The organism is Snodgrassella sp. W8132 (assembly GCF_016100865.1).
Lineage (GTDB): Bacteria > Pseudomonadota > Gammaproteobacteria > Burkholderiales > Neisseriaceae > Snodgrassella > Snodgrassella alvi.
In genome coordinates this window covers 542,729-658,071 of the sequence record NZ_JACFRQ010000001.1, presented here as the reverse complement: position 1 = coordinate 658,071, position 115,343 = coordinate 542,729, and the positions used below count along the sequence as shown (strand labels likewise).

Here is a 115,343-nt window from a genome sequence, read left to right as displayed (position 1 = left end):
TGCGGATCAGGCAAATCCATTAACGCCACAAACACAGCTAACTCTTCGTTAGATAACTGATCAAAAGCATGTGTCATAAACCGGCCCAGAATAATATCCAGCTCCAGTAAACCGCGTCGGGTTAGCCAGCGTATGCGACGTTTGGCATTATCATCAAAATCCTGCATCAGATAGCTCTTCTCAACATTAAATCTTTAATCTTACCAATAGCACGTGTCGGATTCAGATGTTTAGGGCAAACATCCACACAGTTCATGATCGTATGACAACGGAACAGACGGTAAGGATCATTCAGATTGTCCAGACGTTCATTGGTGCGCGTATCACGAGTATCAGCAATAAAGCGGTAAGCATTCAGCAAACCTGAAGGACCAACAAATTTGTCAGGATTCCACCAGAAAGAAGGACATGAAGTAGAACAGCAGGCACACAGAATACATTCATATAAACCATCCAGCTCTTTACGCTCAGCCTGTGACTGCAAACGTTCACGTGTCGGAGCAGCTGTATCATTGATCACATAGGGTTTAATTGAATGATATTGATTGAAGAACTGAGTAAAATCGACAATCAGGTCACGGATAACCGGCAAAGCAGGTAACGGTTTTAACACTATCGGCTGTTTCAGATTGCGAATATCGGTCAGACATGCCAGACCATTTTTACCATTAATATTCATACCATCAGAACCGCAAATACCTTCGCGGCAGGAACGGCGGAATGACAAACTGTCATCCTGCGCTTTAAGTTTAATCAGCGCATCCAACAGCTTCACATCAGTCGGTTCAATTTCGAGTTCATAATCTTTCATGTACGGCTTATCATCCACATCGGGATTATAGCGGTACACCTGGAAGCGGATTTTTTCCATCTTGATAGTTCCTTAGTAAACGCGTTCAGCTGGTTTTATGTATTCCACACTCAGAGGTTTAGTGTGTACTGGTTTATATTCCAGATGCTGATCTTCAGCGTAGTACAATGTGTGTTTCATCCAGTTTTCATCATCACGGTTCGGATGATCATCGGAAGCATGTGCTCCGCGTGATTCTTTGCGTGCCTCAGCAGAAACCAGGGTCGCCTGAGCCACTTCAATCAGATTATCCAGCTCCAGCGCTTCCAGCCGTGCAGTATTCCAAACCTTACTCTTATCATGAATCTGGGTTTTGGCTACACGTTCGGCAATTTCATTGATTTTCTCAATTCCTTCTTTCAGCAGAGCATCTGTACGGAATACCCCAGCATGTGACTGTACACACCGCTGCAAATCATTACGCACTTCAGATACCTCTTCACCATTAGTCTGATTTTCCAGACGGCTCAGACGTGCAAGTGTTTTTTCACCAACATCTGCCGGCAACTCACGATGTGCTACCTGCTTTTTGATGTAGTCAATCATATGATCGCCGGCGGCTTTCCCGAACACCACAAGGTCAAGTAAAGAATTAGTACCCAGACGGTTTGCACCATGCACTGAAGCACATGCACATTCACCTGCTGCATAGAAACCAGGAACCGGAGCTTCCAGATCATCACCTTTGGCCATTACCACCTGACCATGATAATTGGTAGGAATACCGCCCATCATATAGTGGCAGGTCGGAACCACCGGAATCGGATCTTTAATTGGATCCACACCGGCAAATTGAATGGAAATCTCGCGGATACCCGGCAGTTTTTCCATAATTTTTTCTGCGCCAAGATGGTCCACTTTCAGCAGTACATGGTCTTTATTTTTACCTACACCACGGCCTTCATGAATTTCAATAGCCATTGCACGGGACACCACATCACGACAGGCCAGATCTTTTACAGTTGGCGCATAACGTTCCATAAAACGCTCGCCTTCACTGTTGAGCAGAATACCGCCTTCACCACGCACACCTTCAGTAATCAGCACCCCGGCACCCGCCACACCAGTAGGATGGAATTGCCAGAACTCCATGTCTTCCAGAGGAATGCCTGCACGGGCAGCCATACCCAGACCATCACCAGTATTCATATAGGCATTGGTAGAAGAAGCATAGATACGTCCGGCACCGCCAGTAGCAAAAAGTACAGCCTTTGCATGCAAAATGAAAACTTCACCCGTTTCCATTTCCATTGCAATAACCCCGATTACCACACCTTCTGAATCCCGAATCAGATCCAGAGCAGCCCATTCCACAAAAAACTGAGTTTCTGCATGCACATTTTGCTGATATAAGGTATGCAGCATTGCATGGCCGGTACGGTCTGCCACTGCACAGGCACGTTCTACAGCACGTTTACCAAACTCAGCAGTATGTCCGCCAAACGGGCGCTGATAAATTTTGCCGGATTCAACTCGATCAAACGGCATACCCATATGTTCAAGTTCAACTACAGCATCAGGAGCGCGGCGTGTCATGAATTCAATTGCATCCTGATCACCCAGCCAGTCGGAACCTTTAACGGTATCGTACATATGCCAGTTCCAATGGTCTTCCTGTACATTACCCAGCGAAGCAGAAATCCCACCCTGGGCGGCTACCGTATGAGAACGGGTTGGAAAAACCTTAGAAAGCACTACTGTATTTAAACCTGCTTTAGATAATTGCAGAGCGGCACGAAGCCCTGCACCACCGCCGCCTACGATTACTGCATCAAAACGACGTACCGGCAAACTCTTGGGCATATTCATGCTACCCCCCAAATCACTTTAACAGAATAAATCAGACAGCCAACCAACCACAGGATAGTGGCAACATGCAAAAACAGGCGCAAACCTGCTGGTTTGATATAGTCCATCCACAAATCACGTATACCAACCCATGCATGCAATACCAGTGCCAGCACAAAAATCTGTGTTATCAGACGAACCCACGTCTGAGCAAAGAAACACTGCCATTCCTGATAACTATGCGGTAAACAGATAATCATAATTAAAAACAAGACTGAGTACACCAGCATGATTACTGCCGTGATACGCTGCATAATCCAATCGCGCAGACCATAGTGCGCGCCGGCTAATTTACGATCAATCATGATAACAAGCACGCTCCATAAATAATAACGGACAATACAATTGCACAAATAACCACCGCTTTAGCCGAAGCGCGTGCCGTTTTTAGTTCTGTGCCTTTATGAATATCCATAAACAAAAAACGTATACCGGCCAGACTGTGGTAAACATATGCCAGCAAAAGAACAAAAAGAATGCACTTCACCAAAGGATGATGCACAAGCTCCTGATAAGTATTGAACGCAGATTCATGAGAAAGCGTACCTGAAAACAGCCATAAAAACAGCGGAATACAGATAAATAGCGCGATACCACTAAAACGATGAAAAATAGACACAAGACCCGGAATGGGTAATCGTATCTTTTGTATATCCAGATACACTGGCCTTTCTTTTTGCATCGGTAACTCCTCTTGTATTATTAGAAGATATAAACTCAAAACCAGCGGCCAAAGCCGCACCCAACCGAAATTTACTGCAATTGACCCAGTTTTTAACAAACAGGTAACATTACTACACACCAATTATTTACAATACCAGTATCAGTACTCAGCAGAGCTACCACTTAATTGCAAAGACTGATTTCCAAGTTGTAAATAACGCCGGCGCCATTCATAAGGAACACCGTCGACACTTTGGCTCAAACGCCCGATACAAAGGGCATACGAACCCATATCTGCCTTCAACAGTCTGGCAATCTCAGGACGCAAAACTGTCTGCCAAAGCCATTGTCGCGAAGTATCCATCAAAACATCATACTCAAGCAACAAAAAAGCATAAAAACTACGGCGGCGGCGCATAAAACGTACATTTAAATCCTGCAATAACGCAACAGGTAAAAATAATTCATCTACCGCCACTTCAATATAACCGGTACGCCATAGCAGCATAATTTTCCATACCGGTTCTGCGATTTTTATACCCAACTGCATAGCAGTTTCTTCATCCGCAACAGCAACAGTCACACTCAAAACTTCAGCTACCGGCCAAACCTGCTCAGTTTTAGCCTGTTGCAATACCGGAATTTCAGTAAAAGGATAATATCCCCAGTCCCAGTTTTGCTGGGTAACAAAGGTTCCTACCCCTTGATAACGCTGTAAAATACCCCGCGCCGCCAGTTCACTCAAACCTTTACGCACAGTTCCCTGACTTACATTCCACTGCCTGGCCAGATCCCATTCACTGGGCAAAGGCTGGCCAGGCTTGAAATCACCATCAGCAAGCAAATGAAAAACCCGCTGCATTACAGACTGGTATAAAGGAATGTGTCTTTTAAGCGAACTGATTTTAAATCTATTGTACGACATTTCAAACTCATGTAAATAAAGTCTTATATAAGACATAAGATAACACAGAAAAACTCACTTAATATTCTCAAAAAAGCATCAATCTATTACTTCAATTAATTTAATTTTGAAAATAATTTTGCTATCATACAGCCCAAATTCTTGTAGTACAGACATATTAAATACCTTTAAGACAAGAAAAAATATTTATAGTCGTGTTTTTATTTTAAGAGGATATGTTATGAAAAAACCTGTACGCATTGCCGTGACGGGTGCTACCGGTCAGATTGGTTATGCTTTACTGTTCCGGATTGCCAGCGGTGACATGCTGGGAGCTGATACTCCGGTTATCCTGCAATTGCTTGATTTGCCTCAGTCGCAAACTGCTGCCCAGGGGGTAATGATGGAATTACAGGACTGTGCATTTCCCTTGCTTACCGATATGTTTGCAACTCATGATCCAGAATTGGCATTCAAAGATGCAGATATAGCTATCCTCGTCGGTGCACGTCCGCGCAGTAAAGGTATGGAACGCAGCGACTTATTACAGGCCAATGCCGAAATCTTCAAAACACAGGGTGCAGCACTGAATAAAGTAGCCAGCCGCGATGTTAAAGTCCTTGTTGTTGGTAATCCAGCCAATACCAATGCTTATATCGCCATGAAGTCTGCCCCTGATTTACCGGCGAAAAATTTTACCGCACTGATGCGCCTGGATCAGAATCGCGCACTTAGTCAGCTGGCAGAAAAAATTAATAAACCAGTAAGCAAAATAAAACAGCTGTGTGTATGGGGAAATCACAGTCCCACCATGTACACTGATTACCGCTTTGCTCAGATAGATAATCAAAACGTAGCAGAAATGATTAATGATCAGGACTGGTATGTAAAAGAGTATTTGCCTAAAGTAGGCAAACGCGGATCAGCCATCATTGAAGCCCGGGGTCTGTCTTCTGCTGCCAGTGCCGCCAATGCAATTATCGATCAGATTCATGACTGGGTAATTGGCAGTAATGGAGAATGGGTTACTATGGGCGTACCCTCAGACGGTTCTTATGGCATCCCGGAAGAAATAGTATTCGGCTTTCCCATGACTTGTGAAAATGGCGAGTACACTATTGTTCAGGATTTACCTATTGATGAATTCAGTCAGCAGCGTATTAATCAGACACTGGCTGAACTTGAAGAAGAAAAAGCAGAAGTGAGCAGCTTACTTTAAATACTGAAAATATCTCTGGCCGGCCTGAAACATCAGACCGGCTTTTTTATCACCAGTTTGTATTAATGCTGATTAATACAAAACAGATTTCAATACAAATATCAGCAATATTAGCGAACTAATTACTATCAACACCAGCGCCAGACAGTTTACCCAGTATCCGAGCGTCTGTTTTTGCTGCCTTCCGAGCAAATACTTAAGCAAAACACCCAATAACATTACAAAAAGAAACAGACGCAGCAAACGGCCTATCATTTATTTTCCAAAACACGTTATATCTGTGCAAACCAGACAAAGTCGTTATAATGCCAGTTTTCTATTCTTTTAACTAATCTTATGAAAGAAATAGACAGCATTGGCATTGTAACCCCGCAAAAGTGGTCTTTTGACAGCCCGCTCACCCTGCAAAACGGTTGTGTTCTGCCCCGGTTTGAATTAATGATTGAAACCTACGGCACACTTAATGCAGATAAAAGTAATGCGGTATTAATATGTCATGCACTGTCAGGAAATCACCATGTAGCGGGTTACTATAGTAAAAATGATAAACACCCCGGCTGGTGGGATAATATGATTGGTCCGGGAAAACCTGTTGATACCAATCGTTTTTTTGTTGTCGGCTTAAATAATCTGGGCGGCTGTCACGGCAGCACCGGTCCGTTGAGTATCAATCCGGACACAGGAAAAGCTTACGGCGCTGATTTTCCGATGGTAACCGTAAAGGACTGGGTAGAAAGTCAGTCTATGCTGGCCGACCGCTTCGGCATTGATAAATGGGCTGCGGTTATGGGCGGAAGTCTGGGCGGGATGCAGGCATTACAATGGGCAATCGACAAACCGCAACGCCTGAGACATGCATTGATTATTGCCTCAGCTCCACGATTATCTACCCAAAATATTGCCTTTAATGATGTAGCCAGACAAGCCATTCTTACCGATCCGGATTTTTGTCAGGGACAATACGCGCAACAGCAGAAAATTCCACGACGAGGTTTGCGTATCGCTCGTATGATGGGACACATTACCTATCTGGCAGAAGACGGATTGGGTAAAAAATTCGGGCGCCAGATGCGACAACCAAACTACCAGTATGATTACAACGTTGAATTTGAAGTTGAATCCTATCTTCGCTATCAGGGCGATAAATTCGCTGAAGTGTTCGATGCCAATAGTTATTTACTGATGACAAAAGCACTTGATTATTTTGATCCGGCGCGTGATTATGATGGTAATCTGGTAGCCGCAGTATCGGCAATTCAGGCCAGAATACTGATAGCCAGCTTCAGCAGCGACTGGCGTTTTTCACCCAGACGCTCACAGGAATTACTGGATGCTTTGGTAGCAGCCAACAAACCCGTGCAATATATTGCTCTTAAATCAGCTCACGGACATGATGCCTTTTTAATGGAAGATGCTGATTATCAGGCGGCTATCCGCATTTATTTCAACAATATTGCCACTGAACTAACACAATGAACATATCATCAGTACCACTGCGTGATGACCTGCAAATGATTTTCGACTGGATTACACCCAATAGTCGTGTACTGGATTTAGGCTGCGGAGACGGAGAACTGCTGGCCGCACTAGTCAGACACAAAAATTGTCAGGGATATGGATTAGAAATTAATACCAATAGCGTATTAGCTGCTATGCAACGTGGCATCAACGTAATACAGGCGGATCTGGAAGCCGGCTTGCAACATTTTAATGATAACAGCTTTGATATCATTGTTTTGAGCCAAACCATTCAGTCTATGCAAAATACGGAAAATATCCTGCAGGAAATGAAACGAGTCGCCGCAGAAGCTATTGTCACCTTTCCCAATTTCGGCTACTGGCGCAACCGCCTACAAATCGCACTGGGCGGACATATGCCGGTATCCGAACGCATGCCCTATCAATGGTATAACACCCCGAACATTCATTGGTGCACCCTTCAGGATTTTGATAAATTATGTGCCAAAAATCATTTAAAAATTTTGCAACGAGCAGTAATGAGCGGAAATAAACGCATTTCCCTCTGGCCAAACTTGCTTGGTAGTCTGGCCTTTTATCGCGTAGGCTGATCATCACACAGTTAAAGTATACCGGCTGGTATCCGGTATACTTTAACAGCATTATCCATTTACACACTAAAAACGCACAAATCATATTCAGCATAAATCAGCCAATCTGATTGATAATTACCAATTCATTTATCCATATAGTATTCTTATATAGCCAAAGAACAATTTTCTTAACTAATTTAAGCATTATTCCCGTCAAGTTTATTTATTCATTGTGCTGCGCTAATGCGATTTACGCTTATTTATGCGAAAATTAGCCATTTTCCTATTTATCAGACCAACATGAAATTACATCAACTAGTTGCAGCTGAAGTTGAACAAGCATTTAGCGCAAACGGGCTCACAGACCAGCCAATTATTCTGCAACCAGCCAAAAATCGTGACTTTGGCGATTATCAGATTAACGGCGTCATGGGTGCCGCCAAAAAAACCAGACAAAACCCTCGCGAACTGGCACAAAGAGTTGCCGATGCATTACAGCAGAACCCACTGATTGCCACAGCAGAAGTTGCCGGCCCTGGTTTTATTAACTTAAAACTTCGTCCTGAAAAACTGGCACAATATATTAAGACTTCATTGCAGGATGAGCATCTGGGCATTGCCAGAAACAGCAAACCACAAACAATAGTTATAGATTACTCCTCACCCAATCTGGCTAAAGAAATGCACGTAGGTCATTTACGCTCCAGCATCATAGGAGACAGCCTCAACCGGGTACTTACATTTCTCGGACATAAAGTTATTGCCCAAAATCATGTAGGTGACTGGGGCACACAATTTGGTATGCTGGTCGCCTACCTGATAGAACAACAGCAAAACGGGCGTGCAGATCTCGAACTGGCGGATTTAGAACAATTCTATCGTAATGCCAAAGTACGCTTTGATGAAGATAAAAACTTTGCCGACACAGCACGTGATTACGTAGTTAAACTTCAAAGCGGAGATGCCAGCGTACTGGCATTGTGGCAACAGTTTGTACAGACCTCTTTGCAACATGCTCAGGCGGTCTATAAAAAACTTGGCCTAAAACTCTTACCAGCCGATGTAACCGGCGAGTCATTTTACAATGACCAATTACAATCAACAGTGAATGAACTTCTTGCCAAAGGTATTGCCGTTAACAGTGATGGCACTAAAGTTGTTTTTCTGGATGAATTTAAAAATCAGGATAATGAACCGGCAGCATTTATTATTCAGAAAAAAGATGGCGGATTCCTGTATGCCAGCACCGATTTAGCCTGCCTGCGTTACCGGATCAACACCTTGCACGGCAACAGATTGTTATATGTTGTGGATGCGCGCCAAAGCCTGCACTTTGATGAATTATTTATAGTTGCCCGTAAAGCCGGCTGGCTGCCTGATACCGTGCATGCGGAACATGTACCTTTCGGTACCATGATGGGTAAAGACGGCAAACCGTTTAAAACCCGTAGCGGTGACACAGTAAAATTAATGGATTTACTAAACGAAGCTGTAACACGTGCATCTGCTCTGGTTGCTAGCAAAAATCCTGAACTGAGCGCCGATGAAATCGCGCATATAGGTGAAGTCGTAGGCATAGGAGCCGTAAAATATGCAGATTTAAGCAAAAATCGTACCAGTGATTACATATTCGACTGGGACAGCATGCTCTCTTTCGAAGGTAATACTGCTCCTTACTTACAATATGCCTATACTCGTGTACAAAGTGTTTTTCGCAAAGCAGGTACCTGGGATAACAATGCTGCGATCACTCTGAACGAAGCCATGGAACAGCAACTGGCTGTAGAATTACTTAAATTTGAAGATGTTCTGAATAGTGTTGCCAATACCTCTTATCCGCACTATCTCGCCGCTTATCTGTATCAGATTGCTACCCTGTTCAGCCGCTTTTATGAAGCCTGCCCGATACTGAAAGCAGACGAAGCCACTCGCAATAGCCGGTTGCAACTCACCAGCCTTACCGGCAAAACCTTACAACAAGGTCTGGCATTATTAGGTATAGATACTCTTGAAACCATGTAACTAATACAAACATATCAGCAAAAAATGCACCATTTAAATTTATATAATGGTGCATTTTTTATTTCCACTGACAAATAAGCTCAAAATCAGTCAGATAACCTGTTTTTTACCTATTGATAAATATCATTTATCCGTAAATCATACCTTACGCATAAACTATATATCTGCATAAATACCTGTCAATAAAAGCTTACAACAGAATATATAGAATTAATTTAACTACGAATTCAGGTAAATTCGAATATCATACTAAAGATAATTATACTTAAAATACAAAATTGAAAGCAGATAAAACAAATTTCTAAATAGTTTTTAGTTAGTGTTCAGACACACTGAGTAGAAATAAAAAAAGATATCTTAGCTTACAAGATATCTTTAAAATTCGATGGTGCGGATAAAGAGACTCGAACTCTTACGCCTTTCAGCGCCAGAACCTAAATCTGGTGCGTCTACCAATTTCGCCATATCCGCAATCAATCAGTAAAAGATTGAGCGATGAATTATAGGTTAGTTTGCAAATTGTGCCAAGTGAAATATCTTAAGCATATACAGACAGATGCAAATGAGCTGTGAATAAGCATAAATACCGTGGAGTTTCTTATTGCCCAATACCAAGTAATAATAGTCTGAATATCACAAACTAATGATCGGCTATGAATGCCACCAGCACAGATAGTTTGATTGCATACAAAAAAACAGCAAACAAATAGTCCACTAACAACCAAGAGTTTAATTAAATCAGAAATCAGGAGAAAAATAGATTGGTGGGTGATGACGGAGTCGAACCGCCGACATTCTGCTTGTAAGGCAGACGCTCTACCAACTGAGCTAATCACCCCTAAGAGAGAAAACAGCAAATATGAAATTGGCGCGGCGGACGGGGCTCGAACCCGCGACCCCCGGCGTGACAGGCCGGTACTCTAACCAACTGAGCTACCACCGCGCAAGTTTTATGCAACGCATAAAACAGAAAACTGGTGGGTGATGACGGAGTCGAACCGCCGACATTCTGCTTGTAAGGCAGACGCTCTACCAACTGAGCTAATCACCCTGTGCTGTCGAGGCGCGTATTTAATCACAGAGTAAGAAACACAGCAAGCCCTTTTTATCGCAATATTGCACATTTTTTTTAGTTTACTGTTTTTTAAATTTAAATTTTAGGGTACTTGAAACTTGTTATTGATTAACCAATAGCAGGGGTTGGATACTCAGTTTAATTCAGACATTCAATATATAAAATTCTGCTCCTTTTTCTAATATCTCTATATTGAAAGTAGAAAATGATATTCTATATACCTGCAAAACAAACCAAAGCATATAGAACTTTTGTTATATCAAACAATACTTTCATACTCACTTAAAATTAAAAAAATATCTAAAACCAAATACAATATTTACAGCAATAAACACTTATTATCATCTTCCAAGCAATAAAATTGCTAAAAATCTATAAAATTAATTTTAAAATAAATTATTCACATTGAAATAATGATTTTAAATATTTATTAAATAAAAATAAAAAATTATTTATATAAAATTAAATAGCAATTTATAATAATAAAAATAGATAAAGAGCAATAATTAAGAATTTTACGCTAACTTATCAGCATAAACTAATCAAAGTTAATCAATCTTCTTCTAAAATAAACTATAGATTTTAATTTTTCAGATTTAAACTTTAATAGCATAAAATTGCTAAATAAGTTATTTAGCATATTAATGCCGTCGGTATTGAATCAGAAACATGACAGAGATTTTTCCTGAGTAACTATCACCGGAAAGTTAAATATAACCCTCTATTTGAATCTTTATATTTTATCTGACAATCAGCTGCACATTCATATTTTATTTTCTGTCTGTCACATAAAAAGCTTAATTGCCTAAGAATTTACTAAAAGTAAGCAACAGAAGCTACTGAACAAGGAATTCCATGAAAAAACAAAAAGATAAATTCCAAATTACCGGAACAAAACACATCACATCCGGTCGAACTTTGTGCCGCACAGTCCTGGGCCTTTTTAATCTTTTTGCTATTCCGTCAGCTTTGGCTGCGGCAAATATCTTTGCTGATATTCCGCTGCATCTGCAAAGTAAATCCATTACTACTTCGTCATATAGCGTTAAACCCAATGTTACCTTTTACATTGATGATTCAGGCAGTATGTCTATGAACATCGTACCGATTACCTATAAATGTCGGGTGAGTAAATGGATTCCCAATCCGGATGGTAAAGGGGGCAAATGGCCGCCATTTGGTAGTTATGAATACGGATTTACAAAAAAACCCAAAAATACCTCAGAAGTCAGATATAGCTGTGATACCTACCGGCGTATTGATTCCGTTAAAGAAGTACTGACAGATATCATCAAAAAATATCATGATGATATGTACTTTGCATTTCGCCCGATGTGCGGCACCGGTGACCAGAAAAAATTCAATAAATTTTATGACACTTCTGATCCGGCCAATTATGAAAGCATGCTAAATAACATCAAAAAACTGGAAACACCATGCGACACCCCCACTACACGCCAGTTTCCTGTTATTGCGCGCAATCTGGTAATAAACAAACTGAAATATCGCTGCCAAAAATCTTATATTATTTTGCTAAGTGATGGTGAAGCTGATAATACATATTCTATTTCAGATAAAAATTTCACCAAAAATACAGATTCACGCTACGATAGCTACTTTGATCGGGATTTTGAAACTAATAACGATCGCTTAAATTTTCTTGCCCGCAATCACAATACCAATAAACCACTGCGTCTGAAATACTATACAGACAGGCTCAATAACTATAACTTTGGCGACTACATCTACACCAGTGATTACTATAGCTCAACCGGTAAATCCATTAATGCCTCACCAGTGCGAAAAAAAACTGATGATGCGGGTCAGCCATGGAATGAAGTTGATCCAAAAACAAAAAAACGTTTTCGCCAAACTGCACAAACATTCACCATCGGAGTAGGACTCGGGCAGCGCAATACAAACGAAGCCAAAATCGCCATTCCTTATCTGGAAAATGCCGCAACGCCAAGTGGCGAATACAATGAGACAACCAACCCTAACGGACGTTTCTTTAACGCCAATTCCCGTGATGAAATTATCAGCGCTTTTGAAAAAATATTTAAAACCATCAAAGGAGAAATGACCGCATCAACCATTCAGACTACTACAACAGCTCCGACTGTAGCCATTTCCAATACCAACCAGGGTAATCTGTCGATTACCGCCAAGGTTGAAACCGGTTCATGGAGCAGCAGGATTTGTATTTACGATATCAATACCAAAAATGACAGCAGCTCATGCCCGATGCGGCCTACATACGGCAACCGGCAATTATTGCTTAATGATGGTAAATATACACATCTCTTTAACGAAAGCCTTAACAGCTTTAATAACAGCACATTTAAAATCAGCAACAATAATAAAAATCGTAATGAATGGCACGATGGCTTACTAGCATGGCTAAATCGGTCACTTACTGCTGATACTCAGAAAAAAAATGAATTTGTATTGGATTATCGTACCCGCCGCTCTCTGCCAGACTTCGGAAATACGCGGGATTTAGGAGATATTATAGATAATCCGATTCTTACAGCCGGCAATATAGAAAATAACCGCCAGCGGTATCTGATTACATCAGCTAATGACGGAATGGTCTATGTTTTCCGCTCGAGTAATAATTCCAAATTTCCTTATGATTTAAAATTTAATTACATGCCAATGGGGATTGAAAGGCAGAGTAATGACGGTTCTGATATGGTTGCTCACTATTACAAGGATTTAACCAGCAAAAAATATGGCGTTAATGATAATTTTCCTCATCGTTTCCTGCTTAACGGAGGCATGGCGGTACAGCAAACAGATGGCAGCAACGGGCGGCCACAGCAGATATTTATGGTTTCAACCCTCGGGCAAGCGGGACGAGGCGCATTTGCCATCAATATCGGCGGAAACGACATTATTACCGGCAGACCATTAGCCGGAGACAACATGCAGTCATCCCGCTGGTATGAAGATGTTTTCCTGTTCCAGACACCTAAAGGAAAAGACAATCAGTTTGGTTATACTATCGGTTCACCTGCCATTGCAAGAGTGCGGGTCAATTCAAATATTAATGCCTCAGATTCATCTATTACAGACCATATACGTCAGGCTGCATTTATCAGCAATGGCTATAACTACTCCCCCTCTCTGGCTCTGGATATCGCTACCAAACCCTCACCTGAATCAGCTTTATATATTTACGACATACTGGGAATAGATGTAGGCACTCAGGCCTATATTCATACCGACAGCAAAAAAGGAGATTTAATCGCCAAACTGGTTGCTCCTAATGGCAGCGGCGGCCTTTCCAGCCCGACAGTTATCGATATAGACGGAGACGGCGTAGCTGATATTGTCTATGCGGGTGATTATCAGGGTAATTTGTATCGGTTTGACTTACGTGCTCCTAATCCGTCAAATTGGAAAGTGTATAAAATCTTTACTGCTGATGGTCCCATCACTTCAGCACCCGGGGTATTTCTTCTTAAAGCAAAAGGAGCACAGCATACAAATAGCGAAATACCAACAGCAATTGTTACTTTTGGCACAGGCAGCGATATTTATCAGTCAGACCTGACAAATAAAGATCAGCAAAGTGTATATGGCATTTATGACGATCTGAGCCAGCAGGAAGTGCACGAAATCAGCAAAAGCAGTCTGGTAAAACAAGAATTTATCCAAGCCGGCAATTACCGTTTACTGAGTAACTATCCGCTAAACCCGGCAGTTCATCGAGGCTGGTATTTTAATCTCAGAGAAAACACCGGTGAGCGCATTGTATCCAAACCGGTAATTGTTTCTTATGCTGGCGCAGTCCTATCGCGCACTTATAACGTAGAAAAAGAAAATAAACTGCCTGATCCGTGCAAAATTACTTCTATCGTCCAGCGCAACTCCGTTACCACCGGTAAAATTCAGTTTAATGTAAAAACCGGGGGCGCATTACAAAGCACAGATCCGAATTTTGTATTTGATGAAGCAGCGCCGGCAGGCAGTAGCGTGAGTACGGAAGGACCTTTTGGTTTTACCGTTTCAGGCAATAATAATATTGATATAGGCGGCTCATATACCCAGAAACCATTAACTGAAAAATCTCCTCCGGTAGAAAACTGCTCGCGTGCCGCCGTGATAGCAGCGACAACAGACGGGAATAAATTAACTATTAACGTCCCGCGCTGCCCGGTCATAATTCACCGGATTTCATGGCGTGAAATAAAAGAAGGTTATCTTTAACCAAACTTATATTAATTACAACTTTTAATTAATTTTAATTTATTTTGCCGGTTAAACTATATAGTTTAACCGGCATTTTTATGACAAATATACATAAATACCAATAAATTCGGTTTAAACAGAAAAATTTCCTTTTATGAAGCCAAATAAATTTATATTTTTTATATAAATTTTACTTTTTAAGTATATAAATAATTATATAAAACCAGTTAAGAAAAACATTATACATATAAACCACAGATTTCATTACACAATGAAATACATTTCAATTTTATTGACTTAAAGATTATTTTTACTTATATTATCAAACAATTTAACATTAAAATTTGTACGCTGATTTCAGCGAAATTTAATTTTCGCCAGAATCTATCCAAAATCTATTTTCAGCTTAGCAAGGTAAAGCATGAATACTGCGATTAAAAATAACAGGAAAACCAGATTTCCTAAAGGTAAAAAAGTTTTAGTTTCAGCTGTTACTGGAGCCTTAGGTATTTTTATGGCACCATATACTTATGCTACAGCAAATTCTTTCGCAGATACGCCATTACGACTTCAGCAAAAATCCATTACTCAGAAAGCTTACAGCGTAAAGCCTAATGTTGCTATATTTATAGATGATTCTTTAAGTATGGGTTATACATTAACTCATAACAAACCTTCTAAAGATCCAAAGAAACTTTTATATAAATGTCGTAAGCTACTTCCAGGCGAAGTAGAAAGAAGACTACCTAAATACTGGGATAGTCACAGTGGCTGGATACAAGATCTAACTTTAGAAGAAGCAGATGCAATAAAAAGCAAAGGAGGGTATGGATGTAATCCTTACACTCGATTTGATCCGGCTAAAGATATTCTGACAACAATAATTACAGAATATCGCGATAAGATGTATTTCGCATTGCGTCCATTACATTCTGAAAGAGATGATAGTGATCAGCAAAAATGGAGTAATTCCTTTCACGAAACTTCTATCTCATCAGAATTTAAGTCAATGCTTGATAATATTGAAAAGTTAAAGGGCCGAGGTGTTACACCAACTACCCGGGTATTTCCTGTTGTGGCCAGAAATTTGATAATGAATAAACTGAAATATCGCTGTCAAAAATCTTATATTATTTTCTTAAGTGATGGTCTGGCCGGTGGACAGAGAGCAAAATCAGATAAAAGCTTTACTAAACCAGATAAAGATTTAGATGAGTTTTTTGATAAACGATTTTCCTCAAATACGGAGAGGGAGGATTTATTACACAAACATGGTACTGGCATAAACAGTAAAATAGTCGACAGGCTGGCTTTTTATACAAAAACATTAGCAGACCCATATGCTCATACAGATTCACAACAGCCGGCAAATCCACTTGGTTTTGGTCCCTATATATACAGTGAGGATTATTACAACATAAAAGGCACCGATATAACTAAAGGTATATCTCAATTTAAACGTATTACAGATGATGCGGGTAAACCTTGGAATTCAATTGATAAAATTACCGGAAAACCTTTTTATCAAACTGCCGAAACATATACAATCGGATTTGCATTAGCTCAGGTCGATCCTGATAATCCGGATGACGAAAGTAAAGATGAGCGAGCTTTTATATATCTAAGTAATGGTGCTACCCCACCCGGACTTCACCCTAGAGGTAATTTCTTTAATGCAAACTCACGAACTGAAATCATTGAAGCGTTCAGAACTGTATTTAATAATATTATCAGTAAAGAGGAAGCTACTGCAATTAATGTAACGACAAATGCTCCAAGTATGGGTATTTCAAGTACATCAACAGATGATCTGGGCATTACAGCTAAAATTGAAACCGGTAACTGGAGCAGCCAGATTTGCATACATGATTTAACTAATAAAAATTCAGATAAAAATTCAGAAGATACAGGACAAACAATTGATAAAAATGATTGTAAAGTGCAACCATCTTTTGCTAACAGACAACTATTAATTAATGATGGCAAGACCACTTATTTATATTCAAATCTGACTCCTAATCAGAACCTGAATAATAACTCATTTGAAATTAGCACGAATGCTGATAAAAATAAAAGAGAATGGCTTGATGGTCTGCTCACCTGGTTAAGCCGTTCCAAAGACGATGACAAAATTAAGCAGGATGGCTTCGTTTTAGGTTATCGTCAGCGACCGAATAGTGCCCGTAATATGGGTGACATTATTGATAATACTATTGTAACAGCAGGCGGAATTGAGTTTAACAAACAGAAATATCTCGTCACTTCGGCTAATGATGGAATGGTATATGTTTTCCGTGCAGCAGATAATTCGAATCATCCGTATGATCTTAAATTTAATTATATGCCAATGTCTATTGAACGGGACAGTAGTGATGGAAGTGATATAGTTGGTCACTATTATAAGGATATGCTAGATAATGATTATGGTAAAGACTCTAAACATCCTCACAGATATTTATTAAACGGGGGGATGGTAATAAGACAAACCTCCGACAGAAAAGACAAAGCTGGCGTAAACCAAATATTTATAGTATCAACAATGGGACAGGCAGGACGCGGAGCATTTGCTATTAATATTGGCGGACAGGATATCGCTACTGGTAACAACATTGCTGCAGATAATATTGGCAGTGCTGGCTGGTATAACAATGTATCGCTGTTTCAGACACCAAGCGGTGCAAATAATGAGTTCGGTTATACTATTGGTAAGCCGGCGATTGCCAAAATAAGGGTTAACAGAGATACAAATGCATCAGATACAACGATAACAGACCATCTTCGTGAAACAGCTTTAATCAGTAATGGTTATAAATCTCAAGATTCTAATGATGAATCCGCATTGTATATCTATGATGCATTAGGTGTTGATGTAGGCGTAGAGAGTTATCAAAAAACAGGTGATCCGAAAGGAACCCTAATCCGTAAAATGATTGCATCATCAGATGGTGGCGGATTGTCCAGCCCTACTGCTGTGGACATCAGTAATGACGGGATTGCCGATCTTGCATATGCTGGTGATTATAAAGGAAATGTTTATAGATTTGATTTCAGAAGTCCGAATCCAAATAAATGGACTGTAAAAAAGATTTTTTCAGCTAATGCACCTATAACGGTTGCTCCGGCTATCTATCGAGCTGCCGAAAACCTGAAAGATCCCTTAGCAAAAAACAAACTGGTCATTGTATTTGGAACAGGAAGTGATATTTATCAGTCTGATCGTGATAATTTGCAGCAACAAACCATGTACGGAATCTACGATAATTATAACGAACAAACAGATACTTTAATTGATAAAGGTTCGTTAGTGCAACAGGATATGCCATATGGGAATGATTATAGTTATCTGAGCAACAAACCCTTTTCATCGGAAAGAAATAAGGGCTGGTATTTTAACCTGAATAAAGACGGAGAACGCGTAACAGAGTCAGTACAAAGATTACTAACAACAGGTATTGTAATGACAAGATCATATTCCGTTGACACAAATGGTAAATTAAATGATCCTTGTGAAGAAACAAAAATGACTGAAAAAACAAATGTTGTTAGTCATCTTATTCAGTTTAATGCACTTACAGGCGGAGCATTAACCGAAAACGAGGCACATATTGTAGTAAACTCAAACTATCCACTTGCTAGCAGGTCTAAAATGGATAACATTATTGGAATGCTAGTTTCAAATACTAATAATGGATATGTTGATGCTATGGATGTCGGGGGTTCGGGTAAAGAGCAAGATCCTGAGCACCACATACCTCCAAGTAATTGTTTTCGAAAAAAACCTTATGGATTTACTGATACAGGTGAAATATTTGAGATTAAGGGGGTTGTTATGTGTCCCGTCAGCATCAATCGTTTATCATGGAGAGAAATTAAGACTGGTTATTTAAGCTAGTAATATTTATAAACTTCATTTAAACATAAACATTACACTCATCCCCTGAAATTTTATTTGTATAAAATTTCAGGGGATAATTTCTTATTTATGGGTTGATACTGACGAGTTGATTGTATTTGGTAATATCACCAAATGTGAATCAAAGAGTAATAACAGAATGATATGCTACATTCAAAAATAATTCAGATTGTGATTCACGTAATATTTAAAGCTGTTGAAAACGTTCAGTTGCAATTTTTGGCTTTATTTCATTTTCAGGCACACAGTTGCAGTTTTTAAAGTATCTGTGTTCTGAGATTTTAAATTTAATTCATAATATTTAACTAATTGCAAAAATATTATGGAGAACATTCTCGATGTCATTTAATCAGATTAATCCGCAAAATGTCCGAGTTTTTCCATTTTGGTATGCAGATAATGCCGGTTTTCAGGATTTTGTCCGACATGTAAGGGAACACGATTAGTTACATGAATACCCAGTGCTTTTAGTGTATCGACTTTCTGCGGATTATTGGTCATTAACTGTACAGACTGTATGCCAAGATGATCAAGAATATGTTTGGCCAAAGAAAAATCACGGGCATCGATGGGTAAATTTAAAGCAAGATTTGCTTCTACGGTATCCAGCCCTTCATCCTGAAGTTTGTAAGCCCGGATTTTATTCAGTAAACCTATACCCCGGCCTTCCTGACGTAAATAAATAATTACACCTATTCCTGCCTCTTGTACTGCTTTCATCGCAGCTTCAAGCTGGGGGCCGCAATCACAGCGTTTGGAAAATAAAGCATCACCGGTAAGACATTCAGAATGAATTCGTCCGAGTATATCTTCTCCTGTAGAAATATCACCTACAGTAAGAGCAATGTGTTCCTGCCTGTTGCGTACATCTTCAAATCCGTGCATGGTAAATTCACCCCATTGCGTTGGTAAACGGCAGGAAGCAATAAAGCGTACAGGACTATTATCTTGTATTTGGTTTTGATATATTTTTGACATAATATTTATCCCTTGGTATGTGTTGTGGCAGCGTTATGCAAATTATGCATCAGTGGTGTAATTACCATTGCCAGAGCAATCCAGTCGATAAGTTCCGTATCGGTAATGGCATCTTGCTGCTGATGAGCAGCAAACAATACACCCAATACTTGCCCTTCTTCACCGGTAACAGGAACAGCCAGCTGTGAAGCCCCGCTTTGTTCTCCTGTTAGACTGCTGTCATTAATCCACATTTGTACATTATTTATCTGATTCAACCAGCCAGTAGAAGCTGTACGTGCAAACAGATACTGATTTACCTGCTGCTGATCGCAGTTTAATACAGCGGGAAAATGATACCCGCGTGCCAGTAGACGACATAACTCCCCTGCTTCATTATTTCCTTCATATAAATATAAAGCAAATACATCATTATGATGCCGGCTTGCTATTGAATCGAAAGCCAGATATAGCTGGCGCAAGGTATATGCACTGTTCTCATTGGCTGTAAATAAGTCAGCCGGATGAATCTGGTATAGTGAATCTGGACTTAAATTGAATTTACGAGCCAGACTAAATCCGTTTTCTTCATACCATAGCACAGACATATCGATTTCTGCCTGAGCAAGCTCCAGTACAGATTGCGCAACCAGCATTGCCATCTGGACTTCCTGCTCTGGTAATTTCAAGCCTTGCGTTTGCAAGTAATCACGCACCTGAGCGCATGTCATACACTTCCTTACTTTTTTCTTTGCAAACAGGTATTGTAACCGAAAACGATGTAGATACCGGATAGCAAAAGCTCAGGCATTTTAAAGCAATTTATATTTTTTATTCATTTTATCCGGTATAGGCAGCACCGACATTATTATGGCAGTATTGGCATTAAGTAATTTACTTTTCATTACCTAAATAGAATTTACTGTGTTAATTTAATTCTAACTAATTAAATTATAGTTAAGTACTTGTATTATTTAAAATTTAAAAGAATAATAAAGCTACCGTAGATTCACGGTAATTACTGAAAAGGAGTTGTATATGAGCAATCTTAAACCCGGCGATAACTCCGGAACTAATGGCGGGATTTATCAGGAAGTTGATCAGCATGGTCATGAGCTGGAAAATTTTGCCACGATTAAAGACCATGAAAAAGCACCTCCAACCCAGCATCCGGGTAATACCTGGAAATTAAAAAACAGGACTCCTGACGGTAAACATTAAATATTTTCTGTTATTAAGCTGCCTGATTACATGTATGTATTTTTTCGGATAAACTATATTTACAGTCTGTATTAATGTAATCAGGCAGCTTTCTTTTCTTTAATCCTGATCATGTTACTTGATTATAAAAATCAAACTTATATCAGTTGATATTATTTGCCGCTTTTTTTCAGAAAAAAATCTTACAACAGTCCGAATTGATTGAATACTTTGATATTAATCTGTTTATTTCGTTTTATCAAAGTTCTGTCTGAATCATCAAATCTTCTTTGAATATCAAGCTGTTTTTATTCTCTGATTCAATATTTCCGCTTAAAACGGACAAACTAAAGTGGTTTTGCTCCGAATCCGGATAAACGTTCTGCATAAATATGCAACACCGAAACGGATGTACTTTATTTTATTTTTATGCATAGTTTATGTTTTTTATTAATAAATATTAATATCCGGTTCCAAATACCATCTGAATCAAAATTTAATTTTTAAGTTTGTCTGATAAATTACTTTACTTTACGGCTGTACAGATATTTAATACCTATATTAACTATAAGCATCAATATTGTTTTTATCATTATTATTTTGGCTGAATAAAGCTAATTAATTGATAATAATATTTGTTATGGATAATAGTTATAAAGTTAAAGAAAAAATAATATATTGTTCACACACATCGAAGGTATTAATCCATGAAGAAATACAGTACATGATTAATCTGATCCATTAAAACTTAAACATTTTAAATATTTAATTTATTAAATAAATTATAAATTACGGATTTTTTATGACTTTTCCACAAATACTATCTTTAGTATTGCTGGTACTGATATTGGTATTATCAATCTGGCGGCATGTAAATATTGGCTTACTGGGTTTTTGTGCAGCCGCAGTAATGGTTACAGCAACACAATTCTATGCGGTAACTGGTTCAGCGACAGCACCAGACCCGGCACTGCTACTGACTTCTAAATCAGTATTCGAGCATTTTCCGGGTTCAATTGTTACTTTACTCATTGGTGTATCGCTGCTTTTTGGGCATTTCGAATGCAGCGGAAGTCTGAGCTGGCTAACGAATAAAGTATATAAGGCAATTGGTGAACATACTTTACTGACTCCGTGGGTTGGCTACATGATTGGTTTGTTTATTTCTACTGCCGGCGCTTTTTCTACTGCGACAATTACATTACTGGTACCGGTTATTGCGGCTTTAGGCAGACGTATGCCAAAAATTTTCTTCATCAGTGAAGTCGCTGCAATTGTGGGTGCCAATACCGGTGCTCTATCTCCGATTAATCCGGTAGGTACGGTTATTCGTGACTCTGCAAATCATGCCCAGGTCAATTTTAACGGATGGCTGTTATGGTTACTGGGCACAATAGTTAGTGTCAGTACTGTATTGGTATTACAAATAATTTTTAGTCCTAGTCGCATGCAGGACAGTACGAATGGAAAAAAACCGGCTCGTGGTCTGGCTTTACTGAAACCAGTTGCTATTGATAATAATGATAAAGGACAACTGAATCCTGCCTATGCAATTTGCTCAACATTATCTGTATTGCTCTTTATCACTCTGGTGGTATTTGCAGGTACTGACGTGGGATTAACAGCAATTTCTCTGGCTGTATTATTGATGTTACTGTTTCCGAAATATAGTAAAAATTTAGCCAGAAATATCCCCTGGAATGCTGTGGTAGTAATCAGTGGTTTACTGGTGTTTATTGGTACGATGATGTCGGTACATACCATGGATGCATTAGAAAACCGTTTACTCGGTATGACTACCAATCAGATAATTTTATTATTCATTATTACGTATTTAACTACCAGTCTGAGTAATGTTGAATCTTCTACTATTGGTGTGATCAGTCTGATGACACCTATGATTTTTACGATATTCGGCGGTTCAGCGCATATGTCGCTGATTCTGGCTGCCTGTGTAGCACCGGCTTTACTCAGTGTGATTAATCCGATTCATATTGCCGGTACGCTGGTGGTAAGTTATACCGATGAAAAGCAGCAGGATGCAATGTTCAGGCGCCTGCTAACCATTGCTTTTTTCATTGTTCCGATTATTCCGGGATTAACAATGATTTTGCCGGCAGTGATGCTTTAGCTTTAAGTTAAATGCTGCCGTTTGGCTTCTGTTAAGGCCGGTTACAGGATTCTCATGGCTGTACTGTATATAGATATCTGAATTCAGACTATACAGATTTATTCTCTTTGATTTAACATTAAAAAAGATATCTTGTACTTTACTTTACATAAAAAGTGATTTTTTATATTATTTTATAAAGAATATATATTTTTTAAATCTAATTATATGACAATTTAATGATATCCGTATATTAGCTGCAGGCTGAAGAGTTCTCTGAATCCGAAATAAATATAAATGTTATTTATTGTGCGATTTTCAGCATATTCATTCTGAAACAATAACCATTCAGGACACTTTATGAACTTACCACAAATTTTATCGCTTATATTACTGGTTGTGATTTTGGTTCTGGCAGTCTGGCGACATGTCAATATTGGTCTTTTAGGTTTTAGTGCTGCGGCGATAATGGTTATGGCGACAACTGCAATTGCTGATGGTTCTGATACATATACAGTCTTAAGCAGCAAGGATGTACTCAGCCATTTTCCCGGAGCCATTGTAACGCTGTTAATCGGTGTGTCCTTACTTTTTGCTCATCTGGAAAAAAGCGGTGGCTTAAGCTGGTTTACAGATCAGATTTACGCAAAAATGGGGCATCGCACTAATATTGTTCCTTGGATTGGCTATTTTATCGGATTTGCGATTTCGACAGCCGGTGCCTTTTCTACGGCATCGATAACGTTGCTGGTTCCGGTTATTGCTGCTTTAGGCAGAAAACACCCCAGATTATTTTTTATCTGTGAAATGGCAGCAATTATTGGTGCCAATACCGGTGCACTTTCACCTATTAATCCTACTGGTCAGGTTATTCTGGATGCAGCAAAAAAAGCACATGTTGAGTATAGTCCGTGGCTGGTCTGGTTTCTGGGAATGTTAATCAGTTTTGTGCTGGTTATTGCCCTGCAAATTGTATTTCAGGATAAAAGAGTAGTCGAAACAAGTGATTCTAAAGCGCCTGAAAAAGGCTTTGTACTGCTGAAACCAATTAAACAGGAAAATGGTGATAACCATCAGTTACAGCCATTTTATGCAATCTGTTCTACTATTGCGGTATTGATTTTTCTGATATTAGTGATATTTGCTAAAGCCAATGTCGGTCTGACTGCTCTGACGCTGGCAGTAATTATGATGCTGTTTTTTACGCAGCAAAGTAAAGATTTTGTGAAAAAAATCCCATGGAATGCTGTAGTGGTTATTAGTGGTCTGCTGGTTTTCATCGGCACCATGATGCAAGTAGATACAATGAAAGCGGTAGAGCAAGGTCTGCTCAGTATGACCAGCAGTAAAATTGCTTTATTATTTATGCTCGCTTACCTGACTACGTTCCTGAGTAATGTGGAATCCTCTACTTTGGGTGTTATCAGCCTGATGATTCCGATGGTATTTACGATTTTTGGCGATTCTCCGCAAATTTCTTTGATTCTGACTGCCTGTGCAGCACCAGCTATGCTCAGTGTCGTTAACCCGATTCATATTGCCGGTACTCTGGTGGTAAGTGTAACCGAAGAAAAACAACAGGAAATGATGTTTAAACGTTTACTGATTATTGCCTTCGCTACAGTACCGTTTTTTCCCGGACTAGCTATGATTGTTCCGGCTCTGATGATGTAATATTAATATTATTTAAAGACGCTCTGCTTTAAAGCAGAGCGTTTTATATTTCCGTACAGCAGATATTTATCTGCCTGTTAAATATTCTTTAAGATGATTTGGATTCAGCCTGCTCTTTTCCAAAGGCTGTTTTGCTTATTAATGCTGGCTGACGGAACTGCCAGCTGCATGTTTGCAAAAAACCAGTTAACAAGCTGATTGGACTACGGCACAATAATCATCTGTTTTCTGTTAATACTTTTTTATATTTTATATGCAAATTTATTTGGTTGGTGGTGCAGTAAGAGATAAGTATCTGCAGCGGCCGGTGGTCGACCGCGACTGGGTAGTGGTTGGCGCAGATGCAAAAAAAATGCTGGAAGCCGGGTATCAGCCCGTAGGCAAGGATTTTCCGGTATTTCTGCATCCGCAAACTCATGAAGAATATGCGCTCGCGCGTACCGAACGTAAAGTATCTGCCGGTTACAATGGCTTTACTTTTCATGCAGCGGCAGATGTAACGCTGGAGCAGGATTTACAACGACGCGATTTAACCATTAATGCTATGGCCGAAGATGCATCGGGTAATCTGATTGATCCGTATAACGGGCTGGCTGATTTACGCTGCGGTATATTACGTCATGTCAGCCCTGCGTTTGCAGAAGACCCGGTACGTATCTTGCGCATTGCCCGATTTGCAGCGCGTTATGGATTTAAAGTAGCCGATGAAACTATGGCACTGATGTGCCGGATGGTAAATAATGGTGAAGTAAATGCTCTGGTTGCCGAACGGGTATGGCAGGAACTGGCTAAAGGGCTGATGGAAAAGAATCCGCGGCTGATGATAGACGTTTTACGTGCCTGCGGTGCGCTGAAAGTAATTTTACCAGAGGTTGATGCGTTATTCGGCGTACCGCAACGCGCTGATTTTCACCCTGAAATAGATACCGGTGAGCATACTTTACTGTGTCTGCAGTATGCTGCTGAAAATGATTATTCACTGGAAGAACGTTATGCTGCTCTCACTCATGATCTGGGCAAAGCACTGACTCCGGCAGATAAATTACCACGCCACCCCGGACATGATTATGCCGGAATAAAACCCGTAGAAGCGGTAAACCGGCGCTGGCAGGTACCCAAAGCCTGTGCGCAACTGGCATTACTGGTATGTGAATATCATATCAGGTTACATAGTGTCAGCCAGCTTAAACCCAAAACGACACTGGATATTCTGAAAAAAACCGATGCATTGCGCCGTCCGGATCGATTCAGGCAAATTTTGCGTGTATGCCTTGCTGATATACGCGGACGCCTCAGATTTGAACATCAGCCATATCCTCAGCAACAGCACTGGCTAAATTTACAGTCTGCGGCAATGGCAATTGATGCAGCATCAATTGCCCGGACAGTGGCTGAACCGCAGCAGATAGCTCAGGCAATCGATCAGGCAAGGCTGAATCAGATTCGCCCGATACAAAATGCATATTGTCAATCTCAACCACACGGCTATTAATTATGTCATCTTCAGCACTTATTACTCAGTTGTCGGACAAGCTACACAAGCACAAACAACAAGCGGCAGAAATATACCAGCAACGCAGGCATCCGTTTGTCTATTTTCGCCAGCATACCGGAGTAATTGCTGATGTGCTGTCTACACTGTGGCAGGAATTGTTTGCCGAAGAAGAAATGTGTCTGCTGGCAATAGGTGGATTCGGACGCGGCGAAATGTATCCGTATTCGGATATGGATATTGCTATTGTCAGCAGAAATCCGATTGATGACGATATTCAGCAGAAAATTGGTGCTTTTGTTCAAATATTATGGGATATCCATTTACAGCCCGCCCCTAAGGTGGGAACAATTAATGAGTTATGTGAAAGTGCCCGGGTTGATTTAACGGGTGATTCAGCCTTACTGGAAAGCCGGTATTTATGCGGCCGGCAGGATCTGGCTGCTGAATTGATTCATCAGCTTGATTTACAGCGGGATGTGGCTGCTTTTATCGAAGGTAAAATACTGGAACAACGGCAACGATATACCAAAGCGGCCGGTGAAGCCAGTCTGCTGGAAGCCAATGTAAAAACCACTCAGGGCGGTTTACGCGATATTCATACTTTATTGTGGCTGGCAAAAGTTCAGGGATTACCCCCTCAGATTCATCAGCTGATGAAAAATGCTATTCTGAACCGAACTGAAGCCAGGCTGTTACTGAGCTGCCAGAAACAGCTGGCCAGAATCCGTATTGAGCTGCATCTGACTGCCAAACGTGCTGAAGACAGATTAATTTTTGATTTACAAACTCAGGTAGCACAGAATCTTGGTTATCGCGATGATGCAAATTCCCGTGCCAGTGAAAAACTAATGCATGATTTTTATCGTGCACTAAAAGGCGTGAAACAACTCAGTGGTATTCTGGTACCTATGCTGCGCGACCGTGTTTACGCTTCTCTGCCGCGTGTAGTGGTTAATCTGGATCAGCATTATTATCAGGTAGGTAATATGCTGGCGGTGCATAATCTTGAACTTTTCTCGCAACAGCCTGAGCATATATTTACCATTTTACGTGTTGCTCAGGAACACAATGACATAATTGGTCTGGCGCCCAAAACCCTGCGTGTATGGTGGGCGGCTGCACATCAGCTGGTGAATGAAGAGTTTTATCAGAATCCGGCAAATCGCGAATGCTTTGCCGGATTCTTCAAACACGGGGAGGGTCTGACTCATTTATTGCGCTTTATTAATCTGTATGGTGTGCTCGGCCGGTATTTGCCGGCATGGGGAAAAATAGTCGGTCTGCTGCAACATGATTTGTTTCATATTTATCCGGTAGATGACCATATTTTAATGGTAGTACGCAATATGCGGCGTCTGGCCATGGAACAGCACAGCCATGAACTGCCTTTTGCCGCAACATTAATGCATACTTTTGCACGCAAACATATTTTGTATATGGCTGCACTGTTTCATGATATTGCCAAAGGCCGTGGTGGTGACCATGCACAAAAAGGCGTAGCCGATGCCCGCTCCTTTGCCGAAGATCATTTTCTGGATAGTGAAGAAAGCGATTTACTGGCGTGGCTGGTAGAACAGCATCTGCTGATGTCTATGACAGCGCAGAAAGAAGATATTCAGGACCCTGAAGTGATTACCCGATTCAGCAAACAGGTTAAAACTGTTGAACGGCTCACTGCTTTATATCTGCTGACCGTAGCAGATATCCGGGGCACCAATCCGAAAATCTGGAATTCATGGAAAGCCAGTTTGCTGGAAAATTTATATAAAGCCACGCTGCATCAGCTCAATGGTAAACAAAGCAACCGGCACACGACTATTCTTGACCGCCGGCAGCAGGCAATGCATGAGTTAAATCAATATCACATCAGCGAATCACAGCAGCGCCAATTGTGGCATATTCTCGGTCAGGCTTATTTTGCCCGCCATGAGTGGCAGGATATTTTATGGCATTTATCAAAAATTATTAATTACGAACAGCAGGCTCAGGCACACAGCCAGATGCTGCCGGATAATGATACCCTGAAGGTGATGGTTTATATGCCTAACCGCCCGAAACTCTTCACTGAGCTGGCTTCGGTTTTCAGTGAAGCAGGGATGAACATTCTGACTGCCCGCGCCTATATCACCGAACACAACTTTATTCTGGATACTTTTATTCTGCAATTTCCGCCGAATCTCAACCCGAATGATTATCTGACCATCCAGAATAAAACCGAGCTGGCGCTTAATCAGTTTGTAAATGGTAATTTGCCGATGTCTGCGAGTAATCCGGCCAGTCTGAGCCGACGTAGCCGTCATATTCCGATTGCACCGCGAATCAGTATTGATGAAGAAGATAATCCCGGCTGGTACAGCCTGCACATTATTACAGCAAACCGGCGTTTTTTACTTGCCAACATTGCTGCTGTTTTATCCGATTTAAATATCAGTATTCGCTTTGCCAAAATCACTACTCTGGATGAACGGGTAGAAGACAGTTTTCTGGTATATGCACCTCAACTGGCCGACACTCAACAACAATTGCAGCTTAAAAATGCCCTTCTTGATCAATTACTGCGCTAAGCAGTGATAACAGGAAACAAGTAATGAACAGTTTTCAGATTGATAAAAATATTCTCAGCCAGTGGCAACGGCAGGCAAACAGACAGTTTCCTGCATTATGTCAGCAGCGTCCATCTCAGAGCCATAAGGGTACGTTTGGCACGCTGGGTATTCTGGGCGGTTCAGAAGGCATGGCCGGTTCGATTATTCTGGCCGGAATAGCTGCACTTCATTGTGGCTGCGGTAAAGTTTGGCTTGGTTTTCAGCAACCGGCATTACCAATGCCAATACTAAGCCAGCAGCCAGAAATTATGTTAAATACCGCTGGGCGGCTTTTACACCGTTCCGATATTACCGCATGGGTGATTGGCTGTGGTCTGAGTACTTCAACTACAGCACTGACAACACTGACTGAATGTCTGCAACAGAAGCATATGATGGTAGTCGATGCCGATGCACTGAATTTACTTGCTCAGCAACCTAATTTGCTGACTGGCAGGCAAAAGAATCAAAATGTTGTTTTAACGCCGCATCCGGGAGAAGCTGCACGCTTACTGCAATGCAGTATTAGTGAAATTCAGAATAACCGTTATCAGGCCGCGAGCCAGCTGGCGCAAAAATATTCAGCATGGATAGTTTTAAAAGGCCATCAGAGTCTGATTGTTTCACCTCATGGCCAGATACAGCAAAATGAAACCGGCAATCCGGGACTGGCAACAGCAGGTAGCGGTGATGTCTTAGCCGGCATCATCGGCAGTTTGCTGGCTCAGCAAATCCCACCGGAGCAGGCAGTATCAGCCGGAGTATGGTTACATGGTGCTGCGGCAGATATTCTTGCTGCCAATGATACCGGTCCTATAGGTTTATGCGCCGGTGAAATAGCTACAGCTGCACGCTGGCTGCGCAACCGTTTAACTGAATCTATCTGAAAAACAAAACAGATGGTTAGATAGCCATCTGTTTTATCCGTTTATCCGCTTTTATATTTCGGAAACTGCATTATTTATCTGTTAAAGCCCAGTCTACTGCTGCAGTAGCATGAATTGCCGTAGTATCAAATACCGGTACCGGACTGTCATCCTGCGAAACCAGTAACATAATTTCGGTACAGCCAAGAATGATGGCTTGAGCGCCCTTATCAGCCAGACGCCGGATAATCTGCCGGTACTGCTGGCGTGATTCTTCACATATGATACCTGATACCAGCTCTTCATAAATAATTTTATGTACTGTCTGACAATCTTTATCGTCAGGAATCAATACCTCTAAACCGAATTTTTCTGTAAGCTGGCCTTTATAAAAATCCTGCTTCATGGTGAATTCGGTACCCAGTAAACCAACTTTTTGCAGTTTCTGGCTACAAATTTGCTTAGCCGTTGCATCAGCGATATGTAGCAAAGGTATTGTTATACTATTCTGTACCTGTTCAGCCATACGATGCATGGTATTGGTACAAATTACAATACACTGTGCTCCGCCCTGCTCCAGCTGACGTGCTGCTGTACACATATTTTCAGCCAGTTCATCCCATCGTCCCTGATGCTGCAAAGCTTCGATTTCAGCAAAATCAACAGATAACATGATGCTGCGGGCTGAATGCGTACCACCAAGACGCTCACGTACTTGTTCATTAATCATGCGGTAATATTCAGCAGAACTTTCCCAGCTCATGCCACCGAGCAACCCAATGGTTTTCATGTTTTCCCCTTGTTCGTTTAAAAAATTATTTACTTAATAGTTGAAGAATTTCTTTTGGCTGCTCAACAATATAATCGGCTGGCCATTGCGATATGTTGTCTTCTGCACCGATATATCCCCAGTTCGCCAGCACTGTAATCATGCCGGCATTACGTCCTGCCTGCATATCACGCTCTGCATCACCGATATACAGGCAATTTTCGGGAGCTACGCCAATGTGACGGCAGGCATAGAACATGGGTTCGGTACTGGGTTTCGGCGCACTGGTGGTATCTCCGCTTACGATTACAGCCGGTTCAATACTGCATCCGAGTTTTGGTACCAGACGGTCAGTAAAAACATGCGGCTTATTGGTAATAATCCCCCAGACTATATTCTGTTCAGCCAGTTTTTCTAATAACTCATTGATGCCGCCAAATAAAACAGTCTGATCAGTAAAATGCAGTTCATACTCAGCCATAAAATCCTGCCTCAAAGCTGCAAACGCAGGATTATCAGGCTGCATACCTGTACCGAGTTTAATCAGTCCTGCTGCACCATGGCTGGCAACCGGACGAATCTCTGCCATAGTTTTAGGCGGTAAATTCTGCTTTTGCAGCACATTATTAAGGGCTATCCCTAAGTCTGGCGCCGTATCGGCCAAGGTACCGTCCAGATCAAATAACACAGCTTTAATCATGATTTTCTACCTGAAATATGGTCTGATAATCTGATTATATTGTATTAATGAACATGCTGACCGGCAACAGAAGGGATACAGCATAAAAGATTATTGCTGTGTTTATGGGCTGCGCTTTCTGTCTGTACTGTAACATGATGTATATCATGTCTGAGCAATACTTCTGCCAGCTCATTAACCAGTTTCTCTGCTTCCGTTATCGTTAATGTACCATCAACAACAATATGGCAGGACAAAGCATTCATATTGCTGGTAATGGTCCATGCATGTAAATCATGTACAGCTTTAATTCCCGGCATATCCTGAATCACTCTGCCCAGCTGCTCCAGCTCAATTGCATCCGGAGTGCCTTCCATCAGAATACGCAAAGTGGTTTTCAGGATTCCGATTCCACTGTAAGCAATCAGGCAGGCTACCACTATACTTGCTACCGGGTCAGCCCAGCGCCAGCCAAACAGCATCATCAGTACGGCTGCAGCAATAGCACCCACCGAACCGAGTAAATCACCCAATACGTGTAAAAACGCCCCGCGCATGTTTACATTATGTTCTGTCTCACTACTGCTGTGCATATACCAGGCAATAATAATATTTACCAGTAAACCAATCGTACTGATAACCAGCATGCCCCGAGTAGCAATATCCGGCGGATTAACAAAACGACCTATGGCTTCATAAACAATCATGACTGCAATTACCATTAGCGCCAGACCATTTACTGCCGCCGCAATAATTTCAAAGCGTTTATAACCAAAGGTCTGCCGACCGTTTACCGGTCGCTCACTCAGGTGAAATGCGATTAACGACAGTGCCAGTGCCAGTGCATCCGAAAACATATGACCAGCATCCGACAGCAGTGCCAGACTATTGGTTAACCAGCCGCCAATAATCTCTACCACCATATATGCACCGATAATCAGCAGTGAAATACTTAAAACTTTTTTATCTGCACTATGTGCACCAAGGTGATGATGGTGATGATGAGTTTCATCATGTTTATGCTCATGTGTATGGTTATGGTCGTGGTCGTGCATAGTATTCCTTTAAATATTGTCTGATACCATTTAATACGTTAAACCCTGACATATGGTAAAAGTCAAATGTGAATATCAGCAGATTTCAGCTCAGATCATTCTGGAATCCATAGTTAATATTTATATACATACCGGCAATAAATTTTTTACATAAGTTGATAATAGCAGAAAACACAGAAATTTTGCCGGTGTTTACTCTGGCTTCGTGCGGAGAAATATTGATATCAGCAAAAGCAGTAAATATTTTTAATATGTTTATTATTTAAATAATAAATTTTTATTTATTAATTTCCTTACATTGTTTCACATATCAAGGTAAAATACTTGTATGTACAAGTCATGTTCAGTGAGCTACTGAATCATTAATAGACTTGAGAATTGACAGCCAATTCAGATTAAGCGAAAAGAATACATATTCCGGTTTGCAGTGTTTATATTTTATGAATATGTATTTTTCATTCACACTGAGAATACTTGTTTATTCTGGTAATGTGAGATTTTTTGTAAGCTTATTCATAATACCGGATCATTGATTGATTATATGCTTTTACAAAACAAATATTGTATGCATATATTAGCTGCCGGAAATAATCCGGATTTAAGCATAAACATGAATTAACTGATTCTCAACTGTTGCTTTTCTTATTATTTATGTTTGGCATGGTTTAACAATCACTACTTTCTGACTGTTTATCTGTTTCATGTTTAGTTTTATATCTATTGAATTCGGCCTTTCATTTATTGTCTTTTTCTGTCTTTACTGGCTGTTGGGCAGCAAACCGAAACTGCAAAATCTGCTTTTACTGTGCACCAGTTATCTGATTGTTTATTTGTGCGGAAAAATACAGGCACTAATTGCATTACTGCTATTTACGGTATTTATTTATGCCACATCTGTACGAATAGTTCATGCCGCTAAACCCAGAATATGGCTGATAACTGCAATCATATGCACTATTCTGAATCTGGCATTATGGAAATATTTTGATTTTTTCCGCACGTCTGTCAGCTATGGCCTGGATAGTTTGAAACTGAGTTCCGACTGGCTGTCGGGTATCATATTACCGCTGGGACTGTCCTACTACTCATTTCAGGCCATCAGCTATCTGGTTTCGCTTTATCAGGAGCGATGCCACAATCAGCCTGCCGGTAAAGTTTTTACATTACCGGGTCTGGCCCTGCATCTGGCTTTTTTCCCTACTATTACTGCAGGCCCGATTGCACGCGCCTACGATGCACGCGGGTTAACGGATATATATAAACAGCCCTGCGGCATGGCAACACAAATCTATACTCCGCAACGCCGCAGAATTCTGGCACCTACTCTGGCATTGTGTCTGATTGTAATGGCTTTAATGAAAAACTGGTGGCTGTCCGGCTGGATTGCCGACAACTGGGTAGATCCGGTATTTGCCAATCCCATGCAATATCATAGTCTGGAAATACTGGCTGCCATATATGGCTATACTGTTCAGCTGTTTTTTAATTTTTCCGGTTACAGTGACCTGATGATTGCGATGGGGCTGCTACTGGGATTTCGCCTTCCGGTAAATTTCCGCACACCATTACTGGCACACAATATCCGCGAATTCTGGCTGCGCTGGCACATCAGCTTATCAACCTGGATACGGGATTATATTTATATTCCATTGGGCGGCGGCCGACATGGAATGGCTCGCACTCAGCTTAACCTGCTGATAGCGATGGCATTATCCGGAATCTGGCACGGGACAGGCTGGCATTTTTTAATCTGGGGCTTATTGCATGCAGCCGGGATGATCTTGCTTAATCTGGGCGACTGGCTGTACAGTCGTCTGCGTCATTGTGAATTGAATAAAGCTCGCGACGCTTTGAGTAAAAGTAGCCGGCCAGCTAAAATTGTCAGCATAGTTGTGACTATACATTTTGTATGTTTTTGTTTTATTTTTTTCCGCGCACCTACACTTAACGATGCTATGCTTTTGTTACACGCATTGCTTTACAACAATATTAATGTACCTCTGAGTACCAATCCGTTTTATTTTTTTAGTTTGTTATTGCTGGCATGGACACTGTATCCATTTCTGGCAAAATTTACCAATATGTTATACAAGCGCGCGGATTCTTTGCCACGATACCGTCTGATTCTTCCTTTATTACTGTTAGTGGTTCTGGTATTAATCTGTGCGCCGGCTGGTATTCCGGGATTTATCTATGCCAATTTCTAAATATCGCCGCGTGCCTTCTTACCGCAAAAAGGGAAGTAAAAAAAAGTTTTCCCAGTTCAGGGAAATAACAGATGTTAGTGTAAAAACCATCACGACCGTACCTATTGTCGTTGCAAGTGAAGAAACAGAAACCAGAGAGCGCCCAAAGAAAAGTAATAAACAACAATTTCGTTTTGTTTTACTATTCTTTCTCATCACTGCAACTATTTCACTTTGGCTGATGCAAAATTCTGTCATCGCCTATTATCAGCAAACTTACCACAGCAATAGTATTTTAACGAACCTGAAACAGCAGACATGGTGGCAAACAGGCAGCCATGCCGGCGAAACACTTAATAACGGTGTCAGCCAGCTTAATCAGTATATCAAGTCTGCTAACCTCAGCATCATCACTGCTTTTAATGATAATTATGCCTATACGGACAGCTATAAAGCCAAATTGCAGCAACAACTAAAACTTGCACAGGAACAGCATCGGTTAGCCCAGAAAAAAGCAGCAAAAGAAAATGATATGAAAGCAGCCTTTACGCTTACAGCTGCTGATGAAGTGTTTTTTGCCGGTGATTCATTAATGCAGGGAGTGGCACCGCATGTGCAAAAATGGCTCAGTGATGTTTATGGTATTAAAACCATTAACCTGAGCAAACAGAGTACCGGATTAACCTATCCGAGCTTTTTTAACTGGCCGCAAACTATTGCAAATACGCTGGATAATAATCCGCATATCAAAATACTGGTTATGTTTCTTGGTCCTAATGATCCATGGGATATTCCTGATCCGCATAACGGCAGCAGATTTGTCAGCTTCGCATCTCCTCAATGGGAAAGTATTTACCGCAACCACATCAAAACGATTATGGATAGTGCCCGACAGCATCAGGTCACCGTTTTGTGGCTGACTCCGCCAAGTATGAGAAAACAGAAATTGAATGAGCAAATGATTTATCTGCGTCAGATTACAGCCGATGAAGTAAGCAAAAATCATGGATATGTCGTAGATACCCGCGCAATGCTGGGTAGTAATGGTGATCAATTTTATGATACGGTAACGCAAACCGATGGAAAAAAAATTAAAACCCGCAGTTCAGACGGGATTCATTTTACTGTGACCGGGCAAAAAATTATTGCCCAAAATATTTTTAACCGCTTTAACCTGCCAGCACAAACTATGGATAACGATTCAACAAATGTACAGTAAAAAACATTTTGTCATTTTAAGTTGCTGCCTGTCGATCATGGCCTGTTCAGCAGATCCGGTTCCGGCAAAATCTGGCCGCAAACAGGTATCAGCATCTTCGCAGAATAATCATGCTGCTCAGATAGCCCAGGCATTACAGAAAAAAAGCATCAATATAGTACAAATCGGTGATTCACATACAGCAGCGGATTACCTTACTGATGCTGCCCGTATGTATTTACAGCAGCAATTAGGCAATGGCGGTCCCGGCTGGGCTATGCCGACTCAGTTTCCGGGTTTACGTCTGGCGCGTTTTACCTATCAGAATCAGGGTTGGCAGGCTATCTCCAGCCGTACCGATACCAGCCAGAATTATGCACTTGGCGGTTTGGTAGCTGTTCCTTCTGTGGGGGCTGTAATGACCATCAAAACACGTGGAGAGCCCGAAGCCGAACAAACGGTTACCGTCACTATCCGTCAGGGACCGAATGATGAAGATTTAACGATTACCGACAGTAATGGTAAACAGATTGAACTTGGCGCACAACCCAAAGACAATCAATGGCATTTCAGTCAGTTTAATGCACGTTTTCCGATTACCGTTACCGCCGGTATGAATTTTCAGACAGCCATAGGCGGCTGGTGGGTACGTAATCAAAACCGTCAGGGTGTGGTATTTTCTGCTCTGGGAATTAATGGAGCCCAGCTTACTCAGTGGCAACGCTGGAATACTCAGGCATGGCAGCAGGAGTTGAATGTTATTGCTCCTGACCTGATTATTCTTGCCTACGGTACCAACGAAGCCTATAACGGAGTTGAGATTGAAACCATTAGACAAAATCTGATTGAAACTATTAACCGCATTCGTGCGGCCTCACCCAACAGCGCCATTATGATTCTTGGTGCACCGGAAAGCCTGAAAAGTACAGCCGGCTCATGCGGCGTACGACCGGAAAAACTCACTGAATTACAGGAAATGCAAAAAGAAGTGGCACAAAGCCAGCAGGTATTTTTCTGGGACTGGCAGGCTGTAATGGGTGGTGAATGCAGTATGAAACCATGGATTAATCAGGGACTGGCCCGCAATGATGGTGTTCACTTTACCTCAAAAGGTTATCAGCGACTTGGTCAGGCACTGGGTGAAAGTATTTTATCCATGCGTCAGCAGCGGTAATTCTACATTTAAATAAAAAACCGGTTCTGCGGGTAATTATCCTGCAAAACCGGTTATTTTTTATTCAGTCTGTTTAACGTTTCGCCAGCCCCTGCTGATGCAAAAATGGCAGAATCTGCGGACGTAAAGGCTGAGAAAAATTGTTAGTCACAGCCTTACTCCAGTTCAGATCCAGACCACTGCGCTCTTTATAATAAGCAGTGAGCTGTTCATCATAAGCAGCCAGTTTGGCTGCATCAAGTGCCTTATAGCGGTTTTCACTCACCAGTGTTTCCAGAGGGAGACGGGGACGATACATCGGATCCTGAGCCGGATGCCCGATACACATGCCGAACAGCGGAAAAGTTAATGGCGGCAACGCCAGTATTTCTGCCGCACGGGCGACATCATTACGCAGAGAACCAATATACACACCGCCCAAGCCCATTGATTCAGCTGCCAGAAGACAGTTTTGTGCCATGATACCGGCATCCACAGCACCGAGAATTAATCCTTCAGTCCAGTCCAGCTGGGCTTCAGGAAAAGCCTGCCTGTGTTTTGTGTAATCAATACAAAATACCCAGAATTCTGCAGCAGTACGTACGTATTTCTGATTGGCTGCAACTTCACATAAAGCCGCACGTTTTTCTGCATCTGTGACGCGAATAATCTGGGTACTCTGCATAAAACTGGATGAAGAAGCAGCACGACCGGCCTCCCAGATCGCTTCACGCTGCTCATCCGTTAAAGCTTCTTCAGTAAATTTACGGATGGAGCGATGACGGTAAATAGTCGGTAAAGTAGCTTCACTCTTTAGATTGGTGTGGTAACTCATGATTATTCCTGATATTAATTTTAGCGTTTCAGACGCAGCGCCAGTTCAGCCAGCCGCTTACCCTGCGCAAACGCCAGTGCCTCTTCTTCAGCACTCAATTGGGTATTATTATTATGACCAGCCACATGGCTGGCACCGTAAGGTGTTCCGCCACTATGGGTACCATTAAGCTGTGGTTCACTGAACGGAATACCGCACAACAGCATCCCGTGATGCAAAAGCGGAGTCATCATACTTAAAAGCGTACTTTCCTGACCACCATGCAAACTGGTGGTACTGGTAAATACACAGGCTGGTTTGCCAATCAGACTTCCCGCCAGCCACAGGCTGCTGGTACTGTCGAGAAAATATTTAACCGGTGCAGCACAATTTCCAAACCTCGTCGGACTGCCCAGAGCAAGCGCTGCACAGTTCTGAACTTCATCCAGAGTAACATAAGGCGCTCCTTCATCCGGAATCTCCGCTGCTGTTGCTTCACATACAGCCGATACTTTCGGTATAGTGCGTAACAAAGCTTCACACCCTTCCACACTGTCTGCACCTCGAGCCAGTGCCAGTGCCAGATTACGGGTACTGCCTGACAGGCTGTAATACACCACCAGAATAGGTAAATCGGCCATATACTGCTCCTTGAAGATTGTCTGAAGGCTATTATTGTGCCGTAAGTGTCATAAATTGACCAGCCTGCACGGAAAGTCTGCGCCGTCTGCTCTTTTTGATTACAATCAGCCATGTGAGGAGTCGCCATGAATATACAATTATTTAAAAGCAAATATTTACAGCAGCGCCTGCCACAGTTTTTATTGTTTGTTGCGCATAACTATCAGCGCTGCAAGCTGCCGCTTATTGCCGCCAGCCTGACATTTACTACGCTGCTGGCACTGGTACCTTTTTTTACTATTACTGTTATTGTCATTAATGCGTTTCCCATGTTTGCAGATATGGCCACACGCTTTAATCAGTTTCTGACTCATATTATTGTACCGGCAGCCGGTGCCGATTCTGTCAGTGACTATCTGTATGACTTCCGGGATAAAGCCAGCGGATTAACTGCTGTCGGTATCAGTTTTATGATTATTACTTCACTGATGTTGATTCAAACAATCGAGCATGCATTTAATCAAATCTGGCAGGCACGCGATCAGCGACCACTATGGATTCGTATTCTGATTTACTGGGCACTGCTAACCCTGGGACCGGTCGTGCTGGGAATGAGCCTGTCTTTTATTAATTTATTATCTAATCCGGCCAATATGGCCAATCAGATACCGTTTTACAGCACACTTTTTAAAATTATCACCAATCTGGCGCTATTCACCATTTTGTTGTTTTTATTATATAAACTGGTACCATTTTGTTTTGTTCGATGGCAACATGCACTGCTGGGTGCTTTCATCACAGCAGTAGGGCTGGATTTATTGCGGCGCGGCTTTGCTATTTTTGTTACCTATTTTGGCAATTATCAGAAAGTATATGGTGCATTTGCAGCAATACCGGTATTTTTAATCTGGCTGAATTTATTATGGTTGCTGTTACTTGCCGGTGCTGTACTTACCTCTTCTTTGCCCTACTGGCATCAGGACAGATTTCGCCATCTGCGTCAGTATCAGCCATTTGAAAATGCACTTGATCTGTTGTATCAACTGGTAACAGCTCAGCAACAAGGACAGGCTGTCAAATCCTGTCTGTTGCAGCAAAAGCTCGGAATCAGTGATAAACATTTAGACCAGATACTTTCTAAACTCGAAAAGCAGCATTATATTGCTTACTGTAGTGACGGCTGGGTATTGCAAAAAGATCCGGATAAAATCATGCTGTCAGATTTGTATCAACTATTTATTTATCAGCCTAATCACAATTCAGCCGTAGCTACTTCCGTAAACACCCTGCTACAGCCATGTTTAAAGCAACTGAATATCAGTCTGTCCCGATGGGCAAGACAACTACAACAGCAAACACAAAATCAATCATAAAAATTATTCTGACACTGGTAATTTCAGATAAATAGTTTTACATTTACCTGTTTTAGGATGGATTGCCCGATACACAACCATGTCCCTGTTAACTCAATCATCAGCCTTGTTAAAGCAGTTAAAACAGAAAATAGCCGCCAAACCAAAACTCTGGTGTGGTATTGCCGTGGCAATCGTATTGCTTCTGATTATACTGGTTGTACTCATATCCGGCCGTAAACACAATTCAGATCGTTATCAGCCAAAGCATATAACACTTAAACTGGCACCGGTTAACATTAAAACCCAGGCGCCTGTACAGAATTTCTGGCGGGATGAAATCGTCCAGCCCGGCGATACGATTAACATGGTACTAAGCCGCTTTGGTATCAGTGCAGATGAAATTCAGCGCATTACCAGTCTTAACATCATCAAAAATAAGGTACAGCATTTACAGGTCAATCAGGTTTTCAGCATCCGCACGGATAACAATGGCCTCCTTACCGATATCCAGTTTTTTAACGATGATGACAATGGCGAAAAAAATCTGGTGGCACTGAAAAAAACCGGTAATAACTGGAATGCCGATATCAGCGCAGTGGATACTGAAACCCTGCCGACATTTAAAGCCGTTGTCGTTAAAACCTCTGCACGCGGAGCACTGGCACAAGCTGGTATTCCGGTAGAAATCAGAGAATCACTGCGTGAAATTTTCAAAGACAAAATTGATATTAACTCGCTGCAAAGTGGCGATACTATCCGCCTTATTTACGACAGCCTGTATTATCGCGGTCAGGAACTGGCAACAGGTGATATACGCGCAGCAGAATTCAGCCACAATGGCAATATTTATCATGCCTATTATTACGATACTGGTAATGATGGTAACGGTCAGTACTATGATGTAAATGGTAAACCTTTGCGCAAAGGATTTTCCAGTGTACCAGTTGATGGTGCACGAATTTCTTCCCCCTTTGGTACACGTTTTCATCCGATACTGCAAACTCTGCGCATGCACAGCGGTATCGATTATGCTGTTGCCAGCGGAACACCCATACATGCCCCATCGGATGGTACTGTTGAAAGCTTTGGTATCAAAGGGGGCTATGGCAATGCAGTTGTGCTTCGGCACAATGACAGCATGCAAACCCTGTACGGACACATGAGTGCTTTTGCTAATCTAAGTGTTGGTCAGCGTGTACAGGCTGGTGATATCATCGGATACGTAGGCAGTACTGGCGTTTCTACCGGCCCGCATCTGCATTACGAAGTCCGGATTAACGGACAGCCGGTAAATCCGACCAGCGTTGCCCTGCCGACCCGCACACTGAATGCACGTGAACTGGCTGACTTCAAAAAGAAACAGCATCACTGGGATAAGCAGTTATCCGGTTTTCGTAATCTGAATGTTACCATTGCCCAGCTGGATTAACTGATAGCGTTATCTGCTCTGGAACTCACCAAATTTTACGCATACAATACCCGTTTTGCTGAAACAGAATCCATCATGAAAATTGCCACCTGGAATGTGAACTCCCTCAATGTGCGTCTGCCGCATACGCTGCGCTGGCTCGAAGAAAACCAACCGGATATTCTGGCTTTGCAGGAACTGAAACTTGAGCAGGATAAATTCCCGGAAACTGAATTTACTCAAATCGGCTATCATGCAGCATGGAACGGACAGAAAACCTATAATGGCGTTGCCATACTCAGCAGACAGCCTCTTGAGGACGTAACAGTTGATATTCCCGAATTGAATGAACCGCAAAAACGTATTATTGCGGCAACGGTTAATGATGTCAGAATTATCTGTGCTTATTGCGTCAATGGTGAGGCTGTAGGCAGCGAAAAATTTGCCTATAAAGAGTGTTGGTTTGCGGCACTGAATAACTATATCAACACTGAGCTGGCACAACATCCCAAAACCATATTGCTGGGCGATTTTAATATCGCACCACACGATACAGATGTTTATGACCCGGTAAAATGGCAGGACAAAGTATTGTGTTCAGCACAGGAGCGCAGCTGGTTTCAGCAGTTGCTGAATCTGGGATTAACAGACAGTCTGTATTATCTTTATCCGGACAGCACAAACTATACCTGGTGGGATTATCGTATGAATATGTTTAAACGCAAACTTGGTTTACGCATAGATCATATACTGATCAGCAATGCGTTATTGCCGGCTTTGCGTGAAGTACAGATAGACAGCGAAGCCCGCGGCTGGGAACGCCCCAGTGATCATGCACCGGTAATGGCTACTTTCGCCTGATGAACAGCACACCTTCTTTTCAATACTATATCGGCCTGATGTCAGGTACCAGCATGGATGGTATTGATGCCGTACTGGCCAAGCTTTCCGGTACTCAATGGCTGGGTGTCTGTGCACATGCATTTGTCGCCTACCCGGAAACACTCAGGCAGCAGCTATTATCATTACAAATACCACAGCAGAACGAACTGGCACAGGCTGCCGTACTGGCACAGCAGCTAGCACGCCTGAATGCTCAGGCTGTCAGTACAGTGCTCAGTACAGCACAAACCGAAGCACGAGCCGTGACAGCACTGGGCTGTCACGGTCAGACCATACGTCATGTACCGGAACAGCATTACAGTATTCAGCTAATGGACTGGGCACTACTGGCCGAACTTACCGGTATTACCACAGTAGGTGATTTTCGCAGCCGCGATCTGGCTGCCGGTGGTCAGGGTGCGCCATTGGTACCGGCCTTCCATCAGGCAGTTTTTGCTGATGAAAAGCAATGCCGTGTGGTTCTGAATCTAGGCGGCATTGCCAATATCAGTGTTCTGCAACCACACCAGCCGGCATTCGGCTTCGATACCGGTCCGGCCAATATGCTGATGGATGCATGGGTACAGCAAAACTGGCAGCAGGAATTTGATTTTAACGGCACACTTGCCGCACAAGGCCGGACAATTGAGCCATTGCTGCAAGCCATGCTCAGCCATGCCTATTTCAGCCAGCCTTATCCCAAAAGCACCGGCCGTGATTTATTCAGTTTCGATTGGCTCAGCCAGTATCTTAACGGACAGGAAAATCCCGCAGATGTATTACGCACTCTGCTTGAACTAACCGCACACAGTGCAGTAAACGCCATTATAAATGCCGCATCTGATGCCGGCAGCGTATATGCATGTGGCGGCGGGGCGCAAAATCTGCTTCTGATGCAAACACTGGCACAGCAGCTAGATTTACATCGGATATCTCTATACAGCACCGATACTTTACAACTTCCGGCACAACTGGTTGAGGCTTCTGCCTTTGCCTGGCTGGCGGCATGCTGGTATCAGCGTCAGCCTGTAGCCACTCATCATGCTACAGGTGCTCATGGTGCACGTATACCCGGCTGCGGTTACTGGGTTTGATACTCCGCAAAAAACCGTTAAATCCTGTTACTAATATCAGATACAGAGCCTGACAGAACGTATAATAACCAGTTAATTTCTGATAAAAATACCAAATTAAGCTGCAACATTTATGGCCACAACACGAAAAAAAACTGCTCCGAGCAAGCAGTTACCGAAAAAACTCAAACCACAGGAAATCAGCAAACCCAGACAGCCATGGTTAATGAACCTCATTAATGATATTTTCTGGCTGCTGGCACTGATGATTACCCTGTTTGTCATACTGTCATTAGCCAGCTTTGATATGGCTGATCCGGCATGGTCACGCGGTATTGCACAAATTAATAAAACTCATAATCTGGCTGGTCTTACCGGAGCATGGCTGTCTGATATCGGCTACTACATTTTCGGTTTATCTGTCTGGTGGTTAATTATTGCTGCCATTATCGCCCTGTATAAAAGCTTTCGTCCGCTCAATGCACGCTCTCTTAACACCAGCGTTGACAGTAAACCCTACAGCATCTGGCTGGCTCTGAGTGGTTTAGCTGTACTTCTGGTTTTCAGCCCTGCCCTGGAAAATCTGGTATTTACCAGTGTGCTTGAGAATGCTCTGCCTATTGGTGCGGGAGGTTTAACTGGGCAAAGTTTCGGAAAACTGTTACATCAGTTCTTCGGTATGACCGGTGGTCTGATTATCAGTATATTTATGATGCTGATCGGGCTGTCAATGTTATTGCAGGTATCGTGGTTAACCGTAATCGAAAAACTTGGTGCACAGTTTGAATGGTTTTGGTGCAAATTACTGCGCCGGCCGCAGCGGTTAATTACCGAATTTCCTAACAACAAAACCGTCCGGCGTGTAGTCAAACAGGCCAAAAATATTACAGCAAAAAATATCGAACCGCCCGAGCTTACCACCAGCAACCGTAAAACCGTGGCTGTACGTACAGAAGTACCCGTTGCACAGGATTTAACAGAACCGGCACCGGTATCTGAACCTATAGTAAAAAGTGATAATGGTCTGATTCATTTACCGGATACAGAATTACTCAGCAAACCCTCCGGTCAGCCTGCTGTGGTTAACAGCGAGCTTTTACAGCAAACGGCTGCACACATCGAATCCCGATTGAAAGAATTCGGCGTTGAAGTTGAAGTGACCAGTGCCACTACCGGCCCGGTTATTACCCGCTATGAAATCGAGCCGGCACAGGGAGTAAAAGGCAGCCAGATAGTCAATCTTAATAAAGATCTGGCCCGCTCCCTTTCAGTACAAAGCGTGCGTGTTGTAGAAACCATCGCCGGTAAAACCACGATGGGCATTGAGCTGCCTAATGAAGAACGCCAAAACGTTCTGCTGTCAGAAATACTGGGCGCAAAAATCTTTCATGAAGCCGCTGATAAATTAACCATGGCTATGGGGAAAGATATTGCCGGTGCACCCGTGATTGCCAGTCTGGCGAAAATGCCGCATTTACTGGTTGCCGGTACTACCGGCTCTGGTAAATCTGTCGGTGTTAACTGCATGATTCTGTCGATTTTATACAAAGCACAGCCAGACGAAGTACGCTTTATCATGGTAGACCCGAAAATGCTGGAATTAAGCGTATACGACGGCATTCCACATCTGCTTGCTCCGGTGGTTACCGATATGAAAGAAGCAGCTCAGGCACTCAACTGGTGTGTTACCGAAATGGAAAAACGTTACCGACTGTTAGCGCATGTCGGAGTACGCAACATTACCGGCTTTAATGACAAAGTAGCAGCTGCCAAAGCAGCATCAACGCCACTGGTTAACCCATTCGGTACCAATCCGGACGATCCGGAACCACTGGATAAACTGCCTTATATCGTTGTTGTTATTGATGAGCTGGCAGACCTGATGATGGTAGAAGGCAAAAAAGTAGAACAGCAGATTGCCCGGCTGGCACAAAAAGCCCGTGCTGCCGGTATCCACCTGATACTGGCAACACAGCGCCCGAGTGTTGATGTGATTACCGGACTGATTAAAGCCAATATCCCCACCCGGCTTTCATTTCAGGTATCCAGCAAAATTGACAGCCGTACCATTCTGGATCAGATGGGCGCTGAAAACCTGCTGGGTAAAGGTGATATGTTGTTTTTACCGCCCGGTCAGGCTGAACCCACCCGTCTGCATGGTGCATTTGTCTCCGATGATGAAGTTCATGCCATCGTTAACTTCATTAAACAGCAGGCTCCTGCCCAATACGTAGAAGGCTTATTATCGGGAGAGGCTGCTCAGACTAATGTTAATCAGGTTAATCCGAACGCCAACAGTGACGAATTATTCGATCAGGCGGTAGCCTTTGTACTGGAAACCCGTAAAACATCTATTTCATCTTTACAACGCCATCTGCGCATTGGTTACAACCGTGCAGCAAATCTGATGGAAGCACTTGAAGCCGCAGGTATTGTTTCACCTGCCGAGCTGGGCGGCAGCCGGCGGATTCTGGCACACAAAGACAGCCTGTAAAGATTAATTACCCTTCTCTGTCTGCCAATGATTAAAGCCGCAATAAATATATTTTATTGCGGCTTTAACAGCTTTATAAATTCAGTTTAAGCTGCTTTTTTACAAGTATAAGCGAATCCGACTGCGCCAATCACAATCATCGGCAGACTGAGCCATTGCCCCATAGACATATGCATCGCCAGCAAACCAAGAAAGTCATCAGGTTCACGCGCAAACTCAACAATAAACCTGAATACACCGTAGCCAAGTAAAAACAGCATAGATGCCTGCCCCAGCGGACGAGGTTTTTTGGTAAACAGCCACATAATCACAAACAGCACAATTCCTTCAAGCATAAATTCATACAACTGTGAAGGATGGCGCGGCAGCATCTGAAATTTTTCCCATACCGGCAGCCATTTTTGCGGATCCTGCATTACCAGCGCCACATCATCATCATGCGCGTGCGGAAAACCCATCGCCCAGAAAGCATCAGCACTGGTAACACGTCCCCACAGCTCGCCGTTAATAAAATTACCGATACGACCGCATGCCAGTCCGAGCGGTATCAGCGGCGCCACAAAATCGGCTACCGCCCAGAATTTAACCTTGTGTTTGCGGGAAAACAGCCACATGGCGACCAGCACTCCGATAAAGCCGCCATGAAACGACATACCACCCTGCCAGATTTTCAGAATATCCAGCGGATGACTGAAATAGTACGCAGACTGATAAAACAAAACATAGCCCAGACGCCCGCCCAGTATCACACCGAATACACCCCAGGTAAATAAATCTTCCAGCAATTCATTGGTAAATATGGTCTGCCCGCTTTTAATCCGTCTGCGTCCCAGCCAGATAAACAAACAAAAACCAACAATATAACTTAATGCGTACCAGCGAATGGCCAGAGGACCCAGATGTATCAGTACTGGATCAAAATTCGGATGGATCATCATAAATTTAGCATTCCTCAGATATCCTGCTTATTTCATCAGTCACAACAGCCAGTCACCCTATTCTCGATAACAGCCGGAATGACCAGAAATACCACAACCAAAATAGCAGACAGTTTAACTCATATTAGCCAATCTATGCGCCACTTTCCGCATTTCATCCCTTGAAAGCAATACCGAACAGATTGAAATAGAAAAATTATTCATTTGATTGATTCAGTATTTATTGACAGTCGTTATTAAGCAGCCTAATATAAAATATGTATTTTATATACATATTAAATTACATAAAATTTTCGGGAGAACAATCATGCAACTTACTACCAGACAAATCGAACTGGTTCAGTCTACTATTCCAACCCTGCAGGAACATGGTGTTGAACTAACCCGCTACTTTTACAACAGGATGCTCACCAATAACCCCGACCTGAAAGAAATATTTAACCTTGGCAACCAGCGCAATGATGCGCAACCACATGCACTGGCCAGTGCAGTACTGGCTTATGCTCAAAACATTACCAAATTACAGAATCTCGGCGATGCAGTTAGTCAGATCGCTCACCGGCATGTCAGTCTGGATATTCAGCCGGATCAGTATCCAATTGTTGGTACCAATCTGCTGCACTCTATCAGTGAAGTATTGAACGTCCCCATGGAAAGTGAACTGATAAAAGCATGGACTGCCGCTTATCAGCAACTGGCCGACATTCTTATTACCACAGAAGCAAATCTATATAAGAAACAAGATAAAACTGAAGGCGGCTGGAATGGCTGGAAAAAATTTAAAATAGTTGATAAGCAGATTGAAAGCAGCGAGATTACCTCTTTTTATCTGCAACCGGCAGACAACAGCCCGCTGCCGGAGTATAAGCCCGGTCAGTATATTTCCGTTCGGGTTATGGTACCTCAGCTAGGCATCCGGCAACCGCGTCAGTACTCACTTTCCGACAGCAATCACCCGAACTATTTCCGCATCAGCGTCAAAAAAGAAATTGGTGACAAACAACATGCTGAAGGTTATGTGTCTACAACTCTGCATGAGCATTACCAGATCGGTGATGAACTGGAAGTAACCAACCCGACAGGTACTTTTATACTCCACCATCCGCATAAAAATACTGTTCTGATTAGCGCAGGTGTTGGTATCACACCCATGATTGCTATTCTGAATACCCTTGCCGCAGAAAAAAATCCGCATCAGCAAATCAGTTTTATTCATGCCTGCCGCAACAGTAATGTACTGGCGATGCACCAGCATATCACCGAATTGCAGCAAAGCATGCCTAATCTGCACAGCTATCTGGCCTGTGAAAATCCGGGTAAAGAATTAGCAGCAGATAAAACTGGTCGTCTGAATTTATCCGAACTGGACAGCTCAGTACTGCCTGCTGATGCAGACTATTATATTTGCGGCCCGATAGAATTTATGCATGCACAATATCAGGCTCTGCGTGATTTACAAATACCACAAAGTCAGATTTTCATGGAATTGTTCGGTACAGGCGGATTCAGCCAGCTGGCAGCATAATAACCATTTTGAAATTATTTAAACGAAATCTTTTCATGGCAGCTGAAAACAGGCAAAATTGACCTTCCATTAGTCTGACAGTCTGCCATGCAATTAAACCGTTTTACCGATTTAGGCCTACGCGTATTATTAGCTTTACAATACCTGCCTGAGAACAGACTTTCTACCGTAGAAAGTCTGGCCAGACAGCTCAGCGTATCTAAAAATCATCTGGTAAAAATTGTATATTTCATGGCACAGAGCGGCTGGATTGATTCCTTTAAGGGCAGAAAAGGCGGTATAAAACTGGCTGCCTCCAGCTATCAGCTCAAACTGGGTGATATTGTTCAGGCACTGGAGCTGGCCTCATCAGAGACCCCTCATTTAATCAACTGCCGGCAACCCCCATGCTCAATGGCAGAGTTTTGCTATCTTCCCCGACTATTCAGCGAAGCGCAGCAAGCCTTTTATCATTCCCTGAACCGCTATACCCTCAGTCAGCTCAGGGCTCCGGCTGATAATCAGGCAATTATCAAATGGCTGGAGCAGCCAGAATAAATCAGCTGAAAACTCAAGCTGACAAATTACTGCCAGAATAATTACATCGTATCTTCGGTTTCAGATGAAGAATCATTAGCAGGCGCAGTAGATCCGTTAAGTAGTCCCTCAACGGCAGGCGGTTGCGGAAGTAGCGTATTTAAAGCCAGTACAGAAGGATTCAAAACCGGATAATCACTGAAATCAATCTGATAACCACCATTACTGGTAGAATACAAACTTGCTTTAGCGCCCAGAGGAAAGGTAACCTTATCGGTAATATGCCCGAAAGGAAATCCAGTTAGTACCGGAACCTTTGTCAGCCTTGCCATCGTCTGAATCACAGAATTCAAAGTATAACTACTGTCATAGACATCACGAATCGAACCCATACGGAAATTACCCAGAATAATTGCCTGCTGTCGTGCAAGTACTCCGCTCAGATACAATGTCTGAAGCATGCGTTCTATCCGGTATGGCTGTTCACCCACATCTTCAATAAACAAAATACCGCCATTCACCTGTGGCATAAATTGAGAGCCGGCGAGCGCAGACAACACACTCAGATTGCCTCCCCACAAAATACCCTCAGCTCGTATCTGATAATTCTGTATATCGGCAACTGTAACTGACATTTTCGGATTACAGCTGTTCTCAATAAAAGAACGGGTGGTAAATAAACTCATCTGTGGTTTACCAAACTCACTATACAGCATTGGTCCAGCAAAACTGCACATTTTCCCCTGAGCCAGCAATGCCAGTTGCACAGCAGTAACATCACTGTAGCCATACAGTAATGTACCCTGCTCACGCATTCTTGCACCCAGAGAAGACCAGTTAACCAGAGGCAAAATACGCATCGCCCCGTATCCACCACGCAGCCCCATCAGCACCTTCGGTACAGGTACCCGGCCGATAGCAACATCCTGCAAATCTGCAGCACGCTCAGCATCACTGCCAGAAAAACGCTGATAGCGACGCATAAACGCCTGCTGATTACTCACGGCAAAACCGGCTATAGCCAGACGCTGGGCTGCCAGCTCACTTCGGCTGACGCTTTCACCAAATCCAGAACAGGCAAAAATACGCATAGTATTAAGATTATTATTGGTTTGCACAGGTACTTTAGGTGTTGATGCTGTTTTGACGTCAGGCTTCGGATTGCTGCGACAAGCCTGCAACAGACCGGCACCAGCAAAAGCAGCGCCGGCACGCAGAAAATTACGACGGCTATTTTGTTGAGTATCCATAAAACTCACTTCCTGATCCGGCAGATTGTCCGGACAAAAATATATGGGCCATTGTAAAAGTAATTCATTCTGATTAACAATATCAAAACCGAAATTATTTATGCCGGTACAAACCGGCTAAGGATTACTATATCCCTGTTTACGAAGAATAGCAGCAAAAAATAGCAAAAAGGCATGTCACAGCCATGCCTTTTCAGTACCAACCGGCAACCAGATTACTGCCGTGGCGGTATAGATTTGAGTAAATCCAGCAAAACAGACCAGCATTCAGCCACAGCTTTAATTTCTACCCGTTCTTTAGGAGAATGTGCTGCACGTATTGTCGGTCCGAATGACACCATATCCAGATGAGGTGCTTTACCACTGAGAATCCCGCATTCCAGTCCGGCATGAATAATCTGCAACGGTGGCTGTTTACCATAGTGACGGGCAAAAATAGTGCTGGTTAGTTTCAGTAAAGAAGAGTCTGCATTCGGTGCCCAGCCCGGATAATCTGCTGTTAACTCCAGATTTGCCCCGGCCATTCGCGCTAATGCAGCCAGACGCAAACTGAATTCATCTTTAGGTGTTTCCAGAAGCGAACGCATCAGACAATGTATCAGTAAACCATCGGTTCCGGTTTTCACTTCCCCCATATTAGAAGAAGTTTCCACAATCCCCTTAAACTGCTCACTCATGCGCATTACACCATTGGGCACAGCCAGCAGCAAATCAAGCGCTTTCTGAGTGCTTTCCAAAGTAGCGGCCTGAGTCAGATCCTCTGCCGGTAAAACTTCAATATCCAACTGTGTTTCTTCTGCCCATTCTGCAGCAATAACAGCAGCAATTGGTGCAACAGCTGTACGTGCTGTATCAGCGTCCAGGCCAATCACAGCCTGAGCCTCACGCGTGATTACATTGCGCAGCTCGCCACCCTGCCATGAACCCAGAGCAAAAGGTATCTGTGCATACAAACCGGACAGCACCCGTGCCAGCAATACATTAGCATTGGCATGATTTTTATCAATATCCACGCCTGAATGACCACCGCGCAAACCGGACACCCGAACAGTACATGCAGACAGCTTACCGGCTTGCCAGTTCAGAGGTAAGGTCATACTGGCATCACGACCACCTGCACAACCAATAAAAATCTCACCCGCTTCTTCGGTATCCAGATTAATCAGATAGGGCATCTGCAACCAATCCGCACTTAGCGCTTCTGCTCCGCCCATACCGATTTCTTCTTCAACCGTAACAATCAGCGTTAATTCAGGATGCGCAATATCTTCACTGAATATTACTGCCAGCCCCATAGCCAGACCGATACCATTATCAGCACCGAGGGTCGTGTCATTAGCCCAAACCCAGCCTTCTTTAATCTGGGTCTGCACCGGATCACGCTGAAAATCATGCTGCGAATCAGCACCTTTTTGTGCCACCATATCCATATGCGCCTGAATGGCTACCGGCACACAATTTTCCATACCCGCAGTGGCTGGTTTGCAAATACGCAAATTTCCCTTAGCATCAATATCTGTTTTCAGACTATATTCTTGTGCTGCCTTAACCAGCATTTCCCGCACAGCCTGTTCATGAAATGTCGGACGCGGTACCGCACACAAACGCGCAAACCACTGCCATACCGGCTGCGGCTGTAATTGTTCAATTTCACTCATAACATTACCCAGTCACATATAAAACAAATCAGGCCACCATATGGCAGCCTGAACACAGTGTCAACTGACAAACTAAAACTTAACCCCTTTATGCAAAGCCACCACGCCAGCGGTTAAATTATGATAATTCACACTATCAAATCCTACATCCAGCATCATTTTTCTTAACGTTTCCTGATCAGGATGCATACGGATTGATTCTGCCAAATACTGATAGCTGTCTGCATCTTTGGCAATCAGCTTACCCATCAGCGGCAGCATTTTAAATGAATATAAATCATAAACCGGCTTGAGCGGCTTGAATACATGCGAAAATTCCAGCACCAGCAAAGTACCGCCGGGTTGTAAAACGCGATACATTTCAGCCAGTGCTACCTCTTTATGCGTCATATTACGCAAACCAAACGATACCGACACCAGATTAAAATAATTATCCGGGAAAGGGAGTTTTTCTGCATCACACAGCGCCACCGGCAATACCAGCCCTTCATTAAGTAAACGATCCCGGCCCACTGTCAACATAGAAGAATTAATATCAGTAAGCCAGACTTCACCGCTGCGTCCTACCCGTCTGGCCCAGCCGCGCGACAAATCACCTGAACCACCGGCAATATCCAGTACCTTATCGCCTTTACGTACCGGAGCTGTGGTAATGGTAAAGTGCTTCCAGATCCGGTGTAAACCGCCGGACATCACATCATTCATCACATCATAGTTTTTGGCCACCGAATGGAATACACCGGCAACACGACCCGCTTTTTCATCTTCATCAACAGTTTGATAACCAAAATGAGTTTTGTGATCGCTCATACCACACTTTCAGAATTAAATATTGCCCAAATAAACTTATCCGGCTGCCTGCATCCGAATAACCGCAAATCAGTCGGGGTCACGGCTGGCACCGGCAAGAAGTAACTGCTTTTCATAACCAGCCCAGAGTTCTGCCTGACGAACAGCCAGATCATACAAATAATCCCAGTCGTACAACCCTGTATCATGTCCGTCTGAAAATGCAATACGCAAAGCATAATTACCAACCTGAGACAAAGCAGTAATCGTTACATCACGCTTACCTGTCTGTAATACTTCCTGTCCCGCTGCGTGACCGCGCACTTCAGCACTGAGTGAAAATACCCGCAGAAACTCAGCCTCAAGCTCATATGTTTTTGCTTCGTAAACCAGCCGTAATCTCTGCCGATTCTGACTTAAGCGGATTTCAGCTGGCACCATATCCTGCATATAACTATTTTTTCCGTCACAAGACATTAACAAACTATACCTATTCTAACCTAATATACCACTTACTGCCCAATCAGATTACATACATAAGCCGGCAGCAACAGACCCTTTGCAAGGCAAAGCTTAAAGAAGTATATTAATCCTGCTCAATAATCAGCGAAAGAATACACCATGCAAACAACAGCCATCATTGAATATATTGTTAACTGGTTACGTGATTATGCCACTAAGGCAAAATGCAAAGGTTTTGTTGTAGGCGTTTCCGGCGGTATCGATTCTGCCGTAGTCTCAACTCTTGCCGCCAGAACAGGCTTGCCCACATTAGTACTGGAACTGCCTATTCATCAGAAAGTTAATCAGATAGCACGGGCACAGGAGCATATTCGTCAGCTGAAAAGCCGTTATAACAACATAGAAGAACACTGGGTAGACCTTACCCGCACCTTTGATTCATTTACCATGGCGGTAGACATTGGTGACAATAAAGATGAACAAACCCAGCTGGCACTGGCCAATGCACGCAGCCGCCTGCGCATGATTGCACTATATTACTACGCTCAGGAACGCGGCCTGCTTGTGGTCGGAACCGGTAATAAAGTAGAAGATTTCGGCGTCGGGTTCTTTACCAAATACGGCGATGGTGGCGTAGATCTCAGCCCGATTGCCGATCTGCTTAAAAGTCAGGTATATACACTGGCTGAAGAACTGAACATAGATCAGAATATTATTGATGCTCCGCCTACGGATGGATTATGGGATGCCGATAAAACCGATGAAGAGCAGATTGGCGCCACCTACCCCGAGCTGGAATGGGCAATGAGCATCTACGACACACATAAAATCGACGACTTCACCGGCCGCGAACGCGAAGTATTTGCCATCTACGACCGCTACCACCGCGCCATGCAGCATAAAATCAACCCGATTCCGGTATGCAAGATTCCGGGCGAATTACTTAAATAATATAAAAAACCAGATTGCAAAATCTGGTTTTTTATTCAGTAATCTTTAAACTGCAACCATAATTACATTATCAAATCAGATTATTATTTTCTAATAATAATCAACCAAAACCAGACGCACAACGTCCGGTCTGTACACATTTAAAATATTAATTACGGCTGAATAAAGCACAAATATGCGGCACTACTGCATCAACGGCCAGCTCAGTAGCTTCAGTATCCCTGCGTGCCTGATACTCTACCTTACCCGCTTTCAGACCACGGTCACCAATCACAATCCGGTGCGGAATACCAATCAGCTCAGAATCATGCAGTAATACACCGGAACGTTCATCACGATCGTCCAGCAGCACATCTATTCCGGCCTGCTGTAATTGCGCATACAAATTATCTGCGGCAGCTTTTACATCAGCTGACTTTTTATAATTCATCGGCACAATCACCACCGTAAACGGTGCCATAGCTTCTGTCCAGATAATACCGCGTTCATCATTATTCTGTTCAATTGCCGCAGCAATCACACGCGTAATCCCGATACCATAACACCCCATTTCCAGCACAACATTTTTACCGTTCTGATCCAGAACAGTAGCCTGCATAGCTTCAGAATACTTAGTCCGTAACTGGAACACATGGCCAACCTCAATTCCGCGGGCCAGCTTCAGACTTCCGGTTCCGCATGGACTAGGATCACCGGCGATTACTTCGCGTAAATCAGCAAATTCCGGTTCTGCTGCATCACGGCCAAAATTAAAGCCTGTGTAATGATGATCGTCTTCATTAGCACCAATTACCCAGTCTGCAGATTTTGCAGTAGCAAAATCGGCGTATACCTTACCCTTAAAGCCCACAGGACCAAGCGAACCACCATGTGCGCCATTGAAAGCTGCTTCAATAGCTGCCACAGAAGCCATAGTTAACGGTGCTTTTACCCCTGCCAGCTTCTCAGCCTTGATTTCATTCAGATGATGATCTCCGCGAACCAGCAGCAATACTACCGTTCCCTCTTCTTCACCCTCAACAACCAGCGATTTCAGAGTCTGCTCAACCGGAATATTTAAAAATGCCACTAAATCTTCAATACTGCGTACATTCGGCGTATGAACTTTGCTTAAAGCCTGCCCTGCACTCCGGCGTTCACCTGATAATGGTAAAGTAGCAGCCAGCTCAACATTAGCTGCATAGTCAGATGTATCACTATAGGCAATAACATCCTCACCACTATCAGCCAGAACCTGAAACTCATGCGAACCCGTTCCGCCAATACTGCCGGTATCTGCTGCCACAGGACGATAATCTAGTCCCAACCGGTCAAAAACGCGGCAATAGGCATCAAACATATCCCGATAAGTCTGTTGCAATGATTCAAATGAAGTATGGAATGAATAAGCATCTTTCATAACAAACTCACGGGCACGCATTACCCCGAACCGTGGCCGTACCTCATCCCTGAATTTAGTCTGAATATGATAAAAATTCAGTGGCAGCTGCTTGTAGCTGCGAATTTCACTGCGCACAATATCCGTAATTACTTCCTCACAAGTCGGCCCCATACAGAACTCACGTTCGTGACGATCAGTAATACGCAATAATTCCTTACCATAAAATGCCCAGCGACCGCTTTCCTGCCACAATTCAGCCGGCTGAACTACCGGCATCAGCAATTCAATCGAACCAGCACGATTCATCTCTTCCCGCACAATATGTTCAACCTTGCGCAGTACCCGTAACCCCATCGGCATCCATGTATACAATCCGCTGGCCAGACGCCGGATCATCCCGGTACGCAGCATAAGCTTATGGCTGGCCAACTCCGCTTCGGCCGGAGCCTCTTTTAATGTTGAAATATAAAACTGACTGGCTTTCATATATATCTCCAAAAACAGCCGCCATTGTACCAGCCTCCGCGCAGTAAAAAAGCCAATATCTTGTACCTGAATAAACAAAATCAGCTTTAAATAATTACCCTGAGTAAAAACCGGCAGACGTGATATGATAAGTCTTATTTATCTGAATCCGTGCACCATGAAATATCTGCTTGTATACAGCAGCCGTTTTGGCTATACCCTTAAAATTGCCCAGACACTTGAAGCGCAATGGACTGCTGCCGGTATCACGGTTGATATGGTTAATCTGGCAGATGAGCCGTTTATTCAGCAGGGAGAATACGATAAAATTATTATTGGTGCCTCTATCCGGTACGGACACTACGCTTCTCAGCTGGCACCCTGGATAGAACGCCATCAGCAAATCCTCAACAACACCCCAAGTGCCTTTTTCAGCGTCAGCATACTGGCAAACAAACCTCATCGCAGTACACCGCAAACACATACCTACACACGTAAATTTTTTACCAAAAGCCCATGGCGCCCTCAGTTAATTGGAATTTTTGCCGGAGAGCTGCACTATGCCAAATATAACCTGTTCGACCGCTACATGATGCGTCTGGTTATGAAACTCAATAAAGGCGAAACACGTCTAGATGCCCATATTGAATATACCGACTGGCAAAAGGTACGAGATTTCGGTAAAAATATAATACAAATTTAACAATAAATGCCATATAAATATTAATCTAATAATTTAGACTAATATTTATAAAATATTTTTAAATATGAAATTTTCATAATTTTCTATAACTTAAAAATTAAAAAATATAACTATAACCATTAAATTTCTCAGATAAATTTAATCAGAACTTATTTATTAATATTAACTAAAAAATTAAAACAATATATATATTTATGTTATTGCAACAAATACAATATAATGATAAAGTTTGTTAAATTAATTATTTTTAATTATACATATTGTTATATATCGTAATACAAATTTATTATTAACTTATAACGTAAAATTATCTACATAGATTTTAAACTCTAATATTAAAACTAGCAAAACTAATTCATACAAAACAAAGCGAGGTTAATATATGCCATTATAATTTATAATTCAATCTAAATTATTATTTTTATTATTTTTATTTTTATTTTTATATTTAACAATTTAAGGAAATTCTAATGGGTGCTGGACAAATACTTGCAGGAACTGTTATTGCAAAAGGTGGTGTCGCTGCTCAAGGTGCTGCAGCAGCAAATCACAGTCAATCAAATTTATCAACATCTGCCGGTATGGCAAGTGTAACGAGCTCTTATGTATCTTCAATTCCATTCAGCCAGGCTGCCAAATTTGGATATGGATCAGCTGCATTTGCATATCTTCAAACTGGAATTAATTTTCTTGATAACGATTGTGATGTAGGACAATTAACGGCTGGTGATATTTTTAATATTGCTTCTGCTACTGCATCCATAATTCCCGGCGGACAAGCTGTTGGGCTAGTATTTGCAGGTTTAGGAATTGCTTATAGCTTTTATGAAACTTATAACGATCCTGTAAAAATTCAGGACATCAATGACTACTGGAAAAACTTTTTCGGTTCAAAAGATAAAAACTGGAAGTCAGCTAACCGTCAAGGAAAATATCATATATTCGATCCATTAGTATTAGATCTAGACGGAGATGGTATTGAAACAATTGGAACAAATCAATTTGATGGTGCTTTATTTGATCACGATAATGATGGGATTAGAACAGCTACAGGGTGGATAAAATCAGATGATGGAATTTTGGTTATAGACCGAAATGGAGATGGAATAATAAATAATGGTAATGAATTGTTTGGTGATAGCACAACAATGGGAGATGGCAAATATGCTAAAAATGGTTATGCTGTATTAAAAGAATTTGACACCAACGGTGACGGCAAGGTAGATGCAAGTGATAAAAATTTTTCTAAATTACGTGTTTGGCGTGATTTAAATCAAGATGGCATAACTCAGGCAGATGAACTTTTCACTCTTAGTCAGGTTGGAATTAAATCTCTTAATCTAAGTAACAAAAATACAAGTACATCATTAGGGAATGGTAATACATTAGCACAAACCGGAACATATGAGAAAACAGATGGCTCAGAACATGTAATGGGAGATGTAAATTTTGAATATGATCCACGTTATAGTGAATATATTGATCATATAGAACTAACCGATGAGCAAATGCAACTTGCTAATTTAAAAGGTGTAGGTAGAGTACGTGATTTGCGAGAAGCTGCAGCTTTATCGTCAAATCTTACTAAAATATTAAAAGCTTACTCAGCAGCAGAAACAAAAGAAGAACAGTTAGCTTTATTAGATAAACTTATTTTAGAATGGGCCAAAACTGATCCGAAATTTACTGAAAATGCGCAATATTGGATATCCAGTGTTTGGTCTGCTACTGAATCAGAAGGTACGGCCATAACACCTTCACAAGAGCGTGATATGATTCCTATGCCCGATGAAGAACTTGAAAAATATAAAGATAAATTAAACATATTGAATGCATTTACGGGAGAATCATCCAAAATATTTTATACATTAACCGAAAAGGAGCGACAAGACCTTTATGATACAATTGATAAGACATATAAAGATTTAGCTGAAACAATTTATCAAGGTCTATTAGGACAGACCCGTCTGCAACCCTATCTTAATGAAATTTGTATTAATATAGATAAAGGAAATGCATATTTAGATTTTTCAAATATTTCCGCTTTATTTAATCAGGTATTTTCAAATACTCCAGAAAAAGCCTTTGAAGATTTATGTGATTTTCTGATTTATCAACCAGATATAAGCAAACAATGGACAAATAGATATGAAATATTATCTAATTTTTTAGACTATGCAATTCAAAACAATTTTACAGAAAAATGGTTATCCAATATTAATAAAGAAGCAGCTATAAATGCTGGGGTTTTCTTAGCTTCTGATAATAATAAAAACGTAAAAGGTACAAAAAATAATGATTTCCTTTTAGCTACAGTCGGAGATAATGAACTTGACGGTGGTGACGGAGATGACATTATCATCGGCGGTGCCGGTAATGACACCCTGAACGGCGGCAAAGGTTACGACATCCTTATTGGCGGTACCGGTGATGATATTCTTAATGGCGGTGACTGGGAAAAAGATCGCTACGAATTTACAGCCGGTCACGGACATGATGTGATCAATGATCGGGGCGAAGATAAGGCATATTACCAATCAAATCGCAATGATTTGGTCTTTAAAGGTGCAAATCTGGCTGATGCTCAGTTTATCCGCTCAGGTACTGATTTGATTATTCGTGCATACGCCTCAGACGATTCCGTTACCCTTCCGGATTATTTCAACTACAGAAATTATTACAGCAGATCTTTCAATTTCGTATTCGATGATCAGACTATTTCTATTGATGAAATTAAGAATAACTACACCTTTACTCAGACCGGGGATGATAATGATAATGTTATTACCGGCTGGTATGGTAAAGATATTCTTAATGGCGGTGCCGGTAATGATACTTTATACGGCGGTGATGGTAATGACATCCTGTATGGTGAAGACGGGGATGACTTGCTGAACGGGGATGATGGAGATGATATTCTCATCGGCGGTGCCGGTAATGACACCCTGAACGGCGGCAAAGGTTACGACATCCTTATTGGCGGTACCGGTGATGATATTCTTAATGGCGGTGACTGGGAAAAAGATCGCTACGAATTTACAGCCGGTCACGGACATGATGTGATCAATGATCGGGGCGAAGATAAGGCATATTACCAATCAAATCGCAATGATTTGGTCTTTAAAGGTGCAAATCTGGCTGATGCTCAGTTTATCCGCTCAGGTACTGATCTGATTATTCGTGCATACGCCTCAGACGATTCCGTTACCCTTCCGGATTATTTCAACTACAGAAATTATTACAGCAGATCTTTCAATTTCGTATTTGATGATCAGACTATTTCTATTGATGAAATTAAGAATAACTACACCTTTACTCAGACCGGGGATGATAATGATAATGTTATTACCGGCTGGTATGGTAAAGATATTCTTAATGGCGGTGCCGGTAATGACACTTTATACGGCGGTGATGGTAATGACATCCTATATGGTGAAGACGGGGATGACTTGCTGAACGGGGATGATGGAGATGATATTCTCATCGGCGGTGCCGGTAATGACACCCTGAACGGCGGCAAAGGTTACGACATCCTTATTGGCGGTACCGGTAATGATATTCTTAATGGTGGTGACTGGGAAAAAGATCGCTACGAATTTACAGCCGGTCACGGACATGATGTAATCAATGATCGGGGCGAAGATGATGCATATTACCAATCAAATCGCAATGATTTGGTCTTTAAAGGTGCAAATCTGGCTGATGCTCAGTTTATCCGCTCAGGTACTGATCTGATTATTCGTGCATATGCCTCAGACGATTCCGTTACCCTTCCGGATTATTTCAACTACAGAAATTATTACAGCAGATCTTTCAATTTCGTATTTGATGATCAGACTATTTCTATTGATGAAATTAAGAATAACTACACCTTTACTCAGACCGGGGATGATAATGATAATGTTATTACTGGCTGGTATGGTAAAGATATTCTTAATGGCGGTGCCGGTAATGATACTTTATACGGCGGTGATGGTAATGACATCCTATATGGTGAAGACGGGGATGACTTGCTGAATGGGGATAATGGAGATGATATTCTCATCGGCGGTGCCGGTAATGACACCCTGAACGGCGGCAAAGGTTACGACATCCTTATTGGCGGTACCGGTAATGATATTCTCCGTGGCGGTGACTGGGAAAAAGATCGTTATGTATTCCATAGAAATCATGGACAAGATGTCGTAATGGATAAAGCATATAATCAGCAGCAAGGTGATATTTTGGCTTTTGAAAATTACAATAGTGATGAGTTATGGTTTAAACAAAATGGTAATGACTTAATTATTAGTCATATTTACTCAATAGATCAAGTAACCGTTAAAGACTGGTTTTATAGTAATGATTCCAGACAATACAGTATTACCACTTCCGATGGAAAAGAAATTTTTGCATCACAGGTTCAGCAATTGGTAACAGCAATGGCTGATTTCACCAAAAATCAGAATGATGAATTTTCTGTTGATGAACAAATGCTTCAATTTAATCATCAGACAACTATTACATCATATTGGGGTAATTAATAATCAATATATTTTCTAATTAAAATATCAATTTAGTAAAGGGAAAGTTCTATAATTAGAACTTTCCCTTTTTGCTTTAATGAAGTAATTTATCAAAATAAATAGTCAAAATAATTCACTAATAAACTATTTTGTATACCAATTATCTGTTTGTATATTTATAAATAAATGATTAAATATCAATCAAAAATAGTATTAAAGTAAATAAAATACAACATTTTAAATGCAGATACATACAAAATATAAAACAAAATATACAATTACAAATAATCAACTGAAACAAAGGTGCTTTTAGATATTTAAGCAAATTATATTCACACATTTATTTTTTCATTAGCAAATTTTTAACATTTATGTTTAAAAACATATTATTTAAATTGAAAAATATTTACTTGATATAAATAATTTTAATATTTATTTTCAAAAACTATAAGGAGCTAGAAATGATTAAAACTGTTAAAAAAATACAAACCGGGAGCGACTGGACAAAAGATCGCTATGTTTTCCAGCCGGGTCATGGACAGAGCATCATACAAGATAAAGGTAATGAATATGATATATCTCAATACAATGATCTTATTTTTCCGCAGGCTAAAGCAGCTAATGCTATTTTTACCCGCTCCGGTAATGATCTAGTAATCAAAGCATACGGTGCAACAGATGCTGTTATCCTGCCGGATTATTTTAATACTGATAATGCTGATAGCCGTGCTTTCAATTTCATCTTTGCCGATAAAATTTTATATCGCAATGATATCGCAGCGATGACATTCACACTGGATGGCACTAATGGCGATGATGTCCTGCATGGGTGGGATAGTAACGATATTATTAATGGCGGAGCGGGTAATGATATTCTGTATGGCGGGAACGGCGACGATACTCTTAACGGTGGTACCGGTAACGACAAACTATATGGCGGCAATGGTAACGATATTCTTAATGGCGGCGATGGCGACGACTATATCGTTGGCGAACATGGTGATAATGTACTTATAGGCGGCAACGGTAACGATACTCTGCTTGGTAGTGATGATGGCTATGATGTCTTGATTGGCGGGACTGGTAATGATGTTCTGGCTGGCGGTGAAGGTAAAGACCTTTATATCTTTCAGACAGGCCACGGTAATGACATTATCTACGATAAAAGCTCGTCCTCTGATAGTAATAGTTATAATGATGTTAAGTTTGAAAAAGCTTTTGCTGCAGATACCAGATTCAGCCGTTCAGGAAACGATTTAGTTATACAGGCTTATGGCAATAATGATTCAGTTACTCTTAGCGATTTCTTTATCACTCATAACTCATATACACGTTCATTTAATTTTATCTTTGAAGATAAAACATTAACTGCAGTCGATATTGCAAAAATGACATTTATCATAAACGGTACTGACGGTGATGATGAACTGCAGGGCTGGGACAGCAATGATATCATTAATGGCGGACTGGGTAATGACAGACTGTACGGCGGAGATGGAAATGATATTCTTAACGGCGGAGATGGAAATGACTTTCTTAGCGGTGATAATGGTAATGACTATTTAGATGGCGGAGACGGTGACGATTATATCGATGGCGGCGATGGAAATGACATTCTTATCGGCGGTAATGGTAACGATACGCTGATTGGCAATGCCGGATATGACATTCTTAACGGTGGTGCAGGTAATGATATTCTGAATGGCGGTGATTGGGCAAAAGATCGTTATATTTTTCAGTCAGGACACGGTCAGGACATTATTAATGATAAAGGTTATGAAGACAGAAATCATGAAAAGTACAATGATGTTGTATTTGAAAATGCGTTCTTCAAAGATGCCATTTTTAGCCGTTCAGGAAATAATTTAATTATCAGAGCTTATGGTAATCAGGATTCGGTTACTCTTACAGACTTCTTTAAACCAGATAGTACAGACACACGCGCTTTTAATTTTATCTTTGCAGATATCACTCTTCCGGCTGAAGCAATTGCCCAGATGACATTAGTTCTGAATGGTACCGATGGTAATGATGTACTACATGGCTGGGATAGTAACGATATTATTAATGGCGGGCTGGGTGATGATATTCTGTATGGCGGCAACGGCGACGATATACTCAATGGCGAAGCCGGCAATGACAAGCTATACGGCGGCAATGGTAACGATATTCTTAATGGCGGCGACGGTGATGATTACCTGGAAGACACCCAGGGAGATAATATTTTTATTGGCGGCAATGGTAACGATATCCTGCTGGGAGGAGACGGCTACGATGTTATGATTGGTGGTACTGGTAATGATGTTATGGCTGGCGGTGAAGGAAAAGACCTCTATATCTTTCAGACAGGTCACGGTAATGACATTATCAATGATAAAAGCTTATCTTCCGATTGCAATAACTATAATGATGTTAAATTTGAAAAAGCTTTTGCTGCTGATGCCAGATTCAGCCGTTCAGGAAACAATTTAGTCATACAGGCTTATGGCAATAATGATTCAGTTACTCTTACTGATTTCTTCATCTCAGATTATGCAAATACACGTGCATTTAATTTTATCTTTGAAGATAAAACAATAACTACAATTGATATTGCAAAAATGACATTTGTACTAGAGGGTACTGATAATGATGATGTACTTACCGGCTGGGACAGTAATGATATTATCAATGGTAAAAAAGGAAATGATATTCTTTATGGCGGTAAGGGCAACGATTACATTTATGGAGGACAGGGTAACGATACCCTTTATGGTGAAGAAGGTAATGATTCACTTTTTGGAGAAGAAGGTTACGATATACTGAATGGCGGTGCCGGCGATGATTATCTTTTCGGCGGTAACTTTGAAAAAGATTTATATGTTTTCAACGCTAATCATGGCAGAGATGTTGTTGAAGATATAGCAATAAACCGACAACAAGGCGATATTCTTGCCTTCAAAGACTATAGCAGCAGAGAATTATGGTTTAGTCAAAACGGAAATGATTTAATTATCAGTCATATCGGTACTTCTGATCAGGTTACCGTAAAAAGCTGGTTTGTTTCTGAATATAACCGTCAGTATAGTATAACCACTGCTGATGGTAAGGAAATTTATGCTTCACAAGTTGAACAGTTAGTAAATGCCATGTCGAGTTTTACTGCGAGTACTCATGATATTGCCACGACAGATAATCAAAAAATGCAATTTAATCAGCAGGCAATTATTTCTTCATATTGGGGAAATTAATTTATAAATAGTTATTTATTTATAATATCTGCTTCTCAAGGAATCCATCTTACGGATTCCTTTTTCATTATTAGTTGATATCTGATTTTATATTTTTTATGAAATATTAAAGTATTTATTTAAATAAATAAAATGTTATACAAAAACAGGCTTTGTAATCATACAAAGCCTGTTTTAAAAGTCTTAAGAATATCTCACAGTTATTTCACTGTTTCGAATTCATTTCTTTACACATGCATCCCTGTTAAACGGGCAGTATCCTGAGCAATCATCAGCTCTTCATTAGTCGGAATAACCAAAACTGCTGCTTTACTGTCTTTTGTGCTAATCACACCCGGTGTACCGAAGCAGGCTTCCATATTGGCATCATGATCCAAAATCATGCCAAATACATTCAGATAATTAACTACTTTTTCGCGCATTGTAGTTGAGTTTTCACCAATACCACCGGTAAATACCAATGCATCCAGACTGCCGCAGGCAACCATCATACCGCCTACATATTTAGCCAGACGGTAGGCAAATACATCCAGAGCCAGCTCGGCACCTTTGTGTCCGTTGGCAGCAGCTTCTTCCAGCATACGGCAATCGTTGGAAAGATTGGATAAACCCAGCATACCGCTTTCTTTGTTCAGCATTTCGGTAATTTCATCAATGCTCATTTTGGCATTCGCGGCCAGGAAAGAGAAAATACTCGGATCGATATCGCCGCAACGGGTACCCATAACCAGACCTTCCAACGGGGTCAGCCCCATGCTGGTATCCTGTGAACGACCGTTTTTAACAGCGGTAATAGAGGCACCATTACCCAGATGAGCAATCACCATGCTCATTTCATTAATATCACGGCGCAAAAATGCTGCGGTTTCCTGAGCAACATAACGGTAGCTGGTACCATGCGCACCATAACGGCGTACACCGTAACGGGTATACAGTGTTGACGGAATAGCATAATGATAAGCATGCGGTGGCATAGTCTGATGGAATGCTGTATCAAATACTGCTACCTGCGGCAGCTCAGGAAACGCCTGCTGTGCTGCCTGAATGCCCAGAATATGAGCAGGATTATGCAACGGAGCCAATACAATACAGGCTTCAATATCACGCATTACTTCAGGAGTAATCACTGTAGACTGGGTAAATCGTTCGCCGCCATGTACGACACGATGGCCGATAGCTTTGACACGGTCATATAAGCCCAGATCTTTTAACTGTTCCAGCAAAGCCATTACAGCTGCGACGTGATCATGATTGCCGGTTAAAGCGTGTTTATGTTTTTCACCATTGATTTTAAAGGTGATGAAAGCATCAGTATTACCTACTTTTTCAGCCAGACAGCTCATTAAAACTTCTTTTTCGGCTAAATCCATTACTGCGGCTTTTACTGAAGAACTGCCACAGTTAAGTACCAATACTAAATCCTGCTCACTCATGTTGTTGTCCTGTTATATCGTGATTATTAAATTCAAAATGAATAATTAATTTTATTCAGCGGGCAAACAGCGTGCGTGCACCTGTAAAACGCTGGCTAAAATAGGGCTGGTCCAGTCTGGCCGTGCGAATAACACCGCTGCTGGAAGGCGCATGAATAAATTCACCGTTGCCAATATACAGCCCCATATGTGAATAAGCCTGTCCCGAAGTGTTGAAAAACACCAAATCCCCAACCTGCAAATCTTTTGTGCGGATCGGGGCGGAAACAGCTGCTATATCACGTGCGGTACGAGGCAGATTTACCTGCAATGCCTGCTGGTAAACATATTGCACCATACCACTGCAATCAAATCCGCTACCCCGGCTACTGCCGCCATAACGGTAGGGTGTACCTATCAGACTCATGCTATGCAACAGCAATTCCTGACTCCCTGCCTGATGACTGACTTTAGTAATTCGAATAGGAGCCAGACGGGGTTGAGTACCAGACTGAACTATTTTTCGACTACTGCTTCTGCAAGCAGAAAGAAATAAAACAAGCGCACCTAAAACAGCACGCCGCTGTGCATTACATGTAACCATTAGTTATTTGCCCTGTTGTGATTACCTGAATCATGCTTACTCAGTGAATATAACATGAGTTGGTAATAATTGCTCTAAGCATTAAGGCTTAAATGACAATCATTACATTAACTAACCTTGTCGTACAAATCATACAAATTTTACCATTTTGAGAAAGCCATATCGCTCTGAGAAGTTTTAATCTCTTGACAGTGTCCTTGCGCAAGAATAGAGTAGAAGCACTAATTGATAAAAGCCAGCTGAATTAAAATGCTTTCCAACGTTTTTTACTGTAATTACAGGCTTTTATTCGAAGCAATACTTTAAAGCATCGCTTACTAAACAAAATACAGGAAGCAATATGCAGGAATTTGCACCACTAGTTATTCGCAATCATCATCTCATTCCGATTGTTCAGGGCGGTATGGGCGTAGGTGTTTCCGCCTCAAGTCTGGCCAGTGCAGTAGCACGAGAAAATGGAGTAGGAACGATTGCCAGCGTGGATTTACGTCATTTGCATTCCGATTTACTTGAGCAGTCCAAAGAAAATCCTACACAGGAAAAATACGATACCTTAAACAGGATTGCACTTGATCGTGAAATCAAATCCGCACTTGCCCAGTCTGAAGGACGCGGAATGATCGCAGTTAATGTGATGAAAGCGGTTAAAGACCATCATGCGATGGTACAGCAGGCTTGTGAATCCGGTGCACACGCAATTGTAATGGGAGCAGGTCTGCCGCTGGACCTACCGGATATGACTGAAAATTTTCCTGATGTTGCTTTACTGCCTATTTTGTCTGAATCACGCGGTATTGGTATTGTGCTTAAACGCTGGATGAAAAAGAACCGTCTGCCTGATGCAATTGTAATCGAACATCCCGCCCATGCTGCCGGGCATCTTGGTGCAGCAACTGTTGCCGGTGTTAATGATGAACGTTTTGAATTTAAACGGGTACTGACTGAAACATTCGAATTATTTAAAAAACTTGATCTGGAACGGGAAAAAATCCCTTTGATCATTGCTGGCGGGATGGCTAATTTTCAGAAAATCACCGTAGCCTTACAAGAATGGGGTGCAGCTGCTGTACAAATTGGTACAGCATTTGCTGTGACTCAGGAAGGTGATGCACATATCAATTTCAAAAAAACTCTCGCCGGTGCCGAAGGCGAACAAATTGTAGAATTCATGTCGGTAGCTGGCTTACCGGCACGTGGCGTTAAAACTAAATTTCTGGATAGCTATCTGAAACGTGAAAGCGTATTACAGGCTAATGCCAAAGCAGACCCGCGGCGCTGTACGCAGGGGATTAACTGTTTGTCTGTATGCGGTTTACGTGATGGTCTGGAAAAAGTCGGACAATTCTGTATTGATCTGAAACTTGCTGCAGCCTGGCGCGGAGAAACTGACAAAGGTTTATTTTTCCGTGGTAAAGATCCGCTGCCATTCGGTTCAGCTATGCGCACTGTTAAAGAAACCATTGAATATTTACTGACCGGCAAAATTCAGGCTGTCCAGAAATCTGCCTGAAATTGCTGAATAATTTCATAAGCCACATGCATGCATGTGGTTTTTTATTTGTCTGTAACCGGTATTTTCTGGAGCTAAAAATGAATACTTACTGCCGCAGTAATTTGATTGGTGGTAGTATCAAAGCATTTACAATAATTTGTATTTACGATTATGAATCCGAAACTGGAATTGTTACAGCCCTATCCTTTTGCCAGATTACGTAAATTAATGGATGGTCTGGAACCACCGGCTGATCTCCAGCCTATATCATTACATATTGGTGAACCCAAACACCCTACCCCGTCGGTTTTAACTGATGCACTGATTCAGCATCTGGATGGACTTGCAGCCTATCCGGCTACTGCCGGCATTCCTGAGCTTCGTCAGGCTTGTGCTCAATGGCTTATGCGCCGCTACTCAGGGGTAAAAATTAATCCTGATACTGAAGTATTACCCGTGTTGGGCAGCCGGGAAGCATTATTTGCATTTACTCAAACCATCATTGACAGCAGTACTGAATATCAGCCTGTAGTTGTCAGCCCGAACCCCTTTTATCAGATATATGAAGGTTCAGCCTTGCTGGCTGGCGCGCGGGTAGAATATGTCAATTGCCGCGCTCCGCATTTTATGCCGCAATGGCAGGAAATCGATCAGAATACATGGCCAAAGGTACAATTGGTTTTCGTTTGTTCTCCGGGCAACCCCAGTGGCGCGGTAATGAATCTGGACGAGTGGAAAAAACTATTTGCCTTACAGGACAAATACGGATTTGTGATTGCGTCAGATGAATGCTATTCAGAAATTTACTTTGATGATGATAACAAGCCTCTGGGGGCATTACAGGCGGCTACTCAGTTAGGCCGGACATTCGACCGTCTGATTATGTTTACCAGCCTGTCTAAACGTTCTAATGCACCCGGACTGCGTTCCGGTTTTGTAGCAGGTGACAGTAAACTTCTGGCTGATTTTCTGCTCTACCGCACCTATCATGGCAGTGCCATGAGCCTGCCTACACAATACGCCAGTATTGCAGCATGGAATGATGAAGAACACGTCATTGCCAATCGTAATCAGTATCGGGAAAAATTTGATAAAGTAATTCCGATATTACAGCAAAAATTTGCCCTGCATAAACCTGATGCTTCATTCTATCTGTGGCTGAATGTTCCCGATTGTGATGATTTGGCCTTTACACAGAAATTATGGCAAAAAGCAGCGATTCGTGTATTACCGGGACGTTATCTTGCTCGTAATACACCATACGGTAACTCCGGAGCAGGCTTTGTGCGGATCGCACTGGTATCCAGTGTCGAAGAATGTGTTGAAGCTGCCAATCGTATGGTCAAACTGGCTTTTTAGAATTGGTTTCAAACAGATACTGGAATTAAAACAAAACCAGAATTGCCGGTTTCAATTTTAACAGCAATTCTGGTTTTTAATAGTATGGCATAAACAGCTATTGTTTATTCTACGTTCTGTACCTGCTCGCGCATTTGTTCAATCAGTACTTTAAGCCCTACTGATGCCTGTGTACATTCAATGGCTATTGCTTTACTGCCAAGCGTATTGGCTTCGCGATTTAGTTCCTGCATCAGAAAATCCAGACGTTTACCCACGCTGCCGCGATGTTCTTCTATCAGACGTCGTGCTTCGGCAATGTGCGTATTTAAACGATTCAGTTCTTCATCTACATCGGCTTTTTGCATAAACAATGCGAATTCCTGTTTCAGGCGCTCTGCATCTACCTGAGCCACTGCCTCGCGCAAACGGGCTTCAGCCTTATTCATATAGTCCTGCAATAATTGCGGAAACAACTGCTGCATAGCTGCCACGATATCTGTCATATCATTCAGACGATCCAGCAAATGCTGCTGCAGTTTTTTACCTTCACGAGCCCGCGCTGCTTTAAATTCGGTGAGGACTTGTCCCAGTAAAGTCAGTACACCGTTATGTAATATTTCCTCGTCTTCCGTTGGCGCCACAATAACACCGTGGAAATGCAAAATATCTGCAACAGTTAATTTACCTAAATCTTTATACTTGCGACGCAACTGTTGATTAAATGATGCCAGTTGTTCTACCAGTTTGTGATTAACCGGTAAATCATCAGTACTTTCGCTGGGCAGAGTTTGAATCTGAATACGGCATTCCAGTTTACCCCGTGCCACCTGAGAACTGATTAATTCACGCATCTTGCCTTCAAACGGACGTAATTCTTCTGCAATTTTAAACTGGATATCCAAATAACGATGGTTAACTGCTCTGAGCTCAACATTAATTTGGCGATTTCCACATTGTTCTGATGCATTTGCATAGCCAGTCATACTGTATAACATATATATTTTCCTTAAACCGTTTATTCCTGCCGGGTTATATTCAAACTGGCAATTAAATCAAGTATAACGAAAACGGCTTAATCCATAAAAGGTTTAATTGATATGAATCGCAACACACTGGTTATATAATTCTGCATTCATCTCCCGACAAAGTCTCTAAATATGAAAAACACACCTCTATCCAATCGTTCCGGACGTGCTGACGATGAGCCACGTCATCTTAGTATCGTGCCTGATTTCCTCGCACAGGCAGACGGTTCTGTACTGATTTGCTGCGGTAATACTAAAGTAATTTGCACAGCAACTATTGATGAAAATGTACCCGGCTTTTTAAAAGATCAGGGTCGTGGCTGGGTAACAGCAGAATATGGCATGCTGCCCGCCTCAGCCAATGGCCGTATGCGCCGCGAAGCAGTAGCAGGAAAGCAATCGGGGAGAACTCAGGAAATTCAGCGCCTGATTGGCCGTTCCTTACGGGCAGTCGTAGATTTAGAAAAACTGGGCAGCCGCCAGATACTGATTGACTGTGATGTTATACAGGCCGACGGAGGCACACGCACCGCCAGTATCAGCGGCGCTTATGTTGCACTTGCTCTGGCAGTCAGAAAATTACTGGAAAAAGGGCTGATCAGTGAAAATCCGATTTGTGAAGCTGTAGCTGCTATATCTGTTGGCATGATTGACGGTAATCTCCTGCTCGATTTGGATTATCCGGAAGATTCATCCTGTGATGCGGATATTAATGTAGTGATGACCGCCTCACAGCAGCTGGTTGAAATTCAGGGTACAGCCGAAGGAGCTACTTTCAGTATCGGTCAGTTAAATGATTTAATCACCCTGGCACAAAAAGGAATTAAACAAATTCTTGCTGCTCAGCAACAAGCATTGGCTGAAAATTAATTCACAAAAATACAATCACCTATTTTCCGAATTTAAACACTATTTAAAACAAGCTGCCTGAACCTGACAAAATACTCACTCAGCAGCTTGTTTTTGCATGATAAAAATGCTAAAAAGAATATCCGACAGGATATTTAAGCAGGCAGGGTTAACACAACCTGTCCTTTTTTGACATTATAACAACCCGGAAAGCAAGCAGTATTATGGCGTTAATCGTACAGAAATACGGCGGTACATCAGTTGGAACAGTTGAACGTATAAAAAATGTAGCTCGTCGTGTAGCACAAGCCAGAGCCAATGGTGATGATGTAGTAGTGGTTGTATCCGCTATGAGCGGAGAAACCAACCGTTTGGTTGCACTGGCACATGAAATTCAGGAAAAGCCCAATCCGCGTGAACTGGACGTTGTTTTATCAACAGGTGAACAGGTCACTATCGGTCTGCTTGCCATGGCTTTGCACAGTATTGGCGTAGACGCAAAGAGCTATACTGGCTGGCAGGTAGCCGTTAAAACCGATTGTGCTCATACCAAAGCACGCATTGATGCGATCGATGAGATACGCATCCGCACAGATCTCAATGCCGGCAAAGTTGTTATCATAGCCGGTTTTCAGGGTGTTAATGCCAACAATGATATTACCACTCTGGGTCGCGGCGGTTCGGATACCTCAGCAGTAGCACTGGCAGCAGCACTGAAAGCAGACGAATGCCAGATCTATACTGATGTGGATGGCGTATACACCACCGACCCGCGTGTCGTACCGGAAGCGCGCCGTCTCAATACCATTTCATTTGAAGAAATGCTGGAACTGGCCAGTCTGGGCAGTAAAGTATTACAAATCCGCTCAGTAGAGTTTGCCGGTAAATATAAAGTGCGGCTGCGCGTATTAAGCAGTCTGGAAAACAGCGGTAATGGCACATTAATCACATTTGAAGAGGATCAGAATATGATGGAACATGCGGCAGTATCCGGTATTGCTTTTGATAAAAATCAGGCACGAATTAATGTGCGCGGGGTACCGGATACGCCGGGAATGGCTTCACTGATACTGGGAGCTGTCGCCGATGCCAATATTGAAGTGGATATGATTATTCAGAATGTCGGCTCAGCAGGAACCACAGACTTTTCCTTTACCGTACCACGCAGTGATTATCAGAATACGCTGGATATTCTTCATGAAGTGCAGAAAACAATAGGAGCGCGTGAAGTCTGCGGCGATGATACCGTATGTAAAGTATCAATAGTCGGCATGGGCATGCGTTCACATGTTGGCATTGCTTCTACCATGTTCCGTACTCTGGCTAAAGAAAATATCAATATCCAGATGATTTCTACTTCTGAAATCAAAGTGTCTGTGTTAATTGATGAAAAATATCTGGAGCTGGCCACCCGTGTACTGCACCAAGTGTTTGAGCTTGATAAAGAACCAATAAAAAAAGGCTGAAAACTCCTTTTTAATTCATGTAAAAATTAACACAGGCCGGCTAAGTCACATCAGCCGGCCTTTAATTATTGTACAATTGCAGGTATTTGCATAAATTAGTGCTGTATCCATGTCTCATACACCAAAACGCGAATACGAAAACAATAAACTGATTAAACGACTTCGTCATCAGGTTGGCGCTGCTATTAATGATTTTCAGATGATTGAAGACGGCGACAAAATCATGGTTTGCCTTTCCGGTGGTAAAGACAGCTATGCATTATTGGACATCCTGCTCAGATTACAAAAATCTGCACCAGTACAATTTGAAATTCTTGCAGTTAATCTTGACCAGAAACAACCGGGTTTTCCTGTACATATACTGCCGGATTATCTGCAAAGTCTTGGCATTCCGTTTCAAATTATTGAAGAAGACACCTATAGCGTAGTCAAACGGGTAATAGATGAAGGCAAAACTACCTGTGGTCTGTGCAGCCGTTTGCGACGTGGTATTTTATACCGGGTAGCCAAAGAAAATAACTGTACCAAAATTGCTTTAGGTCACCATCGCGATGATATTCTGGAAACCCTGTTTCTGAATATGTTTTACGGAGGCAAACTTAAAGCCATGCCGCCCAAACTGCTGTCAGATAACGGTGAACATATCATCATCAGACCCTTAGCCTATGTTAAAGAAAAAGATCTGATCCGGTATGCACAAATGCTGGAATTTCCAATTATTCCATGCAACCTGTGCGGCTCACAGCCCAACCTGCAACGACAGGTTATCAAAGATATGCTCCAGCAATGGGACAAAAAGTTTCCCGGGCGCATTGAATCCATGTTTTCGGCCATGCAAAACATCGTACCCTCGCATCTGGCTGATTATCATTTATTCAATTTTGCCGGCTTGCAACGCGGACAGCAACTGCCACATGGCGGCGATATTGCCTTTGACCGTGAACATTTTTCTCCAATTACAACACCAGCACAGACCGGTGATATTAATCAGCCTGCCGGTGCAGGCAAAACTGTTATTAACATTTTAGATTCTCGATAGTAAGTCCCCTTATGAAACAACCAAGAAAAAAATTAACTCCTGCAAAAGCTATGGTTGCCGCTATCAGTGGCTATGCCATGGATGGTTTTGACCTGCTGATACTCGGTTTTATGCTCAGCGCCATCAGTGCTGATCTCGGACTGAATACTTCTCAGGCAGGTTCACTGGTAACATGGACATTAATTGGTTCTGTTATCGGCGGTATCGTTTTCGGACATTTAAGTGATCGCTTCGGCCGGATACGCATGTTATCGCTAACCATTCTCATGTTTGCCGTTTTTACTGGTCTGTGTGCGGTTGCACAAGGTTATTACGACCTGCTTATTTACCGGGCTCTGGCCGGTATGGGGCTGGGCGGAGAGTTCGGTATCGGTATGGCTATGATTGCAGAAGTATGGCCTGCATCAAAACGTAATCGCGCATCAGCTTTCGTCGGTATTGGCTGGCAGCTGGGTGTATTGGCGGCTACTTTTATTACACCATTTCTGCTGCAGCATATCGGCTGGCGCGGCATGTTTGTCGTAGGATTATTTCCGGCTATCGTATCCTATTTTATTCGTCATGATACCAACGAACCGGAACAATTTACCCGCGAACATAAAGCAAATGGTGAGTTGTCATTTTCTGCACGTCTTAAATTACTGGTTAAAGACCGTCAGACAGCTAAAACCAGTCTGGGTATATTTATTCTTTGCGCTGTACAAAATTTCGGTTATTACGGTTTAATGATCTGGATGCCCAGTTATCTTGCCAAAAAACTCGGATTCAGTCTTACAGATTCCGGCAACTGGACTGCGGTCACCGTTATTGGCATGATCATCGGTATCTGGCTGTTCGGTTTTCTGGCTGACCATTTTGCCCGCTGGAAAATCTTTCTGATTTACCAGATTGGTTCTTTTATCATGGTGGCACAATATGCACAGTTGCAGGACCCCACTGCATTACTGATATGCGGTGCCATTATGGGCTTATTTGTCAATGGCATGATTGGCGGCTATGGAGCACTGATTTCTGATAACTTCCCCCCGCATGTGCGTGCAACTGCCCAGAATGTATTATTTAATCTGGGTCGTGGCATTGGCGGATTAGGGCCGCTGGTTATCGGTTTTCTGGTTAAAGAATGGTCATTTTATGTTGCCTTATGTTTGCTGGCATCTATTTACCTTCTGGACATCATTGCCACTTTATGGCTGCTTCCCAAACACAATAATACCCCGTCCAATGATGACAATCTTGGTGTTATAGGCTGATTTATTATTCTTTCAGTGCAGATATATATCTCTGCACTGATTTTTTTACCATTAGGCCATGAGTAGAAATTATGACAACATTCACTAAAGTAATTTTATATACCGGAAATGATGGTTTTGCCCGCTTCAAAGAAGAAAAAATTGAATTAAACGAAGGTAATGAAAAAAGCCAGTTATCACCTTGGTTTAATGCAGAAGGTTTACAATTACGTTACAGTCCGGTGGGTTTTAAAAGTGATTTTCACTGCACTGGTAAACCACAATGGCTGATAGTATTACAAGGAGTGATGGAAATCGGACTACGCGATGGTAGTACCCGCCGCTTTAGTGCCGGAGAACATTTTTATTCTGCCGATACTTTACCCGAAGGCATTACCTTCGACTCAAATATTCATGGACACTGCAGCCGTCTAATTGGCGATGTTCCTCTGATTACGGCGTTTATTCGCGATTAAATCAAAGTAATCATTATATATACAAAGGAAAATAAATAATGTCTCAATCTATGCTGTTTACACTTCCGGATACCGAAGGCAATAACTTTAATATTGCAGAACATTTACCAGCTGTGGTTTATTTCTATCCGAAAGACAGCACACCAGGCTGTACAACCGAAGCACAAGAATTCAGTGCTTTACTGCCCCAATTCAAACAACTGGGTTACCACGTGATTGGTATTTCCCGTGATAGTATGAAAAGCCATCATAATTTTATCTGCAAATATGAACTTAACGTTACTCTACTTTCAGACAGTGAAGAAATAGCATGCAGACAATTTGATGTACTTAAAGAGAAAAACATGTATGGTAAAAAAGTATTCGGTATTGAAAGAAGTACCTTTATCCTGAATCAGGACGGGCAAATTACACAGGAATGGCGTAAAGTTAAAGCGGCCGGTCACGCCCAGATCGTATTAAATACACTGCAACAGCATGCCTAGTTACTCATATCAAGCGCCCTGCTGCTCATTAAAACTGGAATTCAATCCTGAGCAAAAATTAAAGGCTATCCATTGGCAAACACCCTTTTCCGAAGCCTTACCTGACCTGACTGGATTCTGGGCAAAACAGCTTGACTCCTATTTTAATGGCAGCCTGCAAAAATTTAACTATCCTCCTTCCACTGACGGCACTGCATTTCAGCAAAAAGTCTGGCAGGTTATTGCCAATATCCCCTATGGTCAGATTGCCACTTACGGAGATATCGCGCGTGTGCTAAACAGTTCACCCAGAGCCGTAGGTCAGGCCTGTGGTAAAAACCCGTTACCAATTATTATTCCTTGTCATCGGGTTGTATCAGCCAGTGGTCTGGGAGGGTTCAGCCTCAGTACCAATGCTTTTGAACTAAATATAAAGCGTTGGCTGCTTAAACACGAAGGAGCAACATGGTAAATGAAACTTTACCGGCAGAACTACTCGAACCAGTCGAGTCATTGCTCGAACATCTTTGGCTTAGCGAGCAGCTGGCATTCAATACACTGGAAAGTTACCGGCGGGATTTGAATAAAATTGCTCGTCGCATACAAGCCGAACATCTGAACTGGCTGAATGTAGATCCCTTGTCACTTGCATCTGCTGTATTTATTCCTAGTGAAAAACCATCTTCACAGGCACGGGCATTATCAGCCTGTAAACGTCTGTTCAGTTGGATGCATGAATATAACCGCCGTCAGGATATACCTACCGAACAGCTGCAAATGCCTAAAAAAGGGCAATACTTGCCGGATATTATTTCCGAAACACAGATAGATGCTCTATTAGCAGCTCCTGATACCAAAACCTTTCTGGGTCTGCGTGATAAAGCCTTACTGGAACTTATGTACGCTACTGGATTGAGGGTTAGCGAAGCTGTTAACTTACGAATCAATGAAATCGATTTACAAAACGGCCTGTTAAGTACCATCGGAAAAGGAAATAAACAGCGTATGGTTCCATTAGGGGAAGAAGCAACCGACTGGCTGGAAAATTATTTTACAGATGCCCGCCCTGCTTTACTTAAAGGACGTGCTTGTGATGCAGTATTTGTCAGTCAGAAAAAAACGGCCATCACTCGGCAGCTGGCCTGGATGATTGTGACCAAATATGCTAGTGCAGCCGGCATCCATCATCTTAGCCCGCATGGTTTGCGTCATGCTTTTGCTACGCATCTCGTGAATCATGGTGCAGATTTACGTGTAGTGCAATTGCTTCTGGGACACGCTGATATCGGTACAACACAAATTTACACACATGTTGCCAATGAACGCCTAAAACAGATTGTGCATCAGCATCATCCGCGCGGATAAAAAATTTTTTGTTTATTCTGCTTTGTATAGAGTAAGAGATTATAAATCCAGAAATTTTGTTTTTATTTATTGAAGAAGTAATAAAAAACTGTTCACAACTTGGTATATGCTGCGCAAATGAATAACACTTTATAAGCTTAATCAAATTAAATGACAAAGCTATTTAATTTTAAAACAAAAATATTAACCACTTAGAAAAAGATAAACCAAGTGAAATAATAAATTAACTAATATTTATACTTAATTTAAAAGATTCGAAATCATTTAAATTTTCAACTAGTTTATTTAATATTAAACTTGGATTTTCAAGTATAAAATAAATATTATTCTAAATAATTTTTATCTTTTAGCTTTTTATCTGAGTTCAACTGATCAAGAACCACGGCTATCGCCAACAAAGCAAAGAATAAAATTGCTAAAGATATAGATATTTTTAGAAAAATTTCAGCAGGAAAAATGTCCCACCATAATTCCAGCATCAATAAGACACACCAGAATATGAAAATATAAAGGCATCCTAATCCGGCTTTTTTAACCAATATCTCTCTCCATTACTAATAAATAAGCTTCTCTTCTCCACAATAAAAATAGACGACGCATATCTTTTTCCATTGTTACTACACGCCATCCTTCTTTAGCATTTCGATTTAGAAAGTTGGAAAATTTTACAGGATCTGCATTTGCCGCGCCCAGAAACATAGAAGCCAGAGCACCTTCCTGATAAATAACAACTTTATATTCTTTCATAAAAACTCCAAAATTTAAACTCAAATTTATAAAAAAAATAATATGAATTATAAATTATTTTTCTCAATAAAACAATTTTTAATTTATATTTACTATCATAAATTTAATTTATTTTTGCAATAACTTTTTTAAAATGGTTTTAACAGATGTTCAGCTTAAAACCTTGAAATAGACAATGTTCTCGTTATAATATCTGATTAGAATTGTAATTTGTTAATTTTTTCTGGTCATTTTATTACAATTAAAATACAATTATTAACAATATACTTTGCTTATTGAACTAAGGGACTCTTATGAGATTGAAATTTACAAAAATAATATTAATGCTGGCTGTTGCCGGTATGATTTCGGCATGTGGTAATAAAACTGAAAAATCCCCTGACAAAATGGTGCGCACTGGTATTCAGCGCATTATGACAGAAGACAATCAGTTTAATTTTAGTGGTTCTTATCAGACAGAATTTATTATTCAGAATAATGAAGATAAAAATTCTTCAGAAATAACCGAGCCAATAATTGCATCAGAAGTATCTGCATCAGAAGCCTCTGCATCAGAAGAATATGATGATGATACTTCAGAATTAACAGAGTATCACCGCAAACAAATGGATTTGTATAACAAATCTATAGGGCAATTTTTAGGACAATTCGGTAAATCTTTTTCCGTACCTTTCACTGGTGCTGTAGATATGAAAAAAGGGGTGATGGAAGTGATTCCTGAAGTCCGTTATGAAGATAAAAACGTACTGATTTCTTTTAAATTTCCTACCTATTTAGATTTTAATAATTTGTCCTTATATCTCGATGGTTCTGCAATTACACATCTGTCAGATACTATGCCTTACAATAAAATGGTAATTGGTGACAAATATATGCAATTTGCTGTACCGCAGGATAAAGCACAACACATACCTGTAGCAGATTTATTAAAAAGCTTACCTAAATCTGTAGATGACGGTTATGCATCAATTGATCCGAGCGCATTCAAAAAAGTAAATGTCGACGAATTTGGAAAAACACTGGAAGCAAAATATCAGGTTAATCTGAATACAGACTATGCTTCAAGCCTTAAATATAATACTGTACTTCTACAAAGTCTTTCTAAGACTCTAAAAGAGACAGCAGCCAAGGCTGATAAGAATAATAAATATAAACCAGAAGATTACGCTTTACTGGGGAATATAATTGACGCTTTAGCTTCAATTTATTCCGATAGTGATAATGCTCTTGCAGATACTCCTATGGGTGCTTATTTGGAGCAGCTCAAAAATAAATCTAATCTAATGGTAAATAATTTCTACTTTGATTCAAAAGGTCGGATTATAGGTGTACGCTTTAAGACTGACCTTCCAATGGCAATAACAGGTATGGAAGAGCCAAAAGGAACAATCAGAATAGATTATAAAGTTCGAATGGATTACACCGGAAGCCCTAAATTTACCATGCAGCCTACACCACAAAACTCAATCAATATAGGGGCTCGTCTTGGTTGGTAATGATTAATTTTCTTATCTGATCTGATTTAAATTTTTTAGCCAGTATGTTTTACATACTGGCTTTTTTCATTGATAAGTTATTTATTATATGTTAATTCAAAAACATAAATCCAGACAGAATGAATCACGACAAGTATACCTTGAGTGAATTTTATAGTCCTGTCATAACAAACTACCTACTCATTTGATATATACCAAACTGTCTGCAAATACAGATACCATAAGCTCAACGGTATATATTAGGTAAACATAAGTTAATATATTTACAAATAAAATAACATCTAACAAAAAATCGGTTAATTTAAAGGGAATTTTATGGGGTTAAATTTTACAAAAATAATATTAACATTGACTCTAGCTGGAATAGTTTCAGCATGCAGCCACATAAATGACAATTCACCGGATAAAATGGTGCGGACTGGTCTCCAGCAAATGATTTTAAAAGATAATCGCTTGAACTTCAGTGGTTCTTTTCAAGGAGAATATCATATTAATCCTAATACAAACAATGAAGATGAAATTTCTTCTGATACATCTGAAATAAACAAAACTAATGAAACACATAACAAGCTTCTAAATACTGCATCAAAACCACTACCTCAAACAGAAGCAGATGACGATGATGATGATAATGAATCAAAACCAAAAAATTCTCTGGCACCTTTTTTTGAGCAATTCAGTCAATCTTTTTCAATACCCTTTTCCGGTGCTATAGACATACGAAAAGGGCAAATGGAAATAATTCCGGAAGTTCGTTATGAAAACAAAAATGTACTGGTTTCATTTAAATTTCCTACCTATATAGACTTCAAAAATCTATCTCTATACACAGATGTTTCTGCTATTACACATTTGCTAGATAAAATACCTCATACTAGAATGGTAATTGGTGACAAATATTTACAATTAGCTGTACCAAAATCTCAAATAAAAAACATGCCTTTATCCGATCTGTTAAAAAGCTTACCAAAATCAATTGATGATGGTTATGCAGCAATTGAGCCGGATGCATTCAAAAAAGTAAACGTTGATGAGTATGGAAAAACCTTGAAAGCAAAGTATCAGGTTAATCTGAATGTAGACTACGCTCTAATGCAGAAAATTGATAATGCAATGCTGGGAAGCCTTTCAAAGGCTTTAAAAGAGACTGCAGATAAAGCTGATCAGAATAATAAATATAAACCTGAGGATTATGCTGCATTACAAGATATAATTGACGAATTCACTTCTACTTTTAATTCTTATTTTTTTGATGAACATAATTCTGATGACAGCGGTGTTTTTAAAAATCCCTATTTTGGAGTTATAAAGCAATTCAAAAATAATCAAATTCCTATACAATATAGTTATTACTTTGATTTAAAAGGAAGAATTATAGGCATCCGTGAACAGCTAGCATTTCCTAAGGAGGTGGAGAGTATAGGTGGAACAGTAAAAACAGATACCAAAATCCACCTAAAATACACAACAAACCCTAAATTTACTATGCAGCCACCTACGCCGCAGAATTCAATTGATATAATGTCTCGACCTGAACTCAATTAATTAAAATTCAATTTATCAGTTTCAAGTATTTTTAGCCAGTATACTAAAGCATACTGGCTATTTTATATTGATAATTTTTTTACTGAATATTATGTCAAAAAATGGATAAAGACTGAATTAATCACGCAGGGTATACTTTAACTATTTTCTATTGTTATTCATAATAAACTACTCTACACGTTTAATATATAAAAACCGTCTGCAAATACTGACGCCCAGATGGCTCTAGTACACATTTTGGCAAATATAAATTCATATATTTACAAACAAAGTATAAGCAAAGAATCTGGGTAATTTTAATTCAAACACAATTTTTATTCGATAATAATTCAATCTGTGGCTGATTAGTTTTAAAGTATGGCCAAATTAAAACTAATATGCTGATATATAAATAGCAAAAAGGACATATACTTATTTAAGTCTGCCCTTTTTACTATGTTCAGTGATTAACAGTTATATTGGCTGATTTTCGCTATTTGTTTCAGCTGCCATCTCTTTCATTGGTTCATCACTCAATGTAATGACTACGCCCTGCTCACCCAAATTAAGCTGGATATAGGCACTATTCTGGCCTTGCTGCTTTTCCAGCAATAATTGTCTGGCCAGTTCGGGGACAATTTGCTGCTGCAACATCTGTTCAAAATAGCGTACGCCCAAATCATGACCGGCTGTTGTTTGCGCCAGCGCCTCTACCAGTGTATTACTATACTCACAGATAACAGCAAATTGAGCTGCAATTTTGGCTGCAATGCGGTCTAGTTGCTGACGGATAATAATCTGCATATCGTCAGCTGATAACGGACGAAAAGCCAGTACATTCATACGCCCGAGCAAAGCAGGAGCAAAAACTTCCCGGATGGGCTGATCGACCAGTTCCAGTCGGGTTGGTAAATCGGCATCAGGAGCATTTTGTAAAGCTTCGCTGCCTAGATTGGATGTCATCAGCAGAATGGTGTTTTTGAAGTTGATGATGCGCCCTTCTCCGTCTCGCATAACACCCTGGTCAAATACCTGATAGAAAATATTAAGCACATCCGGATGGGCTTTTTCTATTTCATCCAGCAGTACTACAGAATAAGGACGCTTACGTACTGCTTCAGTCAGGACTCCGCCTTTGCCATAGCCCACATATCCCGGAGGCGCACCTTTAAGCTGAGCTACTGTATGTGATTCCTGATATTCAGACATATTGATGGTGATCATTGTGTCTTCACTACCAAAAAGTGATTTGGCCAGTGCTTTGGCTGTTCTGGTTTTGCCAACGCCAGATGTACCTGTTAGCAGGAATACACCAAGTGGTTTGTTGGGTTCGCCAAGTCCGGCTTTCTGGGTACGAATATGATTAACAATACTACTAACGCTGTCTTCCTGACCAATTACCTCACTGTTAAGTTGTTCAGATAAAGTCATCAGACGTTCAATTTCATCATCCAGCATGCGACCGGCAGGAATGCCTGTCCATTCACTAATTACACTGGCAATGACTTGCTGATCTACATCTAGGCTAATATTTTGCTGCAATTGCTGAAAAGACTGATTATGTGTATGCAGATTGCTTTCATGCTCATCTTTTGTACGCGCATCCAGTACTGCCTGAGCAGCTTCCTGCTCCTGAACAAATTTTTGTTTTTCTTCTTCTATTTCCTGCTCTAATTGCTGTAACTGCTGCCGGCACTGCTCCATTCTTTCGTTATCTATCTGGTGTCCGAGAAGAATATCCTGTTGCAGACGGTCGATTTCTTCTTGAAGCGCGCTGTGCAGGGAGATTTTTTTAATCAGATTCAGTGGTAATGTTTGCATACCAAGTCTAACTTTAGCTGCAGCGGTATCCAGTAAATCGATAGCTTTATCAGGAAGCTGACGATCCGGTAAATACCGACGTGACAATGTAACAGCGGCTTTAATCGCATCATCTTTGATATGTACCTGATGATGTTCTGCATAGAGTTTAGCAATACCGCGCAGCATCTGACAGGCTTTTTCATCATCCGGTTCATCTACTTTTACCGGCTGAAAACGGCGCTCAAGAGCAGCATCGGTTTCAAAATATTGTTTGTATTCAGACCAGGTTGTTGCTGCGATTGTACGCAACTGACCACGGGCAAGTGCAGGTTTGAGTAAGTTGGCTGCATCAGACCCTCCGGCCTGATTACCGGCACCAATAATGGTATGAGCTTCATCTATAAACAGGATGGTTGGTTCGGAAGCATGCTGAATGGCTTCGATTACCGTTTTCAGGCGCTGCTCAAATTCACCTTTCAAGCCGGAACCTGCCTGTAAAAGCCCCATATCAAGAGCAAGAATATGGGTATTTTTCAGATGGCTGCCCACTTCGTCATTGGCGATTTTCAATGCCAGCCCTTCAACAAGTGCTGTTTTACCTACTCCCGGTTCACCTACCAATATTGGATTATTTTTACGTCGTCTGCTCAAAATATCTTCTATTTGGCTGATTTCTTCATCCCGTCCGAAAATTGCATCAATATATCCGTCTCTGGCTCTTTGAGTAAGATCGATGGTAAAACGTGACAAGGCTTCCTGTTCTGCCGGCGATTGTTTATCCTGTAAGTTACTGGTATTAAGTATATTCTGTGTGGCTGGTGTTTCAGCAGGTTCTGCTGCTTTACTATCGGTATCTATTTTCTTGGTGAAGATCGCATCATTGTCTGTGTTTGCTTCTACTGAGTATTTATCAAGCCATCGTCCTGCTTCAGCCAGTTGTCCTGCTCTAAATATCAGTAACTGCCATAAATCTGTAAGTGTGAAGATGCTAGGAATTTTCTGGATAGCTTCAAGCAAATGCAATGAGCGGACTTCTTCCTGTCCGTGTTCAATAGATGCTAGCATCCATGCCTGCTCTATCCATTTAAGTAATGCGCGTGAAAGCTCAGGTTTCTGAGGTACTCGCTGCCAGGGCAATTTATCTAGTCCGGCCAGCAAATCATCCCACAAACGGTTAACGTTGATTTCGTTCTGACGCAATAAGAGATTCAGGTCATTATTATCTGTTTCAAGTAATTTGACGAGAAAATGTTCAGGCAATATTTCATGATGGCCACGGCTTAAACAGAAGTTAGCAGCCTCATTCAGTGCCCGTGCACAATTTTCATTGAGTTTTCTTAATAATTGCATTGAATCTTTCATTACGGCTCCGGCTAAATACATAAAAAGGCGCACAGATGCGTGCGCCTTGAGTTAATTAAAATTAACGGTTCTCAACCCAGCTGTCGGAATGAACAATATTGCCATCCTTGTAAGCCCAGGTGATTTTTTCGTAACGCAATTCCACTTCTTCAAGATGGTTATAGCGTTCTTTACTGGTTTCTTTAATGTTGTGCATTTTAGGACGCACAGCCACTACTTTCACATTTTCTAGCAGGGTGTTGAAATATTCTTTCTCCTGACCTGCATCGTCAATGCGATACCATTTAAATTCCAGGGATTTAAGGTTCTGACCATTAGTTACTGCTTTGTAAAGATATGGTGAAGAAGCATCATATTCTTTTACAAAGGAAATAGGTTTGTGTACACGAGTACCTGTCAGTTTACCGGTATTGCCGTCAGTAGGAATATAAACTTCGTGATCGAATGCCAATACTTCTACTGAGCCTTCACGATTCTGTACAGTTACAGAGCCTTTAACCTCTGAACCACCGTCATCCTTGATCCATAAATAAGCAGGAATTGCCATATGAATATCCTTTAATTAGTTAATAAATATTACATTAGTCGGTATGATTCATATCAACCAAGGTAATTTCGACACGACGATTTTTACTACGCCCTTGCGGGTCGTCGTTGGTTGCTATGGGTTTGCTATCCCCATATCCCTGTACAGTAAAATGGTCTTCCGGAAAGGTGGATGCACTCACTAGCCAGTCACGTACAGCTTCAGCTCTGTGAAATGACAGAGTTTTGTTGCTGGCAGCATTTCCGGTGTTATCGGTATGACCATCTATTAGTACTCTTTTATTCGGGTTCGCCTGTACCCAGGTTAATACCCCTTGTAAAACCAGTTTGGCATCCGCTTTAAGCTGACTCTGACCTACGTCAAACAATGCTGTGGTATCTAAACGGATAATTTGTTTTTTCTGCTTCTCCATCTGGAAAGAATTTATGTCTTTATTGATAACTGCTAATAATTCGGTAGCATGATATAAACCGAATCCCATTCTTCTGGGCTCACCGAATGTCTTATAGTCCTGTAATGTCTGCTGAATGATTTTTAAATTTTTAATACTGTCCAGACGTTCATTTTCAAGATGCTGAGGTATCGCTATATATTGCTGATGAGCAGCAATAACCTCCTGCAGCCATTTTTTATTTTGAACAAACGAATACCCGGTACCAATGAGAATGAACAGCAGGAAACAGTCAATTGCGTAACACAGATATTTTGCACCTTTACTTAAATAGTGCTGGCGTACAAAGCTATTCTCAATAACCGGAAAATTTTTCAGACCATTAACTATAAAAGTATGAACCGGACTAACAAATCCTGTTTTTTCAATTTCAAATTTACGCCAGTCTGCTTGCTGATTAGTATTGAAACTGTTTAACCAAACACATGACATCATATACAGAGAATGACGATATGATTTTTCCGGTAACAAATTTTTAATCACATATTTACTGAGCCATTGCTGATTCAGATAAAGTGTGGTTGTGGTTCTATAGTCCAGATGTTCCTGCTGTTGGGCATTCAAAGCTGCTCTGCTATCCAGCTGTTTTTGTAAGCAGGAGAAGTACTCTTGCACATCAGTACGCTCCCTGCAAAGCTGATTACTATTGTTTTCAGGCCAGTAATCAAGATTTTCATTAAGCAAATCGGTATGGATACCCAATGTCAGCGGCAGGCGGCGTTTGTATGAAGCCTGAATGGTTTCGATTTCCTGCCGCCATTGTGAAATACGCTGCTCCAGTGCTGCCACATGAGGATATTTATCTGGATTAAGTATCAGAAATATACCATTAGCAATTTTATTCTGTTCATCCAGATTTTGATAAATACTGATTAACTGCGCACAGTCTTCGACCCTAATCCACATTGAATCACGCAACAGTCTCCAACGTTCAGAAGATTCTATCCAATCAGATATATCATCGCCTGCTACGAGAATGATGCGCTGGGATTTAGGTATATTGTACAGACTTACTGCACTTTGCTTGCGAAACCAGAATTGATTCTGATACCACAGAAATCCGCATGCCAGTACTATGAGTATACTGAGGCATATTTTGATTACCCAGTATATATCCCAAATTTGCCAGATAAAATATAGCGACAGGCAAACAATCCAGACTAGCAGTAATGTGTAATAAATGCGTTTACTCATTTGGTACCTTATCCAATACTGGCAACCAGATTACTGAGATATTTATTAAGCACCAGATATATAACTATAGTGAACACCAGAAAAGCTAAACACCAGCTCACTGTTGAAAAAGACCGTATAGTAATCGGGCGCAATTTTCGATCAGTCTGAAGAGAAGGAATAATTATTTCAGGCAGATGCGAATCAATTTTGGTGATGAGTTCATTACGAGCATGTGTTTCTTCAAATAAATATTTACCATTAAATCCAAGAGCAAATACCAACTGCCAGACACTTAACAGCCAGAATGACGGATCCGGTTTATGCAATTCAGTCTGAATATCTTCAAATAATTGTATACCGGCATCATATTCACCAAATTGGGATACCTGTAACGGGCTGCTTTCCCAAATTGATTTACTTTTGCTGTCTAAAAAGCGTAATGCAAGCTCGTCAACAAGTGCAAACAATGCATACTTTATCTGTTTTCGCACATGCTCAGGCAGGTGATTTTCACTCAGTTTCTGATCAAACTCTGAAACAAAATGAATAGCAAGCAACTGCACTTCATCCATATCCTGAATGGCATGTCCCATGCTTAAGCGCGTTACAAATAAAATATAATTACGTAAATTTTCCCGTACGTAATCTGGAATTTCGTTATTCTTCATTTGGCACCGCATATAATTCGATATTTAATCCATCAAATGAATTAGGTGAATAAATACAGCATGATCTGGCTGCTATCATGGCTTTAAAGCCCGGGTGCGACTTATCTAATGCAAAATAGGTAGCTTCTGAACGCATGGGTAACGCGCTGGGTAAACGCTGCATCATTCTTAATGGAATACCATTGGATGCTGACGGCAGAATTCGCTCAACATCATCAGGTGAACCAATCTTACATAGTTTCGGAAAGCGTTCCTGAAGTTCATATAACGGAACACTGGCACGAACGGAAATATAGTAATCTGTGTTTTCATCCAGACGTGCATCTAACAGATGACCAATCCAGCGGGTATTACCAACTTTTTCAAGATCCACCAGTACCAGTACTGTAGGTATAACAGTATCCAGCAGCTCTATAAGCATTTCATTTAACCGGATGAATGTTGTACCTAAATTAAACGGATCGTATTGCGGTATGTCTTTGATACTGGATTCAATTGAAAACGACAGCAGACTTCCAACCAAACGTGCCAGTAAAATGTAGTAGTTTTCTGGTGCAATATTTTTATGTGTTTGTAACAGCACCATTTCCGGTATAGACTGATTGAGTATGTTCAACAGCCAGAATAATGAAATATCAGATACAAGAAAGTCTGCTGATTGCTGATTACGTTCTTTTCGTAATGAACCAAGTCGCTGACTTTTATTAAGCAGAATTTGTATCTGTCTTGACAGCATCTCCATTAGAAAAATATTGCTACCAATAAAGAATACTGGCGGTATGTATTGTGCATCAAGCTGCCAGATATTATTTTGATTTTTAATCAGACGAAGAATGGGTATTGCCAAAAAATTCTGACGGTTTTCATGAGAGAATTTCAGGCTGAAATTTAGTCTTTTTTCTGCAATTTCTGTTTGCTGGCTACCGTAAAGATCAGTAACCGAAACAAATTGTTTAGAAAATCGTAGTGGTGCATTACTGCTGTTTTCAAGCAGATTACTGCCTACGGTATTTAGTTCAGGTAATGTTAAGTATACTGTTGTTTCGATTATATCATCCGGTAATTGTGACAAGTCACGGGCAGGTGGCAAAAACTGCATCTGCTGTGAATCAAACCAAGTACCATCCTGAAATGATACTGCACAATCCGATAATTTAAGCTTTTTCAGAGTGAGACTATTAGTGTCTATTTCCATACGCATTACGCCCCATGGCATAATTCGCGTACACTGCATTATGCTAAAAGCATTTGCCTGTTGCAGTAATTCCTGTTGCTGGAAAATTTGTGGCAGCAGTAAGGTACCTTCGTACCAAATCGGATTGATGATTTTCAACTTACAACCTGTTCTAAATTAGATAGATTATTCACATTTAGCTAATGATTGTTTGGATAACAATCGAGCACCACAGCTGGTTTTCATGTTTTCGAGAACCATAAGACGCCCCTTTACTGTTAGCTTGGGATCACCTTCTACAATGTAATGAGTACCACTACATTTCGGACAACTAACTTTATCGCCTTTACGTGCTACCGGTCTTCCTTCAATTTTTGCGATAGGATCACCTTCAAGTACTACCCCACCATGTGTAGTGGTATCTCCCTTACAAATAATAGCGCGTGACATTTAGCAATCCTTTATTGTTATCTACCGATAGGGAACTATCGGTAGATTTTCTCGCTTATACCGGATTATTTTTTAGCTTTTGGCATTTGAGATACTAATGAAAGATTAATATCCATACCTTCAATCTGGAAGTGCGGAATGACAAATAGTTTAATTTTGAAGAAACCCGGATTATCTTCAATATCTTCTACTACCACTTTTGCCTGACGTAACGGATGTGAAGCCTGCAGCTCATCACTTGGATCAGTCATTTCTGTCACCAGATTCTGTATCCAGTTATTCATTTCCACTTCCAGAACACGCCGGTCTTTTGTCATACCGATATTTTCGCGCTGAATCAGTTTCAGATAATGAGCCAGACGTGACAGCAGGAAAATATAAGGAAGACGTGAATTGATACGGCTATTGGCTGTCGCCTCTTTAGTATCGTACAGGGCTGGTTTTTGTGTTGAATTTGCAGAGAAGAAACATGCAAAATCATGATTTTTGTAGAACGATAATGGCACAAAACCCAGATTGGCAAATTCAAATTCCCGTGTTTCAGGAATTAATACTTCCGTCGGAATTTTCATTTGTGCGCCGGAACCCAGATCATATAAATGAATCGGCAGATTTTCAATCAGTCCGCCGGCCTGCGGGCCACGAATCTGAACACACCAGCCATTTTTAATAAAGCTTCTTACCATGTTGGCTGCAAATGCAAAGGTGGCATTAGCCCACAAATAACGATTGTGATCAGGGCCTTTAACTTCTTCACTGTAATTGAAACTCCGTACCGGTACTGTTTCACTGCCATAAGGCAAACGTGCCAGAAAGCGCGGTAGAGTAAGACCGATATAGCGGGCATCATCAGTATTGCGGAAGCTGTTCCATTTGATGTATTCAGCACGGTCAAAGTAGTTGCCGATATCTTTGATTGAGGCAACCTCTTCCATTGTTTCTTTACCAAAGAATTGAGGGCCTACAGAACCAATAAATGGCATATGTGCAGCAGCGGAAACTTTTGAAATATTTCTGAGCAGCTCAATGTCCTGAGGGGAGCGGTCAAATTCATAAGCCGAAATGATTGAGGCAAAAGGCTGTCCGCCCGGGGTGTCATATTCGTTAATGTAAGTATGGCTATACAGACCGCTTTGGATGACTTCCGGTGAGTCTTCAAAATCGCGAATCAGAGCATCTTTTGAAACATCAAGTACATCAATTTTGACATTTTGACGGAAATCGGTACGGTCAACTAAGAATTTCAGACCACGCCATGTACCTTCAATTGCCTGAAATTCAGGATGGTGAAGAATATTGTCTAACTGATTGCTGATTAATTTGTCCAGCTTGGCAATATGGAAATCCAGTAAGGATTTATCCAATCTGTCTACAGTTTGGGCACTGTCCTGAATCATTTTCAGGAATACGTTTATCGCTACTGAGATACGTTCATTGGTAGCAGATTCAGATAATGCTGTATTATTGGTGTAATGGTCAAAAGTCGGAGCTGTAGAGACGGTATTCAGATTTATTTTATCAAATAATGATTCATAAACAGACTGTTGAACAGCATTTCCCTTTTTAACGGAACCAGCATTCTGCACATTTTTTTGCATACTTATTTTCCTCTGCGGTATTTATTCTTTAGAAATGATCGGTGAGATTGCTTCAAGTTCTTTGCGCAACTCATCAGAAAGGTTTTTGTCCTGCAGAATTTTTTCCAGTTCTTTGCGTAAAACTGCATTGTCCAGAATATTGGACTTCAAATCTCTCAGCAGATTTCGCATAGCTAGCAACGATTTCAGTTCAGGTACTTGCTGAACAATCTGTTCAGGATGAAAATCTTTCATTGATTTGAATTCAAGATTCACAGGAATTTCGGAATTATCATCAGCCAGAGCATTTGGAACAGACAGTTTTACGGCTGGATTCATTTCAGCAAGCACTGCATCAAAGTTGTTTTTATTAATTGAAACTTTTTCACGTTCTGCCAGCGGAGTATCGCTTTCTTTGAAGCTGAAATCGCCAGCCACTAATAAACGCAAAGGTAATTCAACTTGTTTTTTAGCACCTCCTGTATGTAAATCCAGTTTAATATTGACACGTGCTGGTGGTACTTCGTTCTGAAAACTTTCTGACATGATTACTCCTTGTTGAAATTTGAATACTGATAACAGATCAGAGTCATTACATTACTGCGTTTTGATACGGAATATATAGCAAAATGAAAATTTTCAATAAATTTTGTTTTAAAAATTTAATAATAATTAAGTTACAACAGCTTTAAATTAATTGGAAGTTAAATTAAATTTTATTCTGCCCATATATACATGTTTTAACTTATTTTGACTTATTTTGGTTACCAAGTAAATAATTTTATAAAATTTAATGCTATATTGATTACAAAAATCATTTTATCTGTCGTTTATTAACCAATTTTTTTCATAAATTTTATCTATGAAAAAAATTAGTTAAATATTAGCCATAATAAATATTAAATTTTTAAAATTATTGTAAAGATTTCTTTTATTGAATATATGTAAATAATTATTTTTTAAATGAAATATAATTTTCAGCTGATAATGTTCTGAACATTTTTTATTCAATTTAACCAAAAAAATATAATTATTTTATTGATCATAAAATAAAATTTTATAGAAAAAAACTATAATCTAATTGTGAATTCATTTTTTTTATTTTTCAAACCAGGTTTCTTTATTCCTATACGGTATATTGCTGCAATTGTTTTAATACACGCCGGCTAAGGATACCTTCAGGCAGACGAAAATCCAGAAGCATACGTGTCAGCCTTATGGCCTCGGTATGCCATTCAGGCTGTTCAGCTAGTGAGCGGTTATTTAATGCATTCAGAGTGTGTCCGTGAACAACAATACCATTTTCCTGCGCTGACATCTGTGCCTGCATCAATAAAACAGGGGCATGTTCGGCGCGCAGCCAGTAGCGTTCATGATTAATGATCTCCTTCCCCTGACTATCCTGACTAATATCAGGAGCAATACCTAAAGCACGCAGTAATGACCACTCAAAATAACGCAGTGCAGATAAGTGTTCGCCGTTTGAAATATGTTGTAGTACGGTATGTAGTGCCGCGTGAACATCAGGTAACGGATCCTCCCGGGCTGTTAGTTTTAATACCAGCTCATTTACATACATGGCACTGAATAACGCCTGATTCTGAGGCTGAGGCCAGCCGCCTATCCATTCTGCCCGGTGCAGAGTTTTCAATTCATTATTCCCATACCAGGATAGCTGTAGTGGCACAAAAGGAACGAGTACACCTCGCAATTCACTTTGCCGGCGCCTCGCACTGCGCGCCAGCATCACTACTCTGCCATAATCCCGGGAAAATACTTCAATTTGCAGACTGCTTTCACTCCATGGACGGGAGGTAAGCAAGAAAGCAGGTTGATGATTGATGCGATTATTAGACATAGCCGTTTTATGTCAGATGTGGATTTTTCAATTATAGCCGGTTATGGCATGCAATTGACCATATACAGGAAAAAGCGGATAATTCTATTAACAATATAGACTATATTTTTCAGGCAGCCGGCTATTTTAAAGCCGGCTGCCTGAATGTATTCGAAATAATCAGGAAAGTTTAAATACCCATGAAAGCACCAGAATTATTATTGCCCGCTGGTGGACTGGAGCGGATGCGCACAGCCTTTGATTATGGCGCAGATGCTGTTTATGCCGGCACGCCGCGTTATTCTCTGCGCGCACGTAATAATGAATTTGCACATCTGCCAGTACTGGAACAGGGTATTACTGAAGCACATGCACGCGGAAAGAAATTTTTTCTGGCCAGTAATATTTTGCCACATAACGCAAAATTGAAAACTTACCTGGCCGATATGGAACCGATTATTGCTATGCAGCCAGACGCGCTGATTATGGCTGATCCGGGTCTTATTATGAAAGTGCGTGAAAAATGGCCGGAAATACCGATTCATTTATCCGTTCAGGCTAATACCACCAATGCATGGGGGGTACAGTTCTGGCAAAGTATCGGCATAGAACGTATTATTCTGTCGCGCGAACTCAGTATTAATGAAATTGCCGAAATCAGGCAGCAATGCCCGGATATTGAGCTGGAAGTATTCGTTCACGGAGCTTTGTGTATTGCCTATTCAGGCCGCTGCCTACTTTCCGGTTATTTTAATCATCGTGATCCTAATCAGGGTACTTGTACTAATGCTTGTCGCTGGGATTATAAAGTACATAATACGGCTGATAGCGACAGTGGCGATGCTCAATTATTACCCGATTTTGACTTTAATCAGGCGAAAAGTCTGGCTGATAATGCATTATATGGCTTAAATGACCAGCAACGTCACCCGCTGGCAAATAAAGTCTATCTGATTGAAGAAGCAAACCGGCCTGGTGATATGATGCCCATAATGGAAGATGAGCATGGCACCTATATCATGAATTCCAAAGATTTACGCGCGGTAGAACAAGTCGCCAAACTGGCAGAAATCGGTGTAGATTCTTTAAAAGTAGAAGGCCGGACTAAATCAGTCTATTACGTAGCCCGGGCAGCACAGGTATACCGGCGTGCTATTGATGATGCAGTTGCAGGTAAACCTTTTGATTATAGCTTACTGGCAGAACTCGAAGGATTGGCCAACCGGGGTTATACCACTGGTTTTCTGGAACGGCATCAGACACAAGAGTACCAGAATTACCTTTCTGGGCATTCTTTATCAAAACAAAGTCAGTATGTAGGCAAAGTTACGGCTGTTGATTCTGAAGGATGGGCAACCATTGAGGTAAAAAATAAATTCAGCCTTGGTGACCAGCTGGAAATTATTCATCCGGGCGGTAATCAGATTATCCGCCTTGAAGCAATGACACGTAAGGGCTATCCGGTAGAAGTGGCTTCCGGAAACGGAATTGAAGTAAAAATTCCACAGATGCTTGGCAAAGATAATGCACTGATTGCACGCATTATTCCCCAGGCAGAAGCTAATTAAATTAGCTTCTGAAAAAGCCATAGTGATATTACACTATGGCTTTTTTATTATCCGTTTCTATATTTGTGTAATTTACAGCCAGCCTTGTAAATGCTGCGTCACAAGCGGAGCCAGTATTTCAACCCATTCATGCTCACTATTCATACAGGGAATATACTGAAACTGTTTTCCGCCATGCGCCAGAAAGTCTGCTTTACCACGAATATTGATTTCTTCAAGTGTTTCCAGACAATCAGTAACAAAACCCGGACATACGACATCAAGTCTACTGATTCCGGCCTGAGGAAGCTGGATAAGCAAATCCTGAGTACTTGGTCCGACCCAGGGTGCATAGCCAAAACGGCTCTGAAATGCCAGCCGATATTCATCTGATTGCAGCCCAAGCTCTTCAGTAAGTAAACAGGTCGTGGTTTTACAATGCTCAACATAACTATCGCCAGCCTGATGCTGAGCCTCTGGTATACCATGAAAGCTTATTAATAAACACTGTCCTCTGCCATGCTTTTGCCAGTATGTCTGAATATGTCTGGCCAGTGTTTTTATATAATTGTTATCTGCATAAAAGCCGGTGATACTTCGTACTGCCATTTGTACACGTTGCTTAAGCATTACCCGCCAAACCTGATCCAGTGCAGCACCACTACTGGAACCCGCATATTGCGGATACAACGGCAACACCAGTAAATTCTGCACGCCAAGCTGCTTCATTTCTTGCATAACATCAATTACGCTGGGCTGTCCGTAGGTCATAGCAAAACGAGTAATAACACCGTCTGGCATAGTACTGGCTAAAGAAGCGCTAAGTAGTTGTGTTCCAGTCAATAAAGGGGAACCGGCTTCCTGCCAGATGGTGCTGTACGCGTGGGCACTTTTACGTCCGCGAACAGGCAAAATAATCCCGCGTAATATTAACTGCCATAAAAAACGCGGTAATTCGACTACACGCTGGTCGGATAAAAATTCGCGTAAATACGGGCGTACAGCCTTAGGTGTAGGTGCAGCAGGTGTACCAAGATTCAGCAATAAAACACCAATTGCCGGTTTAGAAGTTTTTGGTTCAGAAAGAAAAATTTTTGACATAATTTTTGGCAGCAATCGATTATCAGTCAATCAGATAAAAGTGCTGCGAGTATAGCCTATATCCTCTGCTTGTTAGCAATTTCGGCAGTTAATACTTTACTGACATCAGGCATTACCTCTACAAACAGACCTAATACAGCGATTATCTGTGCTCTAACTAATCTCTGCTCACCCAGATAAAACTACTTTAGTTTACAGACAGACTGGTAAATCTTTATTTATCCCAAAGCGCCTGAAAGGCTTTTACTACTTTTTCAGGATCAGCTGATTCAGTAACAGCACGAACTACAGCCAGAGAGCTTACGCCGGTAGCCAGTACATCGCGTGCATTATTTAAATCAATTCCACCAATAGCAACTGTAGGTGTATTTCCGGCTTGAATCACGTATTGCTTTAATTTGTCCAATCCCTGAGGTTCAGTAGGCATAGTTTTGGTTGTAGTAGGAAAAATTGCCCCGCAGGCTACATAGCTTGGTTTAACTGCTAATGCTTTACTCAGTTCTGCTGGCGAATGTGTACTTACCCCCAGCCTTAACTCTGAACTCTGAATCATTACTAAATCAGCACTGTCCAGATCTTCCTGTCCGAGATGCACCCCATACGCACCGCAATCTACAGCTTCCCACCAGAAATCATTGATAAATAGTTGTGTAGGTGTATCTTTTGCATAAGCGACACTGCGTTGAATTTCACGGTACAATGCTGAACCAATCAGAGTTTTATTACGCAGCTGCACAGTATTGGCTCCTGCATCGACCATCCGCGCTACCCAATCCGCAGTAGGAACAACAGCATAGAATTTCAGCGGAGCAACTATAGGTAAAAACGAATTTGCATACATAAAATATTCCTTTTGAAATAAAAATCTTTATAATGATAGTTTTTTCACGCAGCACTGCATACACACAATAATGTTTGCAGATGTCTGTACTGAATTTTCCACTTTTACAAATATATTATGGCCTCAGACGCATCCTCTGTTCGCTCTCCCCTGATCACCCGGGTTAATTATACTTTTGCTGCATTATTATTCGGCACAATTGCATACTTTATTTATTGGGGGCTTGGATATACCAACCATCATTCTCCATTATTATTTGTTATTGCCACTCTGTTTGGCGCCTTCATGGCATTTAACATCGGTGGCAATGACGTTGCCAACTCCTTTGGTACCAGTGTAGGCGCCGGAACCCTTACAATACCGCAGGCATTGGGTATAGCGGCTGTTTTTGAGGTTTCTGGTGCGGTTATTGCCGGCGGCGAAGTAACAAAAACAATTCGTCACGGCATTATAGACCTTGGTGCCATGCATTTAACACCTTCACAATGCATTAATGTCATGCTGGCAGCATTACTGGCGGCGGCAATCTGGTTGTTAATTGCTTCCAAAAAAGGTTTACCGGTTTCAACAACACACTCGCTGATAGGTGGACTGGTGGGTGGCGGATTGTGTCTAGGCTATTTGATAACGGGTAATGGCAGCGCTTTGGATTTAATTCAATGGAACAAAATGGGAGAAATTGGTCTGTCCTGGGTTATCTCACCTGTTTTAGGAGGTGCATTTTCTTATATCCTGTTCAGCCAGATAAAAAAGCATGTACTGGACTACAATGACCGGATGGTTATAGCTTTAAAAGAAATTAAGCAGGAAAAAAAAGCATATAAAGAAAAACACAAAATCTGGTTTGAAAAGCTAAGTGAAACCGAGAAAATTCGCATTTCCTCTGCTATAGCCCGTGATGCCGAAAATTACAGTGATCCTGATTATAGCGTCGAAGAGCTCGAATCAGATTACTATAAAGGTTTGGCAGATATCGAATGCCGTAAAAATAACATCGACGCATTTAAGGCACTGCATAGCTGGGTACCCTTAATTTCAGCCTGTGGCGGCATGATGATTACCGCTATGATGTTATTTAAAGGGCTGACTAATCTGCATCTTGGTTTATCTGTGATTACCAATTTCCTGTTAATCATCATGATTGGCGCATTAATCTGGATGGCCACATTCATTTACGCCAAAACCTTAAGGCGCAAAGATTTAAGCAAATCAACCTTTCTGATGTTCAGCTGGATGCAGGTATTTACTGCTGCCGGCTTTGCTTTTAGTCACGGCGCTAATGATATTTCCAATGCAGTTGGCCCGTTTGCCGCCATTATGGATATTATCCGTACCGGTGATATAGGTATAGATGCCAATGCCATGATTCCGGCACCAGTGATGATAACATTTGGTGTGGCACTGATTGTTGGATTATGGTTTATTGGCAAAGAAGTCATCCAGACTGTTGGTACCAATCTGGCCAAAATGCACCCTGCTTCTGGCTTCACAGCAGAGCTTTCCTCTGCAGCTATTGTGATGCTAGCTACACTGATGGGGCTGCCGGTATCCAGTACACATATTCTGGTTGGGGCTGTTCTGGGTATAGGACTGGTTAATCGTAATGCCAACTGGAAATTGATGAAACCAATTGCACTGGCCTGGGTAATTACCCTGCCCTCTGCTGCAGTTTTATCTGTATTGATATTTTTGGGACTCAATTCATTTTTTTAAATTAACAATTATCATAATGAAACCGGATAAATATGCTTATCCGGTTTCATTATGATTAAAGCGATTGTCTAAAGTAAATTTTCCCGGATTTTATAGAATAAATTTAACTCTGATTTGAATGACACTACAAATAGTCGTTATTAAATTTCTTTTAATACTTTTTTTCCAGATTTCTTAAATTTACAAAGTAATTTTAAAATCAAATTAAATTTTTTAACTTAATCACCGGCTGTTTTTTATTCAACCATTTAAGCTAAAATGATGACTTTTGTTAGAAACTCAGCATAAACTGGTCGTTGCCAATGAATAACCTGCTTAAAAAATTTTATATAGATCCCTTTTTGCTGGCAATGCTGACTGTTGTAGGTACAGCTACTGTTTTGCCTTGTCAGGGCAGCACAAAAACATTCTTTAGCTATCTGACCACAGTTGCCATTGCCTTACTATTTTTTATGCATGGTGCAAAGCTGTCACGGCAGGCGATTACAGAAGGTATCAGACACTGGCGATTACATTTAGTTGTATTTTGCAGCACATTTATTTTATTTCCGCTAATCGGTTTAGGTTTGCGTATTCTGGTTCCCCACTGGCTCTCTCCCGAACTGTATCTGGGCTTTCTGTATTTGTGCGCATTACCGGCTACAGTACAGTCCGCAATTGCTTTTACTTCTGTTGCCGGCGGAAATGTTGCAGCAGCAGTATGCAGTGCATCTGCTTCCAGTATCCTGGGCGTTTTCCTGTCACCTGTACTGGTTGGTCTAATGATGCCCACCAGTGGCAACAGCGTGGACACAACAGCTGCTATCGAATCGATTTTATTACAGCTAATGCTGCCGTTTGTTTTAGGCCATCTGGCCAGACCATTAATTGCAAGTTGGATTCATAAACATAAAGTATGGATAAACCGTACTGACCGCGGCTCGATTCTTTTAGTCGTTTATGTAGCATTCAGTGATGCTGTTGTTGAAGGACTATGGCACAAAGTTAATCTAGGCTCAATTGGTATGATTGTGATTCTGAGTCTGTTGATTCTGTTTCTAGTTATCAGCATTAATACACTGGTTGCCCGTTCATTGGGCTTTAACCGTGCTGATGAAATTACTATTGTCTTTTGCGGTTCCAAGAAAAGTCTGGCAAATGGCGTACCCATGGCCAATGTACTCTTTCCTGCCAGCATAGTAGGCATTATGTTATTACCACTGATGATTTTTCATCAGTTACAACTAATGATCTGTGCAGTGCTGGCGCAACGCTATGCACGTTTGAATAAAACGGAATAGATTACCTTCGAGTGTAGGTTTTATTTCTAATAAAGCTTACTATTTGGTTTTTTATAATCTCTATATCATAGTGCCAGCAATAAGATTTGCTGGCACTTAATCTATTTACATCAAATCACTCAATAATGCTGCATATATCGTATTTACTTGATTTTGATACAATGGCATAAATCAAAAATATAGGTATACCATAAGCTGAAACAATTAGGTTTAAAAGTAGCTGCTGTGAATAGACTAGTAGTCACGAGTTAGGGACAAAATATTTGTAACTAATTGATTTATTTTATCTTATGGTGCCAGTAATAGGAATCGAACCTACGACCTTCGCGTTACGAGTGCGCTGCTCTACCAACTGAGCTATACTGGCTTCCAATTCAGAATACTCTGAATGGCACGCAGTATAGCATAATCGCTCTATACTCACCATTGCTATCCAATTTTATTTATTTGTTAATATAATAGTTTTGACCATAAATATAATATCTGTTTAATTGAGCCCCAAGTTATTTCTGCGCTTTATACCTGAAATTTTTAATGGGGCTTTTAATAATTGAATTGAATATTAAAAATATTCAGATTTTATCTAAAATAATTTATATTTTATTTTCTTCTTCGAGATTAATTTTTGTATCTCAATAAATTAATAAAAGATTTAAAAATTGATATTAGCCGCATTTCGGTCAAACCACATAATCAATTATCTTCTCTCAGATTTATTTTTAATCAGATATTTATAAAAAAATTTTAATAATTAATGTTCATTCAATATTAGATTTTTCCAATTCAGTCTGAATAATAAACTTCGCTCTAAAAATTTAATCAAAATTTTTGAATCCATTCTGTATATTTAGCACTCTATACAGATATGTTGATAAAAATAGATATTTATTCAGGCTTATTCAGCATTAATTTTAAGCAGGATACAGTGGATAAAAAATGAAACAAAACAGAGAGCAACTCATTAAATGTGCCTGTCTGGGTGATGCACATGCACTTAATCAGTTATTGTTAGTATGTCAACCTGACATCAGAAGATTTGCCAGACGAACTTGTTCCACAACAGAAGATGTTGAAGATGCTGTGCAATTCACATTATGGCAGTTACATAGAAAAATCGGTACGCTGAAAACTATCTCTTCTTTTACAAGTTGGTTATTTCGAATTATAGAACGAGAATGTTATCGTTTATTTAAAGTCAGACAATCCAAAAACATTGAAAACCGGGCAGATATTGATGAGCTGTCTGCATCTTCTGCAGATATCGATCTTAAAATAGATCTAACTAATGCAATTATTTCTTTACCTTTGATTTACCGGCAGGTGTTGATTTTGCGGGATATTCAAGAGTACTCCACGCCGGAAGTTGCTGAAAAGCTTGGCATCACAGTTGAAGCAGTTAAAAGTCGCTTACACCGTGCCAGATTAATGGTAAAAGAAAAAATTAATTTATAAAAATTTAAATTCAATAATTTATAGACAACATAATAGCTTTGTTCTTTTCGCAGAGAATTTATCAGGAATGTTAGTTTTAAATTTAAACTGGGAGATAAAATGACTAATCAATATCAATCAAGCAATGATTTTAAATACACTGCTGCATTATTAAAATATGCACCCGAAGAAACACAGGCATTTATAGATTTTGACCATAAAACCATCAAACGCAGAGAAGGAAATATTCCGATAAAAACAAGAGAGTTAATTGCTTTAGCCGTAGCACTCACTACACAATGCGCATATTGTATTGATGTTCATATTAAAGGAGCAAAACAAGCAGAAGTAAGTGAAGAAGAATTAGCAGAATTAATTTCAATTTCAGCTTCTGTAAAAGCAGGCGCAACCATGGCACATGGTTTGCTGGCAATGCGTTTATTTGAGTAATAAAATAGTTGATTTAGTAAAACAGTAATAAATACTTATGTATATACTTTGTAGGTGCAGCTATTTAAATTTTCTGGATTTCTAATTAGCACATAAAACTGAGTACACTCGAATGGCTAGTGTACTCAGTTGCATTATCTATAAATATTACATTAAAGCAAGACCTGATTTAGCGCTGTTTTTTCTTAAAATTATTCATAACCTGTGTCAGATTATGCTGCAGTACATCCTCTACTGCTCCGGGTACTTCGGCCATTAATTCACGCTGTAATGTGGTTACTAAACCAGCTGTATGCTTTTGTACTGCAACACGAACCATACCTGCTAATACATCAGTAAGATGCGGACGTAATTTTTCAGTTAACTGTTGCAGTAAAGCCTGCTCGGAAATACAGGTTACTGCCCTGTTAGCTGTACCTCGCGGTTCTATGACATGCATATGTACATGAATGATCGGCTGGCCATTATCACTGGTAGCAGAAAGCTCATCTTCTGTATTTTGCCGGCTTACTTCTGTTGGTATAACAGTAGACTGTTTACCTTTTAGCTGGATAGTACAGTTTGAGGGCAGATTTTCATCAACAGGAGCGCTTTGTAAACAGTTTTGTGCGGCCAGCCAGTCTTCCTGAATAAGCAAGGCTGTATCATTTAATGCAGATTCCTGCTTTTGCGCTTCTAGTGTACTTTGCTGCTGCCATTGTTTCAGATAAGCCCGATAAACCCGCTCACGCTGTACTGGATCAAGTAAAACTTCAGCAGGCTGGGATGTAGATACCGTTCTAGGCTCTGGCTCAGGTTGTCTGCTACGATTTTCTATCGTATTGGTAACTATCGGAGGCACATTGAAATCATGCGGGCGTCTTCTGGTTTTAGATATAGATAACGGCGGTGCATCTGATATGACTTCTTCCCGACGGTTTGACCGGCTATCTTGCTTTTTTTTGTGCTGGCGCAACTGCTCAAGACTTCGCTCCCATTCAGGCATAGTCTCTGTAGCCATTTTTGCAGGGCTGACAGTTGAATTAGCAACAGATTGCTGTTCAGGCAGATCATCACTCAAAGTAAAAACAAATTGATTTTGTTGTTCATACTGATTTTTCACCATGCCCTCACTTCTGATCAATCCGGTATATTTTAACTGGCTGTGCATATTTTTATGTAAGCCATATCTGTGTAATTATAGCAACTTTTATAAGTTAAAATGCTAAAATAAACTACATAGTGTTCAATTAAATTAGGAATAACACATGAGTACCATTGAACAGCGAATAGAGTTTCTGGAAGAAAGCAACGAGGCTCTGATGATGCAAAACCGGGTGCTGGCCACCGCAATTAAAGGTCTGCTGCGTGCCCTGCCTGCAGACATAGCTGAGCTGGCTACTGAATCCATACGCGCGGCTTTTGATAATGAAATTGCGGAATTACAGTATGAAGAAAATCCGCAAGTAGAATTATTTCACGATGCCACTTATGCATTTTTTCACGAACGTGAACATTAAACAAAACAGGCTGGCAATAATATAATTGCCAGCCTGTTTAATTAGATAGATTCAGTTAAAATAAATTATTATTTTCTTACATCTCTGCATAATTAGGTCCGCTTCCACCCTCAGGACAAACCCAGTTAATATTCTGCTCAGGGTCTTTGATATCACAGGTTTTACAATGTACGCAGTTTTGCGCATTAATCTGTAAATGCGGTTCACCGGCCTGATCTACAATTTCATAAACACCAGCCGGACAATAGCGTGTTTCCGGACTGGCATATTCACGATAATTGACAGATATCGCCAGCTCAGGATTATTCAATTTTAAATGTACAGGTTGATTCTCATCATGGCTGATACTGGCAAGATAAACACTACTCGTACGGTCAAAAGTTAATTTACCATCCACCTTAGGATAATCAATAGGCCGGCATTCTTGTGCTTTGCGTAAAGATGCATAATCCGGACTCCGATGACGTAGTGTCCACGGTGCCTTACCTCTGAAAATATATTCTTCAAGTCCGCTATAAGCCAGACCGCCAAACAGCCCCCATTTAAATGACGGCCGGATGTTTCGTACTTTATGTAACTCATGATACAGCCAGCTGTCTCGAAACAATTCACTATATTTCACTGCTTCAGTATTGCTATCATTACTGACATGTTCCTCTTTTAACACCTCAGCAATAGCTTCTGCGGCCAGCATACCTGACTTCATTGCTGCATGAATGCCTTTGATTCGGGGAACATTCAGAAAACCGGCAGTATCACCGACAAGCACGCCACCCGGAAAAGTCAGTTTAGGCAAACTTTGCAATCCACCTTCGCTTAATGCACGTGCCCCATAAGCAATACGAGTACCACCCTCAAGCACCTCCCGGATAGCCGGATGGGTTTTATAGCGCTGCATTTCAGAAAATGGTGACATATATGGATTCTGATAATCCAGTCCGACCACAAACCCGACAGCAACTTTGTTATCATTTAAGTGATAAAGAAATGAACCACCATAAGTTTTCCGATCTAGCGGCCAGCCAATTGAATGAATGACTGTGCCTGGTTTGGATTTTTCCGGGGCAATAGACCACAATTCTTTGATACCAATTCCATAAGTCTGACTCTGACAATCTTTATCCAGCTGAAACTGCCGGATTAAAGTTTTGGTAAGCGAGCCCCGGCATCCTTCAGCAAATATGGTCTGTTTTGCCAGTAACGCCATACCCTGCTGATAATTACTTCCCGGTTGTCCGTCTTTATTCAGTCCCATATCACCGGTAGCAATGCCGCGTACGGAACCATCAGGATGATAAAGAACTTCTGCAGCTGCAAAACCAGGATAAATCTCTACCCCCATTTCCTCAGCCTGCTGTGCCAGCCAGCGACAAAACAACCCCAGACTAATAATATAATTACCATGATTATTAAAGCTGGACGGAGTAAGTAAACGATAAGCTTTTTTTTCAGTCAGAAACAGCAGCCGGTCTTCTTTAACTGCACAGCTTAAAGGTGCGCCTTTTTCTTGCCAGTTTTCAATCAGTTCAGATAATGAACGCGGGTCAATGACGGCTCCCGAAAGAATATGCGCCCCCACTTCAGAACCTTTATCGACAATGCATACACTAATGTCACGCTGCTCTTTAGCTGCAAGTTGCTTTAATCGTATGGAAGCAGCTAATCCAGACGGTCCGGCACCAACAATCACAACATCATAATGCATGCTTTCACATTCTATGGATTCTGTCATGGTCGATTTCCTGCATTGAAACAATAATAACTAAATCTACGGCAGACATAAACAATATATATATACCGTATAATAAAAACTGGCATTATATCGAACAATGACTGGATATATCGACTACACTGATTAACGAATTTATATATTAATTTAGTAATCAAGCAGATAAAATATTATATAGAATTAATTTCGAACACTTTTGATCTAATAATAAATATTGATGAAAGCAGGTAAATTAAACTTACCCGTAATTACCACTATCTTATAAAAGTATTTAATGTAAATTTTGTTGATTTGGAAGCCGTTTTTCACTCTACTTAAAAAAGTTTAAACGACTTACATCATTGCTAACTATTAATACTTCACAATAAAAACCATAAAAACTATAAATATAACAGCAAGAAATTCATCAACCCTTCAAGCCTTCAAGAAAGAAACAAAATATATCTGTTATCAGATATGCTCTTCAACAATCTATGTAAATTATCCATCGTAGAATTACAGTCACAACGATATTAATAATTTATATTTAAATAAAAAATATAAATATTATATAGTTATGTATAAATTAAACCCCTCAGTAAAATATAGCTGATTTTTTCTATTACTTTTCATCAAATATCACCACTGTTAGTAAACGCTAATCAGATATTGAGTATATAAAACAACAAACATGTAAATTTGTTGTAAAAAAGCAACTTTTTCGATTACTAATAATTTAATCACATAATTACTTTTTAATAACAATATTGTTGCCTAATATTTATTTTTATTAAAATTTATCAATAATTTATATTTTAAATTACAACACCTTTCCATGGGCGCGGGTGGAAGTAAATACACTATCAATCCATGTTTTCGACTATATAGACTATATACATGTATCAAAGAAACTACTTATTTAACGAAAATACACACTTGGCTGATTGCATTAGTTTGCAAGGCGGGGCATAATTCGCTTTGCACAAGTTATGCGCACTATAGCTGTTTATTGACGAATGATATAGTGTGCAAAAACTGGATTTCCATCACTAAAGTAATACTTTTTGATACAAGTTAAGGTACATAATCATGAAAAAATCTTTATTAGTTGCTGCAGCTCTGATGTCTTTGTTCTTGGCTGCCTGCAATGATAAAAATGAAACTCCGGCTGCGTCTGCTGCATCTGAAGTTTCTGCTCCTGCTACAGCTTCTGAAGCAGCTCCGGCTTCTGAACCTGCTCCAGCTCCGGCATCTGAAGTTTCTGCTCCTGCTGTAGCTTCTGAAGCTTCTGCTGCTTCTAACTAAGCACAAGAAATTAAAAAAGCCAGACTTTCCAGTCTGGCTTTTTTGTTGCTTAATCATATCAAGTAATATAATAAAATTATTCAAGCAATCTGTATTGATTAAAATTTTTTTACAGTTTGCCTCTGAAACTCATCATCAAATATAACAACTGTTCAAATAAACAGAAAAATAATACAGTTCGTACACTCCAGAGAGGTTTTTCAGTTTCTGTACTGCGTAAAAATAGCAGAAGCATTATTATCCACTGACTTCCTATCCAGAAAACCGGTTGCCAGACAAACATCTGGAATAAAGTGACCAGTAATGGAATTTGCAGGATAACATTTTTCACTAAGCATAATACCAAAACCAAACAAACAACCAAGGCACTAAACTGCAACCAGCCACCATACAGCAACGCAGTTAAATATGCACTTTGTTTCAGCTGATCGCGCCGATGCAGAGCAAAACATGAACCGAGTAAGATATACACTGGCATCAAATACAGATTTAGTGGCTTAAATAAATCAGCAATACCCGGTAATATCAGGCTACTCATTGCGGCCAGAATTATCCAGAGTACCAGTGAAACAACCAGCCAGCCATAAATACGGTATTTATAGCATTGCCAGACAAATACTCCTGTATATACCAATACAACTGCATAACTGATTAGCGTACCCATTAACGCACCAGTTTCAGCAAACGTGCAAGCACAGCCGCCATATTATCAGCTATAGCTGCGACCCATTCAGTAGACATATCAGGGGTAAAATGTGCTTCATCTTCATGCCCAATCACCAGAATAGCCAGCGTCTGTTCTTTCCAGCGTAAAGGTAATTGCAAAAAGCTTTCCAGTCGAGGTTGTTCAGGCAATAACTCCAGTAAAGCAGCAACCGGTAAAGCGCCACAAGCTGGAGCAGTTAATTTTTTACCAATAACCTTAAATTTCTCATTCACATGTAAATTTACAGGTACACGAACATTTTTAGGAATATCCGTAGTGATGATTAGTGCATGATAAGGTAAAGTAAATTCATTGTTTAATCCATCGCTGATGGCCCGTTGCCATTGTGCCAGAGTATTGACGATAAGCAGACGCTGAGTAAACGCCATAAATTTAGCCATTAATGTATGGTTAGCATCAGCATCGCCTAGCATTTGAATAAGCTGTGAGGCCATTTTTTCAGTCTTCTGCTGCATTACCTGCATTTTGCCCTGTTGAAATGACAATATTTTGCTTTCAATCGGGCGCAGATTAAATTCAGCAGCATGTTCGTATAACCACTGTGGCTGTGCATGTAAAAATTTTAGTACTTCAGCTTCCTTAATACTCATAAGTAATTTATCTCTCCTTCAAATACAGTCTCTGCCGGTCCGGTCATCCAGACATGCGCATCAGGTTTCTGCTGCCAGCTTATTGATAGCTGCCCGCCAGGTAAATTCACTTGTACCGGTTTATCATCACCCAGTAAGCCCAGACTGATTCCGGCTACAACCGCAGCACAGGCACCTGTACCGCAAGCCTGTGTTTCTCCGACACCTCGTTCAAACACACGCAAATAAATCTCTCGTGGGGCTTTTATCTGCATAAATCCGACATTAACCCGCTGAGGAAACTGTCTGTGACTTTCAATGGCTGCACCAAGCCGGTGCACGGGCGCATGATTAATATCTTCTACAACCACCACTGCATGCGGATTACCCATATTGATACAGGTCACATTAATGGTATCAGCTCCGACAACCAGTTCATGGCTGATACTCTTGGCATCATTTTCATCAATAGCCGCAAAAGGAATCTGTTCCGGTGCAAATAGCGGTATACCCATATCCACAGTTACCAGCCCATCTTCATTCAATCGTGGCACAATTATTCCACCTGCAGTTTCTACCACAATCTGTTTTTTACTGGTTAATCCTTTATCATAAACAAAACGGGCAAAGCAGCGTGCACCGTTACCACATTGCTCTACTTCGGAGCCATCTGCATTAAAAATACGATAACGAAAATCAGCATTCGGTGTCTGCGGTGCCTCAATCAGCAGAAGCTGATCAAATCCCACCCCTGTATGGCGCTGAGCCCATGCAGCGATTGGTGCTGTATCCGGATAAAATTTCTGGCTAATTCCGTCTATCACCATGAAATCATTACCCAAACCATGCATTTTAGTAAATTTTAGTTTAGTCATATGCCATTCAGTCTGTCATCACAACTGGTTTAAGCAGCTATGATACCGATTTATCACCGTAACGATAAGTTCTGCACTGAACTAATTAGCAAATATCTTTATCCGGAAAAAATACAATTATCTTGAAAACAGGCGTTACTGATCACTAAATCAGCTATTTTATTTACAATTAACCTGAATAGCCCGATTATTTTGCCGGCAAGAGAAAATAGCAGCAAAAGATTTTGTCAATTTATCAAACAGAACCTATTCAGATAAATAAATCTGTTTATATAAATTATGCAGAAAAACTGATTATTTTATTTGTTTACTGAAATAATCAATAAAAACTTGTAGTTTTGCCGAATTTTTATTGCTTTGCGGATAAAGAAAACAAAACTCCCATTGATTATCCTGAGAACATTCCGGTAATATTTCGACCAGCTTGCCGGATTGTAACTCTTCCTGAACAGCAAATCGAAAAAGCTGAACAATACCATTGCCATTAATGGCCAGAAATTTTGTTGCCAGCATACTGTCAAATACGTGTATCTGATCAGTTCCATTACTGTGTGCTGTGCTTTTATCTATATATTTCCATGAAAATTTTTTATTATTCTGGCTGATACTGAAATTGATACACTTATGATTTTGAATATCAGCCGGTTCATATATTATATTATTCTCAGACAAATATTCAGGACTGGCAAACAAACCGGATGTGGCACAATATAATTTCCTTTTAACTAAAAATGGTTCCAGTCTGGTATCCGGCTGAATCAGTCTTACAGCAATATCATAAGTTTCCGTTACAAAGTCAATATTGCGGTTTGTTACATGAAAGTCAAGCTTAAGCTGCGGATACTGTGCACAAAAGCATTTTACATAAGGTATTATTTTATAATTAAAAAAAGTTTCCGGAACGCTTATTTTTAATTTACCGGAAATTGCCTCTTTGTTTACTTTCAGTGCCTTTTCGGTACTGATTAATGACTCCAGAACTTCAGTACATTTTGTATAATAAATTCGTCCTTCTGGCGTTAATTTTGTTTTACGGGTATTGCGACTAAATAATTCAACCCCTATTCTTTCCTCAAGCCGCTTAATTGAACGACTGACTGCTGCCGGTGTAATATTCAGATATTGTGCAGCTGTAGAAAAATTTTCATTTTCAGCAGCCGTCAAAAACAATTCAAGACTAGCTATATGCATGCTTTTTAAACGTTTTTTCATTCTGATAATGCTTTAAATCATTTGAATCTAATCATTAGTCTGTTGATTATTTCGCATAAAAATATTATTTAGCACCAACGCGACCAAAGTTATAGCCATACCGCACATTTCCACTACAGAAATTTTATGCCCTTGAAAAATTCCAATAACAGACGAAATAACCGGTACCAGATTAACAAACAAAATACCATTAACTGCACCCAGACCTTTAATACCGGCATTCCAGCTAATGATAACCAGCGCAGTGATAATCAATATAAAAATATCCAGTCTGCTTGCTAATATGGCTTTTATTTCCGGTCTGCCGGCATATCCCAGCAAAGTCGCAATCATAGTTATTGCTATGATGGTTAACATCCCTAATGAGGAGCTCAGAGCGGTTATACGCAATGCACTCCAATCATATTTTGAAATCATCGTATTGGCAAAATAAGTATATATTACCCAGCAAACAGTTGCTGTGAGTAATAATAAGTCGCCGATAAAACTTGATGAGGCAAGTAAATGGTTAAAATTTCCATCGGTAATAACCAGAACAATACCAGTAAAAGCCAATAGCATGCAGATGATTGTTCGAAAATCCGGCAAAATGCGATGAATTATTGAAAATAAAATCAGGGATAATAAAGGCATTAAAGCCAGAATAATGGTTGCATGTTCGGCTGATGAGAATCCTATACCGATAAATGTAAAAAAATTCAATCCGGCAAAACCGACGCTACCGAAAAACCAAAGCTGCAAAGTTTTATTTTCTGTCCGAAAACTTTGTTTTCCTTCCTGAATAATTAATACCAGACTAACCAGCAGGGCACCAGGAACATAGCGAATACAGGTAAGATAATAACCATCAATACCAGAAGAAACAGCATGTTTTGAGGCAGGATACATAATTCCCCAGCCTGCAACCGTGATTAATAAATACAAGATACTTTTATAATTTTGCAGCTGACTGACTTTCATATCATTAAACCTGATTCAGTATTAAATTTTTTATTTTTATAGCAGTTCTCAGGTAAAAGTGCATTACAGCAGCCGTAATAACAGTTATTACATCAGGTAATAACTGTTATTAAATACAGATATCCCAACCAGAAGCATTTGTAAGAATTTTATTTATATTATTTATAAATGCATAACCGGAGGCTGAACCAGCATCAGAACAACAGGCAAAGTAATTAAACTTAAAACCGTGCTGATAAAGGTAGTTGTAGATACAAGCTGTGGTCTGGTATTGAACTGGACAGCCAGTAATGTAGTGTTAGCCGCGGTAGGCATTGCCGCCAGCACTATAAGCACTTTTTTAGCCATCAGATCTATTGGCATAAAATATACGAGCAGCATTGCCCATAGTGGTGAAATCAGTAATCGGATAACCAGCGCAAAACTGATTTTGGCTGCTTCAATCTGCCTGATATGCAATGTAGCCAGCTGCATGCCCAGAATCAGCATAATTACCGGAATAGATGAATCCCCGATCATGCCCACTGCCAGCATAATTTCCTTACTTAAAGGAATATGCACTAATTGAAATATTAATCCGAACAATGCGCCATAAATAATCGGCATTCGTAAGACTTTTTTCAGTACGGTATTCTGGCTAATACCATCAACATCGCTACTGCCCTTAGCAGCATAATAAGTGCCGATGGTGCTCATAATAAATTGCTGTAATACCATTAGAATAACAGCAATATCAAAACCGGCACTACCAAAAAATACCAGAATTACCGGAGTGCCATAATTACCGTTATTCATAAAGCATGAAGCCAGAATCAGAGCACAATTATCCTGATTTTTATAATGACAAAATGCCGACCAGAGATAAACCAGTATAATCAGCCCGACACACAATGCCAGAACATAGAAAGCATAATAAACATAAGCACTGGTTAGCGGGTGGTTATAGAAAGTTTTAAAAGCCAGAAAGGGGGACAGAATATACAAAGACATTTTTGATAAACCGGCAATATCAAATTTCAATGTCTTCTGAGCGATAAAACCAGTGACGAAAATACCAAACACCGGTAATAAAATCAGCAAAAAATGCATTGTCTGCCCTTTCCTTCTCAGTATATCTGCCAGATATGTATATATTCTGCTATATGAAGAAAATGTAAATAGTTTGGCAATATTTTTCAGAATCAGGCTGTCATTATTAGGTAATTATTCTGCCCTGATTCTAAATTTAATTGTGACTTAAAACCAGTTTACAAAATAGTCACGCCACAATGCCATTGACCATAATACAGCCAGCAATAGCATGGTTAACAATTGAGCTGCTGAAGCCGTATCTTTGGCTCGCTTTGCCAGAGGATGCTTTTCCAGCGAAGTATGATCTACTGCAGCTTCAATAGCAGTATTAAATAATTCCACAATCCAGCTTAAAAACGATGCCATGATTAATACCATTCGTGTCAGACTACCAAAATCCAGCACAAATACAAGTACAATCAATACGCTATTTAATGCCAGCAGCTGGCGAAAAGCCGATTCACTGCAAGCTGCCTTCAAACCCGCCAGAGAATAACCATAGGCATTGAATATACGGCGCAAGCCCTTTTTACCTTTAATCGATGTTGCAAACGATTGATTATTTTCAGGCATGATCAGATCTTATCCTTGTTATATCGAAATTTTAACTGAGTTTTTAGGTTTCAAACCGGAGAGCCATATAAGCGGGCGGCTTCTTCCACTGCATCAGCAAAAAGTGCCGGTACATTACAATCAGTCTGACTGGTAATTTCCTGAAAACCTGTCGGGCTGGTTACATTAATTTCAGTGAGATAATCACCAATAACATCCAGGCCGGCAAGTAAAATCCCTCTGCGTACCAGTTCCGGAGCAAGTGTTTCTGCAATCTGCTGATCTCGTTGACTCAATGGCTGAGCTACACCCTTTCCACCGGCAGCCAGATTTCCGCGTGTTTCCCCCTGCTGCGGAATACGAGCCAGCGCATACGGAACGACTTTTCCGCCAATAACCAATATACGTTTATCACCATGCACAATTTCCGGAATATAACGTTGTGCCATGATAGTTCGACTATCCAGATGCATCAGCATTTCCAGAATACTGCCGATATTGGGATCACTTAGCGTCAGACGAAAGATACCCATTCCTCCCATACCATCCAGAGGCTTAATAATAATGTCATGATGCCGGGTTAAAAATTCACGTATGTCTGCAGCGCGGGTAGTAACCAGTGTTGGTGCGGTAAGCTCAGGAAAATTCAGAATAGCCAGTTTTTCATTAAAATCACGCATAGCCTGACCACTGTTATATACATGCGCACCCTGATTAGCAGCCAGTGTCAGCAAATGAGTTGCGTACAGATACTGCATATCAAAAGGCGGATCTGTACGCATGATTACTGCATCAAAACTATTTAAGGTACATTGCTGCTGAGATAAAACATTAAACCATGCATGGTCATATTTATCTTTTGCTCCAATAAAATCAAATTCATCTGCCTTTGCTGTCACATACTCATTTTGCACACTCAAGTCACCCGCTAAGGTGTGAAACAGTTTCCAGCCCCGCTGAGACATTTCGCGCATCATGGCATAAGTCGTATCTTTATAAGTCTTGAAACTCGCCATCGGGTCTGCAATAAATAAGATTTTCATTGAATTTACCTGTTAGAATTTTTATCCGGCCAGGATAAAATTATTCCCGTCCGGATAATTACCACATTATTTATTTAAGTGAGCGAATACCCACAGCTTCACGTACCGCTTCCAGAAAAGGTTTTGCTGTCTGACGTGCTTTTACTGCTCCAGCTTGCAAAATATCCTCAATTAAGGATGGTTGTGCGTTAAGCTGCTCGAAACGTTCACGTTTTTCAGCCAGTTCTTCATTAATTTTTGCAGCCAGAATTTTTTTAGCCTCACCCCAGGCCAGCCCGTCAGCCAGCATCTGAGTAAACTGTAAAGTTTCTGCCGGAGTCGCAAATGCCTTATAAATATCAAACAGCGGACTTTCATCCGGTTGTTTGGCTTCACCGGGTTCTTTCAGATTGGTAACAATTTTATTAACAGCTTTCTGCAATTTTTTCTCAGACTCAAATAATGGAATGGTATTACCATAACTTTTGCTCATCTTCCGGCCGTCCAGCCCTACCAGAGTTTCAACGTTGTCATCAATTTGAGCTTCCGGTAACGTAAATAACGGTTTATAACGATGATTAAATCGACCGGCAATATCGCGCGCCATTTCAAGATGCTGAATCTGATCACGTCCTACCGGTACTTTATCCGCATTAAACATCAGTATATCCGCACTCATCAGCATCGGATAACAGAACAGCCCCATTTCAACTCCGTGATCCGGATCTTCCTGCCCTTTTTCTGCATTTTCCTGTACCGCAGCTTTATAGGCATGTGCCCTGTTCATCAGGCCTTTGGCTGTATTACAGGTAAGTATCCAGTTCAACTCCATTACTTCAGGAATATCAGTCTGACGATAAAAAGTTGTCCGTTCCGGATCAAGACCGCAGGCAAGCCAGGTTGCTGCTACTGCTTTGGCAGATTCATGTACTTTTTCAGGTTCATGACATTTAATCAACGCATGATAATCAGATAAAAACAGAAAAGATTCTACTTCTGAGTTCATACTTGCTTGTATTGCCGGACGAATTGCCCCTACGTAATTACCCAGGTGCGGAACTCCGCTTGGCGTTACACCAGTTAAAACACGAATTTTTTTCATTATAAACACTTACTTTAAAAATAAATTTTTATTAATACTGAGGCCGGTTGTCATACTTTTAACATTCAGCAAATCATTTAATCAATCTGGATAAATTAAACCGCCGGTTCAGACATATTTTCCAACTCAATGGCAGCGGCCAGAAGTGACAGTCTGGCCAGCACTCCGTAAACATATAAACGGATACTTTCGCAATCTCTGGCCTGAGTGACATTTTCTGTTTGCGGTATGCCCAGCTGTTCCCATGGTTTAAATTCCCGTTTACTGGCTGCTTCTTCAGCGCTCTGAGTATCCAGAGAAGCAATATTGCATTGTAATGGTACAAAATGCATACCAACAGCATTCAGATTTTCATCCGGTCCGCGATCCTGATGTACCCGGTAAAAACCACCAATGACAAACCGGTCCATCATATATACCACTGGTTCGGCTGTTGCCCCATTCAGCGTTTCATAAGTATAAATTCCTTCCTGTACAATTACTTCACTTACTTCCAGGCCTTCTTTGATTTTAGCCATTTTATTGCGTTTTTTACGATTTAAACCGCGTACTTCTTCAGCAGAATGCACACTCATGACACCCATACCATAAGTACCGGCATCGGCTTTAACAATAACAAATGGTTTATCCTGAATACCTAATTCATCGTATTTGTGCTGAATACGCTGCAATAATCTTTCTACAGTTTCAGCCAGCCGGTTTTCTCCTTCATGACTGGTAAAATCCAGACCACTGCATACTTCGAAGTAGGGATTAATTGTCCACTCATCTATACCTACTAATTGTGCAAACTCAGAAGCTACCTGATTATAGGCCTGAAAATGTGTACTTTTACGCCTTGTAGTCCACCCTGCTTTTAACGGAGGCAATAATGTTTGCTCCAAACCCTGCAATATTTCCGGCACACCGCCAGATAAATCATTATTCAGGAGAATCATGCAAGGGGTGAAACCGTCGGCCAGCTGTAAAAGATTGCCCTGTCGCTGTACCGGTTCCAGCGTAATGTGATCACCCAGCGCTGTTTCCAGCGTGGTAACCTCTGTAATCTCAGGATTCAGGGTTCCGATACGAACATCTAATCCGACATGGCGCAAGATAGAATACAGCGCATAGACATTTTGTAAATAAAAAGTGTTGCGCGTATGATTTTCGGGGATCAGTAAAACTGATTGTGCATCTGCACAGGCACGTTCTACGGCATCCTGTGCTGCTACTGATGCCAGTGGAAGAAAAACGGGATTCAGATTATTAAATCCGCCCGGAAACAGATTCATATCTATGCTGGCTAATTTATATCCGCTGTTACGAATATCCACAGAACCGTAAAAAGGAGCGTGGTGATGTCGCCATTGAGCACGAAACCATGATTCAATCTGTGTTTGACTGGCTAAAATTGCACGTTCAAAATCCTGCAATTCTTCACGATGCGCTGAGGCTACATCAGGTAAACTCATATTTCATTCCTTTCTACATTCATACCCAGCATTTTTGCTGCACATGCGGTATTCTATATAATTTTGCCGGTTCAGAGGGTATTCTTTTTAAGTTTGGCTGAACTAAAGGTTTTATTTTCAGACAGATTCAAGCAGGCAGCCATAAATATAAACCAAACCAGTCATAAGAATATAACACAATGAAAATATTAATTTTTTAATATAAAAATTTAGATATCAACAGATAAACTATCCTTTGTACATACTTTTTTCTGATTACTACCGAATATATAAACACATTTTATTAAGTTAACACAGATATCCAGATAAAAGCATCGCTTACTATTATTTGAAAAAGTGCCAGCCAGCTTGAAACCAGTAACTTCTAATCTTTATAAAACAGCAACTATTATCTATAGTCTTCACCACACATGATTCAGATTAACCAGCTTAAATCAAATGATTTATAGAGCATTCAAACAAGCAAATTAGACATTTAGTCTAAATTATTCAATAATTTTGCTTATTTTAGTCCAAAATTTTATTTTTTAGACAAAATACTTGTAAAACCACCTTAACAGTATTAAGATGCATCACACATAAAACATAACAAAACAAAGCTACTACAATGAATGCACAAACCTTGTATGAAAAACTGTGGAATAGCCATATTGTCCAAGAACAGGCTGATGGTACAGTTTTACTTTATATTGACCGCCATCTTGTACATGAAGTAACCAGTCCGCAGGCTTTTGAGGGACTGAAACTTGCTCACCGTCCGCTCTGGCGTGAACAAAGCATTGTGGCCACTGCTGACCATAACACACCGACCGATCACTGGGACGAAGGAATTACTGACCCGATATCCAAACTTCAGGTCAATACACTGGATAAAAATATTCGCGAATTCGGTGTAGAAAAATATTATCCGTTTAAAAATATCAATCAGGGTATTGTGCATGTTGTCGGACCTGAACAGGGAGCAACTTTACCCGGGATGACTGTAGTATGCGGTGATTCACACACCTCTACACATGGTGCATTCGGTGCGCTTGCTCATGGTATTGGCACATCAGAAGTAGAGCACGTGATGGCAACACAGTGTATTACTGCGAAAAAATCAAAAACCATGCTGATTAAAATCGATGGCGCCCTCAAAACAGGTATCACAGCCAAAGATATTGCTTTATATATTATCGGGCAAATTGGCACAGCCGGCGGTACAGGCTATGCAATTGAATTTGGCGGCGAGACTATTCGTAATCTTTCTATGGAAGGCCGCATGACCTTATGCAACATGGCCATTGAGGCCGGTGCCCGCTCCGGTCTGGTTGCTGTCGACCAGACAACTATTGATTACATTAAAAACCGTCATTTTGCACCTCAGGGTGAGCTGTGGGATCAGGCTGTCAGCTACTGGCACACTTTAGTATCCGATGAAGGCGCACATTTTGATAAAACCTACCACTTTAATGCTGCTGATATAGAACCACAGGTAACATGGGGAACATCGCCCGAAATGGTGATTGCAGTCAATCAGCAAGTACCAGACCCGGCTGCTGAAACTGATCCAGTTAAACGGGAAGGTATGCAGCGCGCACTGCAATATATGGGATTAACAGCCGGTACCCCAGTTAACGAGATTCCGGTAGATGTTGTTTTTATTGGTTCCTGTACAAACG

The 115,343-nt window shown here is 40.9% G+C and carries 93 protein-coding genes and 5 tRNA genes (2 of these 98 running past the window's edge); 46 read left to right on the top strand and 52 right to left on the bottom strand.

Going from position 1 to position 115,343, the window contains the following annotated elements; translation table 11 throughout:
• From H3U82_RS02895 to H3U82_RS02870, 6 genes are all read right to left on the bottom strand, one after another.
• Window positions 1–167, bottom strand: partial view of a succinate dehydrogenase assembly factor 2 gene (locus H3U82_RS02895; RefSeq protein ID WP_025330882.1) — the 5' portion only. It extends 85 nt beyond the left edge of the window; only the first 167 of its 252 coding nucleotides appear in the window; its start codon is at window positions 165–167; its stop codon lies off the left edge, out of view.
• On the bottom strand, window positions 167–871 hold the full coding sequence (locus H3U82_RS02890) for a succinate dehydrogenase iron-sulfur subunit (RefSeq protein WP_198209118.1): 705 nt from the start codon (window positions 869–871) through the stop codon (window positions 167–169). Before H3U82_RS02890 ends, H3U82_RS02895 begins: the two co-directional genes overlap by 1 nt.
• A 12-nt stretch (window positions 872–883) precedes the next feature.
• The gene (gene sdhA, locus H3U82_RS02885) at window positions 884–2,653 is read right to left on the bottom strand and encodes a succinate dehydrogenase flavoprotein subunit (protein ID WP_037395298.1); all 1,770 of its coding nucleotides are present in this window, start codon (window positions 2,651–2,653) and stop codon (window positions 884–886) included.
• Window positions 2,654–2,655: 2 nt separating this feature from the next.
• Window positions 2,656–3,003 carry a succinate dehydrogenase, hydrophobic membrane anchor protein gene (sdhD, locus tag H3U82_RS02880; RefSeq protein WP_025330885.1) on the bottom strand — a complete coding sequence of 116 codons (348 nt, stop codon included), beginning with the start codon at window positions 3,001–3,003 and terminating at the stop codon, window positions 2,656–2,658.
• Complete coding sequence (sdhC, locus tag H3U82_RS02875) at window positions 3,000–3,380, bottom strand: succinate dehydrogenase, cytochrome b556 subunit (protein ID WP_174833603.1); 381 nt, start codon at window positions 3,378–3,380, stop codon at window positions 3,000–3,002. Before sdhC ends, sdhD begins: the two co-directional genes overlap by 4 nt.
• 141 nt (window positions 3,381–3,521) lie before the next feature.
• Complete coding sequence (locus H3U82_RS02870) at window positions 3,522–4,286, bottom strand: GntR family transcriptional regulator (RefSeq protein WP_198186130.1); 765 nt, start codon at window positions 4,284–4,286, stop codon at window positions 3,522–3,524.
• Between the two features lie 220 nt (window positions 4,287–4,506).
• Between H3U82_RS02870 and H3U82_RS02865 the strand changes: the two genes are divergently transcribed.
• The 4 genes from H3U82_RS02865 to argS all read left to right on the top strand — a co-directional run bounded on the left by H3U82_RS02865 (window position 4,507) and on the right by argS (window position 9,557).
• The gene (locus H3U82_RS02865) at window positions 4,507–5,484 is read left to right on the top strand and encodes a malate dehydrogenase (RefSeq protein ID WP_198209117.1); all 978 of its coding nucleotides are present in this window, start codon (window positions 4,507–4,509) and stop codon (window positions 5,482–5,484) included.
• Window positions 5,485–5,820: 336 nt separating this feature from the next.
• A complete protein-coding gene (locus H3U82_RS02860) occupies window positions 5,821–6,960 on the top strand; it encodes a homoserine O-acetyltransferase (protein WP_198209116.1) in 1,140 nt (379 codons plus the stop codon).
• Window positions 6,957–7,553: a methionine biosynthesis protein MetW gene (gene metW, locus H3U82_RS02855; protein ID WP_084547802.1), complete on the top strand. Its 597-nt coding sequence runs from the start codon at window positions 6,957–6,959 to the stop codon at window positions 7,551–7,553. Before H3U82_RS02860 ends, metW begins: the two co-directional genes overlap by 4 nt.
• Window positions 7,554–7,835: 282 nt before the next feature.
• On the top strand, window positions 7,836–9,557 hold the full coding sequence (gene argS, locus H3U82_RS02850; RefSeq protein WP_198209114.1) for an arginine--tRNA ligase: 1,722 nt from the start codon (window positions 7,836–7,838) through the stop codon (window positions 9,555–9,557).
• Between the two features lie 386 nt (window positions 9,558–9,943).
• Here argS and H3U82_RS02845 read toward each other — a convergent pair.
• The 4 genes from H3U82_RS02845 to H3U82_RS02830 form a co-directional block, all read right to left on the bottom strand.
• Window positions 9,944–10,028, bottom strand: a tRNA-Leu gene (locus H3U82_RS02845).
• A 291-nt stretch (window positions 10,029–10,319) separates the two neighbouring features.
• A tRNA-Val gene (locus H3U82_RS02840) sits at window positions 10,320–10,395 on the bottom strand.
• Between the two features lie 28 nt (window positions 10,396–10,423).
• A tRNA-Asp gene (locus tag H3U82_RS02835) sits at window positions 10,424–10,500 on the bottom strand.
• Window positions 10,501–10,532: 32 nt separating this feature from the next.
• Window positions 10,533–10,608 (bottom strand) — tRNA-Val (locus H3U82_RS02830).
• 879 nt (window positions 10,609–11,487) lie between these two features.
• On the opposite strand from H3U82_RS02830, the gene H3U82_RS02825 reads away from it, so the two are divergent.
• Together H3U82_RS02825 and H3U82_RS02820 are read left to right on the top strand one after the other, a co-directional pair.
• Complete coding sequence (locus H3U82_RS02825) at window positions 11,488–14,847, top strand: PilC/PilY family type IV pilus protein (RefSeq protein ID WP_198209112.1); 3,360 nt, start codon at window positions 11,488–11,490, stop codon at window positions 14,845–14,847.
• Between the two features lie 403 nt (window positions 14,848–15,250).
• Window positions 15,251–18,721 (top strand): PilC/PilY family type IV pilus protein, encoded by a 3,471-nt coding sequence (locus tag H3U82_RS02820; protein WP_078475755.1) that lies wholly within the window; start codon window positions 15,251–15,253, stop codon window positions 18,719–18,721.
• A 375-nt stretch (window positions 18,722–19,096) separates the two neighbouring features.
• On the opposite strand, the gene ribA is transcribed toward H3U82_RS02820, so the two are convergent.
• Both ribA and H3U82_RS02810 read right to left on the bottom strand, forming a co-directional pair.
• Window positions 19,097–19,720: a GTP cyclohydrolase II gene (gene ribA / locus H3U82_RS02815; RefSeq protein WP_198209110.1), complete on the bottom strand. Its 624-nt coding sequence runs from the start codon at window positions 19,718–19,720 to the stop codon at window positions 19,097–19,099.
• A 5-nt stretch (window positions 19,721–19,725) separates the two neighbouring features.
• The gene (locus H3U82_RS02810) at window positions 19,726–20,430 is read right to left on the bottom strand and encodes a hypothetical protein (RefSeq protein WP_084586341.1); all 705 of its coding nucleotides are present in this window, start codon (window positions 20,428–20,430) and stop codon (window positions 19,726–19,728) included.
• 307 nt (window positions 20,431–20,737) lie between these two features.
• Here H3U82_RS02810 and H3U82_RS02805 point away from each other — a divergent pair, with 307 nt between their 5' ends.
• From H3U82_RS02805 to H3U82_RS02780, 6 genes are all read left to right on the top strand, one after another.
• Window positions 20,738–20,920, top strand: coding sequence for a hypothetical protein (locus tag H3U82_RS02805; protein ID WP_025330897.1), 183 nt, complete (start codon window positions 20,738–20,740; stop codon window positions 20,918–20,920).
• Between the two features lie 781 nt (window positions 20,921–21,701).
• A complete protein-coding gene (locus tag H3U82_RS02800) occupies window positions 21,702–23,030 on the top strand; it encodes an SLC13 family permease (RefSeq protein WP_198209108.1) in 1,329 nt (442 codons plus the stop codon).
• Between the two features lie 339 nt (window positions 23,031–23,369).
• Window positions 23,370–24,683, top strand: coding sequence for an SLC13 family permease (locus H3U82_RS02795; RefSeq protein WP_198209106.1), 1,314 nt, complete (start codon window positions 23,370–23,372; stop codon window positions 24,681–24,683).
• A 253-nt stretch (window positions 24,684–24,936) separates the two neighbouring features.
• A complete protein-coding gene (locus tag H3U82_RS02790) occupies window positions 24,937–26,175 on the top strand; it encodes a multifunctional CCA addition/repair protein (RefSeq protein WP_174831815.1) in 1,239 nt (412 codons plus the stop codon).
• Between the two features lie 2 nt (window positions 26,176–26,177).
• On the top strand, window positions 26,178–28,742 hold the full coding sequence (gene glnD / locus H3U82_RS02785; RefSeq protein ID WP_198209104.1) for a [protein-PII] uridylyltransferase: 2,565 nt from the start codon (window positions 26,178–26,180) through the stop codon (window positions 28,740–28,742).
• Between the two features lie 23 nt (window positions 28,743–28,765).
• Window positions 28,766–29,650 carry an NAD(P)H-hydrate dehydratase gene (locus tag H3U82_RS02780; protein ID WP_198209102.1) on the top strand — a complete coding sequence of 295 codons (885 nt, stop codon included), beginning with the start codon at window positions 28,766–28,768 and terminating at the stop codon, window positions 29,648–29,650.
• A 70-nt stretch (window positions 29,651–29,720) separates the two neighbouring features.
• On the opposite strand, the gene H3U82_RS02775 is transcribed toward H3U82_RS02780, so the two are convergent.
• From H3U82_RS02775 to H3U82_RS02765, 3 genes are read right to left on the bottom strand one after another with little or no spacing between them, the layout of a single operon-like run.
• Window positions 29,721–30,419 (bottom strand): aspartate/glutamate racemase family protein, encoded by a 699-nt coding sequence (locus H3U82_RS02775; protein ID WP_198209100.1) that lies wholly within the window; start codon window positions 30,417–30,419, stop codon window positions 29,721–29,723.
• A 25-nt stretch (window positions 30,420–30,444) separates the two neighbouring features.
• The gene (locus H3U82_RS02770) at window positions 30,445–31,098 is read right to left on the bottom strand and encodes an HAD family hydrolase (RefSeq protein WP_084547524.1); all 654 of its coding nucleotides are present in this window, start codon (window positions 31,096–31,098) and stop codon (window positions 30,445–30,447) included.
• 44 nt (window positions 31,099–31,142) lie between these two features.
• Window positions 31,143–32,132 (bottom strand): cation diffusion facilitator family transporter, encoded by a 990-nt coding sequence (locus H3U82_RS02765; RefSeq protein ID WP_084586334.1) that lies wholly within the window; start codon window positions 32,130–32,132, stop codon window positions 31,143–31,145.
• A gap of 701 nt (window positions 32,133–32,833) precedes the next feature.
• On the opposite strand from H3U82_RS02765, the gene H3U82_RS02760 reads away from it, so the two are divergent.
• From H3U82_RS02760 to H3U82_RS02750, 3 genes are read left to right on the top strand one after another with little or no spacing between them, the layout of a single operon-like run.
• Complete coding sequence (locus H3U82_RS02760; RefSeq protein ID WP_198209098.1) at window positions 32,834–34,339, top strand: MBOAT family protein; 1,506 nt, start codon at window positions 32,834–32,836, stop codon at window positions 34,337–34,339.
• Complete coding sequence (locus H3U82_RS02755) at window positions 34,326–35,537, top strand: SGNH family hydrolase (protein ID WP_084564193.1); 1,212 nt, start codon at window positions 34,326–34,328, stop codon at window positions 35,535–35,537. The genes H3U82_RS02760 and H3U82_RS02755 overlap by 14 nt, the downstream gene beginning before the upstream one ends.
• Window positions 35,538–35,574: 37 nt before the next feature.
• A complete protein-coding gene (locus H3U82_RS02750; protein ID WP_198209096.1) occupies window positions 35,575–36,690 on the top strand; it encodes an SGNH/GDSL hydrolase family protein in 1,116 nt (371 codons plus the stop codon).
• Between the two features lie 73 nt (window positions 36,691–36,763).
• On the opposite strand, the gene nfsA is transcribed toward H3U82_RS02750, so the two are convergent.
• Window positions 36,764–37,504, bottom strand: coding sequence for an oxygen-insensitive NADPH nitroreductase (gene nfsA, locus H3U82_RS02745; RefSeq protein ID WP_096766258.1), 741 nt, complete (start codon window positions 37,502–37,504; stop codon window positions 36,764–36,766).
• Window positions 37,505–37,524: 20 nt separating this feature from the next.
• Window positions 37,525–38,124 (bottom strand): NAD(P)H:quinone oxidoreductase, encoded by a 600-nt coding sequence (wrbA, locus tag H3U82_RS02740; protein WP_198209093.1) that lies wholly within the window; start codon window positions 38,122–38,124, stop codon window positions 37,525–37,527.
• 126 nt (window positions 38,125–38,250) lie between these two features.
• Between wrbA and H3U82_RS02735 the strand changes: the two genes are divergently transcribed.
• The 5 genes from H3U82_RS02735 (at window position 38,251) to H3U82_RS02715 (ending at window position 45,316) form a co-directional block, all read left to right on the top strand.
• Window positions 38,251–39,477, top strand: a complete 1,227-nt coding sequence (locus H3U82_RS02735; protein ID WP_198209091.1) for a YihY family inner membrane protein — start codon at window positions 38,251–38,253, stop codon at window positions 39,475–39,477.
• A gap of 79 nt (window positions 39,478–39,556) precedes the next feature.
• On the top strand, window positions 39,557–40,888 hold the full coding sequence (locus tag H3U82_RS02730; protein ID WP_198209089.1) for a LysM peptidoglycan-binding domain-containing M23 family metallopeptidase: 1,332 nt from the start codon (window positions 39,557–39,559) through the stop codon (window positions 40,886–40,888).
• Window positions 40,889–40,963: 75 nt separating this feature from the next.
• The gene (gene xth / locus H3U82_RS02725; RefSeq protein ID WP_025330913.1) at window positions 40,964–41,728 is read left to right on the top strand and encodes an exodeoxyribonuclease III; all 765 of its coding nucleotides are present in this window, start codon (window positions 40,964–40,966) and stop codon (window positions 41,726–41,728) included.
• Window positions 41,728–42,843: an anhydro-N-acetylmuramic acid kinase gene (locus H3U82_RS02720; protein WP_198209087.1), complete on the top strand. Its 1,116-nt coding sequence runs from the start codon at window positions 41,728–41,730 to the stop codon at window positions 42,841–42,843. Before xth ends, H3U82_RS02720 begins: the two co-directional genes overlap by 1 nt.
• A 112-nt stretch (window positions 42,844–42,955) precedes the next feature.
• Complete coding sequence (locus H3U82_RS02715) at window positions 42,956–45,316, top strand: DNA translocase FtsK (RefSeq protein ID WP_198209085.1); 2,361 nt, start codon at window positions 42,956–42,958, stop codon at window positions 45,314–45,316.
• An 86-nt stretch (window positions 45,317–45,402) separates the two neighbouring features.
• Here the strand turns inward: H3U82_RS02715 and lgt are convergent, their stop codons facing one another.
• Window positions 45,403–46,254 (bottom strand): prolipoprotein diacylglyceryl transferase, encoded by an 852-nt coding sequence (gene lgt / locus H3U82_RS02710; protein WP_198209077.1) that lies wholly within the window; start codon window positions 46,252–46,254, stop codon window positions 45,403–45,405.
• 307 nt (window positions 46,255–46,561) lie between these two features.
• Between lgt and hmpA the strand changes: the two genes are divergently transcribed.
• Both hmpA and H3U82_RS02700 read left to right on the top strand, forming a co-directional pair.
• Window positions 46,562–47,779, top strand: a complete 1,218-nt coding sequence (gene hmpA / locus H3U82_RS02705; protein WP_198209075.1) for an NO-inducible flavohemoprotein — start codon at window positions 46,562–46,564, stop codon at window positions 47,777–47,779.
• 87 nt (window positions 47,780–47,866) lie between these two features.
• Entirely contained in the window at window positions 47,867–48,316 is a 450-nt protein-coding gene (locus H3U82_RS02700) for an Rrf2 family transcriptional regulator (protein WP_084586324.1), read from the top strand.
• A gap of 41 nt (window positions 48,317–48,357) precedes the next feature.
• Here H3U82_RS02700 and H3U82_RS02695 read toward each other — a convergent pair whose 3' ends face one another.
• The 4 genes from H3U82_RS02695 to H3U82_RS02680 form a co-directional block, all read right to left on the bottom strand.
• A complete protein-coding gene (locus tag H3U82_RS02695; RefSeq protein ID WP_084586323.1) occupies window positions 48,358–49,545 on the bottom strand; it encodes an LD-carboxypeptidase in 1,188 nt (395 codons plus the stop codon).
• Window positions 49,546–49,760: 215 nt separating this feature from the next.
• Complete coding sequence (locus H3U82_RS02690) at window positions 49,761–51,203, bottom strand: aminoacyl-histidine dipeptidase (RefSeq protein ID WP_198209073.1); 1,443 nt, start codon at window positions 51,201–51,203, stop codon at window positions 49,761–49,763.
• A 72-nt stretch (window positions 51,204–51,275) separates the two neighbouring features.
• The gene (gene ubiE / locus H3U82_RS02685; protein WP_037392994.1) at window positions 51,276–52,013 is read right to left on the bottom strand and encodes a bifunctional demethylmenaquinone methyltransferase/2-methoxy-6-polyprenyl-1,4-benzoquinol methylase UbiE; all 738 of its coding nucleotides are present in this window, start codon (window positions 52,011–52,013) and stop codon (window positions 51,276–51,278) included.
• A 69-nt stretch (window positions 52,014–52,082) separates the two neighbouring features.
• On the bottom strand, window positions 52,083–52,469 hold the full coding sequence (locus tag H3U82_RS02680; protein WP_244895793.1) for a gamma-butyrobetaine hydroxylase-like domain-containing protein: 387 nt from the start codon (window positions 52,467–52,469) through the stop codon (window positions 52,083–52,085).
• Between the two features lie 144 nt (window positions 52,470–52,613).
• Here H3U82_RS02680 and nadE point away from each other — a divergent pair, with 144 nt between their 5' ends.
• Window positions 52,614–53,405: an NAD(+) synthase gene (nadE, locus tag H3U82_RS02675; protein ID WP_078474232.1), complete on the top strand. Its 792-nt coding sequence runs from the start codon at window positions 52,614–52,616 to the stop codon at window positions 53,403–53,405.
• Window positions 53,406–53,553: 148 nt separating this feature from the next.
• Here nadE and H3U82_RS02670 read toward each other — a convergent pair whose 3' ends face one another.
• Complete coding sequence (locus H3U82_RS02670) at window positions 53,554–55,272, bottom strand: proline--tRNA ligase (protein ID WP_198209071.1); 1,719 nt, start codon at window positions 55,270–55,272, stop codon at window positions 53,554–53,556.
• A 124-nt stretch (window positions 55,273–55,396) separates the two neighbouring features.
• On the opposite strand from H3U82_RS02670, the gene hemG reads away from it, so the two are divergent.
• From hemG to H3U82_RS02655, 3 genes are all read left to right on the top strand, one after another.
• Entirely contained in the window at window positions 55,397–55,954 is a 558-nt protein-coding gene (gene hemG, locus H3U82_RS02665; RefSeq protein WP_078474233.1) for a menaquinone-dependent protoporphyrinogen IX dehydrogenase, read from the top strand.
• Between the two features lie 470 nt (window positions 55,955–56,424).
• Window positions 56,425–60,477, top strand: coding sequence for a calcium-binding protein (locus H3U82_RS02660; protein ID WP_198209069.1), 4,053 nt, complete (start codon window positions 56,425–56,427; stop codon window positions 60,475–60,477).
• Window positions 60,478–60,920: 443 nt separating this feature from the next.
• On the top strand, window positions 60,921–63,689 hold the full coding sequence (locus H3U82_RS02655; RefSeq protein ID WP_198209067.1) for a calcium-binding protein: 2,769 nt from the start codon (window positions 60,921–60,923) through the stop codon (window positions 63,687–63,689).
• A gap of 227 nt (window positions 63,690–63,916) precedes the next feature.
• Here the strand turns inward: H3U82_RS02655 and H3U82_RS02650 are convergent, their stop codons facing one another.
• Together H3U82_RS02650 and H3U82_RS02645 are read right to left on the bottom strand one after the other, a co-directional pair.
• Window positions 63,917–65,122, bottom strand: a complete 1,206-nt coding sequence (locus H3U82_RS02650; protein ID WP_025330927.1) for an acetate kinase — start codon at window positions 65,120–65,122, stop codon at window positions 63,917–63,919.
• Between the two features lie 55 nt (window positions 65,123–65,177).
• Window positions 65,178–65,705 (bottom strand): C40 family peptidase, encoded by a 528-nt coding sequence (locus H3U82_RS02645; protein WP_084547271.1) that lies wholly within the window; start codon window positions 65,703–65,705, stop codon window positions 65,178–65,180.
• 340 nt (window positions 65,706–66,045) lie between these two features.
• Here H3U82_RS02645 and H3U82_RS02640 point away from each other — a divergent pair, with 340 nt between their 5' ends.
• On the top strand, window positions 66,046–67,215 hold the full coding sequence (locus H3U82_RS02640) for a nitronate monooxygenase family protein (protein ID WP_198209065.1): 1,170 nt from the start codon (window positions 66,046–66,048) through the stop codon (window positions 67,213–67,215).
• 153 nt (window positions 67,216–67,368) lie between these two features.
• Window positions 67,369–68,556 (top strand): succinyldiaminopimelate transaminase, encoded by a 1,188-nt coding sequence (gene dapC, locus H3U82_RS02635; protein WP_084550006.1) that lies wholly within the window; start codon window positions 67,369–67,371, stop codon window positions 68,554–68,556.
• A gap of 104 nt (window positions 68,557–68,660) precedes the next feature.
• Here dapC and H3U82_RS02630 read toward each other — a convergent pair whose 3' ends face one another.
• A complete protein-coding gene (locus tag H3U82_RS02630; protein ID WP_232336097.1) occupies window positions 68,661–69,533 on the bottom strand; it encodes a YicC/YloC family endoribonuclease in 873 nt (290 codons plus the stop codon).
• 162 nt (window positions 69,534–69,695) lie between these two features.
• Here H3U82_RS02630 and rph point away from each other — a divergent pair, with 162 nt between their 5' ends.
• From rph to xerD, 8 genes are all read left to right on the top strand, one after another.
• Window positions 69,696–70,433: a ribonuclease PH gene (rph, locus tag H3U82_RS02625; protein ID WP_198209063.1), complete on the top strand. Its 738-nt coding sequence runs from the start codon at window positions 69,696–69,698 to the stop codon at window positions 70,431–70,433.
• 203 nt (window positions 70,434–70,636) lie between these two features.
• Complete coding sequence (locus H3U82_RS02620; RefSeq protein ID WP_041880385.1) at window positions 70,637–71,878, top strand: aspartate kinase; 1,242 nt, start codon at window positions 70,637–70,639, stop codon at window positions 71,876–71,878.
• A 109-nt stretch (window positions 71,879–71,987) separates the two neighbouring features.
• Window positions 71,988–72,917, top strand: a complete 930-nt coding sequence (ttcA, locus tag H3U82_RS02615) for a tRNA 2-thiocytidine(32) synthetase TtcA (RefSeq protein ID WP_084585121.1) — start codon at window positions 71,988–71,990, stop codon at window positions 72,915–72,917.
• Window positions 72,918–72,928: 11 nt separating this feature from the next.
• On the top strand, window positions 72,929–74,167 hold the full coding sequence (locus H3U82_RS02610) for an MFS transporter (RefSeq protein ID WP_037392964.1): 1,239 nt from the start codon (window positions 72,929–72,931) through the stop codon (window positions 74,165–74,167).
• Between the two features lie 71 nt (window positions 74,168–74,238).
• Complete coding sequence (locus H3U82_RS02605) at window positions 74,239–74,622, top strand: hypothetical protein (RefSeq protein ID WP_084550011.1); 384 nt, start codon at window positions 74,239–74,241, stop codon at window positions 74,620–74,622.
• Window positions 74,623–74,660: 38 nt separating this feature from the next.
• Window positions 74,661–75,107 (top strand): peroxiredoxin, encoded by a 447-nt coding sequence (locus tag H3U82_RS02600; protein WP_084585122.1) that lies wholly within the window; start codon window positions 74,661–74,663, stop codon window positions 75,105–75,107.
• The gene (locus H3U82_RS02595) at window positions 75,100–75,558 is read left to right on the top strand and encodes a methylated-DNA--[protein]-cysteine S-methyltransferase (RefSeq protein WP_078474405.1); all 459 of its coding nucleotides are present in this window, start codon (window positions 75,100–75,102) and stop codon (window positions 75,556–75,558) included. The genes H3U82_RS02600 and H3U82_RS02595 overlap by 8 nt, the downstream gene beginning before the upstream one ends.
• Window positions 75,552–76,451, top strand: a complete 900-nt coding sequence (gene xerD / locus H3U82_RS02590) for a site-specific tyrosine recombinase XerD (RefSeq protein ID WP_198209061.1) — start codon at window positions 75,552–75,554, stop codon at window positions 76,449–76,451. The genes H3U82_RS02595 and xerD overlap by 7 nt, the downstream gene beginning before the upstream one ends.
• Before the next feature lie 323 nt (window positions 76,452–76,774).
• On the opposite strand, the gene H3U82_RS02585 is transcribed toward xerD, so the two are convergent.
• Window positions 76,775–76,930, bottom strand: a complete 156-nt coding sequence (locus H3U82_RS02585) for a hypothetical protein (protein ID WP_198209059.1) — start codon at window positions 76,928–76,930, stop codon at window positions 76,775–76,777.
• A gap of 52 nt (window positions 76,931–76,982) precedes the next feature.
• Entirely contained in the window at window positions 76,983–77,198 is a 216-nt protein-coding gene (locus H3U82_RS02580; protein ID WP_025330941.1) for a DUF4177 domain-containing protein, read from the bottom strand.
• A gap of 293 nt (window positions 77,199–77,491) precedes the next feature.
• On the opposite strand from H3U82_RS02580, the gene H3U82_RS02575 reads away from it, so the two are divergent.
• Entirely contained in the window at window positions 77,492–78,694 is a 1,203-nt protein-coding gene (locus tag H3U82_RS02575) for a hypothetical protein (RefSeq protein ID WP_198209057.1), read from the top strand.
• A gap of 315 nt (window positions 78,695–79,009) precedes the next feature.
• Window positions 79,010–80,239, top strand: a complete 1,230-nt coding sequence (locus tag H3U82_RS02570; RefSeq protein WP_198209055.1) for a hypothetical protein — start codon at window positions 79,010–79,012, stop codon at window positions 80,237–80,239.
• Window positions 80,240–80,692: 453 nt separating this feature from the next.
• Here the strand turns inward: H3U82_RS02570 and tssH are convergent, their stop codons facing one another.
• The 9 genes from tssH to recO form a co-directional block, all read right to left on the bottom strand.
• Entirely contained in the window at window positions 80,693–83,383 is a 2,691-nt protein-coding gene (gene tssH, locus H3U82_RS02565; protein WP_198209053.1) for a type VI secretion system ATPase TssH, read from the bottom strand.
• Window positions 83,384–83,444: 61 nt separating this feature from the next.
• Window positions 83,445–83,930 carry an Hcp family type VI secretion system effector gene (locus H3U82_RS02560; protein ID WP_025330945.1) on the bottom strand — a complete coding sequence of 162 codons (486 nt, stop codon included), beginning with the start codon at window positions 83,928–83,930 and terminating at the stop codon, window positions 83,445–83,447.
• A gap of 34 nt (window positions 83,931–83,964) precedes the next feature.
• Window positions 83,965–85,575 carry an OmpA family protein gene (locus tag H3U82_RS02555; protein ID WP_084586502.1) on the bottom strand — a complete coding sequence of 537 codons (1,611 nt, stop codon included), beginning with the start codon at window positions 85,573–85,575 and terminating at the stop codon, window positions 83,965–83,967.
• Between the two features lie 8 nt (window positions 85,576–85,583).
• The gene (locus H3U82_RS02550) at window positions 85,584–86,225 is read right to left on the bottom strand and encodes a DotU family type IV/VI secretion system protein (protein WP_025330947.1); all 642 of its coding nucleotides are present in this window, start codon (window positions 86,223–86,225) and stop codon (window positions 85,584–85,586) included.
• Window positions 86,215–87,558, bottom strand: coding sequence for a type VI secretion system baseplate subunit TssK (tssK, locus tag H3U82_RS02545; protein WP_198209051.1), 1,344 nt, complete (start codon window positions 87,556–87,558; stop codon window positions 86,215–86,217). Before tssK ends, H3U82_RS02550 begins: the two co-directional genes overlap by 11 nt.
• A gap of 27 nt (window positions 87,559–87,585) precedes the next feature.
• Window positions 87,586–87,849, bottom strand: a complete 264-nt coding sequence (locus tag H3U82_RS02540) for a PAAR domain-containing protein (protein ID WP_025330949.1) — start codon at window positions 87,847–87,849, stop codon at window positions 87,586–87,588.
• A 65-nt stretch (window positions 87,850–87,914) separates the two neighbouring features.
• A complete protein-coding gene (tssC, locus tag H3U82_RS02535; protein WP_037392136.1) occupies window positions 87,915–89,447 on the bottom strand; it encodes a type VI secretion system contractile sheath large subunit in 1,533 nt (510 codons plus the stop codon).
• A gap of 21 nt (window positions 89,448–89,468) precedes the next feature.
• Entirely contained in the window at window positions 89,469–89,972 is a 504-nt protein-coding gene (tssB, locus tag H3U82_RS02530; protein WP_025330951.1) for a type VI secretion system contractile sheath small subunit, read from the bottom strand.
• A 580-nt stretch (window positions 89,973–90,552) separates the two neighbouring features.
• Window positions 90,553–91,284 carry a DNA repair protein RecO gene (gene recO / locus H3U82_RS02525; RefSeq protein WP_078474242.1) on the bottom strand — a complete coding sequence of 244 codons (732 nt, stop codon included), beginning with the start codon at window positions 91,282–91,284 and terminating at the stop codon, window positions 90,553–90,555.
• A gap of 179 nt (window positions 91,285–91,463) precedes the next feature.
• Here recO and yegQ point away from each other — a divergent pair, with 179 nt between their 5' ends.
• Window positions 91,464–92,831 (top strand): tRNA 5-hydroxyuridine modification protein YegQ, encoded by a 1,368-nt coding sequence (yegQ, locus tag H3U82_RS02520; RefSeq protein ID WP_078474241.1) that lies wholly within the window; start codon window positions 91,464–91,466, stop codon window positions 92,829–92,831.
• A gap of 72 nt (window positions 92,832–92,903) precedes the next feature.
• Here yegQ and hemH read toward each other — a convergent pair whose 3' ends face one another.
• Complete coding sequence (gene hemH, locus H3U82_RS02515; protein WP_198209044.1) at window positions 92,904–93,911, bottom strand: ferrochelatase; 1,008 nt, start codon at window positions 93,909–93,911, stop codon at window positions 92,904–92,906.
• Window positions 93,912–94,125: 214 nt separating this feature from the next.
• Window positions 94,126–94,752, bottom strand: a complete 627-nt coding sequence (gene thiE, locus H3U82_RS02510; RefSeq protein ID WP_084550985.1) for a thiamine phosphate synthase — start codon at window positions 94,750–94,752, stop codon at window positions 94,126–94,128.
• Between the two features lie 117 nt (window positions 94,753–94,869).
• On the opposite strand from thiE, the gene H3U82_RS02505 reads away from it, so the two are divergent.
• Both H3U82_RS02505 and H3U82_RS02500 read left to right on the top strand, forming a co-directional pair.
• A complete protein-coding gene (locus H3U82_RS02505) occupies window positions 94,870–96,465 on the top strand; it encodes an inorganic phosphate transporter (protein WP_198209042.1) in 1,596 nt (531 codons plus the stop codon).
• 302 nt (window positions 96,466–96,767) lie between these two features.
• Window positions 96,768–97,745, top strand: a complete 978-nt coding sequence (locus H3U82_RS02500; RefSeq protein WP_198209040.1) for a bile acid:sodium symporter family protein — start codon at window positions 96,768–96,770, stop codon at window positions 97,743–97,745.
• Window positions 97,746–98,036: 291 nt separating this feature from the next.
• On the opposite strand, the gene H3U82_RS02495 is transcribed toward H3U82_RS02500, so the two are convergent.
• Window positions 98,037–98,112, bottom strand: a tRNA-Thr gene (locus H3U82_RS02495).
• Window positions 98,113–98,681: 569 nt separating this feature from the next.
• On the opposite strand from H3U82_RS02495, the gene H3U82_RS02490 reads away from it, so the two are divergent.
• Together H3U82_RS02490 and H3U82_RS02485 are read left to right on the top strand one after the other, a co-directional pair.
• Window positions 98,682–99,197, top strand: a complete 516-nt coding sequence (locus tag H3U82_RS02490) for an RNA polymerase sigma factor (RefSeq protein WP_198209038.1) — start codon at window positions 98,682–98,684, stop codon at window positions 99,195–99,197.
• A gap of 99 nt (window positions 99,198–99,296) precedes the next feature.
• Complete coding sequence (locus tag H3U82_RS02485) at window positions 99,297–99,626, top strand: carboxymuconolactone decarboxylase family protein (protein WP_198209036.1); 330 nt, start codon at window positions 99,297–99,299, stop codon at window positions 99,624–99,626.
• A 169-nt stretch (window positions 99,627–99,795) separates the two neighbouring features.
• On the opposite strand, the gene H3U82_RS02480 is transcribed toward H3U82_RS02485, so the two are convergent.
• Window positions 99,796–100,731, bottom strand: a complete 936-nt coding sequence (locus tag H3U82_RS02480) for a hypothetical protein (RefSeq protein ID WP_198209034.1) — start codon at window positions 100,729–100,731, stop codon at window positions 99,796–99,798.
• Window positions 100,732–100,873: 142 nt separating this feature from the next.
• Between H3U82_RS02480 and H3U82_RS02475 the strand changes: the two genes are divergently transcribed.
• Window positions 100,874–101,125, top strand: coding sequence for a hypothetical protein (locus tag H3U82_RS02475; protein ID WP_100116516.1), 252 nt, complete (start codon window positions 100,874–100,876; stop codon window positions 101,123–101,125).
• A 76-nt stretch (window positions 101,126–101,201) separates the two neighbouring features.
• Here the strand turns inward: H3U82_RS02475 and H3U82_RS02470 are convergent, their stop codons facing one another.
• Window positions 101,202–102,857, bottom strand: coding sequence for an electron transfer flavoprotein-ubiquinone oxidoreductase (locus tag H3U82_RS02470; RefSeq protein WP_198209033.1), 1,656 nt, complete (start codon window positions 102,855–102,857; stop codon window positions 101,202–101,204).
• Window positions 102,858–103,922: 1,065 nt separating this feature from the next.
• On the opposite strand from H3U82_RS02470, the gene H3U82_RS02465 reads away from it, so the two are divergent.
• Window positions 103,923–104,138 carry a hypothetical protein gene (locus tag H3U82_RS02465; protein WP_025330962.1) on the top strand — a complete coding sequence of 72 codons (216 nt, stop codon included), beginning with the start codon at window positions 103,923–103,925 and terminating at the stop codon, window positions 104,136–104,138.
• A 109-nt stretch (window positions 104,139–104,247) separates the two neighbouring features.
• Here the strand turns inward: H3U82_RS02465 and H3U82_RS02460 are convergent, their stop codons facing one another.
• The 10 genes from H3U82_RS02460 to gshA form a co-directional block, all read right to left on the bottom strand.
• Window positions 104,248–104,802, bottom strand: coding sequence for a hypothetical protein (locus tag H3U82_RS02460; protein WP_025330963.1), 555 nt, complete (start codon window positions 104,800–104,802; stop codon window positions 104,248–104,250).
• Window positions 104,802–105,455, bottom strand: coding sequence for a DUF484 family protein (locus H3U82_RS02455; RefSeq protein ID WP_198209031.1), 654 nt, complete (start codon window positions 105,453–105,455; stop codon window positions 104,802–104,804). The genes H3U82_RS02460 and H3U82_RS02455 overlap by 1 nt, the downstream gene beginning before the upstream one ends.
• Window positions 105,452–106,309: a diaminopimelate epimerase gene (dapF, locus tag H3U82_RS02450; protein ID WP_084553451.1), complete on the bottom strand. Its 858-nt coding sequence runs from the start codon at window positions 106,307–106,309 to the stop codon at window positions 105,452–105,454. Before dapF ends, H3U82_RS02455 begins: the two co-directional genes overlap by 4 nt.
• 294 nt (window positions 106,310–106,603) lie before the next feature.
• Entirely contained in the window at window positions 106,604–107,521 is a 918-nt protein-coding gene (locus H3U82_RS02445; RefSeq protein WP_084548016.1) for a LysR family transcriptional regulator, read from the bottom strand.
• A gap of 27 nt (window positions 107,522–107,548) precedes the next feature.
• Window positions 107,549–108,481, bottom strand: coding sequence for a DMT family transporter (locus H3U82_RS02440; RefSeq protein ID WP_198209028.1), 933 nt, complete (start codon window positions 108,479–108,481; stop codon window positions 107,549–107,551).
• A 162-nt stretch (window positions 108,482–108,643) separates the two neighbouring features.
• The gene (locus tag H3U82_RS02435; RefSeq protein WP_198209026.1) at window positions 108,644–109,570 is read right to left on the bottom strand and encodes an AEC family transporter; all 927 of its coding nucleotides are present in this window, start codon (window positions 109,568–109,570) and stop codon (window positions 108,644–108,646) included.
• 147 nt (window positions 109,571–109,717) lie between these two features.
• Window positions 109,718–110,125 carry a diacylglycerol kinase gene (locus H3U82_RS02430; protein WP_084585700.1) on the bottom strand — a complete coding sequence of 136 codons (408 nt, stop codon included), beginning with the start codon at window positions 110,123–110,125 and terminating at the stop codon, window positions 109,718–109,720.
• 50 nt (window positions 110,126–110,175) lie between these two features.
• Window positions 110,176–111,147, bottom strand: coding sequence for a glutathione synthase (gshB, locus tag H3U82_RS02425; RefSeq protein ID WP_198209024.1), 972 nt, complete (start codon window positions 111,145–111,147; stop codon window positions 110,176–110,178).
• 70 nt (window positions 111,148–111,217) lie between these two features.
• Window positions 111,218–112,228, bottom strand: coding sequence for a tryptophan--tRNA ligase (trpS, locus tag H3U82_RS02420; protein ID WP_198209022.1), 1,011 nt, complete (start codon window positions 112,226–112,228; stop codon window positions 111,218–111,220).
• Window positions 112,229–112,323: 95 nt separating this feature from the next.
• Window positions 112,324–113,682: a glutamate--cysteine ligase gene (gene gshA / locus H3U82_RS02415; RefSeq protein ID WP_084548020.1), complete on the bottom strand. Its 1,359-nt coding sequence runs from the start codon at window positions 113,680–113,682 to the stop codon at window positions 112,324–112,326.
• 607 nt (window positions 113,683–114,289) lie between these two features.
• Between gshA and leuC the strand changes: the two genes are divergently transcribed.
• Window positions 114,290–115,343, top strand: the 5' portion of a protein-coding gene (gene leuC / locus H3U82_RS02410) for a 3-isopropylmalate dehydratase large subunit (RefSeq protein WP_198209020.1). It continues 353 nt past the right edge of the window; 1,054 of the gene's 1,407 nt are visible here — the first part of the coding sequence; the start codon lies at window positions 114,290–114,292; the stop codon falls past the right edge of the window.

Excerpts from the sequence above, each read along its gene's own strand:
- H3U82_RS02780 (WP_198209102.1), top strand. The coding sequence starts at position 28,766 with ATGAACAGTTTTCAGATTGATAAAAATATTCTCAGCCAGTGGCAACGG.
- H3U82_RS02465 (WP_025330962.1), top strand. The coding sequence starts at position 103,923 with ATGAAAAAATCTTTATTAGTTGCTGCAGCTCTGATGTCTTTGTTCTTG.
- H3U82_RS02695 (WP_084586323.1), bottom strand. The coding sequence starts at position 49,545 with ATGGATACTCAACAAAATAGCCGTCGTAATTTTCTGCGTGCCGGCGCT.
- hmpA (WP_198209075.1), top strand. The coding sequence starts at position 46,562 with ATGCAACTTACTACCAGACAAATCGAACTGGTTCAGTCTACTATTCCA.
- sdhA (WP_037395298.1), bottom strand. The coding sequence starts at position 2,653 with ATGCCCAAGAGTTTGCCGGTACGTCGTTTTGATGCAGTAATCGTAGGC.
- H3U82_RS02645 (WP_084547271.1), bottom strand. The coding sequence starts at position 65,705 with ATGGTTACATGTAATGCACAGCGGCGTGCTGTTTTAGGTGCGCTTGTT.
- ttcA (WP_084585121.1), top strand. The coding sequence starts at position 71,988 with ATGTCTCATACACCAAAACGCGAATACGAAAACAATAAACTGATTAAA.
- H3U82_RS02690 (WP_198209073.1), bottom strand. The coding sequence starts at position 51,203 with ATGAGTGAAATTGAACAATTACAGCCGCAGCCGGTATGGCAGTGGTTT.
- hemG (WP_078474233.1), top strand. The coding sequence starts at position 55,397 with ATGATAAGTCTTATTTATCTGAATCCGTGCACCATGAAATATCTGCTT.
- H3U82_RS02890 (WP_198209118.1), bottom strand. The coding sequence starts at position 871 with ATGGAAAAAATCCGCTTCCAGGTGTACCGCTATAATCCCGATGTGGAT.
- H3U82_RS02620 (WP_041880385.1), top strand. The coding sequence starts at position 70,637 with ATGGCGTTAATCGTACAGAAATACGGCGGTACATCAGTTGGAACAGTT.
- lgt (WP_198209077.1), bottom strand. The coding sequence starts at position 46,254 with ATGATGATCCATCCGAATTTTGATCCAGTACTGATACATCTGGGTCCT.
- H3U82_RS02700 (WP_084586324.1), top strand. The coding sequence starts at position 47,867 with ATGCAATTAAACCGTTTTACCGATTTAGGCCTACGCGTATTATTAGCT.
- xerD (WP_198209061.1), top strand. The coding sequence starts at position 75,552 with ATGGTAAATGAAACTTTACCGGCAGAACTACTCGAACCAGTCGAGTCA.
- H3U82_RS02570 (WP_198209055.1), top strand. The coding sequence starts at position 79,010 with ATGGGGTTAAATTTTACAAAAATAATATTAACATTGACTCTAGCTGGA.
- H3U82_RS02790 (WP_174831815.1), top strand. The coding sequence starts at position 24,937 with ATGCAAATTTATTTGGTTGGTGGTGCAGTAAGAGATAAGTATCTGCAG.
- H3U82_RS02655 (WP_198209067.1), top strand. The coding sequence starts at position 60,921 with ATGATTAAAACTGTTAAAAAAATACAAACCGGGAGCGACTGGACAAAA.
- H3U82_RS02475 (WP_100116516.1), top strand. The coding sequence starts at position 100,874 with ATGAGTACCATTGAACAGCGAATAGAGTTTCTGGAAGAAAGCAACGAG.
- recO (WP_078474242.1), bottom strand. The coding sequence starts at position 91,284 with ATGTCTAATAATCGCATCAATCATCAACCTGCTTTCTTGCTTACCTCC.
- H3U82_RS02480 (WP_198209034.1), bottom strand. The coding sequence starts at position 100,731 with ATGGTGAAAAATCAGTATGAACAACAAAATCAATTTGTTTTTACTTTG.
- dapC (WP_084550006.1), top strand. The coding sequence starts at position 67,369 with ATGAATCCGAAACTGGAATTGTTACAGCCCTATCCTTTTGCCAGATTA.
- H3U82_RS02550 (WP_025330947.1), bottom strand. The coding sequence starts at position 86,225 with ATGAAGAATAACGAAATTCCAGATTACGTACGGGAAAATTTACGTAAT.
- H3U82_RS02805 (WP_025330897.1), top strand. The coding sequence starts at position 20,738 with ATGAGCAATCTTAAACCCGGCGATAACTCCGGAACTAATGGCGGGATT.
- H3U82_RS02800 (WP_198209108.1), top strand. The coding sequence starts at position 21,702 with ATGACTTTTCCACAAATACTATCTTTAGTATTGCTGGTACTGATATTG.
- H3U82_RS02750 (WP_198209096.1), top strand. The coding sequence starts at position 35,575 with ATGGCCTGTTCAGCAGATCCGGTTCCGGCAAAATCTGGCCGCAAACAG.
- H3U82_RS02430 (WP_084585700.1), bottom strand. The coding sequence starts at position 110,125 with ATGCCTGAAAATAATCAATCGTTTGCAACATCGATTAAAGGTAAAAAG.
- H3U82_RS02765 (WP_084586334.1), bottom strand. The coding sequence starts at position 32,132 with ATGCACGACCACGACCATAACCATACACATGAGCATAAACATGATGAA.
- H3U82_RS02630 (WP_232336097.1), bottom strand. The coding sequence starts at position 69,533 with ATGTTATACAGTATGACTGGCTATGCAAATGCATCAGAACAATGTGGA.
- hemH (WP_198209044.1), bottom strand. The coding sequence starts at position 93,911 with ATGTCAAAAATTTTTCTTTCTGAACCAAAAACTTCTAAACCGGCAATT.
- tssH (WP_198209053.1), bottom strand. The coding sequence starts at position 83,383 with ATGAAAGATTCAATGCAATTATTAAGAAAACTCAATGAAAATTGTGCA.
- H3U82_RS02540 (WP_025330949.1), bottom strand. The coding sequence starts at position 87,849 with ATGTCACGCGCTATTATTTGTAAGGGAGATACCACTACACATGGTGGG.
- yegQ (WP_078474241.1), top strand. The coding sequence starts at position 91,464 with ATGAAAGCACCAGAATTATTATTGCCCGCTGGTGGACTGGAGCGGATG.
- H3U82_RS02560 (WP_025330945.1), bottom strand. The coding sequence starts at position 83,930 with ATGGCAATTCCTGCTTATTTATGGATCAAGGATGACGGTGGTTCAGAG.
- H3U82_RS02825 (WP_198209112.1), top strand. The coding sequence starts at position 11,488 with ATGAAAAAACAAAAAGATAAATTCCAAATTACCGGAACAAAACACATC.
- H3U82_RS02865 (WP_198209117.1), top strand. The coding sequence starts at position 4,507 with ATGAAAAAACCTGTACGCATTGCCGTGACGGGTGCTACCGGTCAGATT.
- dapF (WP_084553451.1), bottom strand. The coding sequence starts at position 106,309 with ATGACTAAACTAAAATTTACTAAAATGCATGGTTTGGGTAATGATTTC.
- thiE (WP_084550985.1), bottom strand. The coding sequence starts at position 94,752 with ATGTATGCAAATTCGTTTTTACCTATAGTTGCTCCGCTGAAATTCTAT.
- H3U82_RS02580 (WP_025330941.1), bottom strand. The coding sequence starts at position 77,198 with ATGAAAGAATATAAAGTTGTTATTTATCAGGAAGGTGCTCTGGCTTCT.
- H3U82_RS02730 (WP_198209089.1), top strand. The coding sequence starts at position 39,557 with ATGTCCCTGTTAACTCAATCATCAGCCTTGTTAAAGCAGTTAAAACAG.
- trpS (WP_198209022.1), bottom strand. The coding sequence starts at position 112,228 with ATGAAAAAAATTCGTGTTTTAACTGGTGTAACGCCAAGCGGAGTTCCG.
- H3U82_RS02500 (WP_198209040.1), top strand. The coding sequence starts at position 96,768 with ATGAATAACCTGCTTAAAAAATTTTATATAGATCCCTTTTTGCTGGCA.
- H3U82_RS02640 (WP_198209065.1), top strand. The coding sequence starts at position 66,046 with ATGCAGGAATTTGCACCACTAGTTATTCGCAATCATCATCTCATTCCG.
- H3U82_RS02715 (WP_198209085.1), top strand. The coding sequence starts at position 42,956 with ATGGCCACAACACGAAAAAAAACTGCTCCGAGCAAGCAGTTACCGAAA.
- gshB (WP_198209024.1), bottom strand. The coding sequence starts at position 111,147 with ATGAAAATCTTATTTATTGCAGACCCGATGGCGAGTTTCAAGACTTAT.
- H3U82_RS02760 (WP_198209098.1), top strand. The coding sequence starts at position 32,834 with ATGTTTAGTTTTATATCTATTGAATTCGGCCTTTCATTTATTGTCTTT.
- argS (WP_198209114.1), top strand. The coding sequence starts at position 7,836 with ATGAAATTACATCAACTAGTTGCAGCTGAAGTTGAACAAGCATTTAGC.
- ubiE (WP_037392994.1), bottom strand. The coding sequence starts at position 52,013 with ATGAGCGATCACAAAACTCATTTTGGTTATCAAACTGTTGATGAAGAT.
- ribA (WP_198209110.1), bottom strand. The coding sequence starts at position 19,720 with ATGTCAAAAATATATCAAAACCAAATACAAGATAATAGTCCTGTACGC.
- tssB (WP_025330951.1), bottom strand. The coding sequence starts at position 89,972 with ATGTCAGAAAGTTTTCAGAACGAAGTACCACCAGCACGTGTCAATATT.
- nadE (WP_078474232.1), top strand. The coding sequence starts at position 52,614 with ATGCAAACAACAGCCATCATTGAATATATTGTTAACTGGTTACGTGAT.
- H3U82_RS02680 (WP_244895793.1), bottom strand. The coding sequence starts at position 52,469 with ATGTCTTGTGACGGAAAAAATAGTTATATGCAGGATATGGTGCCAGCT.
- H3U82_RS02445 (WP_084548016.1), bottom strand. The coding sequence starts at position 107,521 with ATGAAAAAACGTTTAAAAAGCATGCATATAGCTAGTCTTGAATTGTTT.
- H3U82_RS02440 (WP_198209028.1), bottom strand. The coding sequence starts at position 108,481 with ATGAAAGTCAGTCAGCTGCAAAATTATAAAAGTATCTTGTATTTATTA.
- H3U82_RS02575 (WP_198209057.1), top strand. The coding sequence starts at position 77,492 with ATGAGATTGAAATTTACAAAAATAATATTAATGCTGGCTGTTGCCGGT.
- H3U82_RS02435 (WP_198209026.1), bottom strand. The coding sequence starts at position 109,570 with ATGCATTTTTTGCTGATTTTATTACCGGTGTTTGGTATTTTCGTCACT.
- H3U82_RS02755 (WP_084564193.1), top strand. The coding sequence starts at position 34,326 with ATGCCAATTTCTAAATATCGCCGCGTGCCTTCTTACCGCAAAAAGGGA.
- H3U82_RS02555 (WP_084586502.1), bottom strand. The coding sequence starts at position 85,575 with ATGAGTAAACGCATTTATTACACATTACTGCTAGTCTGGATTGTTTGC.
- H3U82_RS02595 (WP_078474405.1), top strand. The coding sequence starts at position 75,100 with ATGCCTAGTTACTCATATCAAGCGCCCTGCTGCTCATTAAAACTGGAA.
- xth (WP_025330913.1), top strand. The coding sequence starts at position 40,964 with ATGAAAATTGCCACCTGGAATGTGAACTCCCTCAATGTGCGTCTGCCG.
- H3U82_RS02660 (WP_198209069.1), top strand. The coding sequence starts at position 56,425 with ATGGGTGCTGGACAAATACTTGCAGGAACTGTTATTGCAAAAGGTGGT.
- H3U82_RS02505 (WP_198209042.1), top strand. The coding sequence starts at position 94,870 with ATGGCCTCAGACGCATCCTCTGTTCGCTCTCCCCTGATCACCCGGGTT.
- H3U82_RS02470 (WP_198209033.1), bottom strand. The coding sequence starts at position 102,857 with ATGACAGAATCCATAGAATGTGAAAGCATGCATTATGATGTTGTGATT.
- sdhD (WP_025330885.1), bottom strand. The coding sequence starts at position 3,003 with ATGATTGATCGTAAATTAGCCGGCGCGCACTATGGTCTGCGCGATTGG.
- H3U82_RS02485 (WP_198209036.1), top strand. The coding sequence starts at position 99,297 with ATGACTAATCAATATCAATCAAGCAATGATTTTAAATACACTGCTGCA.
- H3U82_RS02775 (WP_198209100.1), bottom strand. The coding sequence starts at position 30,419 with ATGAAAACCATTGGGTTGCTCGGTGGCATGAGCTGGGAAAGTTCTGCT.
- H3U82_RS02860 (WP_198209116.1), top strand. The coding sequence starts at position 5,821 with ATGAAAGAAATAGACAGCATTGGCATTGTAACCCCGCAAAAGTGGTCT.
- H3U82_RS02770 (WP_084547524.1), bottom strand. The coding sequence starts at position 31,098 with ATGATTAAAGCTGTGTTATTTGATCTGGACGGTACCTTGGCCGATACG.
- wrbA (WP_198209093.1), bottom strand. The coding sequence starts at position 38,124 with ATGGCCGATTTACCTATTCTGGTGGTGTATTACAGCCTGTCAGGCAGT.
- H3U82_RS02490 (WP_198209038.1), top strand. The coding sequence starts at position 98,682 with ATGAAACAAAACAGAGAGCAACTCATTAAATGTGCCTGTCTGGGTGAT.
- H3U82_RS02795 (WP_198209106.1), top strand. The coding sequence starts at position 23,370 with ATGAACTTACCACAAATTTTATCGCTTATATTACTGGTTGTGATTTTG.
- H3U82_RS02650 (WP_025330927.1), bottom strand. The coding sequence starts at position 65,122 with ATGAGTGAGCAGGATTTAGTATTGGTACTTAACTGTGGCAGTTCTTCA.
- H3U82_RS02670 (WP_198209071.1), bottom strand. The coding sequence starts at position 55,272 with ATGAAAGCCAGTCAGTTTTATATTTCAACATTAAAAGAGGCTCCGGCC.
- H3U82_RS02455 (WP_198209031.1), bottom strand. The coding sequence starts at position 105,455 with ATGAGTATTAAGGAAGCTGAAGTACTAAAATTTTTACATGCACAGCCA.
- rph (WP_198209063.1), top strand. The coding sequence starts at position 69,696 with ATGAAAAACACACCTCTATCCAATCGTTCCGGACGTGCTGACGATGAG.
- H3U82_RS02810 (WP_084586341.1), bottom strand. The coding sequence starts at position 20,430 with ATGACATGCGCTCAGGTGCGTGATTACTTGCAAACGCAAGGCTTGAAA.
- H3U82_RS02585 (WP_198209059.1), bottom strand. The coding sequence starts at position 76,930 with ATGCTGGAATTATGGTGGGACATTTTTCCTGCTGAAATTTTTCTAAAA.
- H3U82_RS02460 (WP_025330963.1), bottom strand. The coding sequence starts at position 104,802 with ATGGGTACGCTAATCAGTTATGCAGTTGTATTGGTATATACAGGAGTA.
- H3U82_RS02820 (WP_078475755.1), top strand. The coding sequence starts at position 15,251 with ATGAATACTGCGATTAAAAATAACAGGAAAACCAGATTTCCTAAAGGT.
- H3U82_RS02605 (WP_084550011.1), top strand. The coding sequence starts at position 74,239 with ATGACAACATTCACTAAAGTAATTTTATATACCGGAAATGATGGTTTT.
- tssC (WP_037392136.1), bottom strand. The coding sequence starts at position 89,447 with ATGCAAAAAAATGTGCAGAATGCTGGTTCCGTTAAAAAGGGAAATGCT.
- metW (WP_084547802.1), top strand. The coding sequence starts at position 6,957 with ATGAACATATCATCAGTACCACTGCGTGATGACCTGCAAATGATTTTC.
- H3U82_RS02610 (WP_037392964.1), top strand. The coding sequence starts at position 72,929 with ATGAAACAACCAAGAAAAAAATTAACTCCTGCAAAAGCTATGGTTGCC.
- H3U82_RS02870 (WP_198186130.1), bottom strand. The coding sequence starts at position 4,286 with ATGTCGTACAATAGATTTAAAATCAGTTCGCTTAAAAGACACATTCCT.
- gshA (WP_084548020.1), bottom strand. The coding sequence starts at position 113,682 with ATGAGTTTACCTGATGTAGCCTCAGCGCATCGTGAAGAATTGCAGGAT.
- glnD (WP_198209104.1), top strand. The coding sequence starts at position 26,178 with ATGTCATCTTCAGCACTTATTACTCAGTTGTCGGACAAGCTACACAAG.
- sdhC (WP_174833603.1), bottom strand. The coding sequence starts at position 3,380 with ATGCAAAAAGAAAGGCCAGTGTATCTGGATATACAAAAGATACGATTA.
- H3U82_RS02600 (WP_084585122.1), top strand. The coding sequence starts at position 74,661 with ATGTCTCAATCTATGCTGTTTACACTTCCGGATACCGAAGGCAATAAC.
- H3U82_RS02735 (WP_198209091.1), top strand. The coding sequence starts at position 38,251 with ATGAATATACAATTATTTAAAAGCAAATATTTACAGCAGCGCCTGCCA.
- H3U82_RS02720 (WP_198209087.1), top strand. The coding sequence starts at position 41,728 with ATGAACAGCACACCTTCTTTTCAATACTATATCGGCCTGATGTCAGGT.
- nfsA (WP_096766258.1), bottom strand. The coding sequence starts at position 37,504 with ATGAGTTACCACACCAATCTAAAGAGTGAAGCTACTTTACCGACTATT.